Here is a 115,343-nt window from a genome sequence, read left to right as displayed (position 1 = left end):
TGAGCACTCAACGAGATAAGCGGCGCCTCACGCCTCCGGCAGGGCGAGCCTCCAGGCGCTCGCCAGGGCGTCGCCGTCGAACGTCACGCGGAGCTCCTCGCCCGGCTGCGGGTAGATGCGCAGCGTGGTCGCGACGCCACCGCTCCGGTAGATCTCCAGCAGCGAAGCGTCCAGGAACACGCGGAGCTCCTGGCCCGCGGCCAATTCCTCGCGGAGCAGCACCGTCTCCCCCAGGCGGACCGTCACCGTCGCCTCCGCCCGCGCGACGACGGACGCCTCACCCTGCGCGGGCAGCGTCACCGAACCGTCCGCGAAGGGCAGCTCGCCCGCCCGGCAGGCGTCCACCTCGGCGACGGGGGCAACCTCGAGCCGGCCCTCGACCAGACGGAGTGTCCTCGGGTGCGTGAGCACGCCCGCCCAGCCCGCGGCGTCGATCTCGTCCTGGGTGCGGCCCCGGCGGCCGTCGCGGCCCGGGCCCTCGTTGGCCCAGCCGGAGAGCAGCACCCGCGGTGTCCCGTCCTCGGCGTCCTCGAGCTGGGTGATCTGCGGGGCGTAGAAGTCACGGCCGAGGTCCGACTTGCCGCCCGAGACCGGGGTGAAGACCGGGAGACCCGTCTCCGGGTCGGCGGTCATACGACCCACCAGGTGGCCGGTTCCGAGGGCGTGCTCGTGAAGGTCGTCCTTCTGCCACAGCGAGAACAGGGCGAGCCAGGCGGTGCCGCCCTCGCCGTCGGGGATGCGCACCAGCTGGGGGCATTCCCAGATCTCGGCCAGATTCGCCGGGGCGTTGACGGGATTATCCGTGGTGAGCCAGATCCCCAGGTACTCCCAGGAGTCGATGTCGGCGACGCGGTACAGGAGCAGCGCGGCGCGCCCGTCGGCCAGTCCGGCGCCCTGGATGGCGTACCGCGTGCCCTCGAACGTGAGGAAGAACGGGTCCCGCACCGCGGTGACCTGAGGGTCCTCCGGCATGGAGGCCGCGACGTGCCCGGTCTGAACCCAGTCCACCAGGTCCTCCGAGCCGCGCGCGATCACCACCTGGGAGGCTCCGCCATCGGCACGGACGCCCGAGTAGGCCGCGGTGGGGACGCCGCCGTCGAGCGTGACCACTCCCGTCCAGCAGCCGAACTCATCCGGCCCGCCGTCCTGTGGCTTCAGGGCCACGGGATGCTCCTCCCAGTGCACGAGGTCTGTGCTGCTCACATGCCCCCACTGGATGCGGTGGTGCCGCGCGGACTCCGGGTTGTACTGGAAGAACACGTGGTACCGGCCGTTGATGTGGCTGACGCCGTTGGGGTCGTTGATCCAGCCCTGCGCCGGACGCGGGTGGAGACGCGGGAAGTACGGATCCGGGTGCTCCGCCGCCGTCCTGGCGAAGGAGAGGGCTAGAGGCTGGGTCACGGAGGGGATCCTTTCGAGGAAGTGCGGGGAGGTGCGGGGAGGCGGACGGGTCCCTTCCCCGCCACGACGGGTGCGTGGCGGCGAAGGGACCCGAGCCGTTCGAGGAGGTGGTTACTTGCCGATGCCGGAGGTGAGGCCGGCCCGCAGGGTGCGCTGACCGAAGATGAACACCACGAACGCCGGGATCATGGACAGGATCACGCCCGCCAGGACCACGGAGATGCTGCCGGTGCCCATGTTGCCCTGGAGGGAGACCAGGCCGAGGGGCAGGGTGAAGTTCTGCTCCGAGATGGTCATGATCAGGGGACGGAAGAACTCGTTCCAGTGGTAGTTGAAGGCGAGGATGCCCACGATCGCCAGGCCCGGCATGGCCAGCGGCGCGTACACGGAACGGAAGGTCCGCCACGGGGTGGCGCCGTCGATCGCGGCGGCTTCCGCGAGGTCCGGCGGCAGGCCCAGGAAGTACTGGCGCATGAGGAAGGTGCCGAACGCCGTCGGGATGGCCGGGATGATCAGGGCCAGCAGCGTGTCCGAGATGCCCATGCCGCGGATCAGGAGGAAGACCGGGACGATCGTGACCTGCAGCGGCACCATCATGGTGGCCAGGATGACGGAGAACAGGGCGCTCTTGCCCTTGAACTCCAGCTGGGCGAAGGCGTACCCGGCCAGGGCGGCCGAGGCCATCTGGCCGAGGGCCACCAGGCCCGTGACGAGTGCGCTGTTCAGGACCAGCAGGCCCATGTTGAGCTGCTTGAACACCTGGGCATAGGACGTGAAGTCCGGGTTCCAGGGGATGAAGCTCGGCGGCAGATTGAAGGATTCGCTCGGCAGGCGCAGCGACGTGGACAGGGTCCACAGCACGGGCCCGATGGTGAACACGGCGGCGATCGCCAGGATGACGATCCGTCCGGTCATGCTCCAGTCGATGCGACGGCGGGTTTTCGGTGCGGGGTCCACGGTGGAGGTGCCACGGGGCCGGAGAGTCTGGGTGGTGGTCATGGCGGGCCTCACTGGTAGAAGACGAAGCGCTTGCTGAGACGGAACTGCGCCGCCGTGATCAGCATGATGATGATGGTCAGGATGACGCCCAGTGCCGAGGCCTGGCCGAATTCGAGGCGCTGGAACGCGGTCTCGAAGATCACCATGACCGCGGTGCGGGTGGAGTCACCCGGTCCGCCTCCGGTGAGGACGTAGGGCTGGTCGAAGACCTGGAGGGCCGAGATGATCGCCATGACCGACGCCACCAGGGTGGTGGGGCTCAGGAGGGGCAGGGTGATCTGGACCAGCTTGCGCCAGCCGGTCGCGCCGTCGAGCGAGGCCGCCTCGTAGGTCTCGGTGGGGATCGACGCCAGGCCGCCCAGGAAGAGCAGGAAGGAGAAGCCGAAGTTCTGCCACACATAGACCAGGACGATCACGGCCGCGGACCCCGTGGGGCTCGTGAGCCACGGCACCGAGGGGATGTTGAGCAGGGACAGCAGCCAGTTCACCACGCCGAACTTCTCGTTGAAGAGGTACTTCATGAAGATGGACACCGAGGCGGCCGAGAGGACGAGGGGGAAGAACAGCGCGCTGCGGAAGAAGCTGCGGAGCCAATTGGGGAGCTTCTCGGTGACCATGACGGCCAGACCGAGGGCGATGCCCAGCTGCAGGGCCACGGCCACCACCACGAAGAGGATCGTGTTGATGAAGGACACCTGGACCGTGGGGCTCTGGGCCACCTCGGCGAAGTTGGCGAAGCCCACGAACTCGGGGGCGGAGATGATGTCCCAGTGGAAGAAGGCCAGGACGATCGAGGCCACGATCGGGATGAGCGTGAAGACGCCCATGCCCGCGATGGTGGGGGCCAGGAAGACCCACGGGAGCCAGCGTTGTTGTTTCATCAGTTCCTCCCGAGGGCCAGGTCGAGATCCCGCTCAAGGGACTTCATGGCGTTCTTGAGCTGGGCCTGGTCTCCGGAGACGGCCAGCGAGACGTTCTTGATCAGTGCGGTCTCCACGGCGGCCTGCTCCGGCGGCGCCGGGATGGGGCCGGTGGACGGGAACTTGTCCAGGGTGTCGTAGAAGACCTTCCAGTGCTTCGGCCCCTTGCCCGAGTACAGCGCCTCATTGACCATGGAGCGCCGGGTGGGCGTGGTGGTCGGCAGGGCGAAGGCCACCTCCATGGCGGGCTTCGAGGCCGCCCACTTCACGAACTCCCAGGCGGCGTCCTTGTCCTTGGCCGTCTTCATGATGGCGTACCCGGCGGTGCCGAACTGGTGCCGCTGCGTGCGCCACTTGGGGAAGAAGGAGACGTCGAACTGGTCCTCCTTCATGCCCGCCTCGTGCAGGCCCTCCACCCAGTAACCGCCCGCCGGCGTGCTGCCGATGCGTCCGGAGGCGAACAGACCCACCAGGGAGTTGCCGCCGCCCTCCTCGGGGCGGACGCCCAGGCCGTCCTTGACCAGCCCCCGCAGGAAGTCGAAGGACTCCTCCACGCGGGAGTCGAGGGCGTTCGAGGACTCCCAGAGGGAGCCGCCCGCGCGCATCTTGCTGCTGGGGTCGTTCTTGTAGAAGCCGTCCCAGAGCCAGCGTCCCCCACTGGCCTTGGTCTCCTTCAGGAAGCTCGTGTCGTTGATGTAAAGCCACGGCACCACGCCACCGAAGAGGCGGTTGGTCCAGTAGTACGGGGTGAAGTCGCTGCCATTGGCCTGCTTCATGGAGCTGAGCAGGTTCCGGAAGTCCAGGTGGCTCCAGTCCTCGGGAGGAAGCTCGAGTCCGGCCTTGTTCAGCGCCGAGGTGTTGAAGTACATGTTGGCGGCATTCCAGTCGAGCGGAAGCTGGTACAGGCTGCCCTTGTACATCATGGCTTCCACGAGGCTCGGGTGGACGTCGTCGAAGTACTCCTGGAGCACCGAGGCATCGCGCAGGACGAAGCGGTCCAGCGGTTCGGCCAGGCGCTCGGCGAAGAGCTGCGTGCCTTCCGTGGCCACGTACACCAGGTCCGGCGACTGGCCGGCGGCCACCATGGTCAGAAGCTTGACGAAGAAGTCCTTCCAGTCCACGGACTGGATGGCCTGCACCTTGACCTTGATCTCGGGGTGCACCTTGTTGAAGTCGGCCACGAGCTTCTCGCGGGCGGCCGCGTCCGCCTTGGTGCCCTGGATGACGATGCTGAGGCTGTTGTCGCCCCGGCCTGGGATGTCGGCTGCGGTCAGACGCGGCCACGACGCCGCTGTCACCCCCACCACTCCGACTCCCAGGGCGCCGAGCGCGGCACGGCGGGTGATGTCCCCGACCGCTCCCACTTTGCTTGCCATGAGTTGTACCTTTCCTGGTGCGACGTCGCACCTAACACGTGTTAGGTAGATTAGGTTCCACGCTCCCTTTGTGTCAAGGATCACTTTTTGTCAAGTCGCTGAGCTGGGGAAACGGACTTCATTCTTGCTGAGCACGACGCCGGGACGGCTCGCCGGGCTTCTCCGGCGCCCGCCACTCCGGCGGCTTCCAGAATCCTGTGTCACGCTGGACCCATGTCACCGATCAGCACGCTCGAGCACCGGAGCGCCCGCCGGAGCCGAGGCTCCGCCTGGCGTCCGCTCGCCCTGGCCTTCGGCGCCGTCCTGGGAGCACTCGGGATCCTCTGGATGTACCGCTTCTTCATCCGGACCGTGGACGGCCAGACCCTCGACGCCGTGGGTCTCGCCCAGGCCAAGAGCATGGGCGGCGGGCGTCTGGACACCGTCACCACGGCCATCCTGGACAATCTGCCGGCAGCGTCGATCATCCTCGCGGCGATCATCGTGGGTGTGGTGGCCTTCGTCGGCAAGCGGTGGACGCCGGCGCTCTGGGCGGTGATCACCGCGGTCGCCGCGAATCTGGCGACACAGCTCCTGAAGTACACGGTCTTCACCCGGCCGGAACTCGGCGTCGAGACGCCGGGCAACAACTCCTTCCCCTCGGGTCACACCACCCTGGCGGCGAGTGCCGCGGCAGCGGTGACCCTGGCCGTGCCACCCCGTTGGCGCCCCCTCACGGCGGCGCTCGGCGGAACGTTCGCCTTCGTCTCGGGCGCCTCAACGGTGGTCAACCTCTGGCACCGCCCCGCCGATGTGGCGGCGGCGCTCCTCGTGGTGGGCACCGTCTCCGCCCTGACCGCCATCCCCGTCCTGGTGCACGAGAGCCGGCACCCGGAGCCGGCCGGCGGAGGAGCCGCCAAGGTGCTGTCCAACCGGCGCTTCTGGTCCACGGTCACCCTCGTGATCGCGGCGCTGAGTGCAGTCGCGGCCTTCGTCTTCCCGCAACTCCCCCTCGGATCCCTCAGCATGACCGGCAGCGACGGGGTGGACACACGCGGCTTCTGGTCCGGCGTCGCCGCCAGTTCCGCCGTCGCATACATGGTGTCCTGGGCGGGCATCCTGCTGCTGAGCCGCCCGCGACGCTGACTGCCGCGCCGGGCCGCCTGCGCGTCAGGTCGCCTGCGCGTCAGGTCGCGCCGAGCAGGTGCTCCACCGCCGAGAGGAAGTGTTCGCGACGGTCCGGGACGCCCTCCCAGCGCACCAGGGCCTGCGCGTTGAGCCCGTCGATCATGCCGAGCACCTGCCAGGCCACCGCGGCCGGGTCCGGCGCCGAGTACACGCCTGCGCGGATCCCGTCCCGGATGACGTTCCGCAGCAACTCTTGCCAGGCGTCCATCTCCTCGCGGACGGCCGCGGCGAGGGCTTCGTTCCGGCGGCCCAGCCCCCAGGCCTCGACCCAGACGGCGGTGACGGGCAGGCGCTCCGAGTCCAGCGAACTGGCGAGCACCGCGCGGAGTCGAAGCGCGGCATCGTCGAGCCCGGCCATCGCCTGCTCGACCTCCGCCCGGTCGGCGGCGGCGATCCGCGCGAAGGTGGCCGCCACGAAGTCCTCAACCCTCGGCTCGTAGTGCGCCACGAGTCCCGACGCCACCCCGAGCTGCCGGGCCACGCGGCGCAGCGTGATGGCCGCGAGCCCCTCCTCCAGCGCGACGACGGCGGCCGCGTCCTGGATCTCGGCGTGCCGCTCGGCAGGGCTCTTCCGCACGCGGGGCGCCGGACGAGCGGATGGCTCCGGGGAGTTTTTCGTTGACATGGTGGCCTCAGTCTAGCTACCGTGGAGCTAATTGATCACTCGATCAACAGTTTCCATCCGCCCCTCAAGGGAGACACCATGGCCCGCATCGACGTCGTCGAAGCCTCCATCGCGCAGCTGCGCGCCGTCCTCGACTCCGGCGAGACCACCGCCGTCGAGCTTCTGGACGCCTACCTCGCCCGCATCGAGGCCTACGACGGCGAGCTCAACGCCCTGGTGGTCATGAACCCCGCCGCCCGCGCGGACGCCGAGGCCTCGGACGCCCGCCGAGCCGCGGGTGACGCCCTCGGCCCTCTGGACGGCATCCCGTACACCGCCAAGGACTCGTACCTGGCGAAAGGCCTCACCGCCGCGGCCGGTTCCCCCGCCTTCCAGGAGCTGGTGGCCCAGAAGGACGCCTTCACCATCGAGCGGCTACGCGGCGCCGGCGCCGTCCTGGTGGGCCTGACGAACATGCCGCCGATGGCCAACGGCGGGATGCAGCGCGGCGTCTACGGCCGCGCCGAGAGCCCCTACAACGGCGACTTCCTCACCGCGGCCTTCGGCTCGGGTTCCTCCAACGGCTCCGGAACCGCGACCGCCGCCAGCTTCGCCGCCTTCGGCCTCGGCGAGGAGACGTGGTCCAGCGGCCGCGCGCCGGCGTCGAACAACGCGCTGTGCGCTTACACGCCCTCCCGCGGCGTCATCTCCGTGCGTGGCAACTGGCCGCTCGTCCCCACCATGGACGTCGTGGTGCCGCATACCCGCAGCATGGACGACCTGCTGGAGGTCCTGGACGTGATCGTCGCCGATGACGCCGAGACCCGCGGCGACTTCTGGCGCGTCCAGGAATTCGTGGACATCCCCGCCTCGTCGGAGGTCCGACCGGCGTCCTACCCTGGGCTCGTCCCGGCGGATCGCGGCGAGCGCGCCGCCCTGCTGCGCGGCAAGCGCTTCGGCGTCCCGACGATGTACATCAACAAGGACGACGACGCCGGCACCCTCGCGGAGGGCGAGCCGCCGTCGGCCCGGGGCATCGGCGGTCCCACGGGGCAGCGGATCGACACGCGGGCTTCGGTGATCGCCCTGTGGGAGGCGGCCCGCCGGGATCTGGAAGCCGCGGGCGCCGAGGTCGTCGAGGTCGACTTCCCCGTGGTGTCGAACTACGAGTCCGACCGCCCGGGCGCACCGAGCATCACGACCCGCGGTTTCGTCTCCCCGGAGTACCTGCAGGAGGAGATCATCGATCTCTCCGCCTGGAGCTGGGACGACTTCCTCGCCGCCAACGGCGACCCGGCGCTCAACAGCCTGACCCAGGTGGACGGCGCCTCGATCTTCCCGCACCCGGAGGGCGCGCTCCCGGATCGCTACACGGGCTTCGACGACGACATCGCGGAGTACCCCGTGGTCGTCGCCGACCGGCCGATCACCCATCCGCGCGAACTGTACACCCTGGAGCCCGGCCTGCTGGGCCTGGAGAAGACCCGGCGCGTGGACCTCGAGGAGTGGATGGACGGGCTCGGTCTGGACGCCGTGATCCTGCCGGCCGCGGCCGATGTGGGACCGGCCGACATGGACGTGCGGGAGGAGTCCGCGGATCTCGGGTGGCGCAACGGGGTGTGGGTGTCCAACGGCAACCTGGTCCCGCGGCACCTCGGCATCCCCACGGTCACGGTCCCTATGGGCACCATGGCGGACATCGGCATGCCGGTCGGGCTGAGCTTCTGGGGCAAGGCCTACTCGGACAACGAACTCCTGGGCTACGCCGCCGCGTTCGAGGCCACCGGCGAGCGCCGCACCGAGCCCCCGCGGACCCCGCGCCTGGGCTGAGCTCGGGCCCGGCGTCCCAGCAGCGGTCCGCCGGTGCAGCGACGCGAGTTCGTGGGTTACGGGTGAGTTCGCGGGCACAGTCCACGAACTCACCCGGAAACCACGAACTCAGCTCACTGACGCCCCTGGGTTCCGGGCTCCTCCAGCTCGTCGGCGTAGGCCGCGACCGTGCCCGAGTACAGCGGGAGCGTCGGTGCGAGCGCTGCCAGGGCGACCTGCAGGGCCTCCCGGGAGCGGCCGGCGTCGAACAACGCCAAGGCGAGGAAGGCCCGCGACGCCGAGCCCGTCGTCGGGTCCTCCGGAAAGTCCTCCAGGAGGCTCACAGCTTCCGGCGCGCGCCCGACATTCCGCAGGGAACTGGCCAGCTGGATGACCGCCTGCGGCTTGCGTTCACCGTCGAGGCTGCCGTCGAGCGCCGCCTGATACAGCGGAATCGCCTGGCTTTCGTGACCGAGGAAGTCGTGGACCGAGGCGAGTTCGTACAACGCGGCCGGGTCGCCCTCTGGCTGTTCCCGGACGAGTTCCGTCATCGCGGCGAGGAGGGTTTTCGGATCGCGGCTGCCGGCATCGGCCCAGAAGGCGGCGATCCGCCCGTCCCATGTTTCGTCCATCCAGGCATTCTGGCACGCCCGGCCACCACGACAGGCGAGCCCCGTCCGGACAGCACGAAGGCCGCCCGGGCAGTCCCGGGCGGCCTTCATGGGGGGCGGAGTGGTGGTCGGAACCACCGCTCAGTTCTGGTGGTCGCCGCCGTCGCTGCTCTCACGCGGCTGAAGATAGTCTTCGCCGTCCTCGGTGCGCACGACTTCGTACTCCTCGGAGACCTGCTCGATCGCGGCCTTGTCGGCTGGACTGGGTTCCTTGACGGGGCCCGGGTTGGGCGTCCGCTCGGCATCGCCCAGGACGGCGCCGAGTCCCTGCGACGACGGCGTCACCTCGTCCTCGGCCACCGCGTCGTCAGCTTCCTGCCGCTCGACGGGCTTCCCTGAATTGCGTTCTTCATTCCTGGCGTCGTTCATCCTGTCCCCTTTCCAGAGCCGTCCTGAGAGAGATGCCGAACAGTGCGGCCACCCACTTCCCTCGACAGCCATAAATGCTCGATCGTCGAGCTTTCAGGCTATCCAGAAGCGAACGACGGTGGCAAGGGGGCACTTCCGGACCTCCGGCGCCGGCTCGCGCCGCCCTAAGCCGTGACGCGGAGCCGGCGGATGAAGTGACGGGACTGCTCCGGGCCATACGGAAGCACGGGGATGGCCTTGGTGGCGTCGTCCGGGGTCTCCCGCGTGGCCTGGTGCGCCTGCCGGACAGCCATCACCATCGTGTCCGCCATGGTCTTCACTTCGCGGTCGTCCATCGGGGCGCCATGCCCGGGGACCAGGTATTCGTAGCGGTGGCGCAATGCCGAGATGTGCCGCAGGGCATCCGCCCACTCCACCGGGTAGGAATCCTCGAAGGCCGGGTAGCCGCCGTGTTCGACCAGGTCACCCGCGTAGAGAGTCGTCGCGGTGCCCACCAGGAGGTCGCCGTCGGTGTGGCCGCGGCCCAGGTGGAACAGCTGCACGCTCACGCCGCCCAGGTCCACCAGCACCGGTTGGTCCCGGACGATCGCCTCCGGCACCACCAGGACGGTGTCCTCGCCCTCGCCGGCCGCCATCTCAGGTTCGAAGACCTCCACTGCCGGACGCTGCGACTCTCCCGATTCCTCGATGGCACGGGCGGTGTTCTCATGAGCCCAGAACTCGGTGGCCCCCGCCTCGCGGAACACGGCATTGCCGAAGAAGTGGTCGTAGTGCGCGTGGGTGTTCACCACCACGAGCGGCAGATCGGTCACGCTGCGCACCGCCTCCAGGATCTCCCGGCCCTGCCGCGGACCGCACCCGGTGTCGATGACGAGAGCCCTTTCCTGGCCCACCACCAGCCCGGTGTTGAGAAACTCCGCCTCCGTGGTCAGGACGTAACTGCCCTGCCCCAGATCTCGCAGACCGACATCGTGCACCGCCACGGGAACCTCCTGTATCGCCGGTGAGCAGGCACGTATGCCTGATCCCTAGATGTCGCTCATCGTACCCCTGGACCCTCCGGCTTCCCTGAGACACGCGTGCACGGGAGGCGTCGCCCGGCGAGGCGTGTGACTCGCGACGCCCCCGCTCTCGTGGCTTAATGGCCACGGCCGCCGGGCGAGAGAACCGGAGTTGGCCCAGAGTCGACCCGGCCGGGAAAGGGGCGGAGATGCACAAGTGGGCACTGACGTGCTTCGCCGCTGTGGGTGCGGTCGCGGAGGCCGTCCAGCTCGTCGCTCTCCTGTGGACCACGCTGCATCTCACGGGCAGCGCGTCGATGGTCGGAGTGGTGAACGCCTTCGCCTACCTTCCCGGGGTGATCGCCGGAATCGCTCTGCGCCGGGCCTTCGACCGCGGCTCCGCGGTCACCACCCTGAGCCGGACGAACTGGGTCTGCGTGGCCTTCTCCCTGGTGCTCGCCGTCTCGGTGGTGGCAGAGGTACCCGTGCCGGTGCTCATCACCCTGTTCTGTGCCTCGCAGGGGACACTGAGCATCGCCAAGCTGGCCAACAAGAGTGCGCTGGCCCGTGCGCTCCGGCTCATCATCGGGCGCGAAGACCTCCCCGCCGTTCAGGGCCGGATCTCCTCGACGACGATCATCGGCGGCGTGGTCGGCAGTGGCCTGTCGGGTCTTCTCCTCGCCCTCGTCAGCGCCACATGGTGCTTCGTCACCGCAAGCGCACTGTATGCGGCGAGCGTCCTGCTCGTCCGGAGCCTGAGCCGCAGCGATCGAGCGGACAAGGCGCACGACGGCGGCCAGGCACCGGACGCACGACCGCGAGGGGCGCGGAGCGGCGCACCGTCGTCGGCCGCCGCTGTCTCCGTCATCGGCGCCGAGGGCGCGCCACAGCCCCTCGACGGCGGCAGGATGCTCGCGCTCGTGCTCCTGGTGTCGATCCCCAGCAGCGGTGCGCTGCAATTCCTCACCGCACTCCTCCCCTCCTACGCCGACGCCGTCGTCCCCGGCTCCGCCCCGTTCTACTCGGCGCTGGACATCTCGGCCATGCTCGGCGGAGTCCTGGCCGGAGCGCTCCTCGGCCTCTCGGCCCGGGTCCGGAGAATGGTCCAGCGCTACGCCCTGGTGAGTGGCGGCGTGCTGAGCCTGCTCCTGGCGCCGCAGTGGCCGGCCATCCTGGCGGTCTTCCTGGTCGGCGTCACCGCCCTGATCATCACGGCCCATGTGGTCGGCATGCAGATCGCGACCAACCAGCTCGCCCCGGAAGGCCAGATCGGCCGCTACATGGCGGTCCGCAATGCGGGCGCCGGGCTCGCCAAGGCCGTCTTCTCGGTGGCCGCCGGAGTGCTGGCACAGATCGGCGGCGTGCCCTCGGCCTGGCTGGCACTCGCGTGCTTCCTCCTCGCCGTGGCCGCCGCCTTCAGCCTGAGCCCGAGATGGCGGACGTTCGCGGCGGCCTGAGGCGTTCGCCGACAGCCGATTCCCACCCCCTCTCCAGCGCTTCCCGTCCCACTAGGCTGGGGTCATGACCGCAACACCACACGCTCCTCAGCCGCCCCGCGCCAAGAAGGTCCCCGTCGAACGCACCCATCACGGGGACGTGTTCGTGGACGACTACGAATGGCTCCGCGACAAGGAGAACGCCGAGGTCGTGCAGCACCTCGAGGCGGAGAACGCCTACCAGGAGGCCGTGACCGCGGATCAGGAGCCGCTCCGCGAGGCGATCTTCCAGGAGATCAAGGGCCGCACGCTCGAGACCGACCTCTCGGTGCCCGGCCGCAAGGACGGCTGGTGGTACTTCACGCGGACCGCCGAGGGCAAGGACTACCCCGTGTTCTGCCGCGTGGCGGCAGCGGACTCCGGCGCCCCCCTGGCCGACTGGACGCCGCCGGTGGTGGAGGCCGACGTCGTGCTCGACGGCGAGCAGACCCTCCTGGACGGCAACGCGGAAGCCGAGGGGCAGCCGTTCTTCTCGGTGGGCGGCACGGCCGTGACGCGCGACGGCACCCTGTACGCCTACGCCGTGGACAACGCCGGCGACGAGCGCTTCACGGTCCGCGTCAAGGACCTCCGCACGGGCGAGCTCCTGCCGGACGTGATCGAGGGCGCCTTCTACGGACTGGCCTTCTCCCCCGACGGCTCGCGCCTGTTCTACACGGTGGTGGACGAGACCTGGCGTCCACACCAGATCCGCAGCCACACCCTGGGCACCCCGGTGGCGGAGGACGAGCTCGTCTACCAGGAGGACGACCCCGGCATGTGGCTCGGCTTCGAGCTGTCCGCCGAGCGGACCCACTTGGTGGTCGCGTCGTCCTGCTCCGAGTACAGCGAGGTGCGCCTGCTCGACTTCGCCCACCCCGGCGCCGGCCTGCGCACCGTGATCCCCCGCGACGCGCGCATCCTCTACGAGGCGGAGCCGTTCACCCTGGTAACGGAGGACGACGGCGAGCCCGTGGATGGCGTCCTGCTGACCCACGACCGGGACGCCGTGAACTCCATGGTCTCCTTCGCCGCGTGGGACGAGCTCTCCCAGCCCCTGGAGGACCAGCAGTGGGTCACCCTGGTGCCGCATTCCGATGACGTCCGCGTGAACGGGACCGCGATCCTGAAGGACTACGTCGTCCTGTCGGTGCGCGAGGACACCTTGGAGCGCGTGCAGTTCCTGCCCCGTGAAGGCCTGGGCACCCCGCGGCAGGCCGATCCTGTGGAACCCGTCTTCGATGAAGAGCTGTTCACGGCCTACCTGAGCGGCGCCGACCACGACGCCCCCATGGTCCGCCTGGGCTACACGAGTTTCCTCACCCCGACACGGGTCTACGACTTCGTGCTTCCGACCGCGGACGCACCGGCGGGCGAGCTCCTGCTGCGCCGCGAACAGCCCGTGCTCGGCGGGTACGACCCGTCCGATTACGTGGCCACCCGCGAGTGGGCCACGGCCTCCGACGGGACCCGCATCCCGCTGTCCGTGCTGCGGCACCGTTCGGTGCAGGCGGACGGCACCGCACCCGGCCTCGTGTACGGCTACGGCTCCTACGAGGTCAGCATGGACCCGGCCTTCGTGGTCTCGCGCCTCTCGCTGCTGGACCGCGGCATCGTGTTCGTGGACGCCCATATCCGTGGCGGCGGCGAGCTCGGCCGGCGCTGGTACGAACAGGGCAAGAAGCTCGCCAAGAAGAACACCTTCACGGACTTCATCGCCGCCACGGACCACCTCGTGTCCGCGGGCTGGGTGGACCCGCAGCGGGTCGCCGCCCTGGGCGGCTCGGCCGGCGGCCTCCTCATGGGCGCCGTCGCGAACCTGGCGCCGGAGAAGTACGCGGCCATCGTGGCGCAGGTGCCGTTCGTGGACGCCCTGACCACCATCCTTGATCCGGAACTGCCGCTCTCCGCTCTCGAATGGGAGGAGTGGGGCAATCCGATCACGGACCCCGAGGTCTACGCGTACATGAAGAGCTACACGCCGTACGAGAACATCCGGGAGACCGCGTACCCGAAGATCGCGGCGGTCACGTCCTTCAACGACACCCGCGTCCTCTACGTGGAGCCCGCCAAGTGGGTCCAGGCCCTGCGGGACAAGAACACCGGCTCGGAGCCCGTGGTCCTGAAGATCGAGATGGACGGCGGTCACGGCGGCGCCTCCGGCCGCTACGTCCAGTGGCGCGAGCGCGCCTGGGACTACGCCTTCATCACGGACGCCCTGGGCGCCCGTGAGCTGCTGCCGGGCGCGGGACCGCGGTAGAACGCCCCCGCCACCCTCACGCATGCTGAAGGCCCGCCCCGTTCTCGGGGCGGGCCTTCAGCATGTCCGGGCCGCGTGCGTCAGCCGACCGGGAACCAGTACCGGCGGAACCCGTCCCTCGTGTCCTCGTATTGTCCGTCATTGCCCTCGATCACGGCACGGGAGGCCTCGTTCTCCTCCACACACGTGACCAGGACGTCCTGGATGCCCAGGCCTGGGGCGAGCCGCAGGGATTCGGCGAGCGCCTTGGTCGCGACACCCCGGCGACGCGCGGAGGGCCGCACCGAGTAGCCGATGTGGCCGCCGTAGTTGAACAGGAAGTCGTTGAGGTCGTGCCGGATGGCCAGGAAGCCGAGGATGTCGTCCTGGCCGTCCTCCACGATCCAGTAATAGCTGCAGTGCACCCGGCCCGGAGCCGGTTCCACGGACGTGTCACCCTCCGTGAGGCGCTGCGTCAGGTACTGCTCGAACCCCTCCCGGCTCAGGTTCGGAGCCGCCACCTCCTGGTTGAATCCGGAGCCGTCCAGAGGGCCGTCGCCGAAGTCGTGCAGGCAGTCTTTCCAGGCGTCATAGGCGTCGGGGTGGGGCGCGATCAGAGTCAGCATCCCCTCATTGAAGCAAACTCCGCCCGCGCCGTCTTGTCATACGCCCGGCCCGCCTCAGCGCGCCTTGCCCAGCCGGTACTCCAGGTTCCTCTTCACGGCGGCCCACTCCCCCGCCAGGATGGAGAACACCACGGTGTCCCGCAGCACGCCCTCTGGCGTCAGGGCCTGGCTGCGCAGCACCCCGTCCTGTTTGGCGCCGAGCCGGGCGATCGCCTCGCGCGACTGGTGATTGAGCCAATTGGTCCGGAATTCCACCGCCACGCAGCCCACCGTCTCGAAAGCGTGGCGCAGCAGCAGGTACTTGGAATCGGCGTTCGTGCCGGTGCCGTGAGCCGAGCGGCGGTTCCACGTCGACCCGATCTCCAGCCGTGGCAGGGCATGGTCGATGTTCATGAAACTCGTCATCCCGAGCACCTGGCCGGTCGCGTTGGAGAAGGCCGTGAACGGCAGCATGCCGCCCGTCTCCTGCAATGCCAGGCGACGGTCGATCTCGGCCGCCATCGCCTCCGGACGCGGCACGGAGGTGTACCAGAGGTTCCACAGCTCGCCGTCGTGAACGGCCTCGACCAGCCCGGCTTCGTGATCCCGGCTCAGGGGTTCGAGGGTGACGTGTTTCCCGTGCAGCGTCACGGAATCGATTTTTTGCACGAGGATCATTGTGCGGCCCGCACGGCCCGGATTCCAAGCGGTTCACCGAGCGTTCATCTGCGCCGGCAGGGCTCCGGAAACGACGACGGCGGCGCCTCCCCGCCTGGGGAGGCGCCGCCGTCGCGCGCTCAGTCCGTCCGGGCCGGGACCGCGGGTCCCGCTAGCCGGCGGGAGGTCAGCTGAAGAGCTCGTTCTTCGGCTTGTTGTTCCGCACCTTGAGCCAGCCGAGCCACAGGAGCAGCGCGAAGAGCGGCACAGTCGCGAGGGTCCAGGCGCCGAGGTAGAACACGCTGCCGTCGGAGCCCTTGGTGGTGTCGAAACCGATCAGCACGGTGATGATCAGGAGCGCCACAAGACCGGCCCAGCTGGTCCAGGGCGAACCCGGCATGGGGAGGCTGGAGACCTCGCCCTTCTTCTTCCGGAGCATGATCTGGCAGGCGAAGATCGAGCCCCAGGTGAAGATCACGCCGATCGACGCGGTGTTGAGCGCCAGGTCGAAGGCGTGGGAGCCGCCGAGCCAGACGTTCAGGATGATGCCGACCAGGTAGAAGGCGCCGATCGCCAGGATGGCCGCGAACGGGATGTGCCGCGAGGACATCTTGGTGAGCCACTTCGGGGCGTGCCCGTTGTTGGCCATGGTGCGGAAGATGCGGCCGATCGAGTACAGGCCGGAGTTGCACGAGGACAACGCCGCGGTGATGACGATGAAGTTCATGACATCGCCCATCCACGGCAGGCCCATCTGGCCGAACACGGTGACGAAGGGGCTGGTGCCGGCCTTGTACTGGTCGCTCGGGAGGAGCATGGCCAGCAGGGTCACGGAGCCGACGTAGAAGACCACGATGCGGATCACGACGGCGCGGATCGCCTTGGGCACCTCGCGGGCCGGGTTCTGCATCTCGCCGGCGGTGATGCCCACCAGTTCGATCGCGTTGTAGGCGAAGATGACCGCGTTGAGCACGAGGACCATGACCAGAGCGCCATGCGGGAACATGCCGCCGTCGCCCGCGAAGAGGTTGGCCGGGCTGGCGTGCGAGGGGCCGACCTGGGCGTTCATGACCACCAGGACGGTGCCGACGACGAGGAAGATCAGGATGGCGCCGACCTTGAGCACGGAGGCCCAGAACTCGAACTCGCCGAAGGCCTTGACCGAGAGGAGGTTCACGGCCACCAGGAGCACGAGCGCCGCGATGGCGGAGATCTCCACCGGGACGTTCGGGAAGAAGTACTGGAAGTAGAGGCCGATGGCGATCAGCTCGGCGATGCCGGTCATGCCCCAGTTCAGGAAGTACATCCACCCGGAGAGGAACGCGCCTTTGGAGCCGAAGAGCTCGCCCGCGTAGGACACGAAGGATCCGGACGTCTGGCGGTACATGATGAGCTCGCCCAGGGCCCGCATGAGGAAGTAGGCGATCACGCCGGCGATGGCGTAGGAGAAGATCAAAGCCGGGCCGGTGGAGGCGAGACGCCCGCCGGCTCCCATGAAGAGTCCGACGCCGATGGCCCCGCCCATGGCGATCATGGTCACGTGACGGCGGCTCAGGGACTTGCTGTAACCCTCGGCGCTGAGAGTGGTGCTGTCTGCGGCGCTGGAACCCTGCCTGTTGGCCTGGCCCTCGGTGCGCTCCTGCTGCGTTGTATCTGACACGGTAGACAAGTGTACGGACCCTTTCCCGAACGTGATTTGACTAACACGCGCTTGAGTCGCACATCACAATGATGCGACGGCCTGCACGTGGGAGGATATTCGCCGGACTTCGACAGCTGGGCAGGCCGATTCCCACAGTTTCCAACATTTGACGAATGTTTCAGAGTCAGATGTCGGGCTCCGGGCCCGGAAACGCAGAAATCCCCCGCCCGGCGAAGATCGCCGAGCGGGGGATTTCAGTCTGGAGCCCAGGGTCGGGGCCGGGGATCAGTGCCGTCCGCGGCCTCGCACGGTCAGCAGGGTCACGGCGCCGATCACCAGGAATCCGAACGCGGCCAACGCAGTGGGCAGCAGCGCCGAGGAGGCGCCCGTGACGGCGAGGTCCCCGTTGTCGGTGGCGGTCGGCGTCGCGGAGCCGTTCACGGGAGCGCTCGTCGAGGACGACGACGGCGTGGCCACGGGAGCCGTGCTGGTCGCGGGGGTGGAGGTGGCCGGGGCGGAGGTGGCTGGGGCGGACGTCGCCGGGGCGGACGTGCTGGTCTCGGTCGGGACCGGGGACGTGGCCGTCTCCGTCGGAACCGGAGAGGTCGCGGTCTCCGTCGGAACCGGAGAGGTGGCCGTCTCGGTCGGAACCGGCGACGTGGCGGTCTCGGTCGGAACCGGCGACGTGGCGGTCTCGGTCGGAACCGGGGACGTGGCCGTCTCCGTCGGAACCGGCGAAGTCGCAGTCTCCGTCGGAACCGGCGAGGACGTCGTCGGCTGCGGGGTCGGGTCGACGGTGCAAGTGGTCAGCTCATCCGGGAACGGGTAGGCGTGCACCTCGGAGCCGCTGCCGCCGTGGACGAAGTCGCCGTTGACGTAGACGCGACCGTTGTAGCCGGGCACGTCGATGGTCGTGGCGCCGGCCTCGCTCGGGACCAGCATCGAGCCGGGGACCTGGGCCGATCCCGTGACGTGGACATCCTGAGCCTCGGTGTAGTTCCACAGCATATGACCGGCGAGCTCACCGAACGTGGAGTCGCTGATCGGCACGGGGACGCCGTTGAGCAAGAGGGCGTTCAGGCCCAGGGTCACCTGCGGACCGCCGGTGACGTTGATGATCATGCGCGACTTCGCCGGCACGTTCTTGACCTCCAGGGACCGCACCGCGGTGCCCAGAGCCTTGCCGTCCAGGGTGAACACCTGAGTCGCGGAGGTGCCGTCGCCCACCAGGTCGATCCCCCAGCCGGTCACGGAGACCGTGCCGGTGGCGGGCAGCGCCGCGTAGGAGGCCGACGTCGTCTGGATGCGGGCCGGAAGGTCACGGTAGGCGTCAGCAGCGGACGAGTCGTTGGCAGTTACCTTGCCGCCGTTGGTGCTGAGCTTGGCCACGGTCACGTCGCCGCCGGCGGAGACCGCGCCGCCTCCGGGGCTGTTGTTGGCTCCGACGTCGACCGTCACGCCGGAGTTCGCGCTCAGCGAGCCGCCGACCACCAGGTGGTCCGTGCCCGGCTGCGGCCACAGGCCGGAACCGACGCCGGCCGTGCCGACGTTGTAGATGCCACTGGCCTTGGTCACAGACGCGTCGCCGAGCACGACGGCCTTGCCTTCCATCTCCGCGGCGTTCTGCACGACCGTGAAGCCGCCCTTGACGAAGAGGTTCGGACGGTTGTCGTAGCCTTCGGGCGTGGGGTTCGCGTCGATCCCCGGCAGCGTCTGGATGCAGTTCACCGCAGCCGCGACGGCAGCCGGTGCGCTCTGGACCGCGAGAGCTCCTGCGGCAAGGAGGGCGGCGACCCCGGCCGCCAGCGAGAAAGTGGGCGCGCCGATGCGGCGCAGACTGGATTTCATCAGAAGAAGAACCTCGGTGGCTCGATGCCGCGCACCGCCCCCAGTGCGCCGACTCATGGTCATGTGGACATAGACGTCAACGTCACTGAGAGTATTCTATCGTTTATTTGGAGACGGCCCGCCGGGCATAGTATGCACCCATGACCGCCAATGCCCTCCCAGCGTCCGTCTCCGACACCTTCGACCCCCGCCAATGGCGCGTGGTGGACGGCTTCGATTTCACGGACCTGACGTATCACCGGCAGGTCGAGCGGGATGAGGACGGCGCCGTCATCCGCGACCTCCCGTGCGTCCGGATCGCCTTCGACCGGCCCGAGGTGCGCAACGCCTTCCGCCCCCATACCGTCGACGAGCTGTACCGGGCCATGGACCACGCCCGCATGACGCCCGACGTCGCCACCGTCCTCCTCACGGGCAACGGCCCCTCCCCCAAAGACGGCGGCCACGCGTTCTGCTCGGGCGGCGACCAGCGCATCCGCGGCCGTGACGGCTACAAGTACGCGGAAGGCGAGACGAGCGAAACCGTCGACCCCGCCCGCGCGGGCCGCCTCCACATCCTGGAAGTCCAGCGGCTCATGCGCACCATGCCCAAGGTGGTGATCGCCGTCGTGAACGGCTGGGCCGCCGGCGGCGGGCATTCGCTGCACGTGGTCTCCGATCTCACCATCGCGTCCCGCGAGTACGGCAAGTTCAAGCAGACCGACGCCACGGTGGGCAGCTTCGACGCCGGCTACGGCTCGGCGCTCCTGGCACGCCAGGTGGGCCAGAAGAACGCCCGGGAGATCTTCTTCCTGGCCCGTGAATACTCCGCCGAGGACATGGTCCGCATGGGCGCCGCGAACGAGGCCGTGCCGCACGCAGAACTGGAGACCGTGGCCCTCGGCTATGCCCGAGACATCGCCCGTCAGTCCCCGCAGGCCATCCGCATGCTCAAGTTCGCCTTCAACCTCGCCGACGACGGTCTGGCCGGCCAGCAGGTCTTCGCGGGCGAAGCGACCCGTCTGGCCTACATGACGGACGAGGCGGTGGAGGGCAAGCAGGCGTTCCTGGAGAAGCGCGATCCCGACTGGTCCGACTTCCCGTACTACTTCTAGAGAATCTCCTCCTTCTCGCCCCTTCGACACCCAGGACCCCATGCAGAACCTCGACCCCGTCCTCCACGACCTCGCCGCCGCCCTGCACGGCGAAGGCCCAGCCGTCGACTTCGGCGAGCGGATCGCCACGGTGCGGCTGCCCGGCCACCCGGACGCCGCCGTCGTCGTCCGGACGTCCGGTTCCACCGGCCGGCCCAAGGCCGTGGTGCTCTCCTCGGAGGCCCTGGCGGCCAGCTCCATGGCCACGGCCGTGGCCCTGCGGGGCGAAGGACAGTGGCTCCTGGCCCTGCCGCTGCACTACGTGGCCGGGGTACAGGTCCTGGTCAGATCCCTCTTCGCCGGAACGCGACCGTGGGCCATGGACCTCTCGGGCGGTTTCACCCCGGAGGCCTTCGTGGCCGCCGCGGACGAGCTGACCGATCCAGTGCGGTTCACGTCGCTGGTCCCCACGCAGCTCGCCCGGCTGCTGGAGGACCCGTCCGAGGACACCTTGCGCATCCTGCGCCGCTTCACCGCGATCCTGCTGGGCGGCGCCGCGGTCTCCCCCGCGCTGCTCGCACACGCCCGGGAGCTGGGCCTGAACGTGGTCACCACGTACGGTTCCGCCGAGACGTCCGGCGGCTGCGTCTACAACGGGCGGGCCCTGGAGGACGTCGAGGTGCGCCTCGTGGACGGCCGCGTGCACCTGGGCGGCCCGACCCTCGCGGACGGCTACCTGGACGATCCCCAGGCCACCGAGGACGCCTTCGTGGACCTCGACGGCGAGCGGTACTTCCGCACGAGCGATCTGGGCGAGCTGGACAGCGACGGCGTCCTCCGCGTGACGGGCCGCGTGGACGATGTGATCAACTCGGGCGGCAGCAAGGTCGCCGCGCTGGACGTGCAGCGGGCGCTGGAAGCGCTCGACGGCGTCGCGCAGGCCTTCGTCGGCGGCGTCCCGTCCGCCGAGTGGGGACAGGTCGTGGCGGCCGCCGTCGTGCTGCGCCCCGGAGCCGCCGGCGACCCGGCAGCACTGGCCGAGGCGCTGCGCGCGGACTTCGGCGCCCTGCGTCCTCGTCTGGTGTCTCTCTGGGACGCGCTCCCCCTCCTGGAGAACGGCAAAGTCGACCGTCAGGCGATCCTTGCCCGGCTCGCCTCCGAACATGGGGGAAAATAGCTACGGCGCATCCGCGCCACAGGTTTTGAAACAGCAGATTCTGAAACATCACCCGATGCCGAGCGAGAGGTAACCGTGGCTACAGCCGCCCAGTGGATCCAAGGGGCCCGTCCCCGCACCCTTCCCGCGGCGATCGCCCCCGTGGTGATCGGCAGCGCGGCGGCGTACCAGTTGCACGCCTTCAATCTCGTCAACGCGATCCTGGCGGCGCTCATCGCGCTGCTGCTCCAGGTCGGCGTCAACTACTCCAACGACTACTCGGACGGCATCCGCGGCACGGATGAGAACCGCGTCGGCCCGTTCCGCCTGGTCGGCTCCGGGGCCGCCAAGCCGCGCGCCGTGCTCATCGCGGCCCTGAGCTGTTACGGGCTCTCCATGGTGACCGGCCTCGTCCTGGTCCTGCTCACGCAGACCTGGTGGATGATCCTGGTGGGTCTGGGAGCCGTCATCGCGGCCTGGGGCTACACGGGCGGCAAGAACCCGTATGGCTACCAGGGCCTCGGCGAGCTGTTCGTGTTCGTGTTCTTCGGGCTCGTGGCGACGCTCGGCACCACGTACACCCAGGCCGGGCACATCAGCCTCAGCGCGATCGTGGGGGCCGTCGGAACGGGCCTCATCGCCTGCGCGGTGCTCATGGCGAACAATGTGCGGGACATCCCCACGGACAAGGCCTCCAAGAAGTACACCCTGGCCGTCCGGCTCGGCGACCGCCTGGCTCGCCGCACCTATGTGCTGATGCTCGCGGTCGCCATCCTGTCCTCGCTCATCCTGGCTCCGGAGAACCTCTGGATCCTCCTGGTGCTCCTGCTGATCCCGGCGGCCCTGCTCCCCTGCTGGCTCATGCTCTCCGGCCGGACCGGGAAGGCCCTGATCCCGGTGCTGCAGCAGACGGGCATGCTCAACCTCGGCTACGCGGCCCTGTTCGCGGTGGCGCTCATCCTCCAGCACGGGGTGTAGGGCCCGGGCCGTCCCGACCGGCCCTGGCATTCCCGCCCAGCCAAGCCCGGGCCCCAACGACGGATGCCCCGGACCATCGTGGTCCGGGGCATCCGTGTGTCTGAGCTGAGGGGGGTTCTAAGCGTTCCTGGAGTCCGTGGGGGCGTCGTTCCGGCGGGGTTCCACCGGTTCCGCGATGCTCTGCTCGGCCCGCCCCACCTCGGCGTCCTCCGCAGCAGCGTCCTTCTCCGCGCGGCCGTCCCGCGAGCGGGAGCCGATGGTGCTGGCCAGCTGGACCGCGGCGTCGTCGCGCTGGCGGCTGAAGAAGAGGTAGCTGACCGCGAACGCGATCACGGCGGCGAAGATCGCGCCGAGGATCAGTCCGGTCCCCAGGAAGAGGCAGATGACCAGAGCCACCGCGAAGAGGGCCAGCCGGATGAGAAGGTACTTCAGATTCGCCACCCCACCATTCTACCGGCCGTTCCTGGGCGATCCCCCGGCCCGCCCGCACCACCCCGGCCCAACACCCCGACCCACCGCCCCCACTCCCCGCCGAGACAGTGAGTTTCCGCTGAAACAGTGTGTTCAGCTCACTGTTTCAGCGGAAACTCACTGTCTCAGCGGCAGGGCTCAGCGGCAAGGCTCAGCGGCAGGCACAGGCGCACGCGCCCCAGGTGGTTTCCAGGGCGGCTCAGTACACTGGCAGGATGCCCCGGGTCATCATTTCAGTCGTCATCGTCGCTGTCTGCATCTACGCCCTCATCGACTGCCTCCGCACGGACTCCCGTGAGGTGCGCGGCGTGCCGAAGGGCGTGTGGATCGTCGCGCTGCTTCTGCTGCCGCTCCTCGGCGCCATCCTGTGGTTCCTGCTCGGCCGTCCCCGCACCGCCGCGACGCGTCCGGCCACCGGCGGCCCGGCCTCGAACGGACGAGACGCCGGAGGCGGCGCCACGGGCGGACGCCCGCTGGGCCCCGACGACGACCCGCAGTTCCTGCGCAACCTCGAAGAGCGCCGCCGCAACCAGGAGGAGGCCCGCAAGCTCGAGGAGATGCGCAAGAAGCTGGAAGAGCAGGAACGCCGGCTTCACAAGGGCGACGACGGCGCTCCCGGCCAGGACGCCTGACCCACCTCCGCACCCCGCCCCACGGTCGGCTCCGCGCCCGGCCCGGGATACACGTCAGGCCCGGTCCCAGGATTCCTGGGACCGGGCCTGACGGCTTTCCGGAGCGCTGCCGCCCGGGCTATGGCATCACAGCCCCGAGTAGGAGTGCAGGCCGTTGAAGTACTGGTTCACGATCGTGAAGTTGAAGACCACGCACAGGTAGCCGACGATCGACAGCCAAGCGGCACGGGTGCCGGTCCAGCCACGGGTGGCACGGGCGTGCAGGTAACCCGCGTAGACCACCCAGATCACGAAGGTCCAGACTTCCTTGGTGTCCCAGCCCCAGAAGCGCCCCCAGGCCTTCTCGGCCCAGATGGCGCCGAACATGAGGGTGAAGGTCCAGCCCACGAAAGCGATGGTGTTGATGCGGTAGCTGAAGTTCTCCAGGCTCAGGGCGTTGGGGACCAGGCGCATGAAGCCGAGCTTGTCCTCACGGCCCAGGGCCAGCTGGCCTTCGCGGCGGGACTGGATGAGCTGCAGCACGGACATGGAGAACGTCAAAGTGAAGAGCGCCGAGGACAGCACCGCGATGGAGACGTGGATGATCAGCCAGTAGCTCTGCAGAGCCGGGACCAGGTGGCCCACGGGCGTCCAGAACGCGACAGACGCCGCCACGAGCATGATGATGACAAGGGCCGTCACGAAGGTGCCCACGAAGCGCAGGTCACGCCGCAGCAGCACGAGCAGGAAGACCACGGCCACGAGCCAGGCGCCGGTGGTGAGGAACTCATACATGTTGCCCCACGGCACACGGCCGGCGGCGATGCCACGGGTGATCACACCTGCGCCGTGGATCAGTGCCGCGAGGACGGTGAGGGCGACGGCGACCCGGGCGGGGACGCGCCGTTCCGCGGCGTAGCGCATGGAGGGATCCGCCGTGATGGCCCCACCGCCGGACGCCTCCTGCGACGTGACCGGGGCGCCCGCGCCGACCAGCTGACGGGCCTGCTGCTGCGCGGCACGCTCATCGATCGCCTTCAAGGTGGCGCTGCTCTTGGCCAGATCCCAGGCGAAGGCGATGAACGCCACCGTGTAGGTTCCGGCGGCGAGCAGCATGAAGAGCTCGCTGTACTGCCCCAGCAGCGGGTTCAGCGGTGTCATGAGCTTTCCTTTCCATTGCGCGCCGCCCCGGTGTCGGGCCCGGCCGCGTTCTTTCCATTATCCGCCGTGCTTCCGGAGCCGCCAGGCGGGTCTCCGGGTCCGGCGTTCAATCCCCAGCCGTCCTGAAGCGCCTGCCGGATCTTCGCGGTCTCCTTGGCCAGGCCGTGGTCCTCACCGCGGGCCAGAAGGCCGTACTCGACCATGACCCGGCCGTCGTCGGCGGTTCCGGTCCGGACCCAGGCCCGACGGCGCCCGACGTAGAGGGAGATCACCAGACCGCCCACGGCCACCAGCGCGAACACGAGCGCAGGGACCTGGCCCGGGTTGTGGCGGACGTCGACGGCGATGAAGCGCTTGAGCCCGTCGAACGTGATGGACCCCTTGCCGTCCGGCAGTTTGTAAGTCTGCCCGGCGTCCAGGACGATGCCCTTGGCCGGCAGATCACGGCCGTTGAGCTGCTTGAGGTTCTTCACGTCCAGGCTGAAGACGTTCTGCGGGGCGCCGGAGTCCAGGCCCAGATCGCCGTAGTACGAGTTGAGATTCAGCTGCGGCCTGAGCGGATCCGGATCGGCGCTGAACGCCACGCCCTGGTCGTTGAGCTGGGCGGACGGCAGGAAGAAGCCCACGAAACCGAGCTGGTCCGGCTTGGCGTCCGGCACCTTGATCACCATCGTGGAGGTGTACACGCCGTCCGTCGGGATGGAGGGCACCGGACCCTGCAGGGCCACGTTCCCCTTGCCGTCCCGCACGGTGATGACCGGTGCGTAGCCGTTGCCCACCAGGTAGACACCGGTCCCGCCGATCTCCAGCGGGGAGTTGACCTTCAGGGTCTGCTGCTGCGGAGCCGCGTCCGGACCGTCCTGCGTGGTGACATGGGCGGTGAAGTCGATCGGCTGGCCGAACTGCTTGACGGACTCGCGGTCGTACCGGACATCGAACTTGTCCAGCCGCATCGAGTACGGGCTCAGCCAGGCCGACTGGAAGTTCGTGCCCGGCGTGAACTGGTCATAGCCGACCAGGGTGTTGACGAAGGTCTCACCCTCCACGATCGTGCGCTGGCCGCTGTACCCGAAGAGACCACCGAGAGCCACGGAGACGAGCACGCCCACGAGCGAGCTGTGGAACACGAGGTTGCCGACCTCACGCAGGTAACCGGTCTCGGCGCCCAGATGGGGACGCTCGCCGTCGGCATCGCGGGTCTCCACGCGGTAGCGGCGCTTGCGGAGCACTGCCGCGGCATCCTCCAGCGCCGACGACGCCGACACCCCCTCCCCGGCAGGGATCACCAGAGTGCCGTACTGGGGCAGCCGCGAGATGCGGCGGGGGGTCCTCGGCGGGGCGGTGCGCAGCGCCTTGTAATGCGCCCGCACTCGCGGGATGATGCAGCCGATCAGGGAGATGAAGAGCAGCAGGTAGATGGCGGAGAACCAGTAGGACGCGTAGACGTCGAAGAGCTGGAACCGGTCCAGCCACGGCCCCGTGACCGGGTTGTTCTTGATGTACTGCGTGACCACCGCGGGGTTGGCCGGGCGCTGCGGGAAGAGCGAGCCGGGGACGGCCGCGACGGCCAGCAGGAGGAGCAGGAGAAGGGCGGTGCGCATGCTGGTCAGCTGCGTCCAGGCCCAGCGGAGCATCCCGATCGGCCCCAGGACGGGGACGGCGATGTCGTCCTTGCCGGACTTCTTGCCCTGTGCCTTGGTGCCCTGCGCTTTCGTGTCCTGCGCCTTCGTGTCGTCGGGCTTCTTCACCGTCTCACTCATCCGTGCTTCTTCCCTGTCTGCGCTTTTCCCTGTCCGCGCTTCATGTCCTCTGGTCCCATTACCGCGCCGGCCCTAGATGGGCAGCTTCACCTCGTTCTGGAACCAGGTCTGGAGCTGAACCGTCCATTCCCCCCACAGGCCGCTGATCATCAGCAGGCCCAGGGCGATCAGCATGAGTCCGCCGAGCCGCTGGATGGCGAGCTTGTGCTGGCGGAAGAACTTCATGACGCCCATGCCGCGCCGGACCGCCAGGGCGATCAGCAGGAACGGGATCCCCAGGCCGAGGCTGTAGGCGAAGGCCAGGAGTGCCCCCTTGGCCGCCGTCGAACCGCCCGAGAGGCTGAGCAGCTGCACCGCCGAATAGGTCGGACCGATGCACGGCGCCCAGCCGAGGCCGAACGTCATGCCCAGCAAGGGCGCACCCCAGAGACCCGCGGGAGGCTTGGCCTTCAGCTTGGCGTTGCGCTGGAAGAAATCGAAGCCGCCCAGGAAGATGATGCCCATGATCACCACGACGACGCCGAGCCAGCGGGTGACGGTCGGCAGCCGGTCACCCGAGATCAGACCGCCGAGCTGACCGAACGCGCCGCCCAGCAGGACGAACACCACGGAGAAGCCCAGCACGAACAGCGCCACACCCGCGAAGATCCGTCCGCGCCGCTGCTTCTCCAGATCCACCCCGGTGAGCCCCGTGACGTAGCCGAGATACCCCGGCACGAGAGGCAGGACGCAGGGTGAGAGGAAGGAGACGAGCCCGGCGAGCATGGCCACCGGGACCGCCAGAAGCAGCGAGCCGTTGAGCACGGTCTCCGCGAAGGCGTTGTTGGGCATGGATCAGGCCCGCTCCGCCAGGGCGGACGCGATGAGGGTCTTCAGCGTGCCCTTCTCGAGCTGACCGAGGATCCGTGCGCTGACCCGGCCCTTACGGTCGAAGATCAGGGTCGTGGGCACCGCCCCCGGAGGAACCAGGCCGGACACGGAGAGCAGCACCTGCCCGTCCTTGTCATTGAAGCTGGGGTACGTGATGCCGAAGTTCTTCTCGAACGCCTCGGCCGTGGCCTTCTCATCGCGGAGATTGACGCCGTAGAACTCGACGCCCTTGGGCGCGAACTCAGTGTGCATCGCTTTGAGGTCCGGCGCTTCGACGCGGCAGGGCGCACACGCGGCGAACCAGAAGTTCATCACCACCACTTTGCCTTCGAGATCTTTGCTGGTGACGCGCTTCCCGTCGAACAGCACACCCTGGAAGTCCTTGGCCGCCTTGCGCTGGTCCGGGGCGAACTCGGTGACGGAGCCGTCCCCGGCCACGTAATTCTTGTTGTCCCCGGCCCGGGCCTGCTTGGCGAGGGGGTCGTCCTGGCTGCACGCGGACAGGGCGAGGCCCAGCAGGCCGGCGCCCGCCAGGCCGAAGACCTGACGACGGTCCAGGGGGAAACGTTCGGTGCTCATCGCTCAGGCTCCCGGGGTGGTCGAGGCGCCCACCAGGAGGTCGGCGGCGGGTTCGCGGTACGTCACGCCCACCAGCCGGCCGGCGTCGTCGAACAGGAGGGACGTGACCGAGGTGAGCGTGCATTCACGCTTGCGGGGATCGTGGGCCAGACGGCGGCCTTCGGCGGCCAGGCGCGTGGACCAGATGGGCAGCTGGTGACTGACGATCACGGCTTCGGCGCCCGCGCCGGCCCGTGCGACGGCGGTCTCCCGGGCCTGGTGCACGGCAGCCATGACGCGGCTCACCTGAGCGGCGTAGGGCTCGCCCCAGGACGGGCGCAGGGGATTCACCAGATGAGGCCAGTGCCGGGGATTCAGGAGTTCCTTGCGGTTGACCCGCAGTCCCTCGAAGTGGTTCTCCGCCTCGATGACCCGCTCATCCGTCTCGATCTCAAGACCCAGCGCGGCGGCCGTGGGGGCCGCGGTCTCCTGGGCCCGGAGCAGGGGCGACGCCACCAGATGGACGATGGCCGCACCGGCATCGCGCTGCGCGCCGAAGTACTCGCCGAGGCGGTCCGCCATGCGATAGCCGCGTTCCGAGAGGTGGAAGCCGGGGAGCCGTCCGTACAGGACGCCGTCCGGGTTGTGCACCTCGCCGTGGCGCATCAGATGAACGATTGCATGGGGCATGGCTCCATTTTCTCAGAGTTTAAGGGTGACCCGGGCCAGAGTGGCCCTGCTGCGGCTGAGAATCCGCCATGAATCGACGGGCGGCGCCGATCACGCGGAGACATGTGACTGGCGCCACGCCTGAAGTTCAGGAAAAATTTTCCGAACCCGGGAACAAAAGATGCATATGCATGTTTATACTGGGTGACAGAAGGTTGGTTGAGGCTTCAACCAATCGACGTGAGTGACCTGACAAGGAGAACCCCATGAGCATCCCCACCAACCTCACCGCCGGCACCTGGACCCTGGACCCGTCGCACAGCGAGGCCGCCTGGACCGTCCGCCACGCGGGCATCAGCAAGGTGCGCGGCACCTTCGGTGATCTGGCCGCCACCGTGACCGTCACCGACGCCGACGCCGTCGTGGACGCCACCATCCAGTCCGCCAGCATCAGCACCGGCGACGCCAACCGTGATGGCCACGTCAAGGGCGAGGACTTCTTCGACGTGGAGAACCACCCGACCCTGACCTTCAAGTCCACCAGCCTGGAAGGCGACGGCGAGGACTACAAGCTGAACGGCGAACTGACCATCAAGGGCGTCTCCGTCCCCGTGACCTTCGACGCCGAGTTCGGCGGCGTGGCCGTGGACCCCTTCGGCAACACCCGCGCCGGCGTCTCCGCCGAGACCACCATCTCCCGCAAGGAGTTCGGCCTGACCTGGAACGCCGCCCTGGAAGCCGGTGGCGTGCTCGTCTCCGACAAGGTCAAGATCAACCTGGAGCTCTCCTTCCTGGCCCCGTCCGCCAACTGAAGCCCGCCCGGCGCACGGCCGGCGCATCGTCCTGAAGGATGATGCAGGCCGTGGATGCCCGACGACGCCACCCGGCGTCGTCGGGCATCCTGCGTTAAGCGCCGCGTCATCCCAGGTCACTCACACCGTTACCTCGGGGTAACGGATGCGTTGCGCTCCGGCGAAAGTTAGGCAGGGGGCTATCCGGCGCGGCCCGTCGAACCTAAAGTGTGGATTATGAGCAGCCAATATCCCGGTGCTCCGGGCACCGCACCCAGCAATCAACCTCCCGCGGGTCTCGGCTACGCAGCCCCGGCCCGGAACAGCTTCGGTTTCGACACGAAGAATCTCGCCATCCGTCTCAAGGACGTGTCCGGCGTTCCGCAGCAGCTCGTCTACTCCTACTGGCTCTGGCTGGCGGGGGCGGCGCTCGGCGTGCTCCTGTCCATCATCAACGTCTTCATCCTCACCGCCTCCCTCGGCTCCTATGCGGGCATCGCGATCGGCGCGTCGATCGGCGGGATCATCTGGAGCATCATCTGGGCCGCCGTCGTCATCTTCATCGCCATCCGGCTCAAGGAAGGCTCCCGCTGGGCACGGATCGTCCTCAGCATCCTGGGCGCCCTCGCCGTCATCGGGCTGATCGTGGGCCTGGTCGGCCTCAGCATCACGGCCATCGGCTCCGCGGTGACCGTCGCCGCGGCCGTCCTGATGTGGCTGCCCGAGTCGCAGAAGCACTTCGTCTGAGGAATTGAAGAATCATCCCCTGGGCTGGGGATACGCCTCGGCCCAGGGGATACGGTAGGAGGAACGCCGTGTTCCTGGCGGCGGACCCGTACATGCCGTTCACGAAGGAGCTGTCATGAGCAGCACACCCAACGAGCCTGCAACCCCTCAGCAGCCAGGCCAAAACCAGCCGTCCAGCGCCCCTCAGTACGGAGCGAATCCAAGCGCCCCGCAGTACGGCGCGCCCCAGACGGGAGCACCCCAGACCGGAGCACCCCAGTACGGCGCTCCCCCGGCCTACGGCTCCCAGCCCGGGCCGGCAGGCCCCGGTTATCCCGGCGCCCCGCAGTGGCCCGGCGAGAGCCCCTATTCCGGCGGGCCAGCCCCGGTCGCGCGTCCCCAGAAGGTGGAGATCTCCTTCTGGCTCATCATCGCGGCCGGCGTCCTCAACCTGGTCGGCGCGATCCTGGGCGCGATGTTCATCTCGGACACCGCCCAGTACCGCGACCTGGTCCGCCAGATGGAGCAGTCCGGTGGCAACGCCGATTCCCTCCGCTCCATGGTGACCCTGATGGCGATCGTGTTCGGCGTCGTCCAGCTGGCGTTGTACCTTCTGGTGGCGTTCTTCGTCCGCAAGGGCGCGAACTGGGCCCGCATCCTGGGGACCGTCTTCGCAGCGCTCTCCCTCATGGGCCTGTTCGGCGGCAACGTCATCAACATCATCGTGGTCCTGATGGGAGTGGTCGCCATCGTGCTGCTCTACCTGAAGGACACCAGCCCGTACTTCGCCAAGCGCCCGAAGTTCTGAGCGCCGCGACTCCAGCAGCACACCGTCCATGAGCCGGGGTGGGACGCCACAGACGTCCCACCCCGGCTTGTCCGGGGCCAGGCCCCAGTCAGGGAATCCCACATGAACAGCCACGCACCCACTCCGGAACCGGGCCAGGAACCCGTCGCGCCGGGAGGTGGCTCAGGGCCGGACGCCCACAACACGCCGGGAAGCGCCCCGGCGGCAGACACCCCGGCAACGCCTCCGCAGGACCGGCCCCAGTACGGCCTCCGCGCCGCCGACCTCGGCCTGCCCTCCCCGTACGAGCAGTACCAGCGGGAGCAGGAGGCGGAGGCCCGCGCCGCGCAGCAGGGTGCCTGGCGGGCCCCGGCTCAGCAGCAGACCGGCCCCTTCGCACCCCAGCAGGGCGCCCAGGCTTGGCAGGCGCCCCAGAATCCCGCGCAGTGGTTCCAGGGAACCCCGCCCGAGAAGCCCGAGGAACCCCGGACCATCCGCTGGGCTTTCTGGCTCATCCTCTCCGGGTGCGCCTTCGGCCTGATCGCCTCATTGCAGACCTTCCTGGCGGTCGACTTCGACGAGATCTACCGCGAGATGATCGACCAGATGCCGGCCAGCACCCGGAACATCCTGTCCCAGGAGAGCCCCGACTCGCTGAGGTCCATCTTCATCGTGTCCATGGTGCTGACCTTCGTCTTCACCGTGGCGCTCTACGTCCTGGTGGCGGTCTTCGTGAAGAAGGGCCACCAGTGGGCCCGGGTCCTGGGCACGATCCTGGCCGCCATCTCCGTCACCGGGTTCGGCTCCTCCGTGATCCTGGACCTCCTGAGCATCCTGTGCGGCATCGTCGGGATGGTCCTGTGCTGGCTGCCGGACTCCAGCGCCTTCTTCGCGCGGATGAAGCTGCATCGCGACTACCAGAAGTTCGCGCGCTTCCGCGCCTCACGCTGAGCGCTGGCCGTCGTCGTCGTGTCTCTCAGGGCCGACGACGGCGGCCTCCGCTTCCGTGCCCGCTTTCCCCCGCGCCGTGGCCACCGCCGGGCGATAGGCTGAGCCCGTGACCGGCAGCTCCTCCTCGCAGCGCATTGAAGACGCCCTCCGTGCCGCCATCTCCTCGGGACGATACGCGCCCGGCGCCAAGCTTCCCGCCGAGCGGGAACTGGCCGCAGAGCTGGGCGTGAGCCGCATGACGCTCCGCCAGGCCGTGGAGACCTTGCAGTTCCAGGGGATCCTGCGGCGCCGTCCCGGCCGAGCCGGAGGGACCTTCGTCGCCGGGGACGCCCCGGTGCTGGAACTGGGTTCCCTGCACGGCCTCTTTCAGCAGTTGTCCCGCACCGGAGCCGTGGTCGAGTCCCGGATCCTGCTCGCGGAGACGTCCCCGGCGCCCGCCGAGGTGTCCAAGGCCCTCCGGATCACGCCCGGCGAACTCGCCCACCGGCTCCGGCGGCTCCGTTTCCTCGACGGTGAGCCGCTCATGGTCGAGGACTCCTGGTTCCCGGCGGAGCGGCTGCCGGGATTCGCCGTCGAATCGCTCACCGGTTCCGTCTACGCTCGCCTGGAGACCTTCGGCTGGGAGCCGGTGAGGAAGACCGAGGACCTCATCCCCTCCGTGGCCACACCGGAAGAGCGGGACCTCCTCTCGGTCGGCGCCCGTCACCCGGTCCTCCGCATCATCAGAACCGCCTACCGCTCCGACGGTCTGCCGGTGGAGTTCGCCCAGGACACCCACCGCTCGGATGCCCTGCGCCTGCGCGTCACCACCGGAACACCCTGAGCGATTCAGGCGGAGCGTTCCGTTCAGACCGTCAGCGCCGCCAGTTCCCCGAGCGGGTGCACCCCGGCTGGGCTGTCGGCCGCAGCCAGTGGGCCGGCGTCCGGCAGATCGGAGGCCTGCAGATCGGCGGCCAGCGGGCCCACCAGCACGCAGTGCATGCCTGCCGCCTGGGCCGCGGCGACCCCGGCCAGGGAATCCTCGACCACGACGGTGGTCGCGGGCGAGGCGCCCAGAAGCTCAGCGCCACGGAGGAAACCTTCCGGGTCCGGCTTGCCCCGCGCGACGTCGTCGCTGCAGACCGTCGCGGAGAACAGCGCGGCCAGCCCGCTGTCCTCCAGCGCGGGTTCCAGCAGACGCCGCAGCGTGCCTGTCACCACCGCGACCTTGATTCCGGAAGCCACCAGTTCCTGGACCAGGGTGACATGCGCGGCAGGGATCCGTGGCGCCCGTCGGATCTCCCGCAGATAGCCGGAGCACAGGTGATCCAGCACGCGGGCGGTGAGGACGTCATCGCCTCCGACCAGGGCGGCGCAGATATCCGGGTCGCTGAGCCCGACGAACCGGTCGCGGTACTCCTCGGGGCTCAGCTCGAACCCGCACACCTCGAGGGCGGCCTCCGCGTAGAGCCGGCCCATGAGGTCCTCATCGAGCGACAGCGTGCCATTGAAGTCGAACAGCACCGCCTCGGCCGAGGTCAGGAGCGCGCGGACGGCGCCGGGGGCGGTGAGAGACAGGGGCATGGATGGTCCTTCGTCGCGGGAGAGCTTCTGTGGGAACAGTAGAGGCTCGATACCCCGGAATTTTTGGTCTAGACCAAAGTTTACCGAGAGTTCGCCCTCAGGGCGGCGACTCTTCACCACAGCGGACGCTCCGGCGCCCTCAGACGCCCGGTCAGTCGACGAGACGCTGGGCGTGATAAGCCAGGATCTGCAGCTCGGTGGCCATGTCCACTTTGCGCAGATTCACCCCTTCCGGGACCTGGAGGGTGATGGGCGCGAAACTCAGAATGCTCTTCACCCCGGCGGAGACCACCCGGTCGCACATCTCCTGGGCCACATGCGCGGGCAGCGCGAGCACCACCATGTTCGCGCGCGTCTGCGCCAGGCCCGTCTCCAGACCGAGCACATCACTGACCCGCAGGAACCCGATCTCCTGCCCCACGATCAGCGGGTCCGCGTCGAAGATCGCCACGATCTCGAACCCGCGCGACTGGAAGCCGCCATACCGGGCGAGCGCGCGGCCCAGGTTGCCCGCCCCCACGATCGCCACTTTCCAGTCGAGTGTCAGGCCGAGAGCCGCGGCGATCTGCCGGTTCAGGTAGTCGACCTCATAGCCGACCCCGCGCGTGCCGTGCGAGCCGATGTAGCTGAGGTCCTTGCGGAGGGTCGCCGAGCTGACGCCGGACGCTTCCGCCAGAGCCTCCGAGGAGACCCGCTCCACGCCGTCGCCCGTGAGCGAGTTGAGCGCGCGGAGGTAGAGCGTCAGACGCGCGACGGCGGCCGGCGGGATCTGCTTCACGGCCTGCTCTGCGGCCGGGTACCCGTCGAGGGCGCCTTCCGCGCTCTGCGGCACCACGACCGGGGGCTTTCCCCCGGTCGGCAGCGGACTCAGTTCTTTTTTCTTCATCGGTCTGTATTCTTCACGGGCGGACCCGGTCAGCCCTGCTGCGCGTCGCGCAGCTTCCGTTCCAGGCGTGCGGGGTCGATCGTCCAGAAGTCGCGCTGGACGCCGTCGATCATCACCACGGGAACCTCGTCGGCGAACCGCTCACGCAGCCCGGCGTCGTCATCGATCAGCGATTCCTGCCAGGGAACGCCCAGGCGGCCGGCCACCTCGGACACGGTCGCACGCGCCGCGGCGCACAGATGACAGTCCTTCTTGGTGATGAGGAGAAGTTCAGGGACCCGCATCCTTCCACGGTAGCGGTATCGGGGCGCCCACGGCACATCAGCGCCGTTGGATAGACTCGTCTTCATGGCCTCCACGCGAACCGAATCCTCCTCCAGCGTTCCCGTGGCCGAACTGCACCGCCATGAAGCCGCCTTCTTCGACGTGGACAACACGCTGATCCGCGGCGCCAGCATCTTCCACGCCGCCCGCAAGATGTACGAGCGGAAGGTGTTCACGCTCCGCGACGCCGCATCGTTCGGCTGGCAGCAGCTCAAATTCGTGGTCCGCGGAGAGAAGCTCTCCGACGTCCACGAGATCCGCGACCGGGGCATGAAGATCGCCGCCGGGATCCGCGCCGAGGACGTCGCGACCCTGGGCGACGAGGTCTTCGAGGAGAGCATCTCCAGCCGGATCTGGCCCGGCACACGCGCCCTCGCCGAGCAGCACCTGCGCGTCGGCCGGCGGGTCTGGCTCATCACGGCGACGCCGATCGAACTGGCCGAACCCATCGCGTCCCGCCTCGGCCTGACCGGCGCCCTGGGCACCCGGGTCGAAGTGGTCGACGGCGTGTACACCGGACGGCTGGTCGGCGACATCCTCCATGGGGAAGCCAAAGCCGAAGCGGCCCGCGCCCTCGCGGACGCCGAAGGGTTGGACCTGGCCGAATGCTGGGCCTACAGCGACTCCCACAACGACATCCCCCTGCTGAGCATGGTGGGGCACCCGGTCGCGATCAACCCCGACGCCGGGCTGCGCCGTCACGCCAAAGCCCAGAACTGGCCCGTCTACGACTTCCGCTCCGGCCGCCGCGCCGCCACCCTGGGCCTGAAGGCAGCGACGGTGGGCGGGGCGGTGTACGGGCTCTGGAGGGGTCTCAACCACGCCCGCGGGCGGAGGTAGTTCCTCTCTCGCAGGAGGGGTGTGAGTTCCCACGCGGCTTAGACACCGTTCGCAGCCACCCCGGCCTCGCAAGCTCGGCAGGGTACCCCTGCTGCTCTCTTAGCCTTCGCTCGTTCCTCGCTCTGTCGCGCGATGCGCCGCTTTCGGGAACCCGCACCCCTCACGGCCGACCCCCGCCCCCCGGCGTGGTTTCGGTGGGAAGGGTTGTCCGAGGTGCTCGGATTCTGTGGGGGCGGCTGGTCGAGATCGCAGTTTTTCGGGGTTCCACGCCTCCCAGACCCCAGAAAGTGCAATCTCAACGACACCCCTCGCCTCGGGCCTCTCCCCACGGAGCACACGTCAGCCCGAATCTTCCACGTCCCGGCCCCACGCTCAACCGCGTGAAAACCGACGTGACATCGGGAGCCGGCGGAGGTTCCCGGAAGCGGCGCATCGCACGCCGCAGCGAGGAACGAGCGAAGGCGGGTGTCTAAGCCGCGAGGGAACCCCCGCCGGCCACCCAACGCAACCGCCGTCGTCGCGCGTTAAAAGCACCAGGCCCGGAACCTGACGGTTCCGGGCCTGTACGCGTGCGAAGTATCTCTACTTCTTATTGCGGCGCTGGTGGCGAGTCTTGCGAAGCAGCTTGCGGTGCTTCTTCTTGGCCATGCGCTTGCGACGCTTCTTGATAACTGAACCCACAGAAGTTCCTTACGGTAATACGCGGCCACCCCGCACCCGAGAATCCGAGGCTTGGCAAGCCGCACTTTCTTACGATGACGTAAAACGTTCCTTAACAGGGTACCGCTTCCGGCGGCCTGCCCTTGACCGGATCCCTGAGGACCGGTCCGGAGGAACCCAGGTTCACGCGGTTTCGGACCGATTCCCCGTGACCGCTGCGCGGACGTACTCCTCGACAGCCACTTCCGGCACGCGGTAGGAACGCCCGAAGCGCACCGCCGGCAGCTCACCCGAGTGAATCAGGCGATAAACGGTCATCTTGGACACACGCATCTGGTCTGCAACTTCAGCCACCGTGAGGAAGTCGGTGTTCGCAAAGTGGGCCACGTCCGGCCTCCCCCTCCTGCAATTCAGCCTTGGTTCACGCCGCGAGGTAGTGCGGCGTGTCGGTACTGAGGTTGTCCCATCCTGAGTGCTAGTAACTCTAGTGGCAATTGAGCCTAAAGTGAAAGGCGCCACGGATGCGTCGGATGACTACTGTCCCGCCCTCCGGTTCCGGCTCGCGACGGCGAGACGTTTCAGCACGTCAGAGGTCACTTCCCAGCCCATGCAGGCGTCCGTGATGCTCTGCCCGTACACGAGGGCCTCGCGCGTCGAGGCATCCGTCTGAGGGTCGAACTTCTGGGCGCCGGGCACCAGGAAGCTCTCCAGCATCACCCCGGCGATCGCGTCGGCCGTCGGCGCGGCCGCCAGCTGCACGGCGCCCTCCAGCTGCTCGGCGAGCTCGACGGCGACGACGGCCTGGCGCACATGGTCCTTGCCGCTGTTGCCGTGACTCGCATCCACGACCACCCGGGGGTTGCCGCCCCTCGCCTGGAGCGCCCTGGACACCTCCGCGATGGATGCGGCGTCGTGATTCGGTCCGGAGACTCCGCCGCGCAAGATGACATGCCCGTCGCGGTTCCCGGCCGCGTGGACCACACTCGTCCGCCCGTCCAGGTCCGTCCCGAGGAAGGACTGCTCTCCCGCGGCAGCCTGGCACGCGTCGATCGCGTGTCCCACGGTGCCGTCGGTCGCGTTCTTGAAGCCCACCGGCAAGTCCAGCGCCGCGGCCATCTGCCGGTGCACCTGGCTCTCCGTGGTCCGGGCCCCCACCGCGCCCCAGCTCACGAGGTCCTCCAGGTACGGGGCGCTGAAGGGTTCCAGGAACTCCGTGGCCACGGGCAGCCCCAGGTCCGTCACGTCCAGCAGGAATTCTCGGGCCCGGTCCAGGCCGGTGGCGATGTCGTGGCCGCCATCGAGCCCGGGGTCGTTGATGAGGCCCTTCCAGCCGACCGTGGTGCGCGGCTTCTCGAAGTAGCTGCGCATCACCACGAGCAGGTCCTCCCGGTGCCGTTCGGCCTCCGCCGCGAGGCGACGGGCGTACTCCAGGCCTGCCCCGGTGTCATGCACGGAACACGGACCCACCACGACCAGAAGCCGGTCGTCCACGCCGTTGAGGATGGCGCGGACCTCATCACGGCCACGGGCGACGACGGCCGCGTGTGCCGCCGTGAGCGGCCGGAAGGCGCGGAGTTCACGGGGAGTCGGCAGCGGCGCGTAGCGGGTCACCGGAACGGTCGCGGCGGGAGAGGCGGCTCCCGGGGTGAGCGGGAGGTCCACGGCGGACGGTGCTGCCGGGTTCACGATGGCTGCTGGTTTCATGATCTGGGTCCTCGGTTCTGGACGGACCCTGACCCGCAGAGCCCGCCGGAATGGCGAAGGGCAGGGATTGCATCCCTGCCCTGTGTGCTCTGAAGGTCGATGTGTATGCGCGACTAGCGACGCCGTTGGCCCTCCAGAGCCACAGCAAAATACGCATACCAACGCTTCGTCATGGTCCCAAACTGTAAGACCTCCGCCCGGCCCGCGCAAGCCCGCGGCCGGATTATGGGGAGCCCGGCCGCCCTCCAGGTCACGCAACTACACACGGAGACCTATATGACAACCGCACGCGACGCCGTCGTCGTGCGTCGGTACATTTGCCAGCAACCGCGGCGCATCGGCGCCCGGCGACCAACCCGCTCCTCTCCTCCGCCCGGTCCCTGTCGTCTGTCAGGACCGGCTCACTGCTGGAAGACCCAACGCTGGAAGACAACTGAAGGAAGACCTCATGAAGACCTGGAAATCCCGTCTGGCCGTCACCGCCACCGCTCTCGCAGCAGTCCTCGGCATGACCGCCTGCAGTGGTAGGGCCTCCGGAGCGAGCGGCACCCAGCTCTCGATCGTGGGCTTCGCCGTCCCCGAAACGGCCAACAAGGCCATCGCCGCCAAGTTCCAGCAGACCGACGCCGGCAAGGGCGTCACCTTCAGCGGTTCCTACGGCGCCTCCGGCGACCAGAGCCGCAAGGTCGCCGCCGGCGCCAAGGCCGATTACGTCCACTTCTCCCTGCAGAGCGACGTCACCCGCCTGGTCAAGGCCGGCCTCGTCGACGAGGACTGGAATAAGAACGCCACGAAGGGCATCGTCTCGGACTCCGTGGTCGTCCTCGTGGTGCCGAAGGGCAACCCCCAGGGCATCAAGGGCTGGGAGGACCTGACCCGTCCCGACGTCAAGATCATCACCCCGGACCCCAAGTCCTCCGGCTCCGCCCGCTGGAACATCCTGGGCGCCTACGGCCACGCAGTCGCCTCCGGCAAGACCGAGGCACAGGCCTCGGACTTCCTGAAGAAGATCTTCGCCAACGTGACCCAGTGGGCGGGCAGCGGCCGCGAAGCCACGGAAGCCTTCGACAAGAAGGTGGGCAACGTCCTCATCTCCTACGAGAACGAGGCGATCCTCGCCCGGCAGAAGGGCAAGGACTACGACTACATCGTGCCGAACGACACCGTGCTGATCGAGAACCCGGGCGCCATCCTGAAGAAGGCCGACCCCAAGGCCAAGGACTGGCTGAACTTCGTGCTCAGCAAGGACGGCCAGACCGAATTCGCCAAGACCGGTTTCCGCCCCGTGATCGACGGCGTGAAGACCGAGGTCAAGGGCGCCAACGACCCCGCCAACCCGTTCCCCACCCCTGAGCACCTGCTCACCGTGGAGAAGGACTTCGGCGGCTGGACCACCGTGGACAAGAAGTTCTTCGCGGACGGCGCCCTCATCGACCAGCTGCGTGCGGCGGCCGTCAAGAAATGAAGCCCGACACGCTGACCCGCCCCGCCGCCGCGGGCCTCGGACTCGCGCTGCTCTGGTTCAGCATCCTGGTGCTGATCCCGCTCGCCGCGATCGTCCTGAGCTCGACGGCGGGGGGCTGGCAGCAGTTCATCGGCACCATCACGGACCCGCAGACCTTCGCGGCACTGCGGCTGACCGTGCTGCAGGCCCTGGGCGCGGCGCTCGTGAACGTCGTGGTGGGCACCACGATCGCCTGGGTCCTGGTCCGCGACCGCTTCCCGGGAAAGGCGATCCTCGAGGTCATCATCGACATCCCGTTCGCGCTGCCGACCATCGTGGCCGGTCTGGTGCTGCTGAGCCTGTACGGGCCGGAGAGTCCGCTCGGCATCAACGTGGTGAACACGCAGCAGGGCATCTTCCTGGCGCTGCTGTTCGTCACCCTCCCCTTCGTGGTCCGGACCGTGCAGCCGGTGCTCCTGGAGCTCGACCAGGACGTCGAAGAGGCTGCCGCGTCTCTGGGCGCCGGCCGCTTCACCACGTTCCGGCGCGTGCTGCTGCCCGCGCTGATCCCCGCGATCACGGCGGGCGCCTCCCTGGCGTTCGCCCGGGCCATCAGCGAGTTCGGGGCCCTGGTTCTGATCTCGGGCAACACCCCGTTCGAGACCGAGGTGGCGTCCCTCAAGATCCTCAAGTTCATCGAGAGCGACAACCGGGCCGCGGCCGCCTCCGTGGCATTGGTCCTGCTGGTGGTCTCCCTGGCCGTCCTGGTCGCTCTCGACATCCTGCAACGGAAGGTGGCGCGTCGTGGCTGAGACCTCCCTGTCCACCGGCGTCTCCGCAGGCGCGGCCGCCGGCACCGCCGCCGCTCCGCGTGGCGGCGAGAACGCCCTGTCCCGCGCACCGCGTTCGTCGGCGCCCCGGCGGGCCGGTCGCCGTCGGCCGTCAGGCCCGAACCGCAGCGGCGGGAGCCCCGTCCGCATCCTGCTGCGCGTGCTCGTGATCGTCTATCTGTTCTTCCTGGTCGTCTGGCCGGTCTCGCTCGTGGTGCTGCGGACTTTCGCACCGGTGAACGACGTCGGCGGTTTCGACGCCTTCCTGACCCGCCTCTCCGATCCCGCCTTCGGGTACGCGTTCGGCCTGACGCTCACCGCCGCCCTCTGGGCCGTGGGGCTCAACGCGGTGTTCGGCCTCGGCATCTCCCTGCTCCTGGTCCGCTACTCGTTCCCCGGACGCCGGCTGCTCTCGGCCCTGGTGGACCTGCCCATGTCGGTCTCCCCCGTGGTGGTGGGACTGGCCCTGGTCCTCGCGTACAGCAGCAATCAGGGCTGGTTCGGCCCTGTGCTGGAATCGCTCGACTGGCAGATCATCTTCTCCACACCGGGCATCGTCCTGGCCACCACCTTCGTCTCGCTGCCCCTGGTGATCCGGGAGATCGTCCCGGTCCTTCAGGAGATCGGCACCGAGCAGGAGCTCGCGGCCCGCAGCCTGGGCGCCGGGGCGGTGCAGACCTTCCTGCGCATCACACTGCCGGCCATCAAGTGGGCGCTCGTGTACGGCGTCGTGCTGTCACTGGCCCGTGCGCTCGGCGAATTCGGCGCCGTGAAGATCGTGAGCCAGGGAGCGTCCTTCAACGGCGAGACCGCCACCCTCCTGGTGGCCAATCGCTACGGCAACTTCGACGAGGCGACCGCTTACGCCGCCGCGTTCCTCCTGGTCCTGATCGCCATTACCGCGCTGGTGGTCGTGACCATCCTCCGCCCCTCCAAGGAGCACCGCTCATGAGCATCACGGTTTCACAGGTCAACAAGAACTTCGGGGACTTCGTGGCCCTGCAGGACATCAACCTGGACATCCCCACCGGCCAGCTGACCGCGCTCCTCGGCCCGTCCGGCGGCGGCAAGTCCACACTGCTTCGCATCATCGCCGGGCTGGAGAACGCCGATTCCGGGAGCATCACCATCAGCGGCCAGGAGGCCACGCATCTGCCGGCGCAGAAGCGCAATGTGGGCTTCGTGTTTCAGCACTACGCGGCGTTCAAGCACATGACCGTCGCGAAGAACATCGCGTTCGGCCTCGAGATCCGCAAGCTGCCCAAGGCGCGTATCAAGGAGAAGGTCGACTCACTGCTGGAGCTGGTGCACCTGACGCAGTTCGCGAACCGGCTCCCGGCGCAGCTCTCGGGCGGTCAGCGGCAACGCATGGCGCTGGCCCGCGCGCTGGCGATCGAGCCCAGCGTGCTGCTGCTGGACGAGCCGTTCGGCGCGCTCGACGCCAAGGTCCGCAAGGAGCTCCGGGACTGGCTGCGGCGCTTGCACGACGAGGTCCATGTGACCACCCTCTTCGTCACCCACGACCAGGAGGAGGCCCTCGAAGTGGCCGACAACATCGTGGTCATCAACCACGGCCGCGTGGAGCAGGTCGGCACGCCGGATGAGCTCTACGATGAGCCGGCCAACGACTTCGTCCTCGGGTTCCTGGGCCCCGTGACGGAGTTCCACGGCCGGCTGGTCCGGCCGCACGATCTGGAGATCTTCACTTCGGAAGCTCCGGGCGCCACGGCCGGCCGGATCGTCCGGAGCACCCGGGTCGGGTTCGAGGTGCGCCTCGAAGTGCAGCCGCTCAGCGCCCCCGACGGCCCACCGGTGAACGTGGTGGTGACCCGAGGAGAGGCCCGCTCCCTGGGGCTGGCCGTCGGCGACACGGTGTTCCTCAGCCTGCAGGCCGCCCTGGTCTGATCCGCGCCGTCTGACCCGCGCCGTCCGATCCGCGCTCGCCTGATCTGCCCCTCCCCCACCCCGTCGACTGCTCCATAGGATGCCGTTTTCTCCGGATTTCAGCCGGAAACAGCATCCTGTGGAGCAGTCGATCAGGGGCGGGGCTACTTTTTGCGGCCCAGCTTGGGGAGGTTCGCGAACACCTCGGCCGCACGCGTGGCGGCGCGGCTCGCAGCCCGGCCAAGCTGCTGACCGGTGTTGGCCACGGCTCCTGCTTCCAGCCCGGCGAGTTCGGCATGATCCGCTTCCGGCTGGACGAAGGCCGCGGCGGCAGGCTGAACCGCCGGAGCCGACGACGGCGCCACGCGGCTTCCGGGGACGCCCGCGGTCTGCTGCCGGGCCGGCCGCGTCGGCGAGGTCAGCGGCGCCAGCCCGCCCAGCCACTCCTGCACGGCACGCAGGGGTTCCCGTTCGAGTGAGTAGAAGCGCTTCTGGCCCTGGGCACGCATGGTCACGAGACCGGCTTCCCGCAGGACACGGAGATGCTTCGAAACCGTGGGCTGGCTCGCCTGGAGATCCTCCACGAGCTCGCCGACGGCTTTGTCGCCGGAACGGAGCGCGGACAGGATCTCCCGCCGTGTCGGTTCGGCAATGACCGCGAAAATGTCGTCAACCACCATGTGTCTTACCCTAGCGACATATATCTCCGAAGGCATCCTTATGCCGTCATGAGTCCTGGCACGGGTTCATAGGGCGTGCGGCCATCCGGACCCGGTCAGGGTCAGTCGAACCAGGGGTCGAGCCCGAAAAGCGGGAAGACTTCCTTGCGGGTGGCCATGATCGCCCGGTCCACCGCGTTCGACGGGTCGTACCCGGTCTCCCAGGACCGCCACCAGATGTCCTCGCCGTCACCCATGAACCGCGGTGCCTCCACGCCGAAGTCCCGTTCCACACGCTCGATCCAGCGCTCCGGGACCGGGGTGCTCACCGGCAGGGAGCGTCCGCTGGCGATGGCCACCAGGTGGGTCCAGGAGCGCGGCACCACGGAGCACACCTCGTACCCGCCGCCACCCGTGGCGATCCAGCGGTCGCCGCAATGGCGCTGCGCCAGGGACGCGACGGAATTCATGGCCTCGCGCTGTCCGTCCACCGTGACGCGGAGATTGCTGAGGGGATCATCCCGGTGAGAGTCCGCCCCGTGCTGGCTCACGATGACCTCCGGCGCGAACTCACGCACCACCGCCGGGACCACCGAATGGAACGCGCGCAACCAGCCGGCGTCGTCCGTTCCCGCAGGCAAGGCGATGTTCACCGCGCTGCCCATGGCGTCCGGCCCGCCGGTCTCCACCGGGAAACCGGTGCCGGGGAAGAGGGTCTGCCCGGATTCGTGGAGGGAGATGGTCAGGACCCGTGGATCGTTCCAGAAGATGCTCTGGGTTCCGTCTCCGTGATGGGCGTCGACGTCGATGTACGCGACGCGCCGTACGCCCCCGTCGAGGAGCCGGGTGATCGCGAGGGCGGCGTCGTTGTAGATGGAGAAACCACTCGCGCGGTCACTGGCCGCGTGATGCATGCCCCCACCGAAATTCACCGCCCGGACGGCTTCCCCGGAAAGTATGCGGTCCGCCGCAAGCAAGGACGCGCCCGCGAGCCGGGCGGCCGCCTCGTGCATGCCGGCGAAAGCGGGGTCGTCCTCGGTGCCCAGGCCCAGCAGCGGCAGGGGGTTGCCAGGATCCTCCGAGACCCGGTGGACCGCCGCCACATATGCGGGGTCGTGGACCCGCTCGAGCTCCGCGTCCGACGCGATCTCCGGGGCCAGCACCGTCACCTGGGGCCGGTACAGCACACCGAGATCCTGGGCCAGCTGTGCGGTCAGCTCGAGCCGGGCCGGTGCCATGGGGTGGGTGGGGCCGAAGTCATAGGCCGTCATGGCCGGGTCCCAGACCACCGTGGTCAGCGGCATGTCATGATTCACCGCACTCCGCGGCACGGCCGGGGAGGGGGCGGGGGAAGACGGCGCCGGTGCTGCTTCATGGGACTGAGACATCAAGGACAGGCTACACGTCAGCCGTGCAATGGGGCCGAATGGTGGTTAACTACTGCAAGGACAACGCGGGCCCCGGCCCAGAGCCTCAACAGAAGGACTGCTCATGCCCACCTCCGGGCCCCATCACCAGCCCCCGCGGCCTTCCCGGGCCGAGGCGGCCCCGACGCCTGGCGGACGTGCCACGGGGAAGGCCCGCCGCGGCGTCGCGCCGGCCACTCCTGGCGGCCGGCCACTGCGCGGCGGCCAGGGCATGGACGCCCCGTTCGCCGAACCTCTCACGGGCTGGCAACCGCCCCAGGAGTCCGGCAGGTTCGGCGCCTTCACGGCGGTGCGCGACTTCATCGACCGGCTCGCCAACTCCTCGCCGGCACGTCTGGCGCTCGTGGCCTTCAGCTCGGTCATCCTGCTCTTCACGTTCCTGCTCTCGCTGCCGATGGCGTCCAGCAGCGGACAGGTCACCCCGTTGCACCAGGCCCTGTTCACGGCCGTCTCGGCGGTATGCGTCACCGGCCTGACCGTGGTCTCGACCGCGACACACTGGACCTTCTTCGGGCAGTTCGTGATCATGATCGGCATCTTCGTCGGCGGTCTCGGCACGCTGACACTCGCCTCGCTCCTGGCTCTCATGGTCAGCAAGAAGCTCGGCGTGCGCGGCAAGCTCATCGCCCAGGAGGCCATGAACAACGCCGGCAGGCTCGGTGAGGTCGGCACCCTGCTCCGGGTGGTCATCATGACCTCCATGGTGATCGAAGGCGCCCTGGCCCTCGCCCTCATCCCGCGCTTCTGGACGCTCGGCGAGAGTTTCTGGACGGGCATCTGGCACGGCGTCTTCTATTCGATCTCCGCGTTCAACAACGCCGGGTTCACGCCGCACTCGGACGGGATCGTGCCGTATGAGACCGATCTGTGGATCCTGATCCCCCTCATGCTGGGGGTCTTCCTGGGTTCCCTGGGCTTCCCGGTGGTGATGGTCCTGCAGCAGAACGGCCTGAACTGGCGCAAGTGGAACCTCCACACGAAGCTGACCATCCAGGTGTCCCTCATCCTCCTGGTGGTCGGCAGCCTCCTCTGGGCGCTCATGGAGTGGGACAACCCCCGCACCATCGGCAGCATGGGCATGGGGGACAAGATCATCCATTCCGTCTTCGCTTCCGTGATGACCCGTTCGGGCGGCTTCAATCTGGTGGATCAGAACCATCTGGATTCCACCACCATGCTCCTGACGGATGCGCTGATGTTCGCCGGCGGCGGCTCGGCGTCGACGGCCGGCGGCATCAAGGTCACCACCATCGCCGTGATGTTCCTGGCCATCCGCGCCGAGGCCCGCGGTGACGCGGACGTGAAGGTCTACGGCCGCACCATCCCCCAGGGCACCATGCGCGTGGCGATCTCGGTGATCGTCATGGGTGCCACGTTCGTCTCCGTGGCCGCGTTCTCGCTGCTCGCCATCAGCGGCGCCAGCCTGGACCGGGTGCTCTTCGAAACCATCTCAGCCTTCGCCACCGTGGGGCTGAGCACCAACCTCAGTGCTGAACTGCCGCCCGCGGGCGTATATGTTTTGAGTGCTCTGATGTTCGCCGGACGCGTCGGCACGGTCACCCTGGCCGCGGCGCTGGCGATCCGGCAGCGGAGCCAGCTGTACCACTTCCCGGAAGAGAGGCCGATCATTGGCTAAGAACCAGGGCGCCACGAACCGCCCCTCCCCCAACGCGCCGGTCCTCGTGATCGGGCTGGGCCGCTTCGGCGCCGCGACGGCCGAACAGCTGGTCAAACAGGGCCGTGAGGTCCTGGCGATCGAGCGGGACCGCACCCTGGTCCAGAAGTGGGCTCCGGTCCTGACCCATGTGGTCGAGGCCGACGCCACGAACATGGACGCTCTGCGCCAGCTGGGCGCGCAGGAGTTCTCCTCGGCCGTGGTGGGCGTCGGCACGTCCATCGAGTCGAGTGTGCTCATCACGGTGAACCTGGTGGACCTCGGCATCGAGCACCTGTGGGTCAAGGCCATCACGCCGTCGCACGGCAAGATCCTCACCCGCATCGGCGCGAACCACGTGATCTACCCGGAGGCCGACGCCGGCGTCCGCGCGGCGCACCTGGTCTCCGGCCGCCTGCTCGACTTCATCGAATTCGACGACGACTTCGCCATCGTCAAGATGTACCCGCCCAAGGAGACCGTGGGCTTCACCCTGGAGGAGTCCAAGGTCCGCTCCAAGTACGGCGTGACCGTGGTCGGCGTGAAGTCCCCCGGCGAGGACTTCACCTATGCCCGCCCGGACACCAAGGTCTCCAGCCACGACATGCTGATCGTCTCCGGCCACGTCGACCTCCTGGAGCGCTTCGCGGCACGCCCCTGACGCTCTCTCTCCTTCGGGCGCAGGCTCGCGAGGCGGCACGCCCTTCGGCTCGCGAGGTCACAGTTGAGGCCCGGAAAACCACGTTTTCCGGGCCTCAACTGTGACCTCGCGGATGGGGTGCGGCGGCGTCAGTCCAGGCTGGCGGTGATCTCCGCGGCACGCGCCGCAGCGGCACGCGCACCGGCGGCGATGATCGCGGGGATGCCCTGCTCGTCGAAGGTGGCGATGGCGCGTTCCGTGGTGCCGTTGGGGCTCGTGACGGCCTTGCGCAAGGCCGTGGCGTCGGCGCCTTCCTCGCCCAGCATCAGGCCCGCGCCCGCCACCGTCTCGCGCGCCAGGAGGGCGGACAGCTCGGGATCCAGCCCCAGTTCGACGCCGGCGGCGGCCATGGCCTCAGCCAGGTAGAAGGCGTAGGCAGGCCCGGAGCCGCTGACGGCGGACAGGGCGTCCACCTGCTCCTCCGGGATCTCGACGACGGTCCCCACCGTCTCGAACAGCTCCCGCACCGTGGCGAGCTGCTCGGCGCTGGTGCTGGTGCCTCCCGACACGGAGATGACGCCCTTGCCCAGGCGGGCGGGCGTGTTGGGCATGGTGCGGATCACGGGCTGGCCGGCGGGCAGTGCCTCTTCCAGCTGCGCGATGGACACGGCCGCGGCCACGCTCACCACCACGGTCTCCGGAGCGAGCACCGGGGCGATCTCCCGGGCGAGCGCGGCGATGCCCACCGGCTTGACGCCCAGGATCACGACGCCGGCGTCCCGCACGGCTTCACGGTTCGCCTCCGCGTCCTCGGAACCCGCGATGGCCACCACTCCGTGGCGCTCGGCGAGCTCGGCGGCTCGTTCTGCGCGACGCACCGTGGCGACGATGTCGCTGGGCTCAGAGCCCGCGGCGATGAGGCCGGACAGGATGGCTTCGTTCATGGATCCACAACCGAGGAAGGCGATTCTGCTCATGGTCCCATCTTGGCATGGAGCGTCCGGGCGGGCACGAGGCTCTTCCCCGGTAGACCGAGTCGGTCGATGCCGAGCGGGGCACACTCCGCCGACCAGGGTGGCTCGGCCTTCGCCCGCTCCCTGAGACGCAGGTCACCGGCCGTTTTCCCGATTCCCAGGCTATGCACGGGTTCGGTGAAGCCTCTACACAACTTGCCTTCCTAGAGTAGTTAGTACCTCAAAGGGTGCGAGTGAATCTGCGGATGCGAAAGCGTCCGCACGGAAGTCGGCAGCTGTTCGGGTTTTCCCCCTGATCCCCCGTTCAGCTGCCGGCTTTCGGTCTTTAACGCCGCGTTACGCGGTCCGCCACGCCCGGACTCCTCACGTCATCTGGCGTCTTGGACAAAGTTTCCCCACGTCAAACACGTGTTCGGTAGAAATCACCGCTTTTCCCAGGGAGTTCCAAGGTAAAAACTGTTGTTTCCGGGAGCTTGAAGAGTAAAGTAGTTATTGCCTCATGGAGGTGCGAGTGATGATCCAGCCCCGCAAGGGCTGGACGACGCCGGGTAGTGCAAGGAACGTTCCCCCCAAGTGTTCCTTGAATAAGCTACCCGGCGTTCGCTCGTTAACGACCAAGTTCGTTAACAACCAGGTTCGTCAAGGGGCGAGGCCGTCAGAAGCCCTGGTTCTCCCACATCGGACCCCCCGGCGAGCCGGCACCTCGCGGCACCGGCCCGCCGTCGGGCCCCCGCCCGTCAGAGCCCGGCCAGCAGCTTCTTCATCTCGGCGATCTCCGCCGCCTGGTCGGCCACGATCTTGCGGCTCAGCTCCACGGCCTTCGCGTCCTTGCCCTCGCGGCTTTCCGTACGCGCCATGGTGAGCGCACCCTCGTGATGCTTGATCATCTGTGTCAGGAAGAGCCGCGCCGCGGCCGTCCCCTGAGCGGATTTCAGCTGGTCGAGATCCTCGGCGCTCATCATCCCCTCCATCGAGTGGCCTCCGTGATCAGCCGGATTCTCTCCCCAGGCGCTGAGCCAGGAAGTGAGCGTCGCGATCTCCGGGCCCTGGGCCTGCTGAATCTTGCGCGCCAGAGCCGTCACTTCCCCAGGCAGCCCCTTTTTCTCCAGCACGATCCCGCTCATCTCGAGGGCCTGCTGATGGTGCGGGATCATCATGGCGGCGAACATCGTGTCCGCGGCGTTGTGGCCGTCTTGAGCAGGGGTGCCGGCCGACGACGCCGGAGCGCTGGACGCGGACATGCTGTGCCCGGGCATCCCGGCCATGTCCCCGCCTGAGCCCACGGATCCCGTCGAGCAGGCCGAGAGCAGGAGGGCCGCGCCGAGGCCGGCCGCCGTGGTGATGAGTGTCTTCTTCATGAAATGGGTCCTTCCAGTGGATTCAGGTTCGGTCTGCGATGCCACCGGGACCTCACGTTCTGCTGATGCAGAGCTCCACCAGGGACGGCGCTCCCGGACCACGGGACGACGCCGGGACCGTCTGCCCCCGGAACACCGTCTCCGGGACGCTCCGGGGTCCGGCCGGAACCGCAAGCCCCGGGGCATGACCGCCCGGCAGGAGGACGCAGCCCGACCCCGCACCCGCCATCGTGTGACACGGACCCGGACCGTCACACGGTGCGGGAGCCTCCGACGGCGAGCCGTCGACGGGGTGGAGGACGGCGTCGTCGTCATGGGCCGGCTGAGCGGCCGCATGCGAGTGGGCTGCCGCCATCGGGAGTCCCGCGAGAGGGTGCATGCCGAGCAGCCCGGCCAGCACGCCGACGACGAGCAGCAGCCGCTTCAGCACGGTCATACGAGCGACGCCGGATCGAGCCGGAGGCGGCGCAACAGCTGTGCGTTGAGGGCCACCACGATGGTGGACAGGGACATGAGCACGGCACCGGCCGCCGGGGACAGCACGACGCCGGCGAAGGCCAGGACGCCCGCGGCCAACGGCACCGAGAGGAGATTGTAGCCCGTGGCCCAGACCAGGTTCTGCCACATCTTCCGGTAACTCGCGCGGGAGAGTTCGACCAGGGAGAGAACGGCCCGCGGGTCGTTCCCCGCGAGCACCACCCCGGCCGATTCGACGGCGGCGTCCGTGCCGGCGCCGATCGCGATCCCCACGTCGGCCCGGGCCAGCGCCGGGGAGTCGTTGACCCCGTCGCCCACCATCGCCACGCGGAGGCCGCGGGCCTGGAGCTCCGCGACCTTGCCGTCCTTGTCGGCGGGCAGCACCTCGGCGAAGACCTCGTCGATGCCGAGTTCGGACGCGACCGCCTCGGCCACCTGACGGGCGTCGCCGGTGATCATGGCGACCGTGATCCCCCGCGCCTGGAGAGCGGACACCGCCTGCCGGGACTCCGGGCGGATGCCGTCCTCCAGGCTCAGAGCGCCCAGCACGGTCCGGTCCCGGAGGACGTGCAGCACGGCCGCGCCGCGCGACGACCAGGCCTCCGTGGCCTTCCGCAGCTCCTCAGGCGCGGCGACGTCCAGTTCGGCGAGCAGGGCGGGGCCACCCACCCGGTACTCGACGCCGTCGACGACGGCGCGTGCGCCCCGCCCGGTCAGGGCTTCGAAATCATGGGCCGCGGGAACCGTCAGGCCACGCTCCCGGGCCGCGCGGACGATCGCGCGGGCCACAGGGTGCTCGCTGTCGGCCTCGACGGCGGCCGCGAGGGCGAGCATCCGGTCGACGTCGCCGTCGATCGCGGCAGTCTCCCGGACGGCCGGCTCACCCTGCGTGAGGGTTCCGGTCTTGTCGAAGAGCACGACATCCACGGTCCGCATCTTCTCCAGAGCGATCCGGTTCTTGATGAGGATCCCGGCCCGCGCCGCCCGCTCCGTGGAGATCGCGATCACGAGCGGAATGGCCAGGCCCAGGGCGTGCGGGCAGGCGATCACGAGCACCGTCACGGTCCTGGTCACGGCCTCGGGGATGTTTCCCAGGAGAGCCCAGACGAGGAAGGTCAGGAGCCCGGCGCCCGTGGCGAAGTAGAACAGGAAGGCGGCCGCGCGATCCGCGAGAGCCTGCGTCCGGGACGAGGACGCCTGCGCTTCGGCGACGAGCCGCTCGATGCCCGCCAGCGCGGTGTCCCCGCCCACCGCGGTGACCCGGACCCTCACGCTGTTGTCCGTGGCGACGGTGCCGGCGACGACCTGGTCGCCCGGGGACTTGAGCACGGCCCGGGACTCGCCCGGGATCATCGACTCGTCGAACTCGGCCCGCCCGTCCGTGATCACGCCGTCCGCGGGCATCCGCGATCCGGACCGGACCAGGAGCAGGTCGCCCGCCCGCAGCGCGGAAGTCGGCACCGTCTCGGTCCCCTGATCCGTGAGGCGCTCCGCCTCATCGGGCAGGAGCGCGGCGAGGGCGTCGAGCGCACCGCGGGCCGAGCCGAGGGCCCGCATCTCGATCCAGTGCCCGAGCAGCATGATGGTGACCAGCAGAGCCAGCTCCCACCAGAAGTCCAGGTCGAAGCCCCCCAGGCCCAGCGTGGTGGCCCAGGACGCCAGGAAGGCCACGGTGATGGCCATGCTGATCAGGAGCATCATCCCGGGGCGGCGATCCCGCAGTTCCTGGGCGCGGCCTTTCAGGAACGGTGCGCCGCCGTACAGGAAGATCACGGTGCCGAGAATGGGCGTGATCCAGGACGAACCGGGGAACTCCGGGGCGCGGAACCCCAGCAGGTGGCCCACCATGGGGCTGAAGAAGACCACGGGGACGGAGAGCATGAGCGTGAGCCAGAACCGGCTGCGGAACATCGCGGTGCTGTGCCCGGCGTGCTCCCCATGCTGGTGGACCTGGTGATCGTCGTCCGGCGCGTGGTGGTGGGTGGGGTGGGTGTGTGCTGTCGTGGTGGCCGTGTCGGGCGCCGTCTTCAACGAGCCGGGCTCGTGGGAGCCGGACTCGTGGGAACCGGGCTCGTGGGAGCCGGACTCGTGGCCGGCGGCGTGGCCCTGTTCGCCGTGGCCTGCAGAAGCCTCGGCATGAAGGGTTTCAGGATCCTGCGGATGGTGATGGTCGTGCTGCTGGTGCTGCTTCATGTCCCCTCCCGGGAGATCTGCCGATCCGCTGCCGACGGGACCGCGCCCGCCGGCAGCGGATCGGCTCAGCGTTCGCTCAGGTGGTAGCCGGTGGACGCGAGAGCGTCACGCACGGCGGAGAGTCCGGCCGTTCCCGAGACACGGAGCCGCGAGGTTCCGCCGGGGACCAGCTCGATGCTGCTGGATTCGACGCCGTCCACTGTGGAGAGCGCCGTCTCCACCTTCCGGACGCAGCTGCCGCAGCTCAGGCCGTCGACGCCGACGTCGAGCGTCTGCGCCTCCTGCCGGGTCCGCTCAGGAGCTGTTTCCGGCGCGTCGGCCGATGGAGTGGTCGCCGCCGGGGCGCAGCAGGCGCAGGACGATTCCTGCACGGGGGTGAGGGTCAGGTTGTTCCGGAGTCCGGAGTCGCACATGTCAGTTCCATTCCTTGACGCGAGAAAGGTCTTGGGTGCTGGGGTTGAACGGCTGTGACGGCGGCGGAAAGACGACCGCCTGGACATACCACTTCACTGACAACGCTTCAAAAATACCCCTGGGGGGTATCTACGTCAAGCCCTCACTCCGATGACATGAACCAGGCGGGATCGCGGGGATGCTCGAAACAGTGGGTTTCCGCCGAAACCGCGCGCAGAACACACTGTTTCAGCGGAAACCCACTGTTTCGGCGAAAGAGGATTAAGGGAGTGGCTAGCGGGCCAGGTGACGGCGCGCGAAATCGAGGGTCTGCGCGAGCATCTCTTCCCGCTCCCCCGCGACCTTGGCCTTGCGGGTGCTGATCTCCGCCACCACGACGCCGTCGAAATCGGAGGCGGCCAGGTACCGGAGGGCTTCGGCGCAGCGCTGATTGCCCTCCCCCGGCATGAGGTGCTCGTCCTTGCTGCCCACGCCGGTGCCATCGGTGAGGTGCACGTGCCGGAGCGCGGAGCCCAGCTCTCGCATGGCGTCCAGGCTGTCCATGCCCGCCGTCGCGGAGTGCGAGAAGTCCCAGGTCACATGCTGATACCCGAATCCGAGCGGGTTCCAGTGCGGCAGGTACATCAGGATCTCCCGGCCACGGACACGCCAGGGGTACATGTTCTCCACGGCGATCTTCACGCCGTGACGCTCCTGCGCCTCCAGCACACCGTCGAAGAACTCTTCCGCATAGCCGTTCTGCCAGCGGAACGGCGGGTGTACGACCACCACGTCGCAGCCCACTTCGCGGGCCATCAGGCACGACTGCTCGATCTTGTTCCACGCCTTGCCCCACACCTGCTGGGTGAGCAGCAGGGTCGGCGCGTGGATGGACACGATCTCCTGGCCGTACCGTTCACTCAGCTGGCGGAGGGCCCGGGGATCCTGGCTGATGGGGTTGTTGGTGACCATGACCTCCACCCCGTCATAGCCCAGGTCCTGGGCCACGGCGAAGGCGTCATGGACGCTCAGCGGGTACACGGAGGCGCTGGACAGCGCGACCGTGAGGGGAGACCTGCCGGATTCGGCCATCTCAGAGTTCTCCCTCGTCCTTGACATGGGCCGGCGGATCAAGCGGCCCGTCGAAGACCAGCTGGTCGAGACGCCGCAGGATGAGCCCTTCACGCAGAGCCCAGGGGCAGATCACGATCCGCGGCTGGTCGAACAGTTCCAGCGCGGCCTCGGCCACGAGAGCGCCGGCCAGCAATTGGGGCGCCCTGGCCTGCGAGACGCCGGGGAGATGCAGCCGGTCCTCGGCACTCATGGCGGAGATCCGCTGCGCCCACAGCCCGAGGTCCTCCCGGAGAAGCTCACGCCGCACGTACGGGCCGGCGGCACTGGGCGCGGCACCGGCGATCCGGGCCAGCGACCGGAAGGTCTTGGACGTCCCGGTCACCACATGCGGGGTTCCGACCCGGGCGAAGTCCTTCACCACGGGCTTGAGCGTGGACCGGATGTACTTCCGGAGTTCCTTGATGCTCTTGGCGGTGGGAGGGTCCTCGGCCAGCCAGTCACGCGTCAGGCGGCTCGCGCCGAGCGGCACACTCGTGGCGATCTCCGGAAGCTCGTCACGGCCCAAGGCCATTTCGAACGACCCTCCGCCGATGTCCAGGTCCAGGACGGTGCCCGCCGCCCAGCCGAACCAGCGCCGGACCGCGAAGAAGGTCATCTCCGCCTCTTCGCTGCCGGACAGCTCGCGCAGGGTCACGGTGGTCTCGTGCTTCACGCGGGCGAGCACCTGCGGACCGTTCGTGGCTTCCCGGATCGCCGAGGTGCAGAAGGCCAGGAGGTCCTCCGCCTTGTGCCGGGCAGCGAACTCCCACGCCTCCAGGACGAACTCGACGAGTTCCTTCTGCCCGGCCTCGTTGATGCTGCCGTCCGGCTCCAGATACTGGACGAGGGACAGCGGCCTCTTGTGCGAGGCGAACGGCACCGGCTGGGCACCCGGATGGGCGTCCACCAGCAGCAGGTGGACGGTGTTGGAACCGATATCCAGGACGCCTAGACGCATGTGCTCATTATGTCCTGTGTCAGGCCTTCTTCTTCGCGGCCGGCTTCTTGGCCGTGCTCCGTGACGTGGTGCTACGGGTGGTCCTCTTCACCGGTCCCTTGGCCCGCTTCTCCGCCAGAAGTTCGACGGCGCGTTCCCGGGTCAGCTCCTCGACGCTCGTGGAGCGCGGGACGGTGATGTTGGTGATCCCGTCGGTGATGTACGGTCCGAAGCGGCCTTCCTTCACCACGATGTTCTTCTCCGACACCGGGTCCGGTCCGAACTCCGCGAGCGGCGGAACGGCCGCACGGGCGCCACGCTGCTTGGGCTGCGAGTAGATCTCCAGCGCCTGTTCCAGGGTGATGGTGAAGATCTCCTCTTCGGAGCCGATCGACCGGGAGTCCGCGCCCTTCTTCAGGTACGGGCCGAAGCGGCCGTTCTGCACCGTGATGGGAGTGCCTTCCTCATCCTGGCCCAGCACGCGGGGCAGGCTGAGGAGTGCGAGGGCCTCGTCCAGGGTGACGGTGTCCACGGACATGGACTTGAAGAGCGAACCGGAACGCGGCTTGACCTTGACCGGCTTCTTCGGAGGCTTCGGCTTGCCGTTCTTGTAATACTCGACCGGCTGCGCGGCGATCTCCTCGGCCGTCGGCTCGGGGATGATTTCCGTGACGAAGGCGCCGTAGCGGCCGTTCTTGGCCACCACGGTGTGCCCGGTGTGCGGGTCCACGCCGAGGACGCGCTCCTCCGGGGCGGAGTTCTCCAGCAGCTCGCGGGCCTTCTCCGGGGTCAGCTCGTCCGGTGCCAGGTCCTCGGGGACGTTGGCGCGCAGCGCCTCCACGACCTCGCCGGTCTTGGCGTCGACCGTGGGGACGGTGCTCTCCAGGTACGGGCCGAACTTGCCCACCCGGAGGACGATGCCGTCGGTGACGGGGATCGAGTTGATGTCACGGGCGTCGATCTCGCCGAGGTTGTTGACCACGGACTTCAGGCCGGCTTCCTTGCCGCCGTCGCCGAAGTAGAAGTGCTTGAGCCAGCTCGCGCCGGGCTCCTCACCGCGGGCGATGCGGTCCAGGTCCGTCTCCATGTCGGCGGTGAACTCGTAATCCACGTAGTCGGAGAAGTGCTGTTCGAGCAGCTTGATGACGGAGAACGCGATCCAGCTGGGAACCAGAGCGGAACCCTGCTTCCGGACATAGCCGCGGTCCTGGATGGTGGAGATGGTGGCCGCGTACGTGGACGGACGGCCAATGCCTTCCTTCTCCATCTCGGCGGTCAGCGAGGCCTCCGTGTACCGCGGGGGCGGCGAGGTCTGGTGCCCGACGGCGGTGATGTCGCCACCCTGCAGGCGGTCACCTTCACCGACGTTCGGCAGCCGGCGGGACTCGTCCGAGTCGTCCTCGCGGCTTTCGTCCTTGCCCTCCTCATAGGCGGCCAGGAAGCCGGGGAAGGTGATGACGGTGCCGGACGCCGTGAACTCGGCGTCCCGGCCGTCGGAGGACACGGCGCCCAGCTTGATGGTCGCCGTCGAACCCTTGGCATCCGCCATCTGCGAGGCGACGGTGCGCTTCCAGATCAGTTCGTACAGGCGGAATTCGTCCGCGGAGAGCTGGGACTTGACCTGTGCCGGGGTGCGGAAGGCGTCGCCGGCGGGGCGGATGGCCTCGTGAGCCTCCTGCGCGTTGGCGCTCTTGTTGGCGTACACGCGGCGGCTGGACGGGATGTACTCGGCGCCGTACAGCTCGCTCGCCTGCTTCCGGGCCGCGTTGACGGCCTCGTCCGAGAGCGCCGACGAGTCGGTACGCATATAGGTGATGTAGCCGTTCTCGTAGAGACGCTGCGCCACCTGCATGGTGATCTTCGAGGAGAAGCGGAGCTTACGGCCCGCCTCCTGCTGGAGGGTCGACGTGGTGAACGGCGCGGCCGGACGGCGGGTGTACGGCTTCGTCTCCATGGAGCGGACACTGAAGTCCGCGGAGCCCAGGTTCTCCGCCAGGCTGGTGGCGGAGGCTTCGTCCAGCAGGGCCACGGCTTTGCCCTTGAGCTGACCGGCGTCAGTGAAGTCCTTGCCCGTGGCAAGGCGCTCGCCGTTGACGGCGCTCAGCTTGGCCTTGAAGGACTCGCCCGCGGCGCTGAAGACCCCGGTGAGGTCCCAGTACGAGGCGGACGTGAACGCCATGCGCTCCCGTTCGCGGTCCACCACGAGGCGGGTGACCACGGACTGCACGCGGCCTGCGGAGAGGCCGCTGGCCACCTTGCGCCAGAGCACCGGGGAGATCTCATAGCCGTAGAGGCGGTCCAGGACGCGGCGCGTCTCCTGGGCGTCCACCAGATCGGTGTCGATGTCCCGCAGGCTCGTCATGGCCCGCTGGATGGCTTCCTTGGTGATCTCACCGAAGGTCATCCGGTATACGGGGACCTTGGGCTTGAGCACCTCGAGAAGGTGCCACGCGATGGCCTCGCCTTCGCGATCCCCATCAGTGGCGAGGTAGAGCTCGTCGGCGTCCTTGAGCTGCGCCTTGAGTTCCGCCACCACCTTCTTCTTGTTGCTGGAGACCACGTAGTACGGCTTGAAGTCGTGATCCACGTCCACCGCGAACTTGCCCACCGAGGTCTTCTTCAGCTCGGCGGGGAGTTCGGAGGGCTGCGGCAGGTCACGGATGTGACCGATGGAAGCCTCCACCACGAAACCCTCGCCCAGGTACTTGGCGATGGTCTTGCTCTTGGCGGGAGACTCCACGATCACGAGTTTCTTGCCGGTCTTGGCCTTGGTGGGCACGGTGCTCCTACGGAATTCTTCTCTGGCGGGCCTGACGCCCATATCTGCCTAGTTCACCACACTTTGCCGGGCAGTTCCGACATGAAGCCTGCCCTGTGGACATCCGGCCTCCGGCCGGGAAGGGACTGTGGCTCAGGGAGCGCTGTCCGGGACGATCGACCACAGCGCGGAGACCCGTCGGGTCTCCTCGGTGGCGTCGCTGCGGTCCGTCACGGCGTATTCCCTGATCAGCTGGTTCATCCGGTCGATCAGCTCACGTGCCTTGGACGGGTCCAGGTAGAGCACCTCGGTGGACATCGACATCGAGGGGAAGCGCTGATCCTCGGCGCCCCGCAGCGTCAGCTCATCCCGTTCCTGATTGTGAGCGAGGATACGGCGGCGCTGCGCGTCCAGCTCGAGATCCAGGATCGCAAGCTCAGGGTGCCCCGAGCCGCTCACGGACTTGATCATGAAATCGGTGCCCGCAGCCTTCCAGCGGCGCTCACGCGCGTCGCCGTCGCTTTCCGCGGGTTCCACCATGCCCCATTTCTGGAGTGCGCGGAGGTGGTAACTCATCGCACTGGGGGTGAGTCCGGTGACGGCTGCGAGTTCGGTGGCCGTGCGGCTCACCTGGCTCGAATAGAGGTCACTGATGGCAGCCAGGCGAGCGGCATGCGCAAGCGCACGGATGGCCTTCGGGTCGGAGATCTCCACCTGGCGGCGGGGCTCCTGCGCAGTTTCTGAAGCCTGGGTGCTCACAAAACCATTCTATCGATTGGGGGGCAGATATGAAGGAAATCTTTGACGAAACTGCCCCTGAGGTCCAGCACTCCGTCAGGGCTGGGACACCAGGCCTACGGGAACAAGAAAGCCATCGATCACCAAATTGTGCACGTCTTCCAGCAATGCGGCAATGCGGGACGCGTCATCGATCGGTCCGGCGCCCTCCGCCGAAGGGGTCAGACTCACGACGGCGGCGGCCAGCTGCGCGGCCGTGAAGTCGCCGTCGCAGGCCGAGACGAAGCCCGCGAGCTCGCTGCTGAGCAGGTTGGTGCGGCGCAGTCCGGCGCCTTGCCGGAGCAGGATGACCCCCGGGTGTTCCGCACCGGGCCGCTGATGCCGCTCCTCGGTCACGTCCTCCGCCACGACGAAGGCAGCGTCGCCCACGTCGTGGCTCTCGAGCCAGGCCCGGCGCTCCAGGGCGGCGAGCAGGTGAGGACCGAGCGGCTGTTCCACGGGATAAGTGATCTCCTCGAAGCGCTCGAGATCGGAATCCTCCCCCGAGCCGGTGAGCAGCACCATGCCGAAGCCGACCGCCCCCACACCACGGGCCGCGAAGTCGCTCAGGTAATCCCGGTAACTGCGGGCGTACAGCCCGGGGTCGCGGCCTTCCGAGGCGTCGTGCAGCCAGGTCTCGGCGTAGAGCTCGGGGCTGAGCTGCTCGCGCTGGATGACCCAGACTCCCGCGCCGTCCGGCAGCCACGACCGCACCCGCTCGTGCCACGCGGCGCCTTCCGTGATCTCCCAGTTCCCGAGCATCTGGGCCGTGCCACCCGGGTTGAGGGCGCCTGGCAGGTCCCGGAACAGCGTGGAGACGATCGCATCACCCGGCAGCCCGCCATCGCGGTAGGTGAACTGATCGTCGGTGGACTCACCGTCATGACGCGGGGTGATGACGAACGGCGGGTTGGAGACCACCAGGTCGAAGCGCTCCCCGGCGACCGGATCCAGGAGCGAGCCGGACCGCAGGCTGACGCGGTCGTCCGGACTCTCCGGATCGATCCCCAGAGCGTCGGCGTTGAGCAGCAGATTGAAGCGGGTGAAGGCGAGCGCCCGCGAGGAGATGTCCGTGGCGACCACGTGCCGCGCGTGCTGGAGCAGGTGGAACGTCTGGATGCCGCAGCCCGTGCCGAGGTCCAGCGCGGTCGCGACGGGCCGCCGCATGGTGACCTGGACGAGCGTGGTGGACGCCTGACCGATGCCGAGCACGTGGTCGTGCCGGAGCACCCCGGGCCTCTGGTGGGCGCCCAGATCGCTGGCGACCCAGAGCAGCGACTCCGCCCCGTCCTCACCGGTCCACGCGTAAGGCCGCAGGTCGACGGCGGCCTGGACGGCGCCGTCGTCGGCCCGCTCCACGAGGCCGAGCGTCAGCAGGCCGTCGACACCCAGCCGGGGAAACGCCGCCTCCAGCGCCTCGGCCTGCTGCGGCGCGGCCAGCAGCCACAGCCCCACGACGACGGCGAGCCCCCGCCCGGCGTGCCGCTCGAGGGCGATGCGGGCCGGCACGAGCTGGTCCCGCGAGAGCGCCTCGTACGCGGGCGCTCCGAGGAGGTCGGCGACGCCGTCGGCCGTGTAGTCGAGAGCTTTCAGATCCGAGGCCAGGGCCTGGAGCAGAGGGAGATCGTCGGCGCGCGGCGCGTCCACGCGGGCTTCGGGCGAGTCCTGCCAGGAGGTCTGTTCAGTCACCTTGCCATGGTAGGCGCACCGGCCCGGGCCGGGCGGGCTGGGGCGCCGCCTCTACCCCGCCAATTGTTATTCCGGTAGCATCACATGTTGCCTGACGCGAAACCTGCGGGCTCCCCGTTGATTCGCCCGGCGTCGATTCGAAGGAGCATCATGGAGACACCCACCCAGGCCAGCGTCGAAGAGGCTGCGGCAGCGATCGTCCAGGCTTTCCGGGCGAATGACCGGGACGCATATTTCGGCGCCTTCGCCGAGGACGCCACGTTCGTCTTCCACCCCGAACAGCACCGCCTGAACGACCGCGCCTCCTACGAGCGCGCGTGGGACTCCTGGCGCGCGGAAGGCTGGGCCGTCCTCGACTGCGTCTCCCGTGACGCCCTCATCCAGTGCTACCCCGGGATGGCCGTCTTCACCCATACCGTCGACACCACGGTGGATCCGGGTGATGGCAGCGCCGAGCGCAGCACCGAACGCGAGACCATCGTCTTCCGCACCGAACGGGACGGCCTGACCGCCGTCCACGAGCACCTGTCCACCGCCCCCGGGGAGTGACGCGTGTCCCTGAAAACGGTCTACGCAGGACTCGACGCCCGGCTCTCCGCGGAGGCTGACAGCTCAGGACCCGTCCAGGGCACCCTGTCCGGCGCCCGGATCGGGATGATCTGGCTCGCCGCGAACCTCGTGGTCACCACGCTGCTGACGGGCACGCTGTTCGTGACCGCGGTGCCGTTCCCCACCGCCGTCACGATGATCGTGGCAGGGACGCTGGTGGGCGCCGTGGTCCTGACGTCCATCGGCGCGATCGGCACGCGCACCGGTCTGCCCACCATGGCCGTGACCCGTGGGGCGTTCGGGCTGCGCGGCTCGCTGCTGCCGGTCGGGGCGAACGTCGTGATCCTGATGGGCTGGAGCTGGGTGCAGGCGATGCTGGCCGGCGTGACCGTGAACCATGTGGTCCACGAGTTCACGGGTTTCAGCAATCCGGTGCTGTTCTCGATGCTGTGCCAGCTGCTCGTGGTGATCCTGGCGATCTTCGGGCACTCGGGCATCTCCCGCGTCGAGCCGTGGCTGGCGGTCGTGATCCTGGCGGTCATCGCGTGGATCTTCGCGACAGCGCTGGGCCGATTCTCCCCCGCCGACTTCGCGGGGATCGAGGTGGACCCGGCACTGGGTTCGACGCCTGCGATCGTCCTCGACCTCGTCGTCGCCACCGCGGTCTCCTGGACCGTCCTGTCCGCCGACATCAACCGCATGGCCCGCAGCACTCGCGCCGGAGTCCTCGGCGGAGGCATCGGCTACTCGCTCTCCACGATCGTCGCGATGCTGCTCGGCGCCACCGCCCTCGGCTACGTGGTGCTCTCCGGCGGCGAGGCCGTCTCCTTCGACCCCGTCGCCATCGTGGGGCCGTTCGGGGTCCCGCTCGCACTCGTGATCTTCTTCTCAGTCATGGCGACCAACTCGATGGTCGTCTACGGCATGACCACCACGGTGGTGAACGCCCGGCCCGACGGGCGCGTCCGGTTCCTCCCCGCCGCCCTCATCCTCGGGACGGTCTCGATCGCTGGTTCGGCCTGGCTCGGGCTGCTGGACCAGTTCACGTCCTTCCTCACGGTCATCAGCTCGCTGTTCGTCCCGGTGTTCGCCGTGGTCATCGTCGACTATTACTGGTTCAAACGCGCCCGTTACGGCAAGGACCTGCTGCGGTCCTCCGGCGGGGCGTTCTGGTATTCCGGCGGCGTCAACTGGGTGGCGGTCGTGAGCTGGGCCGCCGGCGCCGCCGTCTCGGTGGTGCTGAGCTTCGTCTGGCCCAGTCCCCTCGGCGCCACGCTGCCGACGTTCGTCTGCTCAGCGCTGCTCTATTGGGGCGGCATGAGGCTGAGCGGTCACACGCGGCCGGCTTCCTGAGGTCTGGTCAGGATTCCGAGGGATCCGCGGAGTCCGCCACCGCCCGCTCGATGCGTCGGTCCGGCACGATCCAGAGGATGGCGACCGCGACGTAGCAGGCGACGCTCACCCAGACGGTGAGGTACGCCGTCGCGCATCCGAGCAGGTAGAGCGCCGTGGAGACCTTCTCCTTGAAGCCGCGGTTGATGGCTGAGGCGAGGCGGCTGCCCGCACCCTGGATCCGGATCAGTCTGTTCTGCAGGATCGCATAGGCGACGGCGCACATCAGCAGATTGAAGCCGTAGACGAGCACGGGGAGCGGGCTCAGCGAGGAGTCGTCCATCCAGCGCGTGGTGAACGGCACCAGGGACAGCCAGAACAGCAGATTCAGATTGGCCCAGAGCGCGCCCCCGTCCACCCGCTTCGTGAGGTGCATGAGGTGGTGGTGGTTGCTCCAATAGATGCCGATGTAGATGAAGCTGAGCACATACGTCAGCAGGGTGGGCAGGAACTCGGCCATGCCCTTCAGATCCGGGCTGTCCGGCGTCTTCAGTTCCAGCACCATGATGGTCAGCGCGATCGCCATGACGCCGTCGCTGAACGCTTCGACTCGTGTGGTCTCCATGCACCTCAGTGAACCACTCCGGCGCAAGGGCACGACGGCGCACGGTAGCGTAGAAGCATGACCTCCCGCATGACTGTCCTCACCCGCGCCCTCACGGCGGGAGCGCTCGGCGCGCTCCTGCTGGGAACGGTGTCAGGATGCGTGCAGCGGCCGGGCATCGAGCAGGTGGACGTGCCGTCCTGGCAGGCCACGGCCCTCCCCTCGGCCTCGGGTGCTGTTCTGGGCGGCAGCGGGAAGCTGGTGGACCGCCAGCCGGCCGACACGTCCCTCGCCCATCTCGAGGCCGGGAAGTACACCTTCACCATGACCTGCGAAGGCAACGGCAAGACGTATTTCACCCTGTCCGTGGCGGGCAAGGAAGCGGCCGATGCCACCAGCGCCTGCAACGGCAACAAGGACGTCGTGACCGTGTCCCTGCCGGCCGGGGATCTCAGCGTCAAGGCGTCCACGGTGGACGCCCCCATCATCTACGCGTTCCAGCTCGTCCCGAAGGGCTGAGCCGGGGCCTGGCGCAGTAGGCGGACCTGGCTCAGGGCGGGACGGCGGACTCAGGCGGCCTGGCAGCCGTCCGGGCAGCGCAGCTTCTCCGGGTCCGAGGCGCATTCGGCACAGTAGAGCGTCAGAGTGCGGCATTCCGGATTGCCGCAATTGTGGAAGTCACTCGTGGGAGCGGCGCACCGTGCGCAGGCGCCGATGGTCTTCGCCTCGTCGCTGAATTCGAGATGCATACGCTTGTCGAAGACGTAGAGCGAGCCCTCCCAGAGGCCCTTGTCCTTGAACTTCTCGCCGTAGCGGACGATCCCGCCGTCGAGCTGGTAGACCTCGGTGAAGCCGCGGTTGACCATCAGGCTGGACAGCACCTCGCAGCGGATGCCGCCGGTGCAGTAGGTGACGACCGGCTGGTCCTTAAGGTCGTCGTACTTCCCGGATTCCAGTTCGCGGATGAAGTCGTGGGTGGTGGCCACGTCCGGCACGATCGCGTCCTTGAATTTGCCGATCTGCGCCTCGAAGGCGTTGCGCCCGTCGAAGAACCGCACCGGCCGGCCCGCGGCCTCCTTTTCCGCCACCAGGGTGTGCAGCGCCTCGGGCGAGAGATGCGTGCCACCGCCGACGACCCCATTGTCATCAACCTTCAGTTCGCCGGGCGCGCCAAAGGAGACGATCTCCTCACGGGCCTTGACGCTCAACCGTGGGAAGTCCTCCGCCCCGCCGTCGGACCACTTCACATCCAGTCCCCGGAACGCCCCGTACTCCTTGGTGGTGCGGACGTACTCCTTCACGGCCTGGATGGGCCCGCCCACGGTGCCGTTGATGCCGTCCTTCGAGATGATAATGCGGCCCCGCAGACCGAGCTTCTCGCACAGCGCACGCTGCCAGAGCCGGACCGCTTCGGGGTCGGCGACGGGGGCGAAGGCGTAATAGAGGGCAATCTTGTTCTGGGCCACCGTTAAAGGTTAACGTTCCCGCGGATCGGAGGCGCCAGGGCGGGCCCCGGCTCGCATCCAGCAGGCTCCGAGATGACTTTGAGACTGAGAGTTTACCGACAAGATACTGATACCGACTGTCGCTTTAACCGGCCCTGCCATAGGCTCGAATCATGACTGCGGAGACCCTGATGGAAGACATTGACGGCCTGCTGGATGTCTGGGTGGAAGGCTGGGCCGGCTGCCGAGGCTATTCGGTGGAGCGCGTCGGCGCCTTCCCTGCCGTGGACCGTGACGACACCGTCAAGGCCCGCGAGTTCTTCGCCGTGGACCCCTCGGCTGAGGATTTCGCAGCGCTCGCTCAGCAGACCCGCGAAGTGCCGGGACGTCTCCTCACGGTCCTGACCCGTGACCCCCAGAAGTACATGGCTCTGGGCGATGCCGAAGGTCTCTTCCTCAATTCGACGTCCGAGTCGATGATGATCGTCGACATGGACACCCAGGACACCGAGGACCCCTGGCTTCCCGACGACGACCTCGAAGTCAGCTACACGGTCGTGGACGGCGCCCACCATGCGGAGGTCCGAGCCGGCGACGTGGTGGCAGCCAGCGGCCGGGTATTCGTGGCCAACGGCACCGTGGCAGTCTTCGACCAGATCGTCACCCATGACGACTACCGCCGCCGCGGCCTCGGCAGCTTCATCATGAAGTCCCTGGCGGCGCGGTCCTTCGAGCACCCGGTGGAGATCGGGCTGCTCCTCGCATCCGCCGACGGCCGGCTTCTTTACTCCCACCTCGGCTGGCAGGAAGTCTGCGCCGTGGTGATGCTCTCCAGCACGGAACAGAAGCCCGCCGACATCTAGGCGTCCCGATTCCCGGTGCTGCGTTTTCCCGGGGCTGGTTTTCCCAGCGCTGGTTTTCCCAGCGCTGGTTTTCCCGGGGCTGGTTTTCTCTAGTGCTGCGTTCAAGGCCCGGCGACCGGGTGACACAATGTTCCGGTGCCCTCCTCTGACTCGCTGATCCCTCTTCTGGGCCGCTCCGCGGATCCGGAGCAGCTTCAGCATGTCCGCACCATCCCGTCACGGAAGGCCCGCTACGGCACGTGGCCGGAGTGGGCGCACCCCGACGTCGTGGCCGCGTATCAACGGCTGGGCGTCGACACCCCGTACGAGCACCAGGTCGCAGCCGCGGAACGCGCCCACTCGGGTGACCACGTGGTGATCGCGACAGGCACCGCCTCCGGCAAGTCCCTGGCGTACCAACTGCCCGCCGTCGATGCCGTGCACCGTTCGGAGCTGCGCGTCCTCGCCGAGCCGGGCAAACTCCACGACGACGGCGCCACCGTCCTCTACCTCGCGCCCACCAAGGCGCTGGCGGCGGACCAGCTGGCCTCCCTCCGCTCGCTGCGTCTGAACACGCTGCGGGCCGAAAGCTACGACGGCGACACCGACGCGAGCTCACGCCGGTGGATCCGCGAGCACGCCAACATCATCCTGGCCAACCCGGACATGCTGCACCACGGCATCCTGCCGAACCACTCCTGGTGGGCTCGGTTCTTCCGCCGCCTGCGGTACGTGGTGATCGACGAGGCTCACAGCTACCGGGGCGTTTTCGGGTCCCATGTGGCGAACCTGCTGCGCCGTCTGCGCCGGGTCTGCGCCTATTACGGCGCGGAGCCCGTGTTCCTCGCCGCGTCTGCCACAGCCGCCGAACCGGCCGAGTCCTTCTCCCGGCTGATCGGCGCGCCCGTGACCGCGGTGACGGAGGACGCCTCCCCTCGGGGCGCCACCACCGTCGCCTTCTGGGAACCCCGTCTGACCGAGCTGCAAGGAGAGAACGGAGCGCCGACCCGGCGGACCGCGATCGCCGAGTCCGCCGACATGCTCGCCAACCTCGTCTCCTCGCGGGTCCGCACCATCGCCTTCATCAAGTCCCGTCGAGGAGCTGAACGGATCGCGTCCATCACCAAGCGCCTCCTCGACGAGGTCGACCCGAGTCTTCCGGGCCGCATCGCCGCGTACCGTTCCGGGTACCTCCCCGAAGAGCGCCGAGCGCTGGAGACCGCCCTGCGATCGGGTGAGCTTCTGGGGGTGTCCAGCACGTCCGCCCTGGAGCTGGGCATCGACATCTCGGGGCTCGATGCCGTGCTGGTCGCCGGCTGGCCCGGGACCAGGGCCTCCTTCTTCCAGCAGATCGGCCGGGCCGGACGTGCCGGCCAGGATGCCGTGGCCGCCTTCGTGGCCAGCGACGACCCCCTCGACACCTACCTGGTGCATCACCCTGAGGCCGTGTTCGACGTCGGGGTGGAGGCCACCGTCTTCGACCCGTCCAATCCCTACGTCCTGGGCCCGCATCTCTGTGCCGCCGCAGCAGAACAACCGCTGCGGCCCGGGGACGAGGAACTCTTCGGCCCCACCGCCCGCGGCATGCTGGACACCCTGGTCGAGCGTGGATACCTCCGTCGCCGGCCCGCCGGCTGGTTCTGGACCCATGCCCAGAGCGCGGCCGGCATGGTCAGCATCCGGGACGACGGCGGAGGGCCGGCCCGGATCGTCGATGCGGAGACGGGTGCCCTGCTCGGGTCGATGGACTCTCCCCAGACGCATTATCAGGCGCACCGGGGAGCGATCTACATCCATCAGGGATCCAGCTACCTCGTGGAGGAACTGGATGAGGAGGACCATACCGTCCTGGTCCGCCGGGCCAATCCGGACTATTACACCACCGCCCGGGACGTCACCCAGGTGGAAGTCCTGTCCGTGGACCGCTCCATGACGTGGGGCGATGTCGCTGTTCATTTCGGTGAAGTCAAGGTGACGACCCAAGTGGTCTCCTTCCAGAGAAAATCGCTGGCCTCCAATGAGGTGCTCGGCGAGGAGCCCCTCGATCTCGAGGCCCGTGACTTGTTCACCAAGGCGGTGTGGTTCGTGGTGGGCAATCAGCGCCTGATGAACGCCGGACTGGTGGAAGCGCAATTCCCCGGAGCACTGCACGCAGCGGAGCATGCCTCGATCGGAATGCTCCCGCTCGTGGCGTCGAGCGACCGTTGGGACATCGGCGGGGTTTCCACCGCACTTCACGCTGACACCGGACACCCCACGATCTTCGTGTACGACGGGCACGCGGGCGGAGCCGGCTTCGCTGAGCGAGCCTTCGCCAAGGCCCGCACCTGGCTTGCCGCGACACGGGAGGCCATCCTTGCCTGTGAGTGCGAGTCCGGCTGCCCTTCCTGCGTTCAGTCACCGAAGTGCGGCAACAAGAACAACCCGCTCGACAAGGCCGGAGCCGTGGTCCTCTTGGAAGCCTTCCTCAAGGACGCCCACGACTGGACAGGTCCCGCAGCACTCGACGGCGGCGGGTAGTCCCCCAGGTTCTGGGCCGGTGAGCGGGCGGGCTCACCCCATCGGGGCAAGCCCGCCAGCGGACGGTTCAATTCCTCGGGAGGTGAGTAGGCACGCGGCACGCTCGGCCCCTGGGGAGGCGAGTCTGCCAGCCGACGGTTTCAATTCCTCGGGAGGCGGGCCGGCACGCGGACCACTCGGCCCGGAGGGAGGCGGCCGTGACACCGGTCCACTCCGCCCCCTACGGAGGCGGCCCGGCACGGGCACGGCCTTCGCCCCCGTCCAGACCGAACGCGCCGCTGACACTGGTCCGCACTTCCGCGATGTCTCCGGATGGCCCCTGCAGCTCGCAGGAGTCCAGACGGGCTCCATCCCTGGCGGCGATCTCCGCTGCCACCGTGCACGGGTCCCCGTTCCGCAGTCCACGCGCCGCATCCGCCGCTGCGAGCGCAGAGAGGTCTGCCGCAGCGGCCGCGCGGGATGCCAGCGTCGCCGCCTGTCCGAGCAGAACCACGAGCAGCACCGCGGTGACCAGTACGAGCCCGAGTCCCAGTGACAGCACGGTTCCCGAGCCCCGCTCCGGTTCAAGTCCTCGATGCGGACCTCGGGCTGTCGAATGGCTTCTCCAGGAACCAGAACCACCTCGGGTCATGGATCCCCTCCGGTGTCTTCCCTCGCCGCCGTCGATTGCGCGCTCTGGATCCAGGGGACGGCGGTTCCGAGCACCCCTGGAGCGGGGGCCCGGACTGTTGCGCGAACGAAGCCCCCGCCGTCGTCCTGGATTTCGAGCCATGCGTGCGCACCCGCCAGCCGCAGGGCACCGGCCTTCGCGACGTCCTGCGTGTCGCCTCGGGCGAGCGAACGCGAGGCTGCCCGGGCCGCCTCCTCAAGCCGCACTTGCTGCATCGCAGCAGAGCCTGCGCCCAGCAGGACCGCCAGCAGAAACACGACGACAGGCAACGTCACCGAGAACTCGGCCGTCACGCTCCCCCGTTCATCCTGCTTCCCGGGCCGGGCCGGGTGACCACTCACGGGATCGCCAACGCCGTGCGGATGATGTTCAAGAGGAACCCCCGGACCTCGTCGCTGCGCATGATGACGACCAGAAGACCCGCGAAGGCCACAGCAGCCAAAGTGGCGATGGCGTACTCCGCCGTCGACGTGCCGGCCTGACCTGAACAGGTCTTCTTCAGCCTGGCTCGGAGGCGCCAGAGGATCCCGACGATCCGGAGCCACAGGATGGCGCATTCGCCTGAAACACTCCACCTTCGCCGTTCCAACCCGTGCGGAGTGGTGGCAGTGATCGAATGACGTCCAGGAGTGCCCGGATCGGCTGAGGCGGGCGTGGTGGTTGTCGGCATATGGACTTCCTTTCAATGAGGCCCCTTCGGGCGATGTCAGACGACTCCAGGCAGGAGCGCCAGGACCACTGGGATGATGCCCAGGCAGATGAAAGACGGCAGAGAACACATCCCCAAGGGCAGGACAATCCGGACCCCCAGAGCGGCGGCTCGCCGTTCGGAGTCCCGCAAGGTTCTGCGGCGCTCCGCGGCGGCACTGGACCGGATGCTCTGAGCCGACGGCGCCCCGCTCAAGGCGGCGAACCCCAGGGCCTGTTTCAGTGCTTGCAGCGATGGGTGGAGGCCATGGCCCGACCCGCGGAAGAGGCGGACGGCGCGCGGCACGAGACTCACGCGATCGCTGTTCACGCCCGCGAGGGGACCGACGTCGGACGCGCTGCGCCAGGCTGCATCCCACGCTGCGCCCAAAGCGAGCGCGGCCACGACACGTCGGAGCTGGGCCGCAATGGCCTGATCCGCGCACTCGGCCAGCACTTCGAGACTGCGTTCCAGACTGAGCCCGGATTCCAGCAGCACCCCGACAAGTTCCAGCAGCAGCGCGCTGTCCTCCACGACGCCGGGGCCTCCGGACACTTCCGGCAGGCCTTCCGGCCCGTCGAGGCTCCGCCCGTCGGCAGCGCCCCTGAGGACGAGAACCGTCGCGCAGGTGGGCCTGGCACTGGTCAGGCACCAGCAGACGAAAAGTAGGACGGAGAACTGGAGGAGGATCATCGCGAACCCACCTCCGCCTGACGTACCAGACGCGATGACCAGACCCTGCCGAGGAACCAGAAGAGCAGACCGGCCACCACGGACAGCCCTCCGAGCGGCGAGCGCAGCACGATGTCCACGGGGTCGACGCCCAGCAGCAGACCGAGGCCCAGTCCGAAGAACGGCAGCCAGCCGAGCAGGGCGACACTGGCCCGGGGACCGGCGAGCGCCGTCTGGCGAGACCTCTCGGCATCCGCGGAGTGTTCGAGGTCGAGGGCGAACCGTTCCAGGAGGTCAGCGAGAGGGCATCCGCTGAGTTCGCCGGCGCGCACACAGGCAGCTAGGCGGGACCATTGCCGGACGGAGAGGCGGGACTCCTTCGGGAACCGCCCCGCAACCACCTGCCGGTGGATGGCGATGGCGGGGCTTTCGCCCAGCTCGGCCGCTTGCGCAGCCACAGCCAGAAGAGATGAGTCCACCGAGATGTCGGCACCCGGCCGCAACTCGTGGCGCATTTCCGAGGCTTCTCGCTGGAACTCCAGCAGTTCCCGCCATGCCTGAGCGGCACTGCGTCCACCGTTCAGCAGGGCGCCGAGATGCTGCACCAGAACGGCCATCGATTCACGATCCGAGGCGGCAGTGTTCCGCGCACCATGCGTGCTCGTCCTGATCCGCTTCCGGAACCGGGCAAGTGCGCTGCTCCACGAACCGAGCACGCCGTGGCCGACGCTGGCTGGGGCGAGACCGCGCTCGTGCCGCCATACCCAAGCGCCGTGCCCGGGACCGACCATGAGCAGTGCCACCATCAGGAAGACGACGAAGAGCATCACGCTTCCGTCCCACCGTTCAGCCTGCCCCTGAACGCCGGCCAGCCCGGTCCATAGCTCACCCGTCCACCGACATGACGCAGAACGGACTCCGTGGCCAGGCGTCCGTCGACTGCCCGGACCAGGCTCAGTTCGCGTATCTCGCGTCCCGTTGAGGTCCGGGCCAGATGGATCACCACGTCAACAGCGCTCGAGACCTGTGCCGCCGTAGCGGTCCCATCCATTCCCGCCAGGGCGCACAGTGCTTCGAGCCGGGCCGGCACGTCATCGGCTGAGTTCGCATGCAGGGTCCCGGCACCACAGTGTCCGGTATTGAGTGCCATCAGCAGCTCACGGACTTCCGAACCGCGGCACTCCCCCACGATGAGACGATCCGGCCTCATCCGCAGAGACTCCCGGACGAGTTCCCTCAACCCGATGGCTCCTTTGCCTTCGATGTTTCCATGACGGGATTCCAGCCTGATCACGTGAGGATGCCCGGGGTCTAGCTCCGACGCGTCTTCGATCAGAACCAGCCGCTCTTGCGCCCCCGCGAGACTCAGGAGAGAAGACAGCAGGGCCGTCTTCCCGGAACCGGTGGCTCCGCTGATCAGGAAGTTCAGTCGTCGGCACATCAAGGCCTGGAGAACGCCCAGGACGTCCTGAGTGAACATGCCTGCCTCGCTGAGTTCGGCCAGGGTGAACCGCCGGTCGCGACGGATCCTGATCGACAGGACGGTGCCGTCCGGGGATAGTGGGGGAATGACCGCGTGGACGCGGTAACCGCCAGGAAGGCGCACATCGACACACGGATTGCCCTCGTCGAGGCGCCGTCCTCCGGCCGATATCAGTCGCTGGGCCAGGGCGCGCACCTGTTCCTCGCGCCCCAACGGCACCGCGATGCGCTCGAGGCCGGCTCCACGGTCCCACCAGACCCCGTCGGGCCCGTTGACGAAGATGTCGGTGACTCCTGGGACATCGGCGACGACCTGCAGTGGTCCGAGGCCCCGCAATTCGGCATTGATGCTCTCGACCGCTGCGAGCGCCACGGAGGGCCCGAGGAACCTCCCCGTCGCATTCACGGCGGCGGCGACCCTTTCCATGGTGACCGGGCCGGGAACACTCAGCACGTCCTGCCTGATGGTTTCAAGAAGCGCCTGATCCAGGCCGTGCCCGTTGCCGGAGCGCTGAGGAAGGCCTTCCTCCTGCCCGCTGCCGACAGCCGTGAGGGGACGCTGCCGGCGCGGAGCTCCCGACTGGAAGGCACGGCGCCGGCCGCTGTTAGCCCTGGGCGTGGCCGACGAGGTCTGCTCGCCCTCCGGTGTCTCCCTCATCGTGCACCACCTCCGGCATGGGCGAGTACCGCGCCGACCACTGTCCGTACCGGACGGATCCTCGACAGGCCAGGCAGACGGCCCTCATCGGCGGCGGCCTGAACACCACGGAGCGGTGGAATCAGACCGTGATAGCGAAGGCCCAGCCGCTTGGCGAGTTCCGCGGCTTCGGGGCCCTGACCACGCCGGGCGCGGGCCACCAGCCCAGGCGATGACACCGGCAGGTGGCCGAGCTCGTTACTCGCGCGGACAGCGGCATTCAGGGTCAGGGGCGCACACACGGTCAAGGTGTCGCACCACCAGGCGAGCTGGTGCAGTGTGGAATCCGAAAGATCCAGGACCACCAGGTCGTACGCCTTGCGCGCTGCGTCCAGGACCCGGGGATCGTGGATCACCGGCCCCGGTGCGACGCCGTCTGCAGGCCACATCAGCACCGAGAATCCGGCGGTCTGCGGAAGAGAATTCGCGAGCCGTTCGGGACTGATCGCTCCGCTGCTCGCGTTCAGCTCGACCCACCCCGATCCTGCGAGGTCGGCGGCCGACAAGGCGTACCGCCACCCCGCGTCATGAGCCGCGGTGTTCACGAGCACCGTGCGCAGTCCCTCCTCGGCAGCTTGCGCGGCGAGCCAGACCGCGAGGGTCGACGTGCCGCTCCCACCTGCGGCGCCCCACAGTCCGGCGACCAGTCCGCCGTCGCGCACGGTGCCCATGCCGCCGAGGAATTCGGCCAGCCAGCCCATGGCAGCGGGCAGGACGCCGACTCGTTCCACACCCCACATCGCCGCGCGGTCCCACAGCCCGGGATCATCCTGCAGGCCGAGCAAGGCATCCACGGGTCGGCGACGGACAGGGAAATCCAGGACATCCCCGCCGACGATCACCGCGCTGGATCTGTCCCAGTCCGGGACGGCGCTCTGAACGTCTTCCGCCACCCGGAGCCGCACACCCGCGGCGGCCGCGGCGGCCCTGACCGCCTCCTGGATCGCCGGAAGTCCGGTGATGAGAAGGAATGGCGCGCCGCCGGACTCCGTTCGGACGGCCACCCGATCGGGCCACCCGGTGTCGCTCAGCTCGGCCGTGGGATCGTCCACGGCTCCCTGCATACGTCGTTTCATGAATCCAGCGTGCTGCCGACCACGGCAAGCTGGCAGGGTCCGCCGGGGCCATGTGGACAGCGCTCACAGCGGCTTGTCCACAACACGAAGATGGCGTCAGAAAAGGTCGGTGTCAGCCGGGAGAATGGAACCATGCACATTCTGATCACCCCCGACGACGACGGCGGGGCGCACCTCTCCCGCCTCGATGCCTCGGGTGTGGCGATCGGCAGCCCGCGGAAGGTCTCCGCCGAAGATCTCCCGCAGGAAGTGCTATCCCTGGAAGAGGACCAGCCCCGCTGGGTCTGGGACACCGTGCACGACTTCTACCCGCGCCTGCTGGCCGCCGGAGCGCGGGTGGCCAGATGCCACGACATCAGTCTGATCCGGACCATCCTGCGGTTCTCCTCTCTTGTGCAGGACCCTGGCTACGCCGAGATAGCAGCCAGGATCACGGGCTCCCCGGACTACCCCAGCTCCGAGGCGGGCCCCGTGGAGCAGCTCCAGGACAGCCTGTTCGACGCTCCCCGCCAGGCGCGCGACCTCGAGCCGACCCGGCAGGAGTTCGCGGCGCAGCTGACCGCGATCGCGAGTTCCGCCTCCCCCGTTCGGCTGCGCCTGCTGGTCGCCGCGGAGTCAGCGGCTGCCCTGGTGGCCACGGAGATGCAGTTCCTGGGAGTCCCGTGGGACCAGGCGGCCCATCGTGACCTGCTGGAGGAGGTTCTGGGCCCGGAACCTCCAGTCGGCCAGAGGCCACGGAAGATGGAGGCACTGGTGGCGGAGATGAGAGAGCTGCTCCGCTCGCCCTCCCTCAATCCGGATTCGCCGCAGGAACTCCTGCGGGCCCTGCACCGCAATGGCATCGAAGTGCGGACCACCCGGCAATGGGAACTGCAGGAATTCAACCACCCCGTGATCGCCCCCTTACTGGAGTACAAGAAGCTGTCCCGTCTCTACACGGCGAACGGCTGGTCCTGGCTGGACAGCTGGGTCCGCCACGGCCGTTTCAGATCGGATTACGTGGTGGGGGGTGTGGTCACCGGTCGCTGGTCGTCCCGCGGCGGCGGGGCGCTGCAGATCCCGAAGTCGGTCCGGAATGCTGTCCGGGCTCTTCCGGGGTACAAGCTGCTGGTCGCTGACGCCTCGCAGGTGGAGCCGCGCATCCTGGCGGCCATGTCGGCCGATCAGGGAATGGCCGCCGCCGCTCGCGGTCAGGACCTGTATGCCGAGATCGCCGACGCAGGATTCGGCGGCAGCCGTTCCTCGGCGAAAGTCGCGCTCCTGGGCGCCATGTACGGTGCGACGACCGGGGAATCCGCCCGGCTCATGCCGCAGCTCAAGAAGCTGTACCCGGCGGCGATCGGACTGGTGGAGGACGCCGCGCGACGTGGAGAACGCGGGGAGTCCGTCTCCACGTGGCTGGGCAGGACCACCCCTCCTCCCGGAGCGGCATGGGAGGCGGCCCAGAGGACACAGACTCAGGAGGAACAACGCCGCGCCGACTCCTGGGCCAGGTCACGGGGCCGGTTCACCCGCAACTTCATCGTGCAGGGGACCGCGGCGGAATGGGCGGAGTGCTGGCTGGCCGGAATCCGGTCGCGACTTCACGCGCTCGGGGCCGCGACGACGGATGACGAGTCGCCGAACGCCAGCTCAATGGACGTCACCTCGCAGGACACCGAACGGCAGGAGGCGGGACGGCAGAAGGCGGGACGGCAGGACGCGCGAAAGACAGACACCGAACGGCAAGACGCCGAAAAGCCGCATCCCGGCAACAGGAATCGCGAGCCATACGCTCCCCCGGCATGGCCTGTCACTGGTCCCGCGGAACTCGTCTTCTTCCTGCATGACGAGATCATGGTCCACGCCCCCGAAGAGCTCATCCCCGACTGCATCGAGGCAGTGGAAAGCGCGGCACGGGACGCCGGTCGGCTCCTGTTCGGCACGGCCCCGGTGGACTTCCCGCTGACGGTCGCGGTGGTCGACTCCTATGACCAAGCCAAGTAGCCAGGGCGAATAGTCAGGCCACGTCGCGATGCCACGCAACCGGGCCATGTGGCCAGGCCACGTCGCGATGCCATGCAACCGGGCCACGTGGCCGGGCAACATGACCATGCTGCACCGTTTCAGAGCGTGAAGAAGTGCTTCCGGTCCGGATCCCAGGGCTTGGCCCACCCGAGGTAATGGAACGTCTCCTCCAGCAGCTTGCCGGTGAATCCCCAGATGAAGACGTCCTCCACCAGGAAGGCCGGGGACTCGAAGACGACTCCCGCCCGCTCCAGACTGGCTGTGACACGGTTCTGGGGGTCGAGGAGGTCGCGCACCGGAATACGGAACACCTGGGCCGATTCTCTCGGATCGACCACGAACACGGGACTCACCTCGCGCCACCAGGCGAGAACAGGAGTGACCATGAAATTGCTGTACGGCAGCGGATGCGACGGCAGGACTCCCACCACGTCGACACCGGCAGGGTCCAGCCCCGTCTCCTCGACGGCCTCCCGCAGAGCGGCGGCAGCCTCATCAGCGTCGTCGGGCTCCACCTTGCCGCCCGGGAAGGCGATCTCCCCCGCATGGCTGCCGAGCGTCGTCGCGCGCTGGAGCATCAGCAGATCCAGGTCGTCCGGTCCCAGGCTGTGCGGTTCGCGTCCGGCGCTTTCCGCCGTGGGCGCGAAGAGCATGAGGACCGCGGCGTCACGGGCGGTGTCGGGCTCGGCCAGCGTGAGCCGCCACCGGGCGCCCAGCTCCTCGGCCAGGACGGTTCCGGCCTCGCCGGCGAACCGGCGGAGGTCCTGCAACGCGCTCACGAAGCGGACTCGGCCAGCAGTGCTCGCTGGGAAGCCATCCGGATCTCGGCCGGGTCCTCCACGGCGGCAAGGTACGCCGCCCGGAGTTCCTCCTGGCCGGGGGCGAGTTCGTACTTCAGCAGCTTGGCCGCCTTGACGGGATCCGTCTCCCCCATGCCGTACGACGGGCACCACTGGGCCACCACGCACGCACCGCACGCCGGTTTCCGGGAATGGCACACCCTGCGCCCGTGGAACACCACCCGGTGCGAGAGCTGCGTCCATTCCTTGCGTTCGACCAGCTCGCCCACCTCGCGTTCCACCACCACGGGATCATCCGAGGTGGTCCACTCGAAGCGCCGGGCAAGCCGCCCGAAATGCGTGTCGACCGTGATACCGGGGATGCCGAACGCGTTGCCCAGCACCACATTCGCCGTCTTGCGACCCACCCCGGCCAGGGTGATGAGCTCCTCCACGGACGGCGAGACCTCGCCGTCGTATTCGTCGACCAGCCGCGTCGCCAGCGCCACGAGGTTCCGTGCCTTGGCCCGGAAGAAACCGGTGGGCTGGATGATGGTCTCCAGGTCAGGAAGCTCGGCTTGCGCCATCTCGCGGGGACCCGGATAGCGGGCGAACAGCGCCGGCGTGATCTGGTTGACCCTCACGTCGGTCGTCTGCGCGGACAGCACCGTGGCGACCAGCAGCTCGAACGGGTTCCGGAAGTCGAGTTCAGGGTGAGCGTACGGATAGAACTCCCCCAGGACCTTGTTGATCTTCCGGGCCCGGCGTTTCCTGGCCAGCAGGCTTTCGCCGCCGGCCGCCACGGTGTTCTTCGTCATCGCGGGTCAGGAGCCCCGCTCGATGTTGCGGAGGTCATGCAGCACGCCGATCCGGCCGTCCTCGTTCTGAACCACCAGACCCTGCGGGCCCTCCTGAAGGGCCAGGATCCACTTGCCCGGCTGCAGATCGAAGACGGGTGCGCCGCTCCGCTCGTCCAGCGCCACACGGCGTTCCGGCACCGCGAACCAGAAGGCCTGCTGCGCCGGCTGCTCCGCCTCACGGTGAGGGTCGACGACGGCGTGAATCGGATCCGAGGACCCGGCACCCTCGGGGGCGGCGTCCTCCGTCGTGGTGGACTCCGGAGCATCGGGAGACGAGCTGCCCGCGCCCGTGTTCAGTGCCCCACCGGTGTTCAGTGCGCTGCCCGTATTGAGAGCGCTGCGGAGCACGGTGACGTCCGAGTCGTCGTCCGGGTGGGGAGCGAAGAACTCCTCTTCCTCATCCTCCGGGGCCTCGACGGGCTCGTTGAGCGTGGGGACGCCCAGCACGGGTTCCGTGAGCTCCGGCGCTTCGGCCACATGGGACTGGGCTTCCTTCAGAAGGTCGTCCTCGGACGGACCCTCCGAGGCCTCGTAGTCCGCGGTCGCCAGGACTTCGTCGCCCAGGACCGGGTCGGACTCGGGAGCCTGCGTCGACGACTGCTTCGATGGTTGCGCGTCAGCTGCGGCAGAGTCGGCGACGGCATCCGAACCGGAACCGGTGACCGCGTCGGGACCGGAATCCGATGCTCCCGCGGCTGGGACGTCCGACGGTTCTCCGGCCGTGGCGGCGGAATCGGCGTCGGCGGAATCCGAGGCCACGGAGCCCACGCCCTCGCCCAGACCTTCGGCGGTGCCCTCAGGCACCCCCGGCGCGCGGTGCCGGGAGGTGGACGGCGCGGACACGCCGTCGTCGGCCGGGGAATCCGACGCCTCGGCGGCCGCGGAACCGGCGGCCGCTGCGACGGCTGCCGCGCCCACACCTGCCACACCTGCGCCAGCAGCGGCCGGAGCGGCCCACGCCGAGCCCTGCTGGCCCTGCTGACCGTGCTGGTCCTGCTGCGGCTGGTACCCCTGCGGCGCGTACGGCGAAGGAGCACCCTGTGCCGGGCCACCCGGCCGATTCCCGTAACCCGGTGCGCTCGGGTACTGCTGAGCTGCGGGGCCGGGGTGCACCGGCTGCGCGGGACGGTTCGCCGGGGCGGCGTCCCGCGCCACGACGTGAGCGGGGACCTCGGGACGGCCGGTGAAATCAGCGGCGAACACGGGGATGAAGCGCGCCAGAACGGTCGTCACGAAGAGCAGCGCGGCGCCGAGGAGACTCAGGATCACCGACGTCCAGTTGATGTAGCCGTAGTACCCCAGGAACGGCAGGATCCCGAGCTGGCTCACCGAGCCCAGCAGTGCCAGCGACGCCAGCACGGACGCGAGCTGGTCCAGCGAGAAAGATCCGAGACGGAGCTTCGTGGATGGGCTCACCCTGCGGATCACGAAGCCGACGCCGACCGCGAGCGGAAGGATCAGGTCGAGCCCGAGGAACTCGAGGCTCGGGATGAAGCCGAGGCGGCCGAAGTTCCCCAGGCCACTGCTGACCAGCAGCAGAACGATCGCGACGAGCACGAGCACATCACGGAGGGTGAGGGGCCCCAGGAGCGCCTTCCCGCCGTCGGGCTGCTGAGATGCCGCCGCACCACGCCCCGCGGCCGGCGCCTGAGCGTAACCGGGACCGGCATACCCCGTGCCCGGAGCGGACCGGCCGTAGTCGGGGCCCGTCTGAGGAGCAGCGTGCTGCTGCGCACCCGGCTGCTGACCGTACTGCACGGCTCCCGGCCCGGCGGGCGCACTCTGCGACGACTGGCCATACGGCTGGCCCTGGCCTCCACCATACGGAGCACCCGTCGCGCCGCCACCCTGCGGGCCGCCCTGGTACTGTCCGGGCGCCTGCTGCTGGCCCGGAGGTCCCCACGGACTCTGCCCCGGATTCTGCCGGCCAGGCGTTTCCGGCCCGCCCTGATTGTTGAACTCTGGCGTTGACATCGGCTGTGTTCTCCTGTCGATGGAGGTCATGCTGCGGACTTGTCACCAGCCTAATGGGAGGACGGCCCGCCCGGGAGAAGTGTTGCCGGAGAACGCCCGGAACCGCAGAGCGGCAGGCTCCGGGATTTCTCCAGAAAAGCGCCAAATCGCGCGTCGCGGCACTCCCGGCGGCCCCCGGGGATTCTGTTCACTCGTGGTTCACAGTGTGACCGCGGACACTCATTTGTCGGAGCAGAGGACTAAGGTGGTCGGTGGAATGCACCTCAACGAAGAAGTAGAAGGATCCAGGATGTCTGAAGAGACCACTCCAGCCGCAGGTGACGCCTTGGAAAACCTGCTCCAGGAGAACCGTCGTTTCGCCCCCACGCCCGAATTCGCGGCGAGCGCCATCGCCGGCGAGGAACTGTATGCGGAAGCCGCAGCGGATCGTCCCGCGTTCTGGGCCCGGCAGGCGCGTGAGCTGCTGACCTGGAACAAAGACTTCGAGACCGCGTTGGACTGGAGCAATGCCCCCTTCGCGAAATGGTTCGTGGGCGGCGAGGTCAACGCGGCGTACAACGCCCTGGACCGGCATGTCGAGAACGGTCTCGGCGAGCGCGTGGCCATCCACTTCGAAGGCGAGCCGGGCGACACCCGCAGCTACACCTACGCCCAGCTCACGGACGAGGTTAAAAAGGCCGCCAATGCCTTCGAATCACTCGGGGTGGGCAAGGGCGACCGCGTCGCGGTCTACCTCCCCATGATCCCGGAAGCCGTCATCACGTTGCTGGCCTGTGCCCGGATCGGAGCGATCCATTCGGTGGTGTTCGGCGGGTTCTCGGCCGACGCTCTCCGTTCCCGCATCGACGACGCCGAAGCGAAACTCGTCGTCACCGCCGACGGCACCTACCGCCGCGGCAAGCCCAGCGCGCTGAAGCCCGCCGTGGATGAAGCCCTCGCGACGGACGGCCACACGGTCCAGAACGTGGTCGTGGTCAAGCGCAACGGCGAGCCGGTCTCCTGGACCGAGGGCCGCGATCAGTGGTGGGACGACGTGGTGGGCGGCGCCTCCGCCGAGCACACCGCGGTGGCCCATGACTCCGAGCACCCGCTCTTCATCCTCTACACCTCCGGCACCACCGGGAAGCCCAAGGGCATCCTGCACACCACGGGCGGCTACCTGACCCAGGCGGCGTTCACCCACAAGAACGTCTTCGACCTCCACCCGGAGACCGACGTCTACTGGTGCACCGCCGACGTCGGCTGGATCACCGGTCACTCCTATGTCACCTACGCGCCGCTCATCAACGGCGCCACCCAGGTGATGTACGAAGGCACCCCGGACTCCCCGCACCAGGGACGCTGGTGGGAGATCGTGGAGAAGTACAAGGTCTCCATCCTCTACACCGCGCCCACGGCCATCCGGACGTTCATGAAGTGGGGCCGCGAGATCCCGGAGAAGTACGATCTCTCCTCCATCCGCGTGCTCGGTTCCGTGGGTGAGCCCATCAACCCGGAAGCGTGGATGTGGTACCGCGAGGTCATCGGCGCGAACAAGGCCCCGATCGTGGACACCTGGTGGCAGACCGAGACCGGCGCCATGATGATCTCCCCGCTGCCCGGCGTCACGGCCACGAAGCCCGGTTCAGCTCAGGTGCCGCTGCCCGGCATCGCGGTGGACGTGGTGGATGAGGTCGGCGAATCCGTGCCGGACGGTCACGGCGGCTTCCTGGTCATCCGCGAGCCCTGGCCCTCCATGCTGCGTGGCATCTGGGGCGACCCCGAGCGCTACAAGGACACTTACTGGTCCCGCTTCGATGACATGTACTTCGCGGGAGACGGCGCCAAGAAGGACGCCGACGGGGACGTCTGGCTGCTCGGCCGCGTGGATGACGTCATGAACGTCTCCGGCCACCGCCTCTCCACCACGGAGATCGAGTCTGCGCTGGTCAGCCACCCGTCCGTGGCGGAGGCCGCAGTGGTGGGCGCCAACGACGAGACCACCGGTCAGGCCGTGGTGGCCTTCGTGATCCTGCGCGAGGGCGCGGAGAACACCGGAGACGAGATCGTGCAGGACCTCCGCGCCCATGTGGGCAAGGAGATCGGCCCGATCGCCAAGCCGAAGAACATCCTCGTGGTGCCGGAGCTGCCCAAGACCCGCTCCGGCAAGATCATGCGACGTCTGCTGAAGGACGTGGCGGAAGGCCGCGACCCGGGTGACGCCACCACGCTGGCGGACCCCACGGTCATGCAGCAGATCGCCGCGGACCTGCGGAAGTAACGGCACCCGGGGCGTGCCACCGGGCGCGCCCCTCTCGGCCGGCCGACGACGGCGGGTGGGCACTCTCAGCGCGAGGGTGCACGCCCGCCGTCGTCGTTTTCATACCGGGGTATGAACCGCCCCGCTCAGACTCCGCTCCTGCTCCGATGTGCCCGTCTCCGCACTTCGGAAGACTGGAGGCATGACCACGATCCTGCACGCCAGAGACCTGTCCCTCTCCTACCCCGGCGCCTCGCTCCCGGCGCTTGACTCCGTCAGCCTGAGCATCAGCCACGGTGAGTCGGTGGCGATCATGGGCGCGTCGGGCTCGGGCAAGACGTCCCTCCTCCACTGCCTGGCCGGCATCATCCGGCCCGCCAGCGGCTCCATCACCTTCGTCTCCGGCACCGGCCCGCTCCAGGTCGAGACACTCGACGACAGTGCCCGCGCACGCCTGCGCCGCGAGGAGTTCGGTTTCGTTTTCCAGCAGGGTCTCCTCCTGCACGAACTGACGGCCCTGGAGAACGTGGCGGTCGCACGCATGCTCAACGGTGTCCCTCGCGCGCACGCCGAGGAGGAGGCCGCCCGCTGGCTGGCCCACCTCGGCCTCGCCGGAATGGAGAACCGCAGGCTCGGCGAGCTGTCCGGCGGGCAGGCGCAGCGGGTGGCCATCGCTCGGGCCCAGATCACGGGCGCCCGCCTCATCTTCGCGGATGAGCCCACCGGGGCCCTCGACTCCGCCACCTCCGCGGAGGTCCTCGACCTCCTCCTCGGCACGATCGGGGAAGGACGAACCCTCGTGATGGTGACCCACGATCCCGAGGTGGCGCGCCGCTGCGGCCGCGTCGTGACCCTGAGCGACGGCCGGATCGTCTCCGACACCGGCTCCGCCTCCGCCTCGGCTCCGGGAGCCTTGGGCCTCGGAAGCGGTGCGGCCCGATGAACACCCTCCGGACCTCACTCCGACTGGCCGGGCTTTTCCGGCGCCGGCAGGGCGGCGACCGCGCCGCGACCCTGCTGCCGCTCCTCTCCTTCGCCCTCGTCACGGCGCTGCTCCTGCTGGTCACGGGCGGCGCACAGGCGTTCTTCCGCTGGGACGACGAGCTCGCCATCACCTACCAGATCCTCGCCGTGATCGCCTTGGTCCTGCTGCTCGTCCCGCTCGGCACAGTCGGCGCCTCGGCCGCGAAACTCGCCGCACGACGCCGGGACGACCGCCTGTCCTCGCTCCGGCTCCTGGGCGCCTCCACCGGCACGGTCACCCTCCTGACCGTGCTGGAGGCCGCGACCACCGCCCTGCTCGGCTCCCTTCTGGGCGTCGTCCTCTACTGCGCCACCGCGCCGTTGCTCGGACTGCTCCACTTCCGGGGCTCCGCGCTGGGCGATCAGATCTGGCTGCCCTGGGCCGTGGTGCCCCTCCTGGCCCTGGGGATCGTGCTGCTCGCCTCGGTGAGCGCCGTCGTGGGGCTCCGCTCCGTGGTGGTGACGCCGTTAGGCGTCCGCACCCGGCAGCGCGCCGGAACCGCCCACTGGGTCCGCGCACTCGTGGCGGCCGGGATCGTGCTCGTCGGCGTGCTCCTCATGCAGGGCATCGGCGCTCTCGGCCAGTTCGGCGGGGTCGCGGCGATGATCGTCGCGATGGCCGTGGTGTTCGGTGGCGCCTTGCTCGCTCTCAACTTCATCGGCCCCTGGTTCATCCGCGTCGTGGCCCGTCGTCGGCACCGGAAGGCGCCCACCGTCGCGAAGCTCCTCGCCGCGCGGATGATCCTCGAGGATCCGAAATCCGCGTGGCGTCAGGTCAGCGGTGTGGCGATGACCAGCTTCGTCGGGGTGTTCGGCGCGGTCGGTCTCGCGATGGCGGCGATCACGGAGGACCACCCCATGGATGACGCCTCGCGCTGGCTCATGCGGGACATCTCCACGGGGGTGCTCGTCACCGTCGCCGCGTCGTTCGTGATGGTGGCCTGCTCGGTGGGGATCAACCAGGCCGCCTCGACCCTCGACCGCGCCGCCGTGCACGTGTCGCTGGACCGGCTCGGCATGCCCCGTTCCGTGATGGTCGAGGCCAGCCGTCGTTCCGTCATGTCCGCCCTGTGGGTCGTCGCGGGCGGTTCGGCGGCCTGCGCGGTCGGGCTGCTGTTCCCGCTCGTCGGCTTCGCCGTCTTCGTTCAGCCTCTCGCAGTGCTGACGACCGCGGCCGTGTTCGTGGCCGGCTTCGTGGTGGTCCGCGGCGCGGCGGCTCTGGCCGCCCAGCTGGTGCCGGGGATCCTGGCCCGACCGGAGCGGGTGCTCTAGAACGCTCTTCCGAGGACAGAGGGGTGGATGCCGGAGGATTCCGGTGTCCACCCCTTCACTGTTCCCGGTTCAGTGATGCTTCAGTGATGGCTCAGTGATGGAGCTGGAACGTGGGCACGAAATCGGGGTCCGTGATCGCCGGCCTCCGCAGCGAGAACGCCTCGATGGGGTGCGACGTGGAGCCATCGGTCAGCAGCTCCGCGAGGATGCGGCCCATGAGGGACGCGAACTTCCCCGCGTGCCCCGCCCCGTTGAACACGGCCACATGCGGCGCACCCGGAATGGTGTCCAGCACGAAGTCGCGGTCGGCCGGCATGTCATACACGCACGTCCTGTTCGCATACACCGGCCCGACGGCGCCCGGCAGGTGCCGCCGCAGGAAACCTTCCAGCAGGGCGGCTTCCTCGGCGTCGCCTTCGTAGACGCGCTCGTCGCTGCTGATGAAGCGGCCGCGCATGTCCCGCGCGATCTTGACCGCCGGCTCACCGTAGACCGGGAACCCGTAGTGGTCCTGCTCGCCGTGGAAGATCCAGATGGGGAACCGGTCCGGGGTGAATTCGGACAGACGGGCCGACGTGAAATAGCTGACCTGTTCCTGCGACAGCGTGAGGCGGTAGTTCAGCCCGAGGTCCGGCATGAGCTCGCCGAGCCACGAGGACACGGCCACCACGAGCCGGTCCGCATGAAAGTCGCCCCGCGTCGTCCGGACCGTCACGCTGTCAGGCCTCACCTCGACCCCGGTGGCCCGGGTGTGCGGGAGGAAGGTCACCCCGTGGGCGAGGGCCAGGGAGGTGTGGGCGGCGACGCTGGCCCGGATGTCGATCAGGCCGCCGGCCTCCTGGTACATGCCGCTGACGTCGTCCTCGATCCGCCACTGGGGCCAGCGGCGACGGATCTCGTCCGCGTCGAGGTCCTCATACGGGATGCCCTGCGCCGCGAGCGCACTGCGGTAGCCGTCCAGGGAGGCACGGGCCTCAGGGGCTGAGGAGGCGAGGTCCAGCCCGCCCGTCCGGAGGTAGAGCGGCAGTCCGGACTGTTCCTCCACGTGCGCCCAGGCATCGAACATGGCGGGGGTCAGGGCCGTGTACGCGGTGCTGTGATACGCGTGCCGGATGATGCGGGAGACGTCACCCGAGGAGTTCCGCGTGTTGACCAGCTCGTCCTGCTCAAGGACGAGCACCCGGGTGCCCGGGGTCTGGGAGAGCCAGTAGGCGGCGGCCGAACCGATGGCGCCCGCGCCGATGACGATGTGCGTGTACCCGCCCGGCATGGCGTTCTCCTGTCGTTGAGTGATCCCTTCCGAGACTGGCACACGGGCTGTGACGCACGGTAGTCCGTGACGCCCCTTTGCGATACGGGGGTGCGCGAAGGGCAGGTGCGCTCAGGAATCCTCGGCGTGACAGCCGCAGGACCGCCGCAGGATCAGCTCGCAGTCGAACACCTGGTTCCGGGAGGGCTCGTCGCGCTCCGCCCCGATGATCGCCCGGACCCCGGCCTCGGCCATCTCCTTGACGGGCTGCCGCACTGTGCTCAGCGGCGGCCAGCAGTATTCCGCCTCGTCCGAGCCGTCGAACGCCATGACCGCCACGTCGTCGGGCACACTGAGGCCGGCCTCCTGGACCGCGCGGAGGAAGCCGATGGCCTGCTGGTCCGAACTGATGAAAACAGCGGTCGGCCGGGGCGTGACGGCGAGGAACTGCTTCCCGGCCTCGTAACCTCCCTGCCGGTCGAAAGTGCAGCGGAAGATCCGTCCTTCCGATTCACCCAGACCTTGCAGGGCGGCGCGCCAGCCGCCTTCGCGGCGGTCCGGCGCATTCCCGGTGGTGAGGCCCATGACCAGGGCGATGTCGCGGTGACCGTGCGAGGCCAGGTGCTCCACCGCGCGTCGTGTGCTCTCGGCGAATTCGGGGCCGATCGCATCCACCGACGGCGATTCCTCGGAGAAGTTGAGCAGCACGGTCCGGACGCCGCGCTCCCGGAGTTCCTGGATGTCCGGCTGCACCAGGACCGAGCAGAGGAACACGCCGTCCACCTGCCGGTCGATGAAGTTCCTGAGGTGCCGCCGCTCGACGGTCAGCGAATCCCGGGAGTCGGCCAGGAGCATGGCGAACCCCTGTTCCTCCGCGGCCTGTTCGACGGCTTCGGCCAGGCTCGCGAAGAACGGGTTGCTGATCTTCGGGACCACCATGCCGAGGATCTGCGAGGACCCCTTCTTGAGCGCCCGCGCCGCCGCATTGGGCCGGTAGCCGAGCGCCGCGATGGCCTGCCGGACCCTCTCCTCGGTGGCCGGGGCCACGTTCTTGGGTCCCCCGTTGACCACATAGCTCACGACGGCGGTGCTGACGCCCGCCAGGCGGGCGACGTCCTTCCGCGTGATCACGGGTCGGGGTGAAGCGGAGAGGTCCGGCATAGCCACCATGCTAGCCGCGGGCGGCCTCGGTGCTGCGGGCCGCCGGAAGCTCCGGGGCGTCCCCGAAGTCATGAATCGGGAGCCGTTCCCCTCCCCGGAGTGCCGACTGGTGGGCCACGATGCCCGGCAGCGTGAACCGGGCGGCGGTCCAGGCGTTCACGGGCGGCAGCGTCCCCGTGGCGACGGCGGTCACGAAGTCGTCCACCAGGAAGGCGTGGCTCCCCTCGTGCCCGCTCGGCAGGGCGCGGAGTTCCGCGGGGAGCCGGGACGGATCGTGCACGGGGGCGAGGCCCGAGACGAAGGCGTCCCGGAGGGCGGGATCGACGTCGGCGAGGGACGGGTCATCAAGCGGGATGCTGGGCAGGGTGCTGATCTGCTCACTCACATCGGTGAAGCCCTCCTTGTCCTGCCACACTGCCGTCTCGACGAGCTGCTCGAAGCTGCCCTCGGTGCCGAAGTAGCGGAACCGGCTCTCGCGCAGATGGGACGGGTAGCCCACGCGACGGAATTCGTTGATGCGGATGCTCCCGCCGCCGTCCATCTCGAACAGGGCCGTGGCGTTGGAGAAGTCGTTGTCGAACATGCTGATCTCGCGGTCGAAGACGCCGTCGCCTCGGTCGTCCCGGACGCCGATGCAGCTCACACTCGTCACATGGCCCCCGATGCCTCCGAGGACGCCGCCCAGGGAGTGCGTCGGGTAGAGCATGGGCGGGTAGCTTGCGGTCTTCTGCCATTCCTCCCCGCCGCTGTACTGGTAGGCGGCGTAGAAGCCGAGGTCCATGTCGTGGACGTAGTCGCCTTCGGCGTAGAAGATCCGGCCGAAGGCGCCTTCGGCTTTGCGGTCCCGCGCGTAGATCGTGGCGGGGTTGTAGTAGCTGGTCTCCCCCATCATGTAGGTCAGCCCGGTCTCGCGGACGGCCTCGATGATCGCGGCGATCTCCTCTTCACTGATCGCCATCGGCACGGCGGAGTAGACGTGTTTGCCCGCCTTGAGCGCCTGGACCACCAGCGGCCCGTGGGTCCAGCGCTGCGTGAAGATCGCGACGGCGTCGACGTCGGAGGCCAGCATGTCCTCGAAGCTGGGGAAGGTGCCGGCCAGGTTCTGGCGGGCTGCCAGCGTCTCCGCCCGCTCGGCGAGCACATCGGTGACATAGACGTCCCGGACGAGGGGGTGCGCCTTGAAGAGCTTGGCGAACTGGCCGGAGAACTGGCCGGCGCCGACGATTCCGAGGGAGAACGGTGAGATCTGAGTCATGCGGAAGAGTCTCCCAGCACGATCTACTCGAGTCAATAGACGTGAGATTCTTCTTGAAAAGCTTGCGTTACGCGGAAGTGACACGTGTAGATTGTTGGCTCAGACCCTCCGCTGGACCCCGCCATTCCGCGCCGGCCGGGTCGCCATGCCGACGCGACACTCAGATCGGTTCTGAATCTTTATGTTTGCGAAGGTTTCTTCTTGTTCACTTTTGTTCCATTGACTGCTAGTGTGGCGCACATCACAGGCAATGGGTTCTTGAAGGAGAAAAAATGCCACAGCCTCAGATGCCGGCCGGCAGCGTAGTCGCCCCGCGTCGCACCGTTCTCAAATCCTTCGCACTCGGCGCGGCCGGCCTCGCCGGCGTTCCGCTGCTCGCGGCGTGCACCGGCGGCTCCGGCCCCTCCGGTGGCGGCTCCGCAGCCACCACGTTCACCCTGGGTTCGAGTCTTTCCGACGAGGTGCCGAAGAAGGCCCTTGCCGACACGCTCGCCGCCTTCCAGAAGAAGTCCAGCAAGTCCGCGACCATCAACACCGTTCCCCACAACGATTTCCAGAACAAGATCAACTCGTACCTGCAAGGGTCCCCGGACGACGCCTTCACCTGGTTCGCCGGCTACCGCATGCAGTACTACGCGGGCAAGGGACTCCTGGCGCCCATCGACGACGTCTGGTCCAAGATCGGGGGCAACTACTCGGACGCCCTCAAGAAGGCCTCCACCGGCCCCGACGGCAAGATGTACTTCATCCCGAACTACAACTATCCCTGGGGCTTCTTCTACCGGAAGAGCGTCTGGGCGGCCAAGGGCTACGAAGTCCCCACCACGTTCGACCAGCTCAAGACCCTGTGCGCCAAGATGAAGAGCGACGGCATCATCCCGATCGGCTTCGCCGACAAGGACGGCTGGCCGGCGATGGGCACCTTCGACTACCTGAACCTGCGGCTCAACGGCTACCAGTTCCATGTGGATCTCTGCGCCCACAAGGAATCGTGGGACCAGAAGAAGGTCAGCGACGTCTTCGACACCTGGAAGGCCCTTCTGCCCTACCAGGATCCGGGCGCACTCGGCCAGACCTGGCAGGACGCCGCCAAGGCTCTCGCGGGCCAGAAGACCGGCATGTACCTGCTCGGTTCCTTCGTGACGCAGCAGTTCACCGATCCCGCCGTGCTCAAGGACATCGACTTCTTCCCCTTCCCCGAAGTGGCGGTCGAAGGCCAGGAGGCGGTGGAGGCGCCGATCGACGGGTTCCTGCTGTCCAAGAAGGGCGGCGACAACCAGGCGGCCAAGGACTTCCTGGAATTCATCGGCACCCCGGAGGGCCAGGACGCCTATTACAAGGGCGACCCCTCCAACATCCAGACCGCGAAGGGCTCCGACCAGAGCGGCTTCACCGCCCTGAACAAGAAGTGCGCGGACGTCATCGGCCAGGCGAAGTCCATCACGCAGTTCTTCGACCGCGACGCTCTCCCCGCGATGGCCAACAATGTCATGATCCCGGCGCTCCAGGCCTTCCTCAAGGACGGCACCGTGGACGTCAAGAATCTCGAGTCCCAGGCCAAGGCCCTCTACTCGGCCCAGTAGCCCGGACCCACCCGGTGGCCGGGGCGCTCTCCGGAACGCCCCGGCCACCATCGCAAGGAGATCCCTCATGACCACCTCTTCCACCGCCTCCCGGACGCGCGGCGGCCCCGCACCCCGGAAGGACCCGGGCCGGAAGCGCCCGGGCCGCGTCCGCCGGCTCAGCAGACGCGATGTTCTCGTCCTGAGCGCCATGGTCGCCATCCCCACGCTCATCCAGCTGGTCTTCGTCTGGCTTCCGACACTCTTCTCCATCGGGCTGAGCTTCATCAAGTGGAACGGCCTGGACTTCGCGGACATGAAACCCGCGGGCGTGGACAACTACCGCTTCATCCTGCAGGACTATCCGCCCTTCTGGCCCGCCATCCAGCACAACGTCCTCTGGCTGGTGTTCCTGGCCGTCATCGCCACTCCGATCGGGCTCCTTCTGGCGGTCCTCCTGGATCAGAACATCCGCGGGACCCGGATCTACCAGAGCATCTTCTTCGCGCCCGTCATGCTCTCGCTCGCGCTGGTCGGCATCATCTGGCAGCTCTTCTACCAGCGGGACAATGGTCTGCTGAACTTCCTCCTCGGCACCGCAGGGACCCCGCAGGCCGTCGACTGGTTCGGGGACTCCTCAGTCAACATCTGGGCCGCGCTCATCGCCGCCACCTGGCGCCACGCCGGCTACGTCATGCTGCTCTATTTAGCCGGTCTCAAGGGCGTGGACCCCACGCTCCGTGAGGCGGCCGCCATCGACGGCGCGAACAGCTTCCAGACCTTCTTCCGCGTGGTGTTCCCGGCGATGAAGCCCGTGAACATCGTGATCGTGGTCATCACCATCATCGAATCTCTCCGCGCGTTCGACGTCGTCTACGTCATCAACCGCGGCACGAACGGCCTGGAGCTCCTCTCCGCGCTGGTCATCCAGAACCTGGTCGGCGAAGGACAGGTCCTCGGGGTCGGATCGGCACTGGCCACTGTCCTCCTGGTGGTCTCCCTCGTCCCGATCGTCTTCTATCTCACCCGCACCTTCGGAAAGGACAGCAGATCGTGACCAGCACCACCGCACCCCGCACCCGCAGCGCCGGGCGGCAGGCCGGCGTCGCCGTCGCGCACGACGCCGTGCAGCGGGGCTCCAAGCGCAAGCGCCACTACGGGACGCACCTCTTCCTCGTGGTGATGGCCGTGATGTGGCTGGTGCCGCTCGGCTGGGCGCTGTACACCGCCCTGCGACCGAGCTGGGCCACCAATCAGTACGGCTACTTCAGCGTCCAGGGCCCCTTCAACTTCGACAACTTCGTGCAGGCGTGGACCCAGGGAGGGTTCTCCAAGTACTTCTGGAACTCGGTGATCATCACTGTGCCGGCGGTGCTGCTGACACTGTTCCTCGCCTCGCTCATGGCCTTCGCGGTGAGCCGCGTGAACTGGAAGTTCAACATCACCCTGCTGATCATGTTCACCGCCGGCAACCTGTTGCCGCCCCAGGTGCTCGCGGCGCCGCTGTTCCTCATGATGAAGCACTTCCAGGTCCCGTATGCGGTCAGCGACTCCGGCAACATGCTCAACACCTACATCTCCGTGATCGCGGTGAACACGGCTTTCCAGATCGGCTTCTGCACCTTCGTGCTCTCGAACTACATGAAGGCTCTGTCCCCGGACCTCACCGAGGCTGCGCTCGTGGACGGGGCAGGTCTGTGGCGGCAGTACTGGGAGATCATCATGCCGCTGTGCCGCCCGGCCTTCGCCGCCCTCGGCACTCTGGAAGTCATCTTCATCTACAACGACTTCTTCTGGCCCCTGCTCTTCATCCAGAACGGCGACAGGCTTCCGGTCACGACGGCGATCAACAACCTCCAGGGTCAGTTCTTCAACGACTACAACCTCCTGGCGGCCGGCGCCGTGATCACGGTGATCCCCACCCTGGTCATCTACCTCCTGCTGCAACGGCAGTTCGTCGCGGGGCTCACCCTGGGGTCCAGCAAGGGGTGAGCCGCGCCGTCGGCCCCGCTCAGGCACCGCAGCACTAGACTTCATCCAGACACAGGAGACGATCATGAGGAGCGAGTCGCACATGCTGCAAGCCGCCCGGCATCAGGCCATCCTGGAGATGGTCCAGAAGGAGCGCATCGTCAAGGTCTCCGATCTCGCCGATGCCCTCAAAGTCTCCGCCATGACCGTCCGCCGCGACATCGAAGCCCTCAGCGACACGGGCCTGCTGGAGCGCATCCACGGCGGCGCCAAGATCCTGGGCGACGCCGGAACCCACGAACCCGGCTTCGAGCTGAAGTCCACGCAGTTCACGGCGGAGAAGCAGGCCATCGCCGCCGTGGCCGCCGGATCGGTCTCAGAGGGCATGGCCGTGGGGCTCAGCGCCGGGACGACCACCTGGGCACTCGCCCAGGAACTGGTCAAGGGTCCGGCCATCACGGTGGTCACCAACTCCATCCGTACCGCGGAGATCTTCTACCGCTCCACGATCGTCAACGCGAAGACGGAGGTCATCCTCATCGGCGGCCAGCGGACCGCGTCGGACGCCCTCGTGGGGCCGGTCGCGACGCAGGCCTTGAAAAGCATGAACCTGGACGTCACCTTCCTCGGCGTGCACGGCATGGACCCGCAGGCCGGGTTCAGCACGCCGAACGTCCTGGAGGCCGAGACGGACCGCGCGTTCCTGGCGTCCAGCCGCAAACTCGTCGTGGTGGCCGACCATTCCAAGTGGGGAATCCAGGGCATCAGCAGTATCGCGGCGCTGGAAGACGCGGACGAGCTGGTGACGGACCCTGGGCTGGGTCAGAAGGCTCAGGCGATCCTCGCCGAAAGCGTCCGCCGCCTCCGTATCGCACCCCTCGCCCCGGCTTCCTGACGCGCCCCGTCCAGACGCGCCCGTCCGGACACCGCGAAGTCGCAGCGGGAGTCCGGGGAGTAGGGTGACAGCATGACCGAATCCGCAGCCGACACCCCTGTCCGCAAGACCATCCTGGTCCTCAACGGCCCCAATCTGAATCTCCTGGGCACCCGCGAACCGGAGAAGTACGGGCAGGCCACGCTGGCCGACGTCGAGTACCTGTGCGAGACGGCCGCGGCCCGGCATGGCCTGGAGATCCGGGCGTTCCAGTCGAACCACGAGGGCGCTCTGGTCGGCGCGATCCACGAGGCCCGGCATGACGCGCTCGGCATCGTGATCAACGCGGGCGCTTACACGCACACGTCCGTCGCGCTGCGGGACGCGATCGCCGCCGTCGCGCTCCCCGCCGTCGAGGTGCACATTACGAACGTCCACCGCCGCGAGGAGTTCCGGCACCACTCGTACCTCTCGGGAGTCTGCGACGCGGTCATCGCCGGGGCCGGCGTGCTGGGCTACCGCTTCGCCATCGACTACCTCGCCGAGCGGGACGCCTGAGCTGAGAGCAGCGGACGACGGCGCACCGGACCGCGCGACGTGCTGCGGCGCTATCATGCCCAGGTGACCCTCCTCGACTCCGCGCTGCACGCCGTCTCCTCCTGGAAGCCCCTCTCGCCCTCCGAGGAATCGGAACAGGCCGAATTCCTGGCGGCCCTTGATCAGGGTGCCGACGTGCTGTCCCGGCATCCCCTGCCGTCCCACCTGACGGCCAGTGCCTTCATCCTCGACGCCGCGCAGGAGCACGTACTGCTCGTGTTCCACGGCAAGGGCAGGTTCTGGGTCCAGCCCGGCGGACATCTGGAGAGCGGCGACGCCGGCATCCTGGAAGCCGCGCTCCGGGAAGCCACGGAGGAGACCGGGCTCCGAGCTGAGCAGCTGAGCGGGCTCCGCGTCGTGGACCTGGACCATCACCAGCTGTCCGACGCCTTCGGGCACTGCCGCTCCCACCTGGACGTCGGCGTCGCGATGATCACGGACGGGACGCCGCAGCCGACCGTCAGCGACGAATCCGAGGACGTGCGGTGGTTCCCGGTCGGGGATCTTCCGGAGGATGCCGTGCAGGGTTTCGACTCACGGCTCGCGGAGGTGCTGGAGCGCCTGCGTCAGATCTGACGCGGCCACGCAGGGCGTGCGCGCCGGCCACCTGGTGGAGCGGCGTCTACTTGGTGGTGCACTGCCCCGGGGACACCGGGACGTCCAGGGTCGAGGCCCGAGTCGCCACCGGCTTGAGCCCGTCCATGGTGATGGCGAAGCCGACACCACTGCTCGTGCTGGCCTTGGCGAAGACCACCCCGGCCACGTGGCCGTCGGGGCTCAGGAGCGGGCCGCCGGAGTTGCCCGGCTGGACGTCCCCGGCGATCTGGTAGACGTCCCCCATGACGTGGTTCTTGCCGTAGATGTCCGGGATCTCGACCTGGGAGATGCCCTGCACCCGGGCCGGCTTGGCCTGGAAGGGTCCACCATGCGGGTACCCCTCGAAGGCGGCTTCGCTGCCGGTCGGCAGGTTCTCCCGCAGCGGCAGCGGGTGCGCGGTCAGGCCGTTGACGGCCAGCACCGCGAGGTCGCGCTGCGGATCGAAGTACACCACGCGGGCCGCCAGCGCGGAGCCGTCCGGGGATTCCACCACGGGTTCACTCACGCCGGCCACCACGTGCGCGTTGGTCACGACACGCTCGGAGGACACCACGAATCCGGTGCCCGTCTGGTTCTGCCCGCACTGGAACGCCGTGCCGGTGATCTTGAGGACGGACTGCGCGGCGTTCTTCAGCTCCGGCGTGTCCGCGGAGCCCACGGGCGCGGGCCCGGTCAGGAGCGGCGCGGCGCCGTCGATGATCTTGGGGATGCCCTCGCCCATGAGGCTCGAGCGCAGCTGAGCCATGGCGCCCTGCACCGGGGCGGGAGTGGCGCCGTCGATGAATCGGATGACCCGCGAGCTGGCCACCTGCTGCGAGATGACCGGCACGCCCATCGAATTCAGGCCGAAGGAGAGCAGGGACATGACCAGCGCGGTCATCACCACACTGGCCGCGGCTCCCGCGAGCCGGTCCAGTCCCCGCAGGGAGCGGACGGCGCGGGCCGAGCGGATCCGGTGCCCCACCGAAGCGCCCAGGCTGTTGCCGAGGACCACGAGCACGACGGCGGTCACCACCACCGCGGTCAGGCGCCACTTCGCGTCGCTCACAAGGGAGCTGACCAGCGGCATGGCGAAGAACGCCGCCACCGCGCCGAGCGCGAAGCCGACGATCCCGCCGACGGTGACCAGGAAGCCGTTCCGGAAGCCGTAGATGGCGTAGGAGATCAGCGTCACCAGCAGGACCAGGTCCAGTACGGTCAACCCGAACACGGTGTTCCTTCCAGTCACGACGAATCCTTGCGTCCGCCATGCTACTGAGCACGCCTGACATTTTGCCGTGAAAGACTGGTGCCCACGGCCCCTGCCCGGCACGGGCGCCGGTGCGCGACGCGCATCGGACGGCATTTTCTGAAAGAATGTGCTCAGCGTCAATTTTCAGAGGAGATTACATGGACATCGAGGTACTGCGCCGGGCACCGCTTTTCGCCACATTGGATGACGACGCCTTCCGCCTGCTCACGGATGAGCTGAGCGAGGTGGACCTCTCCCGTGGTGCGTCCGTCTTCCGGGAAGGCGACCAGGGCGATCAGCTCTACTTCATCGTCTCCGGCAAGGTGAAGCTCGGCCGCACGTCCGCGGATGGCCGCGAGTCCCTGCTGGCCATCCTCGGCCCAGGTGAGCTCTTCGGCGAGATGGCCCTGTTCGACCCGAGCCCCCGCACGGCGACCGCCACGGCCGTCTCCGAAACCCGCCTGGCCGGCCTGAAGAATGAGAGCCTCAACGCTCTCCTCCGCACGCGCCCCGAGGTCTCCGCCCAGCTGCTCCAGGCCCTGGCCCGCCGACTGCGCCGCACCAACGACTCGCTGTCCGACCTGGTGTTCTCCGACGTCCCCGGCCGCGTGGCCAAGGCGCTGCTGGACCTGGCCGACCGCTTCGGCCGCCCCGCGACCGACGGCATCCTGGTGGCTCACGAGCTCACTCAGGAAGAGCTGGCCCAGCTGGTCGGCGCGTCCCGCGAAACCGTGAACAAGGCCCTGGCCGAGTTCGTGCAGCGCGGCTGGCTGCGCCTCGAAGCACGCGCCGTCGTGATCCTGGACATGCAGCGCCTCCGCCAGCGCTCCCGCTGAGCGAACCGGCTGACGGAAAAGGCCCGGCACCCCTCGAGGGGTGCCGGGCCTTTCGCGTTTCCAGGCCGGTCCGGTCAGGAGGACGGCGGAATCACGGGAAGCGCGGTCGTCGCCGGCGGGCTGGGCGGCACGACCTCGAGCTTGAGGTCCCCGTCCACCTCGACGAGCGTGGGCTGGTAGACATGCGTCTTGCGCTTGTGGCTCAGGTACGCCACGCAGCCCTTGGCCGTGCCGAGCTTCTCCAGGATGATCTCCGTGCCGGGCACCATGAGCTGCCCCAGCGTCCGGCCCCGGGTGTTCTCCTGGGCGATCTCGTCACCCAGCGAGGTTCCGGCACGGTCGCCCAGGAGCTTGGGGGCGCAGACCCAGCGGCCCCAGACGCCCTTGCTCTCCAGTAGCCGGGGCTCCTGGCCCAGGGGAAGCGTCGCCGCGAAGTAGCGGGTGTTGAACCGCCGGTGGGCGAAGTCCGGGCTGAGCCAGTTGACGAGCGGCTTCAGGAGGTCCGTGCGGAGCGAGAGCCCGCGGCGGTCCAGGACGTCCGCGAGGGTCTTGTCCTGCGCGGCAACGGCTTCCCGTGCCGCCATCCATTCCTGCGGGTTGGTCACCGCGACCGTGCTGCTCGCGTCGGGTCCGGCCAGCAGCACGCCGGTCTCCTCGAACAGTTCCCGGATGGCCGCCACGACGTGACGGCGGGCCAGCGCGGGGTCCTCGATGCCGAGGGCGTCGGCCCACTGCGCCGGTGACGGGCCGATCCAGGGCATGGGGTCGTCGTCGTGCTCTTCGACGGAGCCGCCCGGGAAGGAGACCACGCCGAGCGGCGAGGACCCGCTCCGGTAGGCGAGCCAGGTGGACATGCCGTCCGGCGTGTCCTTGATCAGGACGACGCTGGAGGCATAGCGGGGAGCCGCGGGTGTGCGCTCCCCGTGTTCGAGCCAGCTGCGTGCGGCATTCTCGAACTGGACGGGCAGCTCGAAGAGCCGCTTTGCTGCTTGGGGCACTGCTTCGGCCTATCTGACAGGATTCAGGCGAACTCGGCGATGAGTTCGACCTCGACGGGAGCATCGAGCGGCAGGACCGCAACGCCGACGGCGGAACGGGCGTGCTGCCCCTTCTCACCGAAGATCTCCCCCAGGAGCTCGGACGCGCCGTTGATGACGGCCGGCTGACCGGTGAAATCGGGGGTGGACGCCACGAAACCGACGACCTTCACGATCCGGGTGACCCGGTCCAGGTTGCCGATGACGCTCTTGACGGCCGCGAGGGCGTTGACGATGCTCGTGGCGGCGAGTTCCTTGGCGCGCTCGGCGCTCACGGTACCCTCGGCGACCTCCGCGGAGACCTTTCCGGTCACTGGGAGTTTGCCCTCAATAAAGGGGAGCTGACCCGCGGTGTAGACGTGGGCGCCACTGACCATGGCCGGCACGTAGGCCGCCACCGGCGCGGCGACCTCCGGAAGCCTCAGTCCAAGCTCCGCCAGACGGGCCTCGATGGCGCTGTTCTCAGCGTTGACGTGGGAAGACATACTCAGGCCTTCTCCCTCTTCAGATAGGCGACCAGGCCGTTTCCATCAGGTCCGGGGACCACCTGGACGAGTTCCCAGCCGTCGTCGCCCCAGGTGTCCAGGATCTGCTTCGTGGCGTGGATGATCAGTGGTACGGTCGCGTACTCCCATTTGCTCATGAGGTCAAGCGTAGTGGCTCCGGCTAGACTGGAGAACATGGCTCAAGCGAAGAATCCGCTATTCGACACTGCCACGGTCTTGGGGAAGATCGTGGCATTTCTGGGCGTCAGTGCTCTCTGCGGGGTCCTGGTGGCGGGACTCCTGGTCCCTGCCGCCGCGGTGACCGGCAGTGCGGCGAGTGGCTCCGTCCAGTTCTTTGAGGACCTTCCCGGAGAACTGACGGTCGCTCCTCCGGGGCAGGCGACCCGCGTCCTGGCGGCCGACGGCTCCCAGATCGCGACGATCTTCGCTGAGAACCGGACCCGTGTGGCGCTCAAGGACATCTCCCCGTTCGTGAAGGACGGAATCGTCGCCATTGAGGACAACCGCTTCTACGAGCACGGCGGCGTGGACCCCACCGGTATCGCGCGTGCCCTGGTCGCCACGGCCAAGGGCGGACGCCAGGGTGCGTCCACCATCACGCAGCAGTACGTGAACAACGTCATCAACGAGTCCCTCGTCGCCGAGGGCCGCGATGACGAGGTCAAGCTCAACGGAACGTCGAGCAAGACCGTCGGCGTGAAGCTGCGCGAGATGAAGCTCGCCATCGCGCTCGAGAAGAAGATGACCAAGGACCAGATCCTTGAGGGCTATCTCAACATCGTCTTCTTCAACGCCAACGCCTACGGCATCGAAGCCGCGGCACGGTACTTCTTCTCCACGTCCGCCAAGGATCTGACACTGCCGCAGGCGGCCATGCTCGCCGGCGTCGTCAACAACCCCTCCGCCTACGATCCGGTGACCAATCCGGAGAACGCCAAGATGCGTCGCGACCTGGTCCTGGACGCCATGCTGAAGAACGGGAAGATCACCCAGAAGCAGCACGACGACGCGGTCAAGACCCCGGTGACCACCAAGATCACCCGTCCCCGCCAGGGCTGCCAGTACTCCACCACCGCTCCGTACTTCTGTGACTACGTCGAGCACCTGATCCTCAACAACCCGGCGTACGGCGACACTCAGCAGGACCGCATTAAGCTGCTCCAGCGCGGTGGCCTCACCATCAAGACCACCCTGGACCCGCGGCTTCAGAAGCCGGCCCAGGAGCAGGTCGACTCCACCGCCGGCAATGTCAACGCCGAGAAGTGGGGCGCCTCCCTCATCACGGTTCAGCCGGGCACGGGCAAGATCGTGGCCATGGCCCAGAACTCCCGCAAGGTGGAGAACCAGGGCTCTCCGATCGTGACGGACTACAACTACAACGTGGACCGGATCGACGCCAACGGTAATCCGCTGGGCGGCATGGACGGGTTCCAGCCCGGCTCGACCATGAAGCCGATCACCCTCAGCGCCTGGCTGACGGAAGGCAAGCGGACGGACGACGTCGTGGATGCCACACGGACCGTCTATCCCTATGGCTTCCCCTGGAAGACGACCTGTACACCGGTGACGGACGCCTACGACCCGTCCGTTCCCGGCTCCGTCGCCCTGCAGAACTCCGAAGGGAATCTTTACGAGCGGATGACCGTGCGACGAGGCGTCACCCTGTCCGTCAACACGGCGACCTTCGCCACGGCGGCGGCCCTCGACGACTTCTGTGACATTCAGCGGATGGCGGACGCTCTTCAGCTCCACACCACCCAGGCCAACGCCAAAACCCCTCAGAAGCTCGACATGCACATCCTGGGCAATATCCTCGGCAGCACCCAGGTGGCGCCCATGACCATGGCCAGTGCCTTCGCGACCTTCTCGAACAACGGCACCTACTGCGAACCGATCGCCATCGACTCCGTGGTCGATCCGCAGGGCAAGAAGTATCCGGGACAGACCTCCAGTTGCAAGGAGGTCATCAAGCCGGATGTGGCCAAGGCCGTCACCAGCGTTCTTCAGGACGTCATGAACAAAGGGTCGGGTCTCCTGATCCCGGAGAAGGTCCCGGCTCCCATCGCGGGCAAGACCGGTACCAACAACACGAACTCCCAGACGTGGGTGGTCGCGTACACCAAGGGTCTCGCCACGGCGTCCTACTTCGGCAAGGTGTTCGGAAAGGCCGCGACCGAATGGGGCCAGGGTGTCAAGGTCAACGACGTGCCTTACGCCCGCATTGACGGCTCTGATATTGCAGGTCCCCAGATGGCCCGGTACATGCAGAAGGTCGTCGGGCTTTACAACACGAGCGAATTCGACCCGGCGCCCGACTCCCTCCTCGGCAGCTCGTACACCCCGCCGCCCGTCCAGCCGGTGAACCCGCCGTCGAACACGCCGGAAGACCAGAAGCCCACTGACACCAAGCCGACCGGTGGCGGTAACAACGGCGGCAGCAACAACGGCGGCGGCAACAACAAGCCCAACCCCAAGAAGACGCCGTGACCATGGGTGACCCGCTGACAGGGCAGCTGAACGCTGCCACGTCGCTCGCAGGCCGCGTCCGGGAAACCGGGCGCGGCCTCGCCGCAACCGCTGCGAAGACGGCCGTGCTGGCCGGCGTCGCGGGTGCGGCCGGTCTGGCGTATGGCTCCTGGGAGAAGAACCAGTTCGGTGTCCGCCACGAGGAACTGGCCATCCTTCCCGAGGGCGCCGAGCCATTCCGGATCCTGCACCTGAGCGACATCCACTTCATCCCGGGGCAGCGCAAGAAAGCCGAGTGGCTGCGCTCCCTCGACGACCTCAACCCCGACCTGGTGGTCAACACCGGGGACAACCTGAGCCATCGTGATGCCATCGACCCGCTGCTGGATGCTCTGAAACCACTTCTGAACAGGCCCGGCGTGTTCGTTCCCGGCTCCAACGACTACTTCGCCCCGCGGCTGAAGAGTCCCCTGGCCTACTTCGCGGGCCCGTCCCGCCAGCGCAAGGAACCGGTCGCGCTCGACTGGCCGCGCCTGCGCGCCGGGTTCGGCATGTCCGGATGGGTCGATCTGACCAACCGCAACCAGTCCCTGGTGTTCAACCGGATGCGCTTCGACTTCTCCGGCATGGACGATCCGCACATCGAGCGTGAGCGTTTCACCGGCTGGCCGCAGGGCATCGCCGCCGGGGCGGCTCCGTCGCTGCGCGTCGGCGTCGTGCACGCACCGTATCAGCGGGCCCTGGACACGCTCACCGAGGCTGGCGCCGAGCTGATCCTCTCCGGCCACACGCACGGCGGTCAGGTCTGCATCCCCGGCTACGGCGCACTCGTGTCCAATTGCGATCTGCCCACCTGGCGGGCCCGCGGCCTGCACGACTGGGAAAGCAAGGGGCACACGACGCCGGTCAACGTCTCCGCTGGGATCGGCACCTCCCGCTTCGCGCCGTACCGCATCGCCTGCCGCCCTGAAGCCGTGATGCTGGAGCTGACGGCACGCGAGGGCTGACCGACGCTCGCACAATTTGGAATATGACTTCTCCTGCGGTGACACTGACGTCACGTCACGAGTCACTAAGGAGTTTCATGAAGAAAGTGCTTTCGTCCCTGGCCGTTCTCGCTGTCGGCCTGGCGGCCACGCTGCTCAGCGCGGCACCCGCATCTGCACAAATCACCGACGGAGCCGACCCTCAGGCGTCGGGATGTTCAGCCGATGCCTACAACGTCGCTTCGTGGCCTGCCTACGACTACGACGGCGCGTACAAGGCCAACGTGGAGCTGAGGTACTCGCCTAAATGCGGCACGAACTGGGTCCGCGTCACTCAGCAGAATGCCGCCTATCAGATGGTTGCGTCGATCCGGCTGGATATCCCGAACGGCACATACGTCCCAGGGACATATGCTCGCGGGGTCGGCAACGGCTACGCGTATTGGTGGACCGGCATGTTGAAAGCGCCTGGTTCCACATGCGTACTGATTAATATGTCAGGAAACACGTCCGTGGCTCAAACCCTGAACTGGCCGACCAGACGAGTCTGCTAGTCACTCACGATCTCTGCTCCAAGTTCGGCCCGGTCATCATGATCGGAACATCGCCCGATGCCCTGGCTGCTCTTATCAGCCAGGGCATCGAGCCGTCCGCTAGGGCCTCGCAAGCTGTCAAACCCGTGTCACGGCCACTGACTTCCCGGGCAATCCCGCCACCCTCACAAGGCTGGCAAGGGCCGCCAACGGAACCGCTCGGCACGCTCATCCGTCATGCAGCGGCTCGGGATTTGCATCATCAGTTATCGACTTTACAAATACGCACTTCCCGTTGATGATTGCCCCATGAAACTTCTTGCTCCTCGAGCCCGCAGAGTCCTCGCCGGTCTCGCGGCATTGACGACCGTTGCTGTTGGCGGCGTCATCACCGCTTCGCCAGCCCAGGCCGCTTCCTGCTATCACGTGAGCTGCGAAGGGCTGAACCCTCAAACGACAGGGTGCAGCAACGATGCCTACACGATCGGATGGTTCGGTGCCGAGGAAGTCCGTTGGTCTCGAGCTTGCCAAGCGGTCTGGCTGCGTAACAACTCATACCCGATTTCAGGATTTCAATCCATTCGCTTGTTCACCAAGGACACCTACTACAGCGGAACCTGGATCCAAGAGCACGTCTACCAGGCGTACCCCGTGAACTACACCACTGCGTACTGGACGTCTATGGCCTACATGGACTCGAGCCAGATGGTGAAGATCGGCTATCCCCCGCAAGACTCCGGGTACTTCAACACCCTCCCCCTCTGACCACTCTCTGCAGCTATTCGAGGGTCTACCCGGGCAACGCCGTTCCGGTCTTCCAGCAAGAGGAGGTCGGTCCTCGGTGCCAGGGGTCGAACTTCGCGGCCCACACCTTTACACGAGGACCCCATGTCTATGACTCTCCCCTTCGGCAAAATCATGTCCAGAGGAATCGCCACGACGGTCGTTGCGGTTCTTACAGCCACTCTGTTGCAGGTCCCAGCCCAAGCGAGCGCTGAGATCACGCCTCGTGCCTCGGCCACCAGCGCCCAGGTCCCGTCTCCCCGGACGATAGACGGAGCCACCTCCAGCGATCTGGCTCTCGACGGGTATGGAGACGAGTCGGGTTATCACCTGCAAATCGCCCGGGGGGCCAACGACTATCAGTGGCAATCGCTGGCCACCATTCGCCCGCAGAACGCCAACGTTTCCTCGTGGACTGGATACCAGTGTCTGACCGGGGACGGACGCTTTGCCGCAGTGGAAATCTTGGCTTCGTCGGCTGTCACCGTGAGTGCCGCACGGGCTCACGGCGCCTTTGCCTACTCGATCGAAACGGCCACGGGCAAAGTCACTCCGCTCGCAACCGGGGTCGGTCTGAAGTACTTCTCACCGGCGTGCGGGAAGGATGATGTCGTTGCCTTCACTGCCGGCTTGGGCGCTGAGGAACAGACCACTGACGTGGTCGTTTTCGATCTGGCCGCTCGGAAGAAGATCCGTCAGACCACGGTCGCTTCACAGGTGACGTCCCCCGTTCTGACGCAGCGAGGCCTCATCGGAGTCGCAGGATCCTCGCTGGTGTCCCTCGACGGAAACGGGACCGCCGCACATCCTGCCACACCGAAGGTTCTTGCAACGGTTGACGGAGCACCATTCAACCTGCGGCCCTCTCAGCGGGGCGGCGTCGATTTCCTCGTCGCGAAGCCGGATTCCCAGCGCGGCGAACTGATGCACTACGACGGAAAATCCGCCACAACACTCGGAGCCGGGAAGCTCAATCAACTTTCCCTCACGGGTACAGGCCGCGGCCCGAACACTGTCGTGGGCCTGGAGGGAAAGTCGAGCAGCGGCCAGTTCAACCTCGTCGATGCCGCCAAACTTCCCGGCATGCTGGACGCCGTTTCGCTCCATGGTCAGGCCGTTTTCACGGTCAAGACGACGCCGCGGGGCGCCGTGAAGGCGGAACAGTCTGCAGACGAAGCTGCCAAGGCGTCGGTTCAGGAACGGCAGGTACTCAAGGTCACCACGGGCGAGGTTGGCGATCGGACATTCGACTCCGCCGTTGTCCAGACGCAGACCGACGTGTCAGACGATGTGCCGGATGGTGTCGTCAGTGACCACTCCTCCGAAAGAAACTTCAGCGCACCTCGGGAGAAAGGCAGGCATTCCGGAAACGGCGTGCACCGATCTCCAGCACCTACGACCCAACCGCCATCACGAGTCGGCGTCAAACCAACGAACGCACCGAGTGCTGCCCAGACCAGCACCGCAACCCTCGCAAGTGTCCTGACTCCGAGGACAGCCACCGCCGCCGGAACGCCGACGTGTTCAATCGCTCGGCTAGACCCGGCCATGCAGGTGACGCAACCGTCCAACGCCCAAGTCAACTGGGCCGTCCAGATGGCAGAACAGGGTTTGCTTTCCGGTTCGCAGTATTCACGACCTGCGAACTTCCACAATATGGGCTTGGCGGCCTATGCCCCGAGCGATGACTTCTCACCGATTCCTCTGACCCACCCCTCCGGGAGTTCTCAGACCACGGTCCCACGGTCGGTGATGCTGGGCATCCTGGCGCAGGAATCCAACTTCAATCAGGCCTCGTGGCACGCGCTTCCGGGCGTCTCCGCCGATCCGCTCATCGCTGACTACTACGGGTCGGCCGGAAGCATCGATCAGATCGACTATCCCAGCGCGGACTGCGGGTACGGTATCGCCCAGGTGACGAATGGCATGCGTGCCGGCGATTCATCTCTGAGCCTCCACGGCCAGATGAAAATCGCGAACGACTACCAGGAGAACATCTCAGCAGGACTGCAGATCCTGGAGGACACCTGGAACCAGCTCTACTCGGCTGGCATCATCGCCAATGACGGCGACCCTTCCAAGCTGGAGAACTGGTACTTCGCCCTATGGGCTTACAACTCGGGCATTCAGCCCACGGCGGCGTTCGGGAACAGCACGGGCTGCACCCCCGGCCCCAGCTGCACCGGCCCCGACGGAACCTGGGGAGTGGGCTGGGCGAACAACCCGCGCAACCCGGCGTTCCCGCCCAACAGGGCCCCCTTCCTGCAGAACAGCTATGCCGACGCGGCCCACCCTGCCGATTGGCCTTACCAGGAACGCGTCCTTGGCTGGATGGCCAGCCCTCTGATCCGCTACGGGTATTACGGGTTCTCGACCCCCGACTACCATGGCGCCAGCTGGATTCAATTCCCGGGTGTCAATGCGATGTGCGATAGCAGCAATAGCTGTAATCCCACCGATGCCACAGGGAAGTACTGCACCCTGGCCGATTACGAATGCTGGTGGCACAAACCGGCCACATGGGTGACGAACTGCGCAGCATCCTGTGCGACATCCGCCTACGAGTATGGGTCCGGAAGCACCGAACCCAGCTACGCGGATCCGCATCCGCCCACCTGCGATCTCGACACCGGGACCGTGCCGCTCTCCGCCATCATCGTGGACGATCAGCCGTCCCCGGCAAAGAACGTCGTGGGCTGTTCGAACTCGAACTGGACGAGCAACGGCACCTTCAGCCTCAACTATGGAAAAGACGCCTCGGGCGCCCCTGTCGGGCAGATCGACACCCATCAGCTGGGAGTCGGGCTCGGAGGCCGGATGCTCTTCACTCACACTCAACCCAGCACCGATACCGCGGTCATCAACACGGGCACGTGGACACCCAACCTCCCCAGTCTCCAGTACTACAAGGTCAAGGTTCATTTCCCGGCCACCGGGGCCACGGCCACGGATGTCGTGTACACGATCAATCCCGGCGGTGGAGTGGCTCCCTGGAAGTTCCGGGTGAACCAGGACTGGGGTTCCGAACAGTGGGCCACTCTCGGAACGTTCGCGATGCAGAACGGCGCCTCGGTCAGCCTGGACAACTCCAGCAACATGACCGCAGGCGTGTACGACGTCGCCTACGACGCCATCGCGTTCATCCCCATGGGAGGCACTCCTGGCAGCCCGATCGGTGGCCCGGCGGGTGTTCAGGACGAGCCCAAGGGTTCCAACCCTGCGTTCGTGAACTGTGGATGTGTGCAGCGCACAGCCGGAGACCCGGTGAACACCCAAACCGGGTACTACGGTGACAATGCCACTGATCTGAGCACGCCTGGCCTGGGTATCGCCTTGAATGTGAGCCGATCCTATGCGTCAGCTCTGGCGGACCCGTCCGGGCCCAACAAGAGTCTCGCCGTGAACGGCCCCTTCGGCTGGGGATGGACGTACAACTACGGCTTGTCCGCTACCACCGATGCCACCACAGGCAGGGTCACCATCCTGCAAGAAGACGGCTCCCGAGTCGCCTTCAATCTCTCAGGTGGGGTGTACTCCACGACAGCACCACGGTTCGACGCCACCTTGGTCAAGAACGGCACCACGTATGTTTACAAGCGACGTGGCAACACGATCTTCACCTTCGACACCGCCACAGGGCGCTTGAGCAGCGAATCCGACCTTGCCGGTTCCGTCGCCTCCACCCCGTATGCGACCACCTTCACCTATGACGGTTCAGGGCACCTGTCGACGGCGAAGGATCCAGCTGGTCGCACCTATACCTTCACGTGGACTGGCGCCCACATCACCAGCGTCAAAGACTCGGCCAACCGGCAAATCGACTACGGCTACGACGCCAACGGCAACCTCACCGACGTCTACGGTGTGGGAACCGTCCGCACGGGCGGGACTGACGACAATTCGGACCGGACCCAGTACGGATACACCAGCGCGCATCTCCTCAATTCCTGGCGGACGCCGGCGAACTATGGGAAGACCGGCACCCCCGCACCGGTCATGTCGATGGTTTATGACGCCAAAGAACGGGTGACCTCTCAGACCGACGCGATCGGCCGGACCACCACTTTCGTCTACGGCCCCGACACCACCACTGGACTGCTCCAAGGGCAGACCCAGGTGACCGATCCAGCCGGGCACAAGACCATCGACACTTACGACACCAACGGTCTGCTTACCAGCGAGACCCGTGGGGCAGGCACCGCCGACGCCGGGACGTGGAAGTACACCTACGACCCGGTCAGCCTCGGAGTGACCACCGCGGTGGATCCTGGCGGTCACACCACCACGTACTCCTACGATGACCACGGTAATCGCATCTCCTCGTCGGACGCGGCCGGAAACACTACGGTCCATCAGTACGACAATGCAGGACACCAGGTGCTGAGCATCTCCCCCACCGGGCTACGGACAGCCACCACGTACTCGACCGCCGGAGTCCCCACACAGGTCTCCGTCAGCGAAACTTCGGCGCCCTTGGGAAACTCCACCGTCAGCACCACAACCACTCCCGGAGTCCGCACCATCGGATACGCCTACAGCGACGCCGCACACCCAGGTTTGCGGACATCCACCACAGACGCGCGCGGCAAGGTCACCACGATTGGGTACGACCCCTACGGTGATGTGACGTCCATTACTGACCCGCTGAACCATAAAACACTGATGGGCTACAACACCTCGACCGGGTGGCTGACCAATACCGTGTCCCCTAGCGGCACCTCGAACGGAATCACCACCACGTGCGCCCCTCCCGCGAAGGGCTGCACGACCTACGGACACGATGCCTGGGGCAACACCACCATCGTCACTGACCCCCTCGGCCACCAATCGAAGGCCGTCTTCGATGCCAACGGCCGCAAGACGTCCACCACCGATGCGAACAACCACACGACCGTCATCACCTATGACGCAGCCGGACAAGCCATCTCCGTCAAAGCGCCTGACAACACCATCGCTTCCACGGCGTACACCCCCACCGGCAAGGTCGCGTCCACCACGGACGGTCTCAAGAACAAGACAAGTTACGGTTACGACGGCCAAGACCGGCAAATCACGGTCACTGATGCAGACAACCACATCACGACCACTGCCTACGATCCCGCCGGGCTGACCACCAAGACCATCACCCCGAAGAACGTCTCCGCAAGCTACAGCTATGACGCTTCCGGACGGTTGGCGTCACTGAGCTACTCGGACGGAACTCCCGGGATCAGCGGAGTCGTCTACGACCAGAACAACCGCAAGGTCTCGGCCACGGACGGCACCGGTGCCAGCACCTGGGCCTTCGACGAATTCGGAGAGATCACCGAACACACCAACGGCGCCGGCTCCACCATCGGCTACGGCTACGACCAAGCAGGAAACCTCGTCAGCGAAAGCTATCCCGGGTGGAATGGGGCCGTAACGCGAAGCTACGACGACTCCGAACAGCTCTCCACTGTTGCTGACATGAGCGGCAACACCACCACCATCGGCTACACGATCGACGGCCAGATCAACAAACTCGCGTACCCTAATGGCACCGCTGTCACCAACACGCTCAACGATGCAGGACAGCTCACCGCACAGGCCCTTACCAAGGGCGCCACCTCTCTCGCCTCACTCAGCTACACCCGCGACAATGCGGGGCAGCTTACTGGCCAGACTCCTACGGGCCTCCCCGGTCAGGCCGAAACCTACGCATACACCGCCAACAATCAGCTGGGCACCGTCACGACAGGTGGCACACCCTCGACCAATGCCTACGATGCAGCGAACAACGCCACCACCGTCCGCAACGACAGCCAGGCGTTCGACCCCGCCAACCAGCTCTGCTGGAGTTCAACAACCACCACCAGCTCTCCCAGTTGCGCCACGAAGCCAGCCGGCGCCACGGCCTACGCATACGACGCGGACGGCAACCGGACGAGCACCATGCCCACCAGCGGGGCCGCCAGCACCTACACGTACAACGGTGCCGACGAGCTCACCAAAGCTGTCACCGCGGCCGGCACCACCACGTACTCATACGACGGCGCGGGGTTTCGGAGCAGCAAAACCAGCGGAACCACGACAACGCCCTTCATCTGGGACGACGCATCAACTCCGAACCTCCTCGAAGACGGAACCAACACTTGGATCTATGGACCCGGCGGCGTTCCACTGGAGCAGCTCACAGCCGGCCCTTCCCCTCAAACCAGCTTCTTCTTCGGTGACCAGATCGGGTCTACTCGCGCGCTCACTGATGGCACGGGAAACCTGGCAGGTAGCTACGCTTACGACGCTCACGGCACGACCACGAGCCACACCGGCACCGCAACGACCCCATTGCAATACGTTCATGGGTACCTCGACTCGGAGACCGGATTCACTTACTTCCGAGCTCGCTACTACGACCCGAAAACAACACAGTTCCTCACTCGCGATCCTGCGTACCAAAAGACCCTCCAGTGGTATGCGTATGCGGGCAACAACCCACTCAACGCGGTCGATCCAACCGGCCTCGACTGGTGGAACGACTCAACGTTCTGGATGAATGCAGGGATTGTCGTTGCCAGCGTCGCCATAGACATTGGAACAGCTGGTCTCGCCACCCCCGAATTGGCTATGCTCGACGGCGCAATTTTTGCCGGAGAAGCAGTCGAAGCGGGAGCGGTTGTAGCGGAGAGTTCCGCCGCCGAAACTCTTCCGGTACTTGAGATTAGTGCGGAAAAAATGCCCAATATTGCACAGAGTATTCAAGAAGCACAGGACGCTGGATACCCGAACGTACTGACAAGAACAACGGACCCTGAACAGATTGCCTCGAATCGAGCAGCTGCCTGCCAGGACTTCTGTGGCGAGGGAAGTCCCGACGAATACCCCTTTGCGTCTACAGGAGAAGGCGGGGACGGCGCCTGGGTACGAGGTGTGCCGCTTCAGGAACAACGCATCCAAGGAGGTACACTGTCTCAGTTCTATCGTCGGAACAACATCTGCCATGGCGATTCGTTCCAAGTGAACGTAACCGGATTGCCCTGAAAGAAAAGTGAAATAAGTTAAAGGTGAACTCGATGGAAATTAAGACAACCTTCTCAATTTTGCCAATCTATGGGCAAGTTGCAATTCTCGACGCTGAAACCGCAGATATTCCCGAGTGGAAAACTGGGAATGAATCATGCGTCGCCGCCGCTCAAGCGATTCTGGTGGCGACGCAGGCGGATACTGCCGGCAGGGTTACTGTTCACGTATCTACATCAAACGATGAAGAATCTCGCGGAGAACTCAAAATTTTTTCTGGAACAATCTCAATCCCGTCCAAAAAGCTGCAGGTTGGAAACATAATTTCCGGAGAACTGACCTCGTTCGACCTCGGCGCCTCTGAATACTCGATTCACATCTATGCCAACAGAGTCGAGGAGCCTAGCGAGATTCGAATCGTGCTGGACTAACCTCAATTCCAGCCACAAATCTGTTTGCGCAGGCTGCTTGGGCCCTCGATATGAGCCCTTCACCAACGCTACCCCCACCGTTGTCACTGGAATGGAAGACGACCCGCTGACCACACAGCACCGGTATCGTCCGAGCGCCAACTCTGTGTGCTTGAGCTAGTGATTGTGCGTCCTCTAAGTCAAAACGAAGTCGCCGGACGGACGCCTCGACAGAGAATACTCTGTAAACAGCGACGACTTAGGTTTACCGCCAAATCAACGCTGACAAATGCCCAAGATGAACATTCTGAGCAAAGTCAACTACCCTACACTCCCCCCTCCTATCGAACCGACAAGCCGAGGAATTCGATGAGAAAGTTGTTCACTTCCTTTTTAGCTCTTGCGTCCACGATCGGAGCGATCATACTGAGCGCAAATCCCGCATCTGCCCTGGTGACCGATGGTCGTGATCCTCAGAATTCAGGGTGCTCTTCGGACGCCTGCAATGTCGCCAGTTGGCCCCTCTATGACAACAGCGGAATCTACCAAGCAAATGTTGAGCTTCGATACTCCCCTCATTGCGGCAGTAATTGGGTACGCGTCACTCAGCAAAATGCCGCTTACATGATGATCTCGGACATACGCTTGGACAAGCCTAATGGGACTTATACTGGAAACGGCGATTTTGCGAGAGGCGTCGGAAATGGATACGCTATTGGTGGACGGGGATGGTTAGTGCACCCGGCTCCACGTGCGTATTCGTCGAGGTTTCGGGAAATACCAGCATGTCAAGAACTCTCTATTGGCAACGGAAGGTCTGTTGACCACGTCGGGATACCCGCGGTCTATTGAGCAGTCATCCCCGCTCTTTGACCTTTCATGTGGTTGGGACAGCTAGGGCCCTTGTTACGCTAAGGCTACGTCTCTTGACTCCGATCTCTTTGAGAGCAGCCCACCGAACCATCCGCCCGAGTCCACAGTTTCACCTGCGGCCTGAAGTGGGGGCACCAACCGCGCAGGTCCTGATCTGGCAACCTCGGCACTACTTACCGCCTCGATGAGGGTCCCTGCCACAGTCGGCCAGATTTCCAACGCGTCCCGGCCGACCCTGACTTGGCATCGTCATTCGGCGCCCAGCCACGCCGCAAGGAGGTGGCCTAACGCGAGCATTACGCCCGGAATTTGCTGCAACACGCTCCCCGGTCCGATAGTCGGAATCCGGGGCGCGTCGCCGGGAACTCTCGCGGTTTTCTTCGCTGTCGTCCGAGTACTGGTAGTTAGCGAAGTGGCGCTCATCGCTACTGATGGCAGGACCGTCGACACTCCCTCGCCGCGGACTGCCCCGCCATCCCGTGGCACCGCCCACGACGGACCCCGAATCCGCCCACTTGCGTTCATCTGAAACCGTGTGACAAACCGGGCATAAAACCCCGGCGTAGGCTGGTTGCCACAGGTAACGAACACTCACGGCACGGCTCATCGGGAAGCGAAGCGATCACGCAGTATGGCGCAGACTCAGACCACGTTCTTCCACTCGCTCAGACGCCTTTACCCCCATCTGAAGCCGATCATGCCGCGGCTCGTGATGGGTCTTCTCTCCGCGCTCGGCGCCAGCCTCGTCGCCCTGGCGATCCCCCAGGTGCTTCGGAGCCTCATCAACGATTCGCTCCACCCGGGCGGTCAGCCCTCTGAAGTGTGGATCGCCGTCGCGGCCGTCCTGGGGCTCGGTGTTCTGGAAGCCGGTCTGATCGCCCTGCGACGCCAGTTCGTCATCAACCCGGCCACGACCGTCGAGAACGGCCTGCGCGTCTCGCTCTACCGGCACCTGCAGGACCTCGCCGTCGACTTCCACGACCGCTGGGGCTCCGGCCAGCTCCTCTCGCGCGCCATGGCGGACCTCAACTTCCTCCGGCGCTGGATGGCGTTCGGGGCGATCATGCTGGTGGTCACGTCGCTCACGGTCGTCATCGGCGTGGGCATCATGTTCAGCATGAGCTGGCAGCTGGCGCTCGTCTTCCTGGCCGCCGCCATCCCGATCGTCGCCACCGGCACCCGGTTCCGCCGCAACTTCCTGCGCGTCGCCCGCCGCAGCCAGGACCAGGCCGGCGACCTGGCCACTGCCGTCGAGGAATCCGTCCACGGCATCCGCGTCCTCAAAGCCTTCGGCCGCGGCCGAGAAGCGCTCGAGAACTTCAACAACCAGGCCGAAGAGCTCCGGCAGACCGAGATCCTCAAGGCCCGCCAGCTGGCCTTCTTCTCGCTCGTGTCCACGCTCCTGCCAGAACTGGCCCTCGGCGTCGGGCTGGTGCTCGGCATCGCCCTCACGGCGGACGGACAGCTCAGCATCGGCGCGCTCGTCGCCTTCTTCGCGACGGCTGCCGTGGTCGCGGGACCGGTCGAAGCCGTCGGCATGCTGCTCTCCATGGCCCTGACCGCGAAGTCCGCCATCGACCGCCACTTCGAAGTCATGGACAGCCCGGTCACCATCGCCGACCCCGCCGCTCCGCACCGACCGGCCGAGATCGACGGCGCGGTCCGTTTCGAGGGCGTACGCTTCGCCTTCGCGGACAGTCTGGAGGCGAACCTTGACGACCCTCAGTACCTCCTCGAGGACGTGACTCTGGACCTCGCCCCCGGCGAGACCATGGCCCTCGTGGGTGTCACCGGCTCCGGGAAGTCCGCGCTCCTGCAATTGGTGCCGCGGCTCTACGAGGTCACGGACGGCAGGATCACCATCGACGGCCAGGACCTGCGCGAGTTCAGCCTGACCGAACTGCGCAGCATCGTCTCCGTCGCCTTCGAGGACACCACGCTCTTCTCCAGCTCCATCCGGGACAACGTGCTGCTGGGCGCGCCGGCCGACGTGACCTCCTCCGAGGAGCGCGCGACGGCGGCGCTCACCGAGGCGCTCGACGTCGCGCAGGCATCGTTCGCATACGCCCTGCCCGACGGCGTGGACACCCGCATCGGCGAGGAGGGGCTGAGCCTGTCCGGCGGCCAGCGGCAGCGCATCGCCCTGGCCCGCGCGATCGCGGCCCGGCCGAAGGTCCTGGTGCTGGATGACCCGCTGTCCGCCCTCGACGTCGCGACCGAGGAACTCGTGGAGGCGCGGCTCCGGGAGGTCCTGCGGGACACCACGACGCTGATCGTCGCCCACCGCCCGTCCACCGTGGCCCTGGCCGACCGCGTGGCCCTGCTGCAGGACGGCCGGATCGCCGCCGTCGGGACGCACAGCGAGCTGCTCGCGACGAACGAGCACTACCGCTACGTCATCGCAAGCCTCGACCCGGATCCGGTCGATCTGGACAGCGAGCTCGAAGACGAGCTGGAGGACGCGGAGTTCGATAACGAGGTGAACGCATGAGCACGGCACAGACGACCACGCCTGGCTTCGGGACGTCGAACGAGGACTCCTCCCGGCTCGCCGCCGCGGAGAGCCGGGCCGTCCGTAAACGGTCCCTGCGCCTCCTCGGCTCGCTGATCCGGCCCATCCGCGTCCGGTTCTGGCTGACCGTCGCCATGGTGGTGATCTCGCAGGCGGCACACGCCGCGGGGCCGGCGCTCATCGCCTTCGGCATCGACCGTGCGCTCCCGGCCCTGATCCACGGCGACTCGGCGCCGCTGCTGCTGGCCGGCGTCGGGTATCTGCTGGCCGCCGTCGTGACGGCGTGGCTGACCGCGCTGTACGTGACGAGCACCGCGAAGCTCAGCCAGGCGATGCTGCTGGACCTGCGGGTCCGCGTCTTCCGGCACACCCAGCGGCTCAGCCTGGAATTCCACGAGAAGTACACCTCGGGCCGGATCATCGCCCGGCAGACGTCGGACCTGGAGGCGCTCCGGGAACTGCTCGACTCCGGCGTCAGCTCTCTCGCCGCCGGGTTCATGTTCATGGTGTTCACGGCGCTGACGGTGTTCGCGCTCGACTGGCCCAGCGGTCTGATCATGCTCGGCGCGGCCATCCCGGCGACGTTCCTGACCCGCTGGTACCAGAAGCGATCCGAGATCACCTACCGTGAGTCGCGCGTGGTGTCCGCCCGGATCATCGTGCATTTCGTCGAGACCATGACCGGCATCCGCGCCGTCAAGGCGTTCCGCAAGGAGGCCCAGAACACGCGGGAGTACACGGACCTGTCCGAGGAGTACCGCCAGGTCACGGTGCGCTCCATCAACCTCAACGGCATCTTCCTCCCGGCCCTGGTGCTGCTCGGCAACATCACGGTGGTGGTGGTCCTGGCCGTGGCCGGGTTCCGCGTCCTGCACGGCGAGCTGGCGGTCGGCGTGCTGCTGGCCCTGGTCCTGTCGGTCAAGCGGTTCTTCCAGCCGGTTGACCAGATGGCCATGTTCTACAACTCCTTCCAGAGCGCTCAGGCCGCCCTGGAGAAGGTGTCCGGACTGCTCGAAGAGGTCCCGACCGTGCGGCCGCCCCGCGAGCCGGTCCCGCTGCCCGCGGCCGAAGGACGGATCGAGTTCAAGAACGTCGAATTCCGGTACGGCGACGGTCCCGTGGTGGTCCCGGAACTGAACCTCACCATCCCCGCGGGGCAGACCGTGGCACTGGTCGGCCAGACGGGAGCTGGCAAGTCCACGCTCGCCAAACTGATCGCCCGCTTCTACGACGTCAGCGCGGGCTCACTGACCCTCGATGGCGTGGAATTGTCCCGGATCTCCACCTCGGAGCTGCGACGGGCCGTGGTCATGGTGACCCAGGAGGCGTTCCTGTTCAGCGGCAGCGTGGCGGACAACATCGCCCTGGGCCGACCGGGGGCCAGCCGCGAGGAGATCGAAGCGGCGGCCCGGGCCGTCGGCGCGGACACGTTCATCCGGGCGCTCCCCGAGGGCTACGACACCGATGTGAACAAGCGCGGCGGGCGCGTCTCCGCGGGGCAGCGGCAGCTCATCAGCTTCGCCCGCGCGTTCCTGGCGGACCCGGCGGTGCTCATCCTGGACGAAGCCACCTCCTCCCTGGACATCCCCAGTGAGCGGCTCGTGCAGGAGGGCCTCGCGCGGCTTCTGGGCGGCGGCGCGGACTCCCCCACCCGGCGTCCCGCGGACGACGACGGCGCGGACCGGCCCGCCGTCGTCGCGCCGGAGAGCGGGGCCGGAGAAGCCGTGGCCGGGGATGCGCTCACTGGAAAGGCAGTGGCGCACCGGCGCACGGCCCTGATCATCGCGCACCGGCTCTCCACGGTGGAGATCGCGGACCGGGTCCTGGTGGTCCATGACGGCCGGATCGTGGAGGACGGCACCCCGGACCAGCTCATCCGGGACGGTGGACGCTTCGCCGCCCTGCACGGCGCCTGGCGCGACTCGCTGGTCTGAGCCCTCCCCCTGTGACGGGCTCCTTCGGGCCTGATCACCGGGGAGTTCGGGGTCCGCAGCGGCCCTGACGTCCCCGATTTCAAAACTCGGGCCGGATCCGCTATTCTTGTAGGGTTGCTTGCCGGGGAAACCCGCGAGTCAACGGATCGGGATGTAGCGCAGCTTGGTAGCGCGCTTCGTTCGGGACGAAGAGGTCGCAGGTTCAAATCCTGTCATCCCGACCACGGAAAGCCCCGCTCTCACGAGCGGGGCTTTTGCTGTACCCGGGCAGGTTCCCAGTCCCTTCCCAGCCGACGGGGGTTCACCGCGACAGCCCGGCCTCCTAGGCTGGGCACATGACCGCTCCCCGCAGAAAGTCCCAGCACTCCTCCGCCTTCGGCAGCGACACCTCGAACGCGTCCATCGAACTGAATCCGCTGTTCAGCCGCCCGGGTGAGGCCACAGAGTTCCCCCGCTTCAGGCTTCCGGACGGGGCTGCGCTCCCTTCCACGGCATACCAGATCGTCCATGACGAAGCGATGCTTGACGGCAACGCCCGCCTCAATCTGGCCACCTTCGTGGGCACCTGGATGGACGCCGAGGCCGGGAAGCTCTACGCCGAGACCGTCGACAAGAACATGATCGACAAGGACGAGTACCCGAAGACCGCGGACATCGAGCACCGCTGCTGGCGCATCCTCGCCGACCTCTGGAACGCCCCCGACCCCGAACGCTCCGTGGGCACCTCCACCATCGGTTCCTCGGAGGCCTCCATGCTGGCCGGGCTCGCGCTCAAGCGGCGCTGGCAGCACGCCCGGCGCAAGGACGGCCGGCCCACGGACCGCCCCAACATCATCATGAGCTCCGCGGTCCAGGTCTGCTGGGAGAAATTCTGCAACTACTTCGAGGTGGAGGCCCGGTACGTCCCGATCTCGGAGGAGCGCCCGGTGCTGGACGGCCACGAGCTCGAGAAGCACGTGGATGAGAACACCATCGGCGTGGTCGCGATCATGGGCGTCACTTACACGGGCATGTACGAGCCGGTCGAGAAGATCTCCAAGGCTCTCGACGCGATTCAGAAGGCGAGTGGCCTGGACGTCCCGATCCACGTCGATGGCGCTTCCGGGGCCATGGTCGCGCCGTTCCTGCAGCCGAAACTGGCGTGGGACTTCCGCGTGCCCCGGGTCATCTCCATCAACACCTCGGGCCACAAGTACGGCCTCGTCTACCCCGGGCTCGGCTGGGTGGTGTGGCGGGACGAGTCAGACCTGCCGGAGGACCTGATCTTCCACGTCAGCTACCTCGGCGGGGACATGCCCACGTTCGCCCTGAACTTCTCCCGCCCCGGCGCTCAGGTGCTCCTGCAGTATTACCTGTTCCTGCGGCTCGGGCGTGAAGGCTACCGCTCCGTGCATGCCGCGTGCCGGGACGTCGCGCGTTACCTGGCACACGAGATCGGCGCCATGGAGCCCTTCCAGCTCTGGAACGACGGCTCAGACATCCCGGTCTTCGCCTGGCGTCTCAAGCCCGGCTTCACGGGCGAATGGACCTTGCAGCACCTCTCCGACCGGCTCCGCATGGCGGGCTGGCTGGTGCCGGCGTATCCGATGCCGGACGGGATGACGGATCTGACCGTGCAGCGCGTCGTGGTCCGCAACGGTTTCACCCGCGATCTCGCGGAGAGCTTCCTGCAGGACCTGCGCACCGCCGTCGAGTTCCTCGAGAAGGCGCCCACGCCGCTCCCCGAACCCGGCGAGGCGAACGCGTTCCACCACTGAAGCGGCAGGGGGACCGCCGGGGCGCGGGCCTCACGCGGCGCCTTCCGTTCCCTGTGAAGTCCTTGACCGGCGACTCTACACGGAGGGCCGGCAGGAGGCCTCCGGAAGGACCCTCGCAGCCCCAAGAAATTCGGCCCGCCTGACAAGCTCAGCCCCTGGTCCGGGGCCCTTTATGACATTCCCTGTCACCCGGGAAATCGTGGTGGTCCTGTCCCACCCGGAACGAAATACCGGACGGATCTCCGGGCAACAGAAAGCGGGTGCCTCGCGCATTTGCGAAGCACCCGCTCTGGACGACTCAGACCCTTCCGAGCGAAGGGTTGGTCGACGGTTTAGAAGGGATCGGGCCAGTTGCCGACGTTGAGGCGGGCCGTGTCCGTGACGATGGTCGTCTTGGTCTTGGGCGCCGCGGCGAGGGTGGTGGGATCGGGCCAATTTCCGACATTCAGGCGCGCCGGGTCAGGCCAGTTGCCCACTGCCTGTACGCTCGAAGGATCGGGCCAGTTGCCGACGTTGGCACTCGCGGCGGGGACGCTCAGCGCACTGAGACCCAGGGCCGCAGCCAGGGCCACGCCAGCTGTGAGTTTCTTCAACATGTTCTGCTCTTCCGTGTGGATCTATGGGGAGTGTGAGCTTCAGTGGCAGATACCGCCAGCGATGCGTTGGTACTGACTGGATCGGGAGATCGCTACGGACAAAAGATGATCCGCATTGACATACATTGTAAAGTAATCACAAACGATAATGTCAAGGTTTGAGCGGCTTCCCGGTCTCTTAAACTTGAGGAGGGGCAATGGGCAGCGGATTTGGTGAGCGGCTTCGGGCCGAGCGCCTGGAACGCGGAATGACGCAGGCTGAGCTGGGCAAGGACCTGTACTCGCCCAGTTACATCTCCCTGCTGGAGACGGGTCGGCGCGAACCGACACGCGACGTCATCCAGGAACTCGCCCGGCGACTTGAGCTCGCTCCCAAGGCACTCGAAGAGTGGAACAACCGGGTCACGCAGAACGACGCGGACTACGTCCTGGCCGCCCTGTACGCCCGCCAGGCCTGGGATCTGCGCGACTACGAGCTGGCCGCCCAGCACGCCGCGGAAGCCGCCCGCATCGCCCTGGACGCCAAGAACGTCAGCGCCTGGTGGAACATGCGGTACATGCAGGCCGAGTGTCTGCTCAAGCAGGGCAAGTACTCCGAATGCCAGGGCGTGGTCGAGCAGCTCGTGGAGCACCGCCTGGCCATCGAGAGCGCCGGCCTGGGTGTGCGGGCCCGCCAGATGCTCGCCGCCGTCTGCCATGGTCAGGGCCGGCTCGCGGACTCCGTCGAGCACGCCCGGCAGGCCGTCGCCCTCGGCGCCCAGCTCCCCAAGGACTCCCCCATCTACTCCAGCGCGCTGCGGATCTACATCGGCGCCCTGGCGGAAACCGGCCGTCTGGACGAGGCGTGGGAGCAGTGCAAGATCCTCTCCAAGGAGGTCAGCTCCAAGTCCGTCGATCACATGTCCGGCATCGTCGCCTGGGTGATCGGCAACGTCGCCTTCATGCGCCACGACTACGAGGAGGGCGTGGCTCAGCACGACCGCGCCGCCAAGCTCCTCTCCCCCGGCAACGACATCGAGCAATGGGCCAACTTCAACAAGGCGTCCGCCGCCATGCGCCTGAACTCGGGCATCGTCGAGGCGTCCACCCTCGCCGCGCTGGAGCGGGCCGAACTCGCGCACACCATCGTCTCCGGCACCTTGCGCGACGGGCTCGAACTGCGGTTCATCCGTGCCAAGTGGCTTTACTTGACGGATGAGCTTCCCGCGGCCATCGAGATCCTGCGCGAGGTCGTGGCACAGGAGGACGAGATCGGCATGCACGTCGCGGCCGAGGTCCACCTGCTCCTGGGCAAGGCCCTCAAGGCCACCGATGACCTCCAGGAGGCCATGGCCTACCTGTCCCGGGCCCAGCAGCTCTTCGCCTCCGCCGGCGCCTCC

Annotated in this window: 103 protein-coding genes and 1 tRNA gene (1 of these 104 running past the window's edge); 48 read left to right on the top strand and 56 right to left on the bottom strand. The window is 67.6% G+C overall.

Features of this window, described 5'->3' with window-relative positions; all coding sequences use genetic code 11:
* Positions 1-27: 27 nt before the first annotated feature.
* From AB6732_RS00775 to AB6732_RS00760, 4 genes are all read right to left on the bottom strand, one after another.
* The gene (locus AB6732_RS00775; RefSeq protein ID WP_370957612.1) at positions 28-1,401 is read right to left on the bottom strand and encodes a glycoside hydrolase family 32 protein; all 1,374 of its coding nucleotides are present in this window, start codon (positions 1,399-1,401) and stop codon (positions 28-30) included.
* 111 nt (positions 1,402-1,512) lie between these two features.
* Positions 1,513-2,400: a carbohydrate ABC transporter permease gene (locus AB6732_RS00770; RefSeq protein ID WP_307497955.1), complete on the bottom strand. Its 888-nt coding sequence runs from the start codon at positions 2,398-2,400 to the stop codon at positions 1,513-1,515.
* A gap of 8 nt (positions 2,401-2,408) precedes the next feature.
* Complete coding sequence (locus AB6732_RS00765) at positions 2,409-3,281, bottom strand: carbohydrate ABC transporter permease (protein ID WP_370957611.1); 873 nt, start codon at positions 3,279-3,281, stop codon at positions 2,409-2,411.
* A complete protein-coding gene (locus AB6732_RS00760; RefSeq protein ID WP_370957610.1) occupies positions 3,281-4,696 on the bottom strand; it encodes an extracellular solute-binding protein in 1,416 nt (471 codons plus the stop codon). Before AB6732_RS00760 ends, AB6732_RS00765 begins: the two co-directional genes overlap by 1 nt.
* Before the next feature lie 213 nt (positions 4,697-4,909).
* On the opposite strand from AB6732_RS00760, the gene AB6732_RS00755 reads away from it, so the two are divergent.
* Positions 4,910-5,821, top strand: a complete 912-nt coding sequence (locus tag AB6732_RS00755; RefSeq protein WP_370957608.1) for a phosphatase PAP2 family protein — start codon at positions 4,910-4,912, stop codon at positions 5,819-5,821.
* A 40-nt stretch (positions 5,822-5,861) separates the two neighbouring features.
* Here the strand turns inward: AB6732_RS00755 and AB6732_RS00750 are convergent, their stop codons facing one another.
* Positions 5,862-6,488 carry a TetR family transcriptional regulator C-terminal domain-containing protein gene (locus AB6732_RS00750; protein ID WP_370957607.1) on the bottom strand — a complete coding sequence of 209 codons (627 nt, stop codon included), beginning with the start codon at positions 6,486-6,488 and terminating at the stop codon, positions 5,862-5,864.
* A gap of 78 nt (positions 6,489-6,566) precedes the next feature.
* On the opposite strand from AB6732_RS00750, the gene AB6732_RS00745 reads away from it, so the two are divergent.
* Entirely contained in the window at positions 6,567-8,297 is a 1,731-nt protein-coding gene (locus AB6732_RS00745) for an amidase (protein ID WP_370957606.1), read from the top strand.
* Positions 8,298-8,410: 113 nt separating this feature from the next.
* Here the strand turns inward: AB6732_RS00745 and AB6732_RS00740 are convergent, their stop codons facing one another.
* The 3 genes from AB6732_RS00740 to AB6732_RS00730 all read right to left on the bottom strand — a co-directional run bounded on the left by AB6732_RS00740 (position 8,411) and on the right by AB6732_RS00730 (position 10,299).
* Entirely contained in the window at positions 8,411-8,908 is a 498-nt protein-coding gene (locus AB6732_RS00740) for a tetratricopeptide repeat protein (RefSeq protein WP_370957605.1), read from the bottom strand.
* Positions 8,909-9,028: 120 nt separating this feature from the next.
* Positions 9,029-9,316 carry a hypothetical protein gene (locus AB6732_RS00735; protein ID WP_370957604.1) on the bottom strand — a complete coding sequence of 96 codons (288 nt, stop codon included), beginning with the start codon at positions 9,314-9,316 and terminating at the stop codon, positions 9,029-9,031.
* 164 nt (positions 9,317-9,480) lie between these two features.
* Positions 9,481-10,299 (bottom strand): MBL fold metallo-hydrolase, encoded by an 819-nt coding sequence (locus AB6732_RS00730; RefSeq protein WP_370957603.1) that lies wholly within the window; start codon positions 10,297-10,299, stop codon positions 9,481-9,483.
* A 227-nt stretch (positions 10,300-10,526) separates the two neighbouring features.
* Between AB6732_RS00730 and AB6732_RS00725 the strand changes: the two genes are divergently transcribed.
* Entirely contained in the window at positions 10,527-11,774 is a 1,248-nt protein-coding gene (locus AB6732_RS00725) for an MFS transporter (protein ID WP_370957602.1), read from the top strand.
* A gap of 64 nt (positions 11,775-11,838) precedes the next feature.
* Complete coding sequence (locus tag AB6732_RS00720; RefSeq protein WP_370957601.1) at positions 11,839-14,052, top strand: S9 family peptidase; 2,214 nt, start codon at positions 11,839-11,841, stop codon at positions 14,050-14,052.
* A gap of 80 nt (positions 14,053-14,132) precedes the next feature.
* On the opposite strand, the gene AB6732_RS00715 is transcribed toward AB6732_RS00720, so the two are convergent.
* The 4 genes from AB6732_RS00715 to AB6732_RS00700 form a co-directional block, all read right to left on the bottom strand.
* Positions 14,133-14,657 carry a GNAT family N-acetyltransferase gene (locus tag AB6732_RS00715; protein ID WP_370957599.1) on the bottom strand — a complete coding sequence of 175 codons (525 nt, stop codon included), beginning with the start codon at positions 14,655-14,657 and terminating at the stop codon, positions 14,133-14,135.
* 54 nt (positions 14,658-14,711) lie between these two features.
* Positions 14,712-15,314, bottom strand: coding sequence for a GNAT family N-acetyltransferase (locus AB6732_RS00710; RefSeq protein ID WP_370957598.1), 603 nt, complete (start codon positions 15,312-15,314; stop codon positions 14,712-14,714).
* Positions 15,315-15,480: 166 nt separating this feature from the next.
* Positions 15,481-16,848 (bottom strand): amino acid permease, encoded by a 1,368-nt coding sequence (locus tag AB6732_RS00705; protein WP_370959572.1) that lies wholly within the window; start codon positions 16,846-16,848, stop codon positions 15,481-15,483.
* A gap of 372 nt (positions 16,849-17,220) precedes the next feature.
* A complete protein-coding gene (locus AB6732_RS00700) occupies positions 17,221-18,783 on the bottom strand; it encodes a choice-of-anchor A family protein (protein ID WP_370957597.1) in 1,563 nt (520 codons plus the stop codon).
* 140 nt (positions 18,784-18,923) lie between these two features.
* Between AB6732_RS00700 and AB6732_RS00695 the strand changes: the two genes are divergently transcribed.
* The 3 genes from AB6732_RS00695 to AB6732_RS00685 all read left to right on the top strand — a co-directional run bounded on the left by AB6732_RS00695 (position 18,924) and on the right by AB6732_RS00685 (position 21,990).
* Positions 18,924-19,877, top strand: coding sequence for a 1,4-dihydroxy-2-naphthoyl-CoA synthase (locus tag AB6732_RS00695; protein ID WP_370957596.1), 954 nt, complete (start codon positions 18,924-18,926; stop codon positions 19,875-19,877).
* 40 nt (positions 19,878-19,917) lie between these two features.
* Positions 19,918-21,033: an AMP-binding protein gene (locus AB6732_RS00690; protein WP_370957595.1), complete on the top strand. Its 1,116-nt coding sequence runs from the start codon at positions 19,918-19,920 to the stop codon at positions 21,031-21,033.
* Between the two features lie 75 nt (positions 21,034-21,108).
* Complete coding sequence (locus AB6732_RS00685) at positions 21,109-21,990, top strand: 1,4-dihydroxy-2-naphthoate polyprenyltransferase (protein ID WP_066215847.1); 882 nt, start codon at positions 21,109-21,111, stop codon at positions 21,988-21,990.
* Between the two features lie 117 nt (positions 21,991-22,107).
* Here AB6732_RS00685 and AB6732_RS00680 read toward each other — a convergent pair whose 3' ends face one another.
* Complete coding sequence (locus AB6732_RS00680) at positions 22,108-22,431, bottom strand: DUF4229 domain-containing protein (RefSeq protein WP_370957594.1); 324 nt, start codon at positions 22,429-22,431, stop codon at positions 22,108-22,110.
* A 245-nt stretch (positions 22,432-22,676) separates the two neighbouring features.
* Between AB6732_RS00680 and AB6732_RS00675 the strand changes: the two genes are divergently transcribed.
* The gene (locus AB6732_RS00675; protein ID WP_370957593.1) at positions 22,677-23,093 is read left to right on the top strand and encodes a PLDc N-terminal domain-containing protein; all 417 of its coding nucleotides are present in this window, start codon (positions 22,677-22,679) and stop codon (positions 23,091-23,093) included.
* A 126-nt stretch (positions 23,094-23,219) separates the two neighbouring features.
* Here the strand turns inward: AB6732_RS00675 and ccsB are convergent, their stop codons facing one another.
* The 5 genes from ccsB to AB6732_RS00650 all read right to left on the bottom strand — a co-directional run bounded on the left by ccsB (position 23,220) and on the right by AB6732_RS00650 (position 28,111).
* On the bottom strand, positions 23,220-24,233 hold the full coding sequence (ccsB, locus tag AB6732_RS00670; protein ID WP_370957592.1) for a c-type cytochrome biogenesis protein CcsB: 1,014 nt from the start codon (positions 24,231-24,233) through the stop codon (positions 23,220-23,222).
* Positions 24,230-25,993 carry a cytochrome c biogenesis protein ResB gene (locus AB6732_RS00665; protein ID WP_370957591.1) on the bottom strand — a complete coding sequence of 588 codons (1,764 nt, stop codon included), beginning with the start codon at positions 25,991-25,993 and terminating at the stop codon, positions 24,230-24,232. Before AB6732_RS00665 ends, ccsB begins: the two co-directional genes overlap by 4 nt.
* 72 nt (positions 25,994-26,065) lie before the next feature.
* The gene (locus tag AB6732_RS00660; RefSeq protein WP_370957590.1) at positions 26,066-26,824 is read right to left on the bottom strand and encodes a cytochrome c biogenesis CcdA family protein; all 759 of its coding nucleotides are present in this window, start codon (positions 26,822-26,824) and stop codon (positions 26,066-26,068) included.
* 3 nt (positions 26,825-26,827) lie between these two features.
* Positions 26,828-27,442: a TlpA disulfide reductase family protein gene (locus tag AB6732_RS00655; protein WP_066215854.1), complete on the bottom strand. Its 615-nt coding sequence runs from the start codon at positions 27,440-27,442 to the stop codon at positions 26,828-26,830.
* Positions 27,443-27,445: 3 nt separating this feature from the next.
* The gene (locus AB6732_RS00650) at positions 27,446-28,111 is read right to left on the bottom strand and encodes a histidine phosphatase family protein (protein ID WP_370957588.1); all 666 of its coding nucleotides are present in this window, start codon (positions 28,109-28,111) and stop codon (positions 27,446-27,448) included.
* Positions 28,112-28,356: 245 nt separating this feature from the next.
* Between AB6732_RS00650 and AB6732_RS00645 the strand changes: the two genes are divergently transcribed.
* The 5 genes from AB6732_RS00645 to AB6732_RS00625 all read left to right on the top strand — a co-directional run bounded on the left by AB6732_RS00645 (position 28,357) and on the right by AB6732_RS00625 (position 32,168).
* Complete coding sequence (locus AB6732_RS00645) at positions 28,357-28,902, top strand: YceI family protein (RefSeq protein WP_370957586.1); 546 nt, start codon at positions 28,357-28,359, stop codon at positions 28,900-28,902.
* A gap of 216 nt (positions 28,903-29,118) precedes the next feature.
* Entirely contained in the window at positions 29,119-29,628 is a 510-nt protein-coding gene (locus AB6732_RS00640) for a hypothetical protein (RefSeq protein WP_370957585.1), read from the top strand.
* A gap of 115 nt (positions 29,629-29,743) precedes the next feature.
* The gene (locus AB6732_RS00635) at positions 29,744-30,415 is read left to right on the top strand and encodes a hypothetical protein (RefSeq protein WP_370957584.1); all 672 of its coding nucleotides are present in this window, start codon (positions 29,744-29,746) and stop codon (positions 30,413-30,415) included.
* 102 nt (positions 30,416-30,517) lie between these two features.
* Positions 30,518-31,345 (top strand): hypothetical protein, encoded by an 828-nt coding sequence (locus tag AB6732_RS00630; protein WP_370957583.1) that lies wholly within the window; start codon positions 30,518-30,520, stop codon positions 31,343-31,345.
* Positions 31,346-31,451: 106 nt separating this feature from the next.
* Positions 31,452-32,168, top strand: coding sequence for a GntR family transcriptional regulator (locus tag AB6732_RS00625; RefSeq protein WP_370957582.1), 717 nt, complete (start codon positions 31,452-31,454; stop codon positions 32,166-32,168).
* Between the two features lie 23 nt (positions 32,169-32,191).
* On the opposite strand, the gene AB6732_RS00620 is transcribed toward AB6732_RS00625, so the two are convergent.
* The 3 genes from AB6732_RS00620 to AB6732_RS00610 form a co-directional block, all read right to left on the bottom strand.
* The gene (locus AB6732_RS00620) at positions 32,192-32,908 is read right to left on the bottom strand and encodes an HAD family hydrolase (RefSeq protein ID WP_370957581.1); all 717 of its coding nucleotides are present in this window, start codon (positions 32,906-32,908) and stop codon (positions 32,192-32,194) included.
* 151 nt (positions 32,909-33,059) lie between these two features.
* Positions 33,060-33,794: a redox-sensing transcriptional repressor Rex gene (locus AB6732_RS00615; RefSeq protein ID WP_370957579.1), complete on the bottom strand. Its 735-nt coding sequence runs from the start codon at positions 33,792-33,794 to the stop codon at positions 33,060-33,062.
* Between the two features lie 29 nt (positions 33,795-33,823).
* A complete protein-coding gene (locus AB6732_RS00610) occupies positions 33,824-34,078 on the bottom strand; it encodes a glutaredoxin family protein (RefSeq protein ID WP_066215869.1) in 255 nt (84 codons plus the stop codon).
* Positions 34,079-34,142: 64 nt separating this feature from the next.
* Between AB6732_RS00610 and AB6732_RS00605 the strand changes: the two genes are divergently transcribed.
* Positions 34,143-34,958 carry an HAD family hydrolase gene (locus AB6732_RS00605; protein WP_370957578.1) on the top strand — a complete coding sequence of 272 codons (816 nt, stop codon included), beginning with the start codon at positions 34,143-34,145 and terminating at the stop codon, positions 34,956-34,958.
* A 582-nt stretch (positions 34,959-35,540) separates the two neighbouring features.
* Here AB6732_RS00605 and AB6732_RS00600 read toward each other — a convergent pair.
* The 3 genes from AB6732_RS00600 to AB6732_RS00590 form a co-directional block, all read right to left on the bottom strand.
* Positions 35,541-35,639, bottom strand: coding sequence for a 30S ribosomal protein bS22 (locus AB6732_RS00600; protein WP_003792170.1), 99 nt, complete (start codon positions 35,637-35,639; stop codon positions 35,541-35,543).
* 162 nt (positions 35,640-35,801) lie between these two features.
* Positions 35,802-36,005 (bottom strand): helix-turn-helix domain-containing protein, encoded by a 204-nt coding sequence (locus AB6732_RS00595; protein ID WP_066215872.1) that lies wholly within the window; start codon positions 36,003-36,005, stop codon positions 35,802-35,804.
* A gap of 147 nt (positions 36,006-36,152) precedes the next feature.
* Complete coding sequence (locus tag AB6732_RS00590; protein WP_370957575.1) at positions 36,153-37,322, bottom strand: 3-deoxy-7-phosphoheptulonate synthase; 1,170 nt, start codon at positions 37,320-37,322, stop codon at positions 36,153-36,155.
* Between the two features lie 448 nt (positions 37,323-37,770).
* Between AB6732_RS00590 and AB6732_RS00585 the strand changes: the two genes are divergently transcribed.
* From AB6732_RS00585 to AB6732_RS00570, 4 genes are read left to right on the top strand one after another with little or no spacing between them, the layout of a single operon-like run.
* Positions 37,771-38,787, top strand: coding sequence for a sulfate ABC transporter substrate-binding protein (locus AB6732_RS00585; RefSeq protein ID WP_370957573.1), 1,017 nt, complete (start codon positions 37,771-37,773; stop codon positions 38,785-38,787).
* On the top strand, positions 38,784-39,578 hold the full coding sequence (gene cysT, locus AB6732_RS00580; RefSeq protein WP_208186795.1) for a sulfate ABC transporter permease subunit CysT: 795 nt from the start codon (positions 38,784-38,786) through the stop codon (positions 39,576-39,578). Before AB6732_RS00585 ends, cysT begins: the two co-directional genes overlap by 4 nt.
* Entirely contained in the window at positions 39,571-40,548 is a 978-nt protein-coding gene (locus tag AB6732_RS00575) for a sulfate ABC transporter permease (RefSeq protein ID WP_370957571.1), read from the top strand. The genes cysT and AB6732_RS00575 overlap by 8 nt, the downstream gene beginning before the upstream one ends.
* Positions 40,545-41,501, top strand: coding sequence for a sulfate/molybdate ABC transporter ATP-binding protein (locus AB6732_RS00570; protein ID WP_370957570.1), 957 nt, complete (start codon positions 40,545-40,547; stop codon positions 41,499-41,501). The genes AB6732_RS00575 and AB6732_RS00570 overlap by 4 nt, the downstream gene beginning before the upstream one ends.
* A gap of 143 nt (positions 41,502-41,644) precedes the next feature.
* On the opposite strand, the gene AB6732_RS00565 is transcribed toward AB6732_RS00570, so the two are convergent.
* Together AB6732_RS00565 and AB6732_RS00560 are read right to left on the bottom strand one after the other, a co-directional pair.
* Positions 41,645-42,160, bottom strand: a complete 516-nt coding sequence (locus AB6732_RS00565; protein WP_370957569.1) for an ArsR/SmtB family transcription factor — start codon at positions 42,158-42,160, stop codon at positions 41,645-41,647.
* Between the two features lie 101 nt (positions 42,161-42,261).
* Positions 42,262-43,443 (bottom strand): acetoin utilization protein AcuC, encoded by a 1,182-nt coding sequence (locus AB6732_RS00560; RefSeq protein ID WP_370957568.1) that lies wholly within the window; start codon positions 43,441-43,443, stop codon positions 42,262-42,264.
* Positions 43,444-43,777: 334 nt separating this feature from the next.
* On the opposite strand from AB6732_RS00560, the gene AB6732_RS00555 reads away from it, so the two are divergent.
* Positions 43,778-45,202 (top strand): TrkH family potassium uptake protein, encoded by a 1,425-nt coding sequence (locus tag AB6732_RS00555; protein WP_370959571.1) that lies wholly within the window; start codon positions 43,778-43,780, stop codon positions 45,200-45,202.
* Complete coding sequence (locus tag AB6732_RS00550) at positions 45,195-45,881, top strand: TrkA family potassium uptake protein (RefSeq protein ID WP_066215881.1); 687 nt, start codon at positions 45,195-45,197, stop codon at positions 45,879-45,881. Before AB6732_RS00555 ends, AB6732_RS00550 begins: the two co-directional genes overlap by 8 nt.
* A gap of 128 nt (positions 45,882-46,009) precedes the next feature.
* Here the strand turns inward: AB6732_RS00550 and proC are convergent, their stop codons facing one another.
* The 10 genes from proC to AB6732_RS00500 all read right to left on the bottom strand — a co-directional run bounded on the left by proC (position 46,010) and on the right by AB6732_RS00500 (position 58,529).
* Positions 46,010-46,837, bottom strand: a complete 828-nt coding sequence (gene proC / locus AB6732_RS00545; protein WP_370957566.1) for a pyrroline-5-carboxylate reductase — start codon at positions 46,835-46,837, stop codon at positions 46,010-46,012.
* Between the two features lie 734 nt (positions 46,838-47,571).
* Positions 47,572-48,192: a DUF305 domain-containing protein gene (locus tag AB6732_RS00540; protein ID WP_370957565.1), complete on the bottom strand. Its 621-nt coding sequence runs from the start codon at positions 48,190-48,192 to the stop codon at positions 47,572-47,574.
* Between the two features lie 52 nt (positions 48,193-48,244).
* On the bottom strand, positions 48,245-48,628 hold the full coding sequence (locus tag AB6732_RS00535; protein WP_370957564.1) for a DUF6153 family protein: 384 nt from the start codon (positions 48,626-48,628) through the stop codon (positions 48,245-48,247).
* A complete protein-coding gene (locus AB6732_RS00530; RefSeq protein ID WP_370957563.1) occupies positions 48,625-50,862 on the bottom strand; it encodes a heavy metal translocating P-type ATPase in 2,238 nt (745 codons plus the stop codon). The genes AB6732_RS00535 and AB6732_RS00530 overlap by 4 nt, the downstream gene beginning before the upstream one ends.
* 65 nt (positions 50,863-50,927) lie before the next feature.
* Complete coding sequence (locus AB6732_RS00525; protein ID WP_370957562.1) at positions 50,928-51,275, bottom strand: heavy-metal-associated domain-containing protein; 348 nt, start codon at positions 51,273-51,275, stop codon at positions 50,928-50,930.
* A gap of 274 nt (positions 51,276-51,549) precedes the next feature.
* The gene (locus AB6732_RS00520; protein ID WP_370957561.1) at positions 51,550-52,347 is read right to left on the bottom strand and encodes a sugar phosphate isomerase/epimerase family protein; all 798 of its coding nucleotides are present in this window, start codon (positions 52,345-52,347) and stop codon (positions 51,550-51,552) included.
* A 1-nt stretch (position 52,348) separates the two neighbouring features.
* Positions 52,349-53,326 carry a Ppx/GppA phosphatase family protein gene (locus tag AB6732_RS00515; protein WP_370957560.1) on the bottom strand — a complete coding sequence of 326 codons (978 nt, stop codon included), beginning with the start codon at positions 53,324-53,326 and terminating at the stop codon, positions 52,349-52,351.
* 19 nt (positions 53,327-53,345) lie between these two features.
* Complete coding sequence (gene topA, locus AB6732_RS00510) at positions 53,346-56,084, bottom strand: type I DNA topoisomerase (protein ID WP_370957559.1); 2,739 nt, start codon at positions 56,082-56,084, stop codon at positions 53,346-53,348.
* 132 nt (positions 56,085-56,216) lie between these two features.
* Positions 56,217-56,822, bottom strand: coding sequence for a winged helix-turn-helix domain-containing protein (locus AB6732_RS00505; protein WP_370957558.1), 606 nt, complete (start codon positions 56,820-56,822; stop codon positions 56,217-56,219).
* 75 nt (positions 56,823-56,897) lie between these two features.
* Positions 56,898-58,529, bottom strand: a complete 1,632-nt coding sequence (locus AB6732_RS00500; protein ID WP_370957557.1) for a methyltransferase — start codon at positions 58,527-58,529, stop codon at positions 56,898-56,900.
* A 150-nt stretch (positions 58,530-58,679) separates the two neighbouring features.
* Here AB6732_RS00500 and AB6732_RS00495 point away from each other — a divergent pair, with 150 nt between their 5' ends.
* Complete coding sequence (locus AB6732_RS00495; RefSeq protein WP_370957556.1) at positions 58,680-59,078, top strand: nuclear transport factor 2 family protein; 399 nt, start codon at positions 58,680-58,682, stop codon at positions 59,076-59,078.
* Positions 59,079-59,081: 3 nt separating this feature from the next.
* Complete coding sequence (locus tag AB6732_RS00490; RefSeq protein WP_370957555.1) at positions 59,082-60,431, top strand: cytosine permease; 1,350 nt, start codon at positions 59,082-59,084, stop codon at positions 60,429-60,431.
* Positions 60,432-60,438: 7 nt separating this feature from the next.
* On the opposite strand, the gene AB6732_RS00485 is transcribed toward AB6732_RS00490, so the two are convergent.
* Positions 60,439-61,035: a TMEM175 family protein gene (locus AB6732_RS00485; RefSeq protein WP_370957554.1), complete on the bottom strand. Its 597-nt coding sequence runs from the start codon at positions 61,033-61,035 to the stop codon at positions 60,439-60,441.
* Between the two features lie 57 nt (positions 61,036-61,092).
* On the opposite strand from AB6732_RS00485, the gene AB6732_RS00480 reads away from it, so the two are divergent.
* Entirely contained in the window at positions 61,093-61,533 is a 441-nt protein-coding gene (locus tag AB6732_RS00480; RefSeq protein ID WP_370957553.1) for a hypothetical protein, read from the top strand.
* 50 nt (positions 61,534-61,583) lie between these two features.
* On the opposite strand, the gene AB6732_RS00475 is transcribed toward AB6732_RS00480, so the two are convergent.
* Positions 61,584-62,480 (bottom strand): rhodanese-related sulfurtransferase, encoded by an 897-nt coding sequence (locus AB6732_RS00475; protein ID WP_370957552.1) that lies wholly within the window; start codon positions 62,478-62,480, stop codon positions 61,584-61,586.
* A 152-nt stretch (positions 62,481-62,632) separates the two neighbouring features.
* Here AB6732_RS00475 and AB6732_RS00470 point away from each other — a divergent pair, with 152 nt between their 5' ends.
* Both AB6732_RS00470 and AB6732_RS00465 read left to right on the top strand, forming a co-directional pair.
* Positions 62,633-63,322 carry a GNAT family N-acetyltransferase gene (locus AB6732_RS00470; protein WP_370957551.1) on the top strand — a complete coding sequence of 230 codons (690 nt, stop codon included), beginning with the start codon at positions 62,633-62,635 and terminating at the stop codon, positions 63,320-63,322.
* Positions 63,323-63,457: 135 nt separating this feature from the next.
* Positions 63,458-65,821 (top strand): DEAD/DEAH box helicase, encoded by a 2,364-nt coding sequence (locus AB6732_RS00465; protein WP_370957550.1) that lies wholly within the window; start codon positions 63,458-63,460, stop codon positions 65,819-65,821.
* Positions 65,822-66,041: 220 nt separating this feature from the next.
* Here AB6732_RS00465 and AB6732_RS00460 read toward each other — a convergent pair whose 3' ends face one another.
* The 7 genes from AB6732_RS00460 to ssd form a co-directional block, all read right to left on the bottom strand.
* Positions 66,042-66,362 (bottom strand): Rv3654c family TadE-like protein, encoded by a 321-nt coding sequence (locus tag AB6732_RS00460; protein WP_370957549.1) that lies wholly within the window; start codon positions 66,360-66,362, stop codon positions 66,042-66,044.
* An 86-nt stretch (positions 66,363-66,448) separates the two neighbouring features.
* Entirely contained in the window at positions 66,449-66,784 is a 336-nt protein-coding gene (locus AB6732_RS00455; protein ID WP_370957547.1) for a TadE family type IV pilus minor pilin, read from the bottom strand.
* Between the two features lie 44 nt (positions 66,785-66,828).
* Entirely contained in the window at positions 66,829-67,161 is a 333-nt protein-coding gene (locus AB6732_RS00450; RefSeq protein WP_370957546.1) for a DUF4244 domain-containing protein, read from the bottom strand.
* Positions 67,162-67,197: 36 nt separating this feature from the next.
* On the bottom strand, positions 67,198-67,872 hold the full coding sequence (locus AB6732_RS00445; protein WP_370957544.1) for a type II secretion system F family protein: 675 nt from the start codon (positions 67,870-67,872) through the stop codon (positions 67,198-67,200).
* Positions 67,869-68,678 (bottom strand): type II secretion system F family protein, encoded by an 810-nt coding sequence (locus AB6732_RS00440; RefSeq protein WP_370959570.1) that lies wholly within the window; start codon positions 68,676-68,678, stop codon positions 67,869-67,871. The genes AB6732_RS00445 and AB6732_RS00440 overlap by 4 nt, the downstream gene beginning before the upstream one ends.
* Positions 68,678-69,991 (bottom strand): TadA family conjugal transfer-associated ATPase, encoded by a 1,314-nt coding sequence (locus AB6732_RS00435; protein WP_370957543.1) that lies wholly within the window; start codon positions 69,989-69,991, stop codon positions 68,678-68,680. Before AB6732_RS00435 ends, AB6732_RS00440 begins: the two co-directional genes overlap by 1 nt.
* The gene (gene ssd / locus AB6732_RS00430) at positions 69,988-71,106 is read right to left on the bottom strand and encodes a septum site-determining protein Ssd (protein WP_370957542.1); all 1,119 of its coding nucleotides are present in this window, start codon (positions 71,104-71,106) and stop codon (positions 69,988-69,990) included. The genes AB6732_RS00435 and ssd overlap by 4 nt, the downstream gene beginning before the upstream one ends.
* Positions 71,107-71,238: 132 nt before the next feature.
* On the opposite strand from ssd, the gene AB6732_RS00425 reads away from it, so the two are divergent.
* Positions 71,239-73,092, top strand: coding sequence for a bifunctional 3'-5' exonuclease/DNA polymerase (locus AB6732_RS00425; protein WP_370957541.1), 1,854 nt, complete (start codon positions 71,239-71,241; stop codon positions 73,090-73,092).
* A 119-nt stretch (positions 73,093-73,211) separates the two neighbouring features.
* Here AB6732_RS00425 and AB6732_RS00420 read toward each other — a convergent pair whose 3' ends face one another.
* From AB6732_RS00420 to AB6732_RS00410, 3 genes are read right to left on the bottom strand one after another with little or no spacing between them, the layout of a single operon-like run.
* Positions 73,212-73,892: a CoA pyrophosphatase gene (locus AB6732_RS00420; RefSeq protein WP_370957539.1), complete on the bottom strand. Its 681-nt coding sequence runs from the start codon at positions 73,890-73,892 to the stop codon at positions 73,212-73,214.
* Positions 73,889-74,710, bottom strand: a complete 822-nt coding sequence (nth, locus tag AB6732_RS00415) for an endonuclease III (protein ID WP_370957538.1) — start codon at positions 74,708-74,710, stop codon at positions 73,889-73,891. The genes AB6732_RS00420 and nth overlap by 4 nt, the downstream gene beginning before the upstream one ends.
* A gap of 6 nt (positions 74,711-74,716) precedes the next feature.
* Positions 74,717-76,726 (bottom strand): hypothetical protein, encoded by a 2,010-nt coding sequence (locus AB6732_RS00410; RefSeq protein ID WP_370957537.1) that lies wholly within the window; start codon positions 76,724-76,726, stop codon positions 74,717-74,719.
* Between the two features lie 289 nt (positions 76,727-77,015).
* On the opposite strand from AB6732_RS00410, the gene acs reads away from it, so the two are divergent.
* The 3 genes from acs to AB6732_RS00395 all read left to right on the top strand — a co-directional run bounded on the left by acs (position 77,016) and on the right by AB6732_RS00395 (position 81,260).
* The gene (gene acs / locus AB6732_RS00405) at positions 77,016-78,986 is read left to right on the top strand and encodes an acetate--CoA ligase (RefSeq protein ID WP_370957536.1); all 1,971 of its coding nucleotides are present in this window, start codon (positions 77,016-77,018) and stop codon (positions 78,984-78,986) included.
* A gap of 181 nt (positions 78,987-79,167) precedes the next feature.
* Positions 79,168-79,908, top strand: a complete 741-nt coding sequence (locus AB6732_RS00400; protein ID WP_370957535.1) for an ABC transporter ATP-binding protein — start codon at positions 79,168-79,170, stop codon at positions 79,906-79,908.
* Complete coding sequence (locus AB6732_RS00395; RefSeq protein WP_370957534.1) at positions 79,905-81,260, top strand: FtsX-like permease family protein; 1,356 nt, start codon at positions 79,905-79,907, stop codon at positions 81,258-81,260. The genes AB6732_RS00400 and AB6732_RS00395 overlap by 4 nt, the downstream gene beginning before the upstream one ends.
* Before the next feature lie 91 nt (positions 81,261-81,351).
* Here AB6732_RS00395 and solA read toward each other — a convergent pair whose 3' ends face one another.
* The 3 genes from solA to AB6732_RS00380 all read right to left on the bottom strand — a co-directional run bounded on the left by solA (position 81,352) and on the right by AB6732_RS00380 (position 84,925).
* Positions 81,352-82,530 (bottom strand): N-methyl-L-tryptophan oxidase, encoded by a 1,179-nt coding sequence (gene solA, locus AB6732_RS00390; protein ID WP_370957533.1) that lies wholly within the window; start codon positions 82,528-82,530, stop codon positions 81,352-81,354.
* A 111-nt stretch (positions 82,531-82,641) separates the two neighbouring features.
* Complete coding sequence (locus tag AB6732_RS00385; protein ID WP_370957532.1) at positions 82,642-83,679, bottom strand: LacI family DNA-binding transcriptional regulator; 1,038 nt, start codon at positions 83,677-83,679, stop codon at positions 82,642-82,644.
* Between the two features lies 1 nt (position 83,680).
* The gene (locus AB6732_RS00380; RefSeq protein ID WP_370957531.1) at positions 83,681-84,925 is read right to left on the bottom strand and encodes a Gfo/Idh/MocA family protein; all 1,245 of its coding nucleotides are present in this window, start codon (positions 84,923-84,925) and stop codon (positions 83,681-83,683) included.
* A 272-nt stretch (positions 84,926-85,197) separates the two neighbouring features.
* Between AB6732_RS00380 and AB6732_RS00375 the strand changes: the two genes are divergently transcribed.
* From AB6732_RS00375 to AB6732_RS00350, 6 genes are all read left to right on the top strand, one after another.
* Positions 85,198-86,508: an ABC transporter substrate-binding protein gene (locus tag AB6732_RS00375; protein WP_370957530.1), complete on the top strand. Its 1,311-nt coding sequence runs from the start codon at positions 85,198-85,200 to the stop codon at positions 86,506-86,508.
* Between the two features lie 67 nt (positions 86,509-86,575).
* Complete coding sequence (locus AB6732_RS00370; RefSeq protein ID WP_370957529.1) at positions 86,576-87,544, top strand: carbohydrate ABC transporter permease; 969 nt, start codon at positions 86,576-86,578, stop codon at positions 87,542-87,544.
* Complete coding sequence (locus tag AB6732_RS00365; protein ID WP_370957528.1) at positions 87,541-88,479, top strand: carbohydrate ABC transporter permease; 939 nt, start codon at positions 87,541-87,543, stop codon at positions 88,477-88,479. Before AB6732_RS00370 ends, AB6732_RS00365 begins: the two co-directional genes overlap by 4 nt.
* A gap of 82 nt (positions 88,480-88,561) precedes the next feature.
* On the top strand, positions 88,562-89,353 hold the full coding sequence (locus AB6732_RS00360) for a DeoR/GlpR family DNA-binding transcription regulator (protein WP_370959569.1): 792 nt from the start codon (positions 88,562-88,564) through the stop codon (positions 89,351-89,353).
* Between the two features lie 72 nt (positions 89,354-89,425).
* Positions 89,426-89,890, top strand: coding sequence for a type II 3-dehydroquinate dehydratase (aroQ, locus tag AB6732_RS00355; RefSeq protein WP_370957527.1), 465 nt, complete (start codon positions 89,426-89,428; stop codon positions 89,888-89,890).
* Between the two features lie 63 nt (positions 89,891-89,953).
* A complete protein-coding gene (locus tag AB6732_RS00350; protein WP_370957526.1) occupies positions 89,954-90,505 on the top strand; it encodes an NUDIX hydrolase in 552 nt (183 codons plus the stop codon).
* A 46-nt stretch (positions 90,506-90,551) separates the two neighbouring features.
* Here AB6732_RS00350 and AB6732_RS00345 read toward each other — a convergent pair whose 3' ends face one another.
* The gene (locus AB6732_RS00345; RefSeq protein WP_370959568.1) at positions 90,552-91,736 is read right to left on the bottom strand and encodes a MarP family serine protease; all 1,185 of its coding nucleotides are present in this window, start codon (positions 91,734-91,736) and stop codon (positions 90,552-90,554) included.
* Positions 91,737-91,915: 179 nt separating this feature from the next.
* Between AB6732_RS00345 and AB6732_RS00340 the strand changes: the two genes are divergently transcribed.
* The gene (locus tag AB6732_RS00340) at positions 91,916-92,593 is read left to right on the top strand and encodes a Crp/Fnr family transcriptional regulator (RefSeq protein WP_066215953.1); all 678 of its coding nucleotides are present in this window, start codon (positions 91,916-91,918) and stop codon (positions 92,591-92,593) included.
* A gap of 74 nt (positions 92,594-92,667) precedes the next feature.
* On the opposite strand, the gene AB6732_RS00335 is transcribed toward AB6732_RS00340, so the two are convergent.
* The 3 genes from AB6732_RS00335 to AB6732_RS00325 are packed head-to-tail and all read right to left on the bottom strand — an operon-like array spanning position 92,668 to position 94,273.
* Positions 92,668-93,591 (bottom strand): NUDIX hydrolase, encoded by a 924-nt coding sequence (locus AB6732_RS00335; RefSeq protein WP_370957525.1) that lies wholly within the window; start codon positions 93,589-93,591, stop codon positions 92,668-92,670.
* A 23-nt stretch (positions 93,592-93,614) separates the two neighbouring features.
* On the bottom strand, positions 93,615-94,115 hold the full coding sequence (locus tag AB6732_RS00330) for a RidA family protein (RefSeq protein WP_370957524.1): 501 nt from the start codon (positions 94,113-94,115) through the stop codon (positions 93,615-93,617).
* A 2-nt stretch (positions 94,116-94,117) separates the two neighbouring features.
* Positions 94,118-94,273: a DUF4177 domain-containing protein gene (locus AB6732_RS00325; protein WP_169795532.1), complete on the bottom strand. Its 156-nt coding sequence runs from the start codon at positions 94,271-94,273 to the stop codon at positions 94,118-94,120.
* Between the two features lie 37 nt (positions 94,274-94,310).
* Here AB6732_RS00325 and AB6732_RS00320 point away from each other — a divergent pair, with 37 nt between their 5' ends.
* The 11 genes from AB6732_RS00320 to AB6732_RS00270 all read left to right on the top strand — a co-directional run bounded on the left by AB6732_RS00320 (position 94,311) and on the right by AB6732_RS00270 (position 113,368).
* Entirely contained in the window at positions 94,311-96,623 is a 2,313-nt protein-coding gene (locus AB6732_RS00320; RefSeq protein WP_370957523.1) for a transglycosylase domain-containing protein, read from the top strand.
* A gap of 2 nt (positions 96,624-96,625) precedes the next feature.
* A complete protein-coding gene (locus AB6732_RS00315) occupies positions 96,626-97,609 on the top strand; it encodes a metallophosphoesterase (RefSeq protein WP_370959567.1) in 984 nt (327 codons plus the stop codon).
* A gap of 77 nt (positions 97,610-97,686) precedes the next feature.
* Entirely contained in the window at positions 97,687-98,142 is a 456-nt protein-coding gene (locus tag AB6732_RS00310) for a DUF2690 domain-containing protein (RefSeq protein WP_370957522.1), read from the top strand.
* Between the two features lie 564 nt (positions 98,143-98,706).
* A complete protein-coding gene (locus AB6732_RS00305) occupies positions 98,707-98,886 on the top strand; it encodes a hypothetical protein (RefSeq protein ID WP_370957521.1) in 180 nt (59 codons plus the stop codon).
* 129 nt (positions 98,887-99,015) lie between these two features.
* Positions 99,016-105,903, top strand: a complete 6,888-nt coding sequence (locus AB6732_RS00300) for an RHS repeat-associated core domain-containing protein (RefSeq protein ID WP_370957520.1) — start codon at positions 99,016-99,018, stop codon at positions 105,901-105,903.
* Positions 105,904-105,935: 32 nt separating this feature from the next.
* Entirely contained in the window at positions 105,936-106,313 is a 378-nt protein-coding gene (locus tag AB6732_RS00295; protein ID WP_370957519.1) for a hypothetical protein, read from the top strand.
* Between the two features lie 348 nt (positions 106,314-106,661).
* On the top strand, positions 106,662-107,144 hold the full coding sequence (locus AB6732_RS00290) for a DUF2690 domain-containing protein (protein ID WP_370957518.1): 483 nt from the start codon (positions 106,662-106,664) through the stop codon (positions 107,142-107,144).
* Positions 107,145-107,796: 652 nt separating this feature from the next.
* On the top strand, positions 107,797-109,656 hold the full coding sequence (locus AB6732_RS00285; RefSeq protein WP_370957517.1) for an ABC transporter ATP-binding protein: 1,860 nt from the start codon (positions 107,797-107,799) through the stop codon (positions 109,654-109,656).
* Positions 109,653-111,611, top strand: coding sequence for an ABC transporter ATP-binding protein (locus AB6732_RS00280; protein WP_370957516.1), 1,959 nt, complete (start codon positions 109,653-109,655; stop codon positions 111,609-111,611). The genes AB6732_RS00285 and AB6732_RS00280 overlap by 4 nt, the downstream gene beginning before the upstream one ends.
* A 147-nt stretch (positions 111,612-111,758) precedes the next feature.
* Positions 111,759-111,835 (top strand) — tRNA-Pro (locus AB6732_RS00275).
* Between the two features lie 111 nt (positions 111,836-111,946).
* A complete protein-coding gene (locus AB6732_RS00270) occupies positions 111,947-113,368 on the top strand; it encodes a glutamate decarboxylase (RefSeq protein ID WP_370957515.1) in 1,422 nt (473 codons plus the stop codon).
* Between the two features lie 332 nt (positions 113,369-113,700).
* Here the strand turns inward: AB6732_RS00270 and AB6732_RS00265 are convergent, their stop codons facing one another.
* Positions 113,701-113,964, bottom strand: a complete 264-nt coding sequence (locus AB6732_RS00265; protein WP_208186851.1) for a hypothetical protein — start codon at positions 113,962-113,964, stop codon at positions 113,701-113,703.
* A 197-nt stretch (positions 113,965-114,161) separates the two neighbouring features.
* Between AB6732_RS00265 and AB6732_RS00260 the strand changes: the two genes are divergently transcribed.
* A protein-coding gene (locus tag AB6732_RS00260; protein WP_370957514.1) for a helix-turn-helix domain-containing protein crosses the window boundary here: on the top strand, positions 114,162-115,343 show its 5' portion. 78 nt of this gene lie beyond the right edge of the window; 1,182 of the gene's 1,260 nt are visible here — the first part of the coding sequence; it begins with the start codon at positions 114,162-114,164; its stop codon lies beyond the right edge, outside the window.

This window comes from Arthrobacter sp. RCC_34 (assembly GCF_041360795.1).
Lineage (GTDB): Bacteria > Actinomycetota > Actinomycetes > Actinomycetales > Micrococcaceae > Arthrobacter_E.
This window is presented reverse-complemented; position numbering and strand designations above follow the sequence as displayed.

Coding starts and splice junctions, on each gene's coding strand:
- AB6732_RS00770 (WP_307497955.1), bottom strand. CDS start 2,400: ATGACCACCACCCAGACTCTCCGGCCCCGTGGCACCTCCACCGTGGAC.
- AB6732_RS00765 (WP_370957611.1), bottom strand. CDS start 3,281: ATGAAACAACAACGCTGGCTCCCGTGGGTCTTCCTGGCCCCCACCATC.
- AB6732_RS00760 (WP_370957610.1), bottom strand. CDS start 4,696: ATGGCAAGCAAAGTGGGAGCGGTCGGGGACATCACCCGCCGTGCCGCG.
- AB6732_RS00755 (WP_370957608.1), top strand. CDS start 4,910: ATGTCACCGATCAGCACGCTCGAGCACCGGAGCGCCCGCCGGAGCCGA.
- AB6732_RS00750 (WP_370957607.1), bottom strand. CDS start 6,488: ATGTCAACGAAAAACTCCCCGGAGCCATCCGCTCGTCCGGCGCCCCGC.
- AB6732_RS00745 (WP_370957606.1), top strand. CDS start 6,567: ATGGCCCGCATCGACGTCGTCGAAGCCTCCATCGCGCAGCTGCGCGCC.
- AB6732_RS00740 (WP_370957605.1), bottom strand. CDS start 8,908: ATGGACGAAACATGGGACGGGCGGATCGCCGCCTTCTGGGCCGATGCC.
- AB6732_RS00735 (WP_370957604.1), bottom strand. CDS start 9,316: ATGAACGACGCCAGGAATGAAGAACGCAATTCAGGGAAGCCCGTCGAG.
- AB6732_RS00725 (WP_370957602.1), top strand. CDS start 10,527: ATGCACAAGTGGGCACTGACGTGCTTCGCCGCTGTGGGTGCGGTCGCG.
- AB6732_RS00720 (WP_370957601.1), top strand. CDS start 11,839: ATGACCGCAACACCACACGCTCCTCAGCCGCCCCGCGCCAAGAAGGTC.
- AB6732_RS00715 (WP_370957599.1), bottom strand. CDS start 14,657: ATGCTGACTCTGATCGCGCCCCACCCCGACGCCTATGACGCCTGGAAA.
- AB6732_RS00710 (WP_370957598.1), bottom strand. CDS start 15,314: ATGATCCTCGTGCAAAAAATCGATTCCGTGACGCTGCACGGGAAACAC.
- AB6732_RS00700 (WP_370957597.1), bottom strand. CDS start 18,783: ATGAAATCCAGTCTGCGCCGCATCGGCGCGCCCACTTTCTCGCTGGCG.
- AB6732_RS00695 (WP_370957596.1), top strand. CDS start 18,924: ATGACCGCCAATGCCCTCCCAGCGTCCGTCTCCGACACCTTCGACCCC.
- AB6732_RS00690 (WP_370957595.1), top strand. CDS start 19,918: ATGCAGAACCTCGACCCCGTCCTCCACGACCTCGCCGCCGCCCTGCAC.
- AB6732_RS00675 (WP_370957593.1), top strand. CDS start 22,677: ATGCCCCGGGTCATCATTTCAGTCGTCATCGTCGCTGTCTGCATCTAC.
- ccsB (WP_370957592.1), bottom strand. CDS start 24,233: ATGACACCGCTGAACCCGCTGCTGGGGCAGTACAGCGAGCTCTTCATG.
- AB6732_RS00665 (WP_370957591.1), bottom strand. CDS start 25,993: ATGAGTGAGACGGTGAAGAAGCCCGACGACACGAAGGCGCAGGACACG.
- AB6732_RS00660 (WP_370957590.1), bottom strand. CDS start 26,824: ATGCCCAACAACGCCTTCGCGGAGACCGTGCTCAACGGCTCGCTGCTT.
- AB6732_RS00655 (WP_066215854.1), bottom strand. CDS start 27,442: ATGAGCACCGAACGTTTCCCCCTGGACCGTCGTCAGGTCTTCGGCCTG.
- AB6732_RS00650 (WP_370957588.1), bottom strand. CDS start 28,111: ATGCCCCATGCAATCGTTCATCTGATGCGCCACGGCGAGGTGCACAAC.
- AB6732_RS00645 (WP_370957586.1), top strand. CDS start 28,357: ATGAGCATCCCCACCAACCTCACCGCCGGCACCTGGACCCTGGACCCG.
- AB6732_RS00640 (WP_370957585.1), top strand. CDS start 29,119: ATGAGCAGCCAATATCCCGGTGCTCCGGGCACCGCACCCAGCAATCAA.
- AB6732_RS00635 (WP_370957584.1), top strand. CDS start 29,744: ATGAGCAGCACACCCAACGAGCCTGCAACCCCTCAGCAGCCAGGCCAA.
- AB6732_RS00630 (WP_370957583.1), top strand. CDS start 30,518: ATGAACAGCCACGCACCCACTCCGGAACCGGGCCAGGAACCCGTCGCG.
- AB6732_RS00620 (WP_370957581.1), bottom strand. CDS start 32,908: ATGCCCCTGTCTCTCACCGCCCCCGGCGCCGTCCGCGCGCTCCTGACC.
- AB6732_RS00615 (WP_370957579.1), bottom strand. CDS start 33,794: ATGAAGAAAAAAGAACTGAGTCCGCTGCCGACCGGGGGAAAGCCCCCG.
- AB6732_RS00610 (WP_066215869.1), bottom strand. CDS start 34,078: ATGCGGGTCCCTGAACTTCTCCTCATCACCAAGAAGGACTGTCATCTG.
- AB6732_RS00605 (WP_370957578.1), top strand. CDS start 34,143: ATGGCCTCCACGCGAACCGAATCCTCCTCCAGCGTTCCCGTGGCCGAA.
- AB6732_RS00590 (WP_370957575.1), bottom strand. CDS start 37,322: ATGAAACCAGCAGCCATCGTGAACCCGGCAGCACCGTCCGCCGTGGAC.
- AB6732_RS00585 (WP_370957573.1), top strand. CDS start 37,771: ATGAAGACCTGGAAATCCCGTCTGGCCGTCACCGCCACCGCTCTCGCA.
- cysT (WP_208186795.1), top strand. CDS start 38,784: ATGAAGCCCGACACGCTGACCCGCCCCGCCGCCGCGGGCCTCGGACTC.
- AB6732_RS00570 (WP_370957570.1), top strand. CDS start 40,545: ATGAGCATCACGGTTTCACAGGTCAACAAGAACTTCGGGGACTTCGTG.
- AB6732_RS00565 (WP_370957569.1), bottom strand. CDS start 42,160: ATGGTGGTTGACGACATTTTCGCGGTCATTGCCGAACCGACACGGCGG.
- AB6732_RS00560 (WP_370957568.1), bottom strand. CDS start 43,443: ATGCCGCTGACCACGGTGGTCTGGGACCCGGCCATGACGGCCTATGAC.
- AB6732_RS00555 (WP_370959571.1), top strand. CDS start 43,778: ATGGACGCCCCGTTCGCCGAACCTCTCACGGGCTGGCAACCGCCCCAG.
- proC (WP_370957566.1), bottom strand. CDS start 46,837: ATGAGCAGAATCGCCTTCCTCGGTTGTGGATCCATGAACGAAGCCATC.
- AB6732_RS00540 (WP_370957565.1), bottom strand. CDS start 48,192: ATGAAGAAGACACTCATCACCACGGCGGCCGGCCTCGGCGCGGCCCTC.
- AB6732_RS00535 (WP_370957564.1), bottom strand. CDS start 48,628: ATGACCGTGCTGAAGCGGCTGCTGCTCGTCGTCGGCGTGCTGGCCGGG.
- AB6732_RS00530 (WP_370957563.1), bottom strand. CDS start 50,862: ATGAAGCAGCACCAGCAGCACGACCATCACCATCCGCAGGATCCTGAA.
- AB6732_RS00525 (WP_370957562.1), bottom strand. CDS start 51,275: ATGTGCGACTCCGGACTCCGGAACAACCTGACCCTCACCCCCGTGCAG.
- AB6732_RS00520 (WP_370957561.1), bottom strand. CDS start 52,347: ATGGCCGAATCCGGCAGGTCTCCCCTCACGGTCGCGCTGTCCAGCGCC.
- AB6732_RS00515 (WP_370957560.1), bottom strand. CDS start 53,326: ATGCGTCTAGGCGTCCTGGATATCGGTTCCAACACCGTCCACCTGCTG.
- AB6732_RS00495 (WP_370957556.1), top strand. CDS start 58,680: ATGGAGACACCCACCCAGGCCAGCGTCGAAGAGGCTGCGGCAGCGATC.
- AB6732_RS00485 (WP_370957554.1), bottom strand. CDS start 61,035: ATGGAGACCACACGAGTCGAAGCGTTCAGCGACGGCGTCATGGCGATC.
- AB6732_RS00480 (WP_370957553.1), top strand. CDS start 61,093: ATGACCTCCCGCATGACTGTCCTCACCCGCGCCCTCACGGCGGGAGCG.
- AB6732_RS00470 (WP_370957551.1), top strand. CDS start 62,633: ATGACTGCGGAGACCCTGATGGAAGACATTGACGGCCTGCTGGATGTC.
- AB6732_RS00450 (WP_370957546.1), bottom strand. CDS start 67,161: ATGCCGACAACCACCACGCCCGCCTCAGCCGATCCGGGCACTCCTGGA.
- AB6732_RS00445 (WP_370957544.1), bottom strand. CDS start 67,872: ATGATCCTCCTCCAGTTCTCCGTCCTACTTTTCGTCTGCTGGTGCCTG.
- AB6732_RS00440 (WP_370959570.1), bottom strand. CDS start 68,678: ATGCTCTTCGTCGTCTTCCTGATGGTGGCACTGCTCATGGTCGGTCCC.
- AB6732_RS00435 (WP_370957543.1), bottom strand. CDS start 69,991: ATGAGGGAGACACCGGAGGGCGAGCAGACCTCGTCGGCCACGCCCAGG.
- ssd (WP_370957542.1), bottom strand. CDS start 71,106: ATGAAACGACGTATGCAGGGAGCCGTGGACGATCCCACGGCCGAGCTG.
- AB6732_RS00425 (WP_370957541.1), top strand. CDS start 71,239: ATGCACATTCTGATCACCCCCGACGACGACGGCGGGGCGCACCTCTCC.
- nth (WP_370957538.1), bottom strand. CDS start 74,710: ATGACGAAGAACACCGTGGCGGCCGGCGGCGAAAGCCTGCTGGCCAGG.
- AB6732_RS00410 (WP_370957537.1), bottom strand. CDS start 76,726: ATGTCAACGCCAGAGTTCAACAATCAGGGCGGGCCGGAAACGCCTGGC.
- acs (WP_370957536.1), top strand. CDS start 77,016: ATGTCTGAAGAGACCACTCCAGCCGCAGGTGACGCCTTGGAAAACCTG.
- AB6732_RS00400 (WP_370957535.1), top strand. CDS start 79,168: ATGACCACGATCCTGCACGCCAGAGACCTGTCCCTCTCCTACCCCGGC.
- AB6732_RS00395 (WP_370957534.1), top strand. CDS start 79,905: ATGAACACCCTCCGGACCTCACTCCGACTGGCCGGGCTTTTCCGGCGC.
- solA (WP_370957533.1), bottom strand. CDS start 82,530: ATGCCGGGCGGGTACACGCACATCGTCATCGGCGCGGGCGCCATCGGT.
- AB6732_RS00385 (WP_370957532.1), bottom strand. CDS start 83,679: ATGGTGGCTATGCCGGACCTCTCCGCTTCACCCCGACCCGTGATCACG.
- AB6732_RS00380 (WP_370957531.1), bottom strand. CDS start 84,925: ATGACTCAGATCTCACCGTTCTCCCTCGGAATCGTCGGCGCCGGCCAG.
- AB6732_RS00375 (WP_370957530.1), top strand. CDS start 85,198: ATGCCACAGCCTCAGATGCCGGCCGGCAGCGTAGTCGCCCCGCGTCGC.
- AB6732_RS00370 (WP_370957529.1), top strand. CDS start 86,576: ATGACCACCTCTTCCACCGCCTCCCGGACGCGCGGCGGCCCCGCACCC.
- AB6732_RS00360 (WP_370959569.1), top strand. CDS start 88,562: ATGCTGCAAGCCGCCCGGCATCAGGCCATCCTGGAGATGGTCCAGAAG.
- aroQ (WP_370957527.1), top strand. CDS start 89,426: ATGACCGAATCCGCAGCCGACACCCCTGTCCGCAAGACCATCCTGGTC.
- AB6732_RS00340 (WP_066215953.1), top strand. CDS start 91,916: ATGGACATCGAGGTACTGCGCCGGGCACCGCTTTTCGCCACATTGGAT.
- AB6732_RS00330 (WP_370957524.1), bottom strand. CDS start 94,115: ATGTCTTCCCACGTCAACGCTGAGAACAGCGCCATCGAGGCCCGTCTG.
- AB6732_RS00325 (WP_169795532.1), bottom strand. CDS start 94,273: ATGAGCAAATGGGAGTACGCGACCGTACCACTGATCATCCACGCCACG.
- AB6732_RS00320 (WP_370957523.1), top strand. CDS start 94,311: ATGGCTCAAGCGAAGAATCCGCTATTCGACACTGCCACGGTCTTGGGG.
- AB6732_RS00315 (WP_370959567.1), top strand. CDS start 96,626: ATGGGTGACCCGCTGACAGGGCAGCTGAACGCTGCCACGTCGCTCGCA.
- AB6732_RS00310 (WP_370957522.1), top strand. CDS start 97,687: ATGAAGAAAGTGCTTTCGTCCCTGGCCGTTCTCGCTGTCGGCCTGGCG.
- AB6732_RS00300 (WP_370957520.1), top strand. CDS start 99,016: ATGACTCTCCCCTTCGGCAAAATCATGTCCAGAGGAATCGCCACGACG.
- AB6732_RS00295 (WP_370957519.1), top strand. CDS start 105,936: ATGGAAATTAAGACAACCTTCTCAATTTTGCCAATCTATGGGCAAGTT.
- AB6732_RS00290 (WP_370957518.1), top strand. CDS start 106,662: ATGAGAAAGTTGTTCACTTCCTTTTTAGCTCTTGCGTCCACGATCGGA.
- AB6732_RS00285 (WP_370957517.1), top strand. CDS start 107,797: ATGGCGCAGACTCAGACCACGTTCTTCCACTCGCTCAGACGCCTTTAC.
- AB6732_RS00280 (WP_370957516.1), top strand. CDS start 109,653: ATGAGCACGGCACAGACGACCACGCCTGGCTTCGGGACGTCGAACGAG.
- AB6732_RS00270 (WP_370957515.1), top strand. CDS start 111,947: ATGACCGCTCCCCGCAGAAAGTCCCAGCACTCCTCCGCCTTCGGCAGC.
- AB6732_RS00265 (WP_208186851.1), bottom strand. CDS start 113,964: ATGTTGAAGAAACTCACAGCTGGCGTGGCCCTGGCTGCGGCCCTGGGT.